The organism is Vreelandella venusta (assembly GCF_007989605.1).
In the GTDB taxonomy this organism is placed as follows: Bacteria; Pseudomonadota; Gammaproteobacteria; order Pseudomonadales; family Halomonadaceae; genus Vreelandella; species Vreelandella venusta.
Map to the genome: position 1 here is coordinate 56,283 of NZ_BJUL01000006.1, position 114,262 is coordinate 170,544.

Sequence of the window (114,262 nt, forward strand, 5' to 3'; positions counted from 1 at the left end):
CAACAGCAAGCCACGCTGACTAGACAGCAAACGCTTTGGCGCTGGCAGCTCACTCGTTAGGTGCGCGGGCACCGTTGGGCAGTCGCACGCCATCACCGGCGCTGGGCTGCTAGAGCTCGCGCACCCAGTCAGCAATGCCAGTAGGCAGATCGCTATCCAGCCATTCACGCGCTTCAGCATCTGTCTCTCCCAGTGATTGAAGCGCCGCCGTGCTTGCGCGTATGTCGTCAGCAATGATGGTTAGCGCTCGGTCACGCTCGGCTAGCGCATCGTTTAAGGTTTCGATCTGCTGGCGCTGGAACTGTTGATGTCGGCGTAAAATCTCGGCCCTCTCGCGCTGGCGCTCGGCTTCGGCTTGGTAGGCTTCCCGCTGGGTAGTGACGTGCTGCCAGTAGAGATAAGCACTCACCAGGGCTAAGCCTCCCAGCGCCCACCCCATCGCCCGACTCTTGAGCGTGCCGATCATTTGAGCAGCTTCCGAAGAAAGCCGAGAAAGATCTCGTAGAGGCCGTCGGCCTTCTCCCGCATCCAGTCAGTGCCCAGGAATGCCAAGAACACGCACGGCGGGAACGCAATCATGGGCGGCCAGCCTTGTGACTCGGCGACCCACAGGAACACAGGGAACAGCGGCGTAGCCAGCAGCGTGCACATCACCGCGCCTAGCAGAGAGCGTTTGAAGCTGCCGCCTTCATGAACTCCACGCACAAATGCCATAGCAAACGTCACGATAGAAACCAGTGCGATTGGCATGTACTCGAGCAGCCAGTGCCAGTTGTTAGGGTCACGATTTGGCATGGCGCGTTTCTCTTTTCGTCTTGAATTCATGGCGCACCTCTCGGGCGGGCCTCGTCAGTTAGTCGATGGAAATGCCGCCAGCCGCTTTATAAACGCTCAGCAGCTCATCAGTTGCCAGTTCCCGCTGGCCATAGCCAGCGCCGGGAAGGCTCGCCCAAATCTTGCGGCAAGCGTGGATGGCGTCACGGATACGGCCGTCATGGATCAATGAAAGCGCTTTACATTGTCGAATGAGATGCACCGCACCCATGTCTTGGCTTGATGGAGTGAAGTCAGGGAGATTGAAACGCTCGGCTAAATCGTCCCAAGTGCGCGTCAAAAACTGGTACCGCCCAGCAGCGCTAGACTTAATCCTGTAAGCAGGCAGCCATACAAGCTGACGTGGGTGATCGTCGTAACTATCGAACGTCTTTCCGCCCACAATCACATCGTAGCCGTCCTCATAACCGAAACGCGGTGTACCTTCGGCATAGGCCAGCATGTCTAGGAACGCGGAGACGTTGCCCGCGCGCGTATCTTTAGGCGGTTCTGGCTCAACGCGCAGCAGTTCCGCCTCCTGAAGCCAATGGGTAGGAGAATGAGCAGACATAGACAGCCTCGGACACTGGAGACGTGAAGTAACCAGGCAGAAAGGATTAAACAAACGGGAACAGAGAGGAGTAAGCGGTGCCGAATAATGTTACAAGGGCTAGCCAGTCTTGGATGACTGGGCTATAGCCTAATGTTAAAACGCAAATACACCTCTCAAATGGAACCTGGAGGATCGCATGAAAAAGTGGATTATGATGGCGGCTGCTAATTGGCTGCGTAAGCCAGAAAACCAGCAGAAAGCTAAATCAGCATGGAACAAGTTTAGAGATCGCAAATCTTCGAAACAGACACCGCAGCATCAGCGCAATACGACTGAGCGCCGACCTGGCGAAAACACCGATAGGCAGCCTTAACCCCCGGGCGGAACCAACCTAACTTCATTGGAAAAGTAAAACCTAGATACGCAAAAGCCCTGCCGGTTACCCGGCAGGGCTTCGATGTGGGGTGGCTTAAGCGCGTAGCTTTCGCAGCCTACGGATTAGGATGCACCAAACCCGACACTAAAGCAAATTTTATAATCGAATGGCTTTCATCGGGTGCACCATGGTTTCCGCCAAAACACGAACTAATGTCATGTATAGAATGGGGTAACATTTCATACAGTATTTCTTTAACTGCTAATATAGCCGGACTTTTTATTAATAAAAAAATAGACGATACGCTACTGCGTTGCCCCCCTCTCCTGACAGGTGCTGTACATGACACTGACATTAAATGGAAAATCTACTCAAAGACATCGTGTTAAACGATTATTTTTTCGTCTTATTTCCTTTCCCTTCGCTACGCTTCGTGGGCGCCTGGTCATTGGTGCCATAGTGCTGTGGAGTCTGCTTTGCCTCATTGTCTTAACGTTTGGCTGGAAGGCGGGACGGCTCCTGGTTAATGAGACGAATAACCAGCATCTGCGGTATGAAGCGGAACTCATCAGCAACTCTATTACATTTCAAGTGAATGAACGAGTCAGAGAACTTGAGCGTTTGGCGGAGAGTATTACGCAGCCAAGGGAAGGTGCTCTTCTTGAACAGCATGCTTATACCATGGAGCCACTCTTTGAGGCACTGCTACTCTACGATCTGAATAGCAAAATTATTGACGAGTGGCCGGCCGACGGAGGTGCCAAAGGCTATAGTTTTGCCGATCGAGAATATGCACGCTTTATGCACGCATTTAAAACCCCATACGTCAGCGAACCTCTTATAGGACGTATTTCAAATACACCGCTGGTGCTAATGCTGGTTCCCATGCATGACAACCAGGGACGCTACACAGGCTTTTTAGGTGGTTTAGTCAATATAAAACAAAGCCGACTGTTCAGAAATTTTGAGCAAATCCGTCTGGGCGATAACGGCTATGTCACAATTACGACCGCGTCTGGACTGCGTATTTACTCCCCAGGTCAACAAGAAGCTATCGTGACATTACCCGATACCATTTCACCAATCTTAGACAAGGCGCTGGATGGATGGGAAGGCGAAAGTGTGGGCCGCTCGCTATCAGATGAGCCTCAACTGGTAGCCTATCGACAAATTTGGCCTGCTAACTGGATCGTTGGCGTACATCTACCACAAGACCAAGCCGAAGCCCCCCTTATTGCAGGCATGAAGAAAATCACTGTTTATGCCTGGGGCGTGCTCATCCTTATCTTACCTCTAGTATGGGGAGTGATATGGATGACGTTACGCTCCCTAGTTCAGCTTGCTCAGCAGGTTCAAGAACTTCAAGATGGGCGTCGCTCTGTACTTAATATTCCGACCAGTGCGATGGAGCTTCGACGCGTCATAGATGTGATTAACGCGACAGAGTCTGCGCGTCAGGTCAGCTTAAATGATCTAGCCGAGCAGGAGGCAATGCTAAGAGGGACGCTATCCGCTTCGCCGCTGGGCATGTTTGTTACGGATCAACGTGGTCACTTGACGTTTATTAATGATTCCTTACATCAGCTATTGGGAGATGACGCCCCTAGCAGTCTAAATGACTGGAGCGACCGGGTTCACTGCGATGATCGCCAAGATGTTAGATCGGCTTGGCTGCGTAGTCTTGTAAAACAATCGAGCTTTGCGCGTCAATTTCGCTTTGTAGGTACTAATCAAGAGTTGTACTGGTTAGATGTGCATACAGCCGCTATTCGTGTAAACGATAAGTTCATAGGGACCGTCGGCACGGTGCGAGATATTACCCAACATTACAATGATTATGCTCAAAAGAACTGGGAAGCTGAGCATGATCCTCTGACCCGCTTGCTTAATCGTCGTGGGCTTAGGAGACACCTAAAAGAGTTGTTTAATCAATGGCAAGGTACGGAAAAGCCGACAGCAGTTATTCTTTTCGATCTGGATCATTTTAAACCGGTGAACGACCAAGGAGGTCACGCCCTCGGCGATCAAATGCTTCAACAGATCGCTAGTGTTATACAAAACGAAGTGCGAAGCAGTGATTATACAGCTCGCCAAGGTGGGGATGAATTTGCCATTCTGCTGCCAGGCTGCACACCAGAACGTGCCCCTATGATTGCTGAGTCCCTGCGCGCAAGCATTGCCGCTTGCTCAGTTGAAGCTAATGGACGCCAATGGAAAGTTACCGCAAGTATAGGTGTGAGCCACTTCCACAAAGGCGATAAGACTATCGATGATGTTCTATCTCGCGCTGATGCGGCCAGCTATCGAGCTAAGAAGAATGGACGCAATCAAATTGAAGTGTCGGAGGTGAAGCCTAAATTTTTAATAGTCGTTTAGACTATAGAGATAGTCAGAGCGTTGGCCATCATTTTTGGCCAACGCAACCTAATCTCTATTCCTGCCCGACCTCCCCCAGCGCCACTACTTGCCATAACCGCTTACGCCCCCGCTTACCCGCCACCTGCAACGCCTCAACACTCTCAAAATGTCTAACGCCCTCATTCATCCCCAGCGCTCTGAGCAATACCTCCTGTCGTTCCACCATCTGCCTCGCCGTGACCATCCACTTGCTAGCGCCCATCTTCTCGGGACGCACCCGGGCAGCCTGTAATAGCATTGCCGCGGCTTGGCGTTTGGGTAGTTGATCGAGCATTACGCCGCAGGCTTTATGCCACTGGCTTTGAGGGTGGTAGCGAAGTGCGGCCAGCATGGCCTGATCACTACGCCCACCGCCGCCCGGCATCTCTCCCGCTAGAGCCGTCACACTGAACGGTTGGAAGCCAGGGTTATCGTGGCGATAATCCAGCTGCAGCTCCAGCATGGTGTCAATGATGCGGGACACCGCTGCATCACGCGCTCGTTCATCACTCTTTGCGGCCTCAACGACATGCCAGGGGTTTGCTACCCGCTTCCAATCATCAAACTGCATCTGGCTCCCTTTCTGCTGTGCAATCACCCTTTTCTCCACTCGGTACCGTTTTCCAGCGCCAGCCGCTCGCCGACTATTTGCGTGCGGGGCCAACTGACATATTCCCTAAGCACTGCTTTTGCCTCCTCGAGTCCCAGCGCCAGCACGGCGCAATAGCCCTCAAATTCGCTATCTTCCAGCCACTCGAATTGGCTATCGGCTAACGGCGCATCCTTTGGCGGGGCGGCCTTGAACTCAAGGTACAAGCCAAACCAGCCACCACGGGCCTGACGTACAGAAAGATCGCTAACACCTGCCTTCACGCCTTGCCGCTTGAGGTCACTCGCGGTTTTCTTATTGCGGTGGCCACCGTTGGGCACATGGAAGGTGGCGTCGTATAACTCGCCTACCAGCTGGCCACGCATCTTCTCGCCATAGAGCCAACGAATCAGCACGGCTTGCTCCTGCCCTTCCCAATCCACTGGTTTGGCTCTGGGTGTACCGTTCTTGGTCAAGGCACGCGGGCGGCGCGGCTTTTGAATGCGTAACGTCACACCCTACCCCCACCCCTACGGCTCAATAGCTGCTGGTTGCGCTCCCAGCGTTGGTAATCCGCCACAATCCGTTCGAGCATCTCTCTGGCCTGATTGTTGTGGTCTAGCTCTGCACGGCTTTGAATACTGCAGGCTTTGCGCAACCACCTAGTCGCCCCAGCCGCTTTAAAGGTACCGTCAGGAAAGTGATGAACCTCTAGCGCGTTCTTAGCGCGCCAGCGCTGGTCCAGGTAAAGCCAGAAGCGTGGGTTCTGACACAGCATCGCGGCACGGCGTGCCTCTTGGCCGCCTTTCAGTTGATCAGCCATCGTCTTGCTCTCCTCGCTGATTGATATCCTTGGCCCCCAGGCAAAATGCAGTGATCCAGCAGGCAATCACCAGAAAAACGCCCACCAGCACGCCAAACAGGAAACAGGTCAGGCCATCGATCACTGAACACCTCCTCGCTTCTGGCGGCGCAGGCAATGTTTACAGGCGGGCAGTGGCGCGCCGGTGCCGGGGTCGCGGAAGTCGGCGGCGCTTTTGCGGTAGTGGCACTGCGGGCATTTTGGGCGGTGATAAACACGACTCAACATGGTTAATACCCTCCCATCGCGGCCAACGGTGCGCCCGCTTGCGCTAACAACTCACGACGGCGGGATTCTTCTTGCTCCTGCGCTTCGCGGCGGGCTTGAGCTTGGGCATCCGCCGGTTTATTGATGATCTCGCGCAGCTGGCTCACCATCCGCTTACGCTGGCGCTGCCCCTCTTGGGTCAAGAGCTTTTCCGGCGGCGGCAGCAAGTGGGCTACCTTCGGGGCGGGCAGCTTGCCAGCCGACACGGCTTCGTTGAGCACCATCGTGCGGCGCTGCTGGTCATGCCCAAGTGATACTTGCCACTGGGGCTGACGCCCTTCTGCCTTCGCCGCCTCAAGCTCACGCTCATACGCCGCCAGGAACGCCATGCGGCCACCAATTTGGTCACCTCCGGACAGCACCGGCTTGGCCACACCCAGCGCCCGGGCAATCTCTGGAGTCCACACAACGGTTTCCTGTTCGTCCAAGCTACGCAGGGCTAACGCCCAAGCCTCGTTCGGCAACAGGTGCGCATTGGCACTCGGTAGCCGGTCGATAATCGCAGCCAGGGTCAGCTTGCCGTGTAGCTCTGCTCGGCAGCGCGACAACGCACGGCGGATCTCATCAAACGGATAGCTAGCCAGGTCATCGGCCATTAGCACAGCGGCCGCGGGGCGTAGCTCATGCCCCAGCACCTCGGCCGTGGCGTACACCAGTTCGAGTACCTGGTCAGACTCTTGGGCGGTTAGCATGACGAAGACTCCTGCTGTTGGCGGCGGGCGGCCATGATGCGCTTGGCCTCCTCCGCGTTGTTCAGGTTGGTTTGTGTGCTGTCGACTTGGCGGGCGCGGGTCTGAGTGACCTGCTGGCCAGTGGCAAGCTGTGTAGCGATGGATTCGCAGTCCTGGAGGAGTAAGCCCACTGGGTGCATGCGGGCTGTGTAAAACTGGCTATTGAGCTTCAGGTAGTAAGCGGCCACGGCAGGCGCACGCTCAACACCTACACGGTCGACCAGTTGGCTCATGTTGGCACCAGCCTTTTGATTCCAGACCGGCCAGGTGCCGTAACGGGCACGGTAAGCGCAGGCGTAGTTCGCCCAGGGCTTGAACGTCTTGGCTTTTGGATCACGGGTACCCGGCATGTCGGCAGGAATTCGCGCCAGCAGATCAGCAGCGCTTTCTTGCGATGACTGGCGTGAGCAGGATTGAGGTTCGTCAGCGCCCAGGTAATCACCCTCTGATGCAGCGGGGCTCGCCCCCGGTGCGCCTTTCTGAGTACTCTCTGCTGTAGTCTCTGTAGTAATCTCTGTAATAGTTTGGCGCTTTCCGCCATAACTGATTGGCGCATCTGTACAATCTAGTTTGGCGCTTTCCGCCATACTGGGTGGCGAGTTCGTACATTCTTGATTGGCGGATTCCGCCATACTGGAATGGCGCTTTTGTGCAACCTGCATAAGGGCAGCTTCAAGCGCCTCACGGTCAAGGCGGTAATAGGTTTTACAAGGCACGCCACGTCTCACTTCCTCAACGTAACCCTTGCTGACCAGTTTCTTGCGGGCCGTCTCTTGCTCACGACGCGTCATGCCCGTTTCTTCCGTCCATTCCGACTGCGTTTTATAGAACCAGCCGTCGCTATCTTTGGTTCGGGTAGACCAGTACACGCACTGAGAAAGCATCAGCGCACCTGTAATACCAAGCCCCAGGTCTACAAACGTGCGGTTGAAGGCGATTGGCCTATCGAGCAGGTTAAGCATGCTCATAGTGCACTCCACAAATAGGATGTCCCACCGTCACCCGCTAAAGTGATGGTTGAGACACCACCTACTAACAGGAGGAAAACGACGTGGCTAAACCGGATCAAAAGCTTAAAAACGAAATACTTGAGGCCGCAGCTAGCAGCTTCCCCAATCCATTTGAAGTTGATAGCTGGAACCGAGAACTGGGCAAAGACATAGTCACTGCGACGGTCAGCTATCTGAAAGAGCATGGTCTGGTGGAAGCCACCGGGCGTGTGAGAATGGCTGTGCTCGACAGCTTTCACGATGTCACTATCACCAGCGCGGGCTTTGACTACCTCAGCGAAGACGGTGGACTGACCGCAGAGCTGGGCGTTGTGACCGTTCGAATTGAAGCCGAAACGATTCAAGCGCTGGTCGCTGCTCAGATCGAAATGACGGATGCAACTAGGCAAGAGAAAAACCTCCTGCGCCAGCAACTTCAGGCGCTTTCGAAAGAGGGCCACCAGCGTCTAGCCAGCCAACTGATTCGCCTAGGTCTAGAGGCGGCTCCGCGCTCCATTGAATGGCTGAAAACACTGATCGTCCCTTGATCACGTCAATCTGCTTGAACAGCAGATACCCACTTCCCATGCAAAAACACAGGTACTCCACCGTTTGTGGGCGGCAGGCAAAGCGAAGCTCTAGCGCCTGCCCTTTGCCTTCCTCAAACCACACACGGCTATCAAGTAGATGGGCAGCGCTTGGAAAGCCCGATTTCGAATCTGGAAAGAAATGCGTGGCAGGCATAGGCTGCGCCAGCGTCTTATCCGTTAGCAACTTGCTCATACCGCACCCCCAAAATAGAAAGCCACGTCGAAGCCCGCTAAGGTGGTAGTTGCAACACCATCCACTAATAGAAGGGAAACGACGTGGCTGAAACTGATTACAGAAAAATGTGGTACGAGCTCTGGGAGCCCATTCGAGAGAAACACGGTATTCCGAATGCGGGCGCAATGGATCGAGACAGCTATCAAACAGCCATTAGAGAGACGCTGCTGGCGTACTTGCTCGAGATATATCGCGAAGAAATACGTAAGCGGTACATTGGCATACCCACCCGTGACATTGACCCTCTCGTTTTGAGAGTGGTGTCTCTCCACCATTGGAAGATTGAAGAAGCAGCTGGGCTGGACAATCAGCAACTCGCCATCGCTTTGGCAGATGAACTTAATCATTTTCATCTACCCGATTTGGCGGCTCGCTGGGCCTTTGGACAGGCACGGGAAGGAACTTATCAGGATCTTGATTTTGTTCAGGCTCACTCTTCTGAGGCTCTGCAGGAAGAGATGAGTCGGCTGCATTATTGACATGACGACGGCGTAGATCGGCTTCTGCTGCTTCATTCTCGGCATGCCGCTGGCGGTAATTCGCCGCCAGCGCTTCTAATTCATCTGCAAGATCGGAGTCAGATAAGGAAGCTCGTAGCAACACGACTGGGCCTGAGAGCCCATCCAGCACCGCTACGCCCTCCAGCATGGCCTCAGCCGTAACCCGTGCGCTTTCCGAAGTGCCCAAACACGCTTTAGAAACACGCTCGGAAACGGCCTTACTCATTGCCTCAAGCGCAGCAAGGCGATCTGAGCCTGACAAGTGACTAATTGTTCTCATATCCTCACCTCACAAATACCTGTACAGAAATTCACGGTTGCGGTACCGATGCGACGGGGGCGTCGGTGGCGCTAGACTGTTTCTCATCGGACGGAGAGAAAACGTCAGGCAAAAGCTCAGTGGCTTTCACTTTGCCTTGTGTTTTCTTCTCAATGAGGACGGCATAGCGCGGCGGCAGCGGACGCTTTCCACGGCATACCTGCGAAAGGAATTGGGGAGTCATACCAATGGCCTTGCACAGGGCAGAGCGTGACCCACCAAAGTGGTCAATCGCTTTCTCGATCATGCTTATCACCTAAAGCGCAGCTTTACTTATTAGTAAAGCATAGCTTGCTTTCAAGCCAATGCCTACCCCTGTCAAAATTAAAGCAATGCTTAACTTGTAAAGGGCAGCGGAATGGATAAGGACGAGCGCTTTAAAGATAAAATTAGGCAGGCGATCAAACTGGCAAAAGAAAATGGCTTCACACAAGCCAAGATTGCCGAACAGGCTTGCGTGTCCCCTCAGGCTGTAGGTCAGTGGGCAAAGTCAGGAAAAATATCCAATGAGAGCCTAAGAGTTCTTGCTCATATGGCGGGGAAGCCTATTGATTGGTTTCACATAGACCACTTGGATTTCACTGTGATTAAGTCCTCCTACTTGGACCAAATGGCAAAGGAGCTTACTCCTCCCCCCAAATTTAGTGGCTCTTGTCCGGAGATTAGCTGGGTACAGGCAGGGCATTGGACAGAGGTATGCGACATCAGCACCGACCCAGAAACAACAAAATGGTATCCGCGCCCTCCTGGCGCGAGCGAGCAAACCTTTGTACTTCGCGTGGTGGGCGAAAGCATGATTCCGGATTACCCACCCGGTCGGCTTATCTTTGTCGATCCTGAGCAGGTGCCGTTACCCAACGATGACGTAGTGGCCGTGATGACCGAGAGCAACGAAGCCACGTTTAAGCGCCTGATCGAAGAGCCCGGCAGCCCCCGCATGCTGAAAGCGCTCAACCCCGCGTGGACGAACCCTTACATAGAGATCAACGGCAATTGCCAGATCATAGGCGTAGTCATCGCAGATATGAGAATGCGCCAACGCTAAATCTGACGTGAATTTATAACCAGAGTCATGACTACCTGAATACGGCCCGCCACTGAGCGGGCTTTTTTGCGTCTACTTTACCCAGCTTTATATTTTAATAAAGCTACGCTTGACTTAAAAAGAAAGCATTGCTTTACTTTACATAAAGCAAGCGAGGGTAAACACCATGCAAAACATCATCGAACCAACAGAGTTTGAATGCCAAGGCTTCAAGTGCCGCTTTGGCCCCCGTAACAGTGAATGGCCTAGCCGCGTTCAAGCGCAGGTCATCGCCTGCATCGCGGCGGGTATGACCCACAAAGAGATTGCCAAGCTGCGCGGCTGCTCTCCCCGCACGATCAGCGCGACCTCTGCCGCCATTCTCTACTACCTGAACGCACACCGTGCCGCTGGCGCCGTAGCCGAAGCCATGAAGCGCGGTTGGATCGCTCCCCTACTGATCGCACTGCTAATCAGCGGCATCAACCCTGACATGGATCCGATACGCCACCGCCAGCCCACCCGTACGCGCCATCAGGTCACCGCCAGCCGCACACTAGCGCGGCGCGACACAGGGAGCGTGTACGCATGAATTTCCACATCAAACAAGCGCTGCTGCGCATCAAAGGCACCGCGCGCGCCATGCGTGAAGACGCCGAAGCCGCACGCACCAAAAGCATCCCTATCGAACCGGCCGCGCTCGACCACTACGCCGCGATGCTCGACAAGGCCCTCGACACACTGGAAACCCAAGGCGGTGCCCAATGAGCAACCAACGCACAAACACTAAATGGGCAGTTGCCCTGCTCGCTCTTGTAGCAGCTATGGGAATGCTAGCCGAGGGCGAAGCCGAAGATGCCGAGCGCGACGTTCTTGTTTATTGCGAGGGCGTGGCTGTTTTCGAAGCCGAAAAAGCACGGGGCGTGCCGCTTGAAAACCGTACTGGCCATTACGACTGGGACGACTCAATCGATGTAGCGGAACAGTGCCCAGGCATGCGTCCAGCAGCGCCAGCGCTGAAAAGCCGTGAACGCATTGTTTACAGCTACCCCGACTACGCACAGCCACCCGTTCAACTTGTTCAGTTTTGAGGTGATGACGATGACAGCAATTCAGAAAACGCCCCTTGAGCGCTTCCAAGAAACCATCAGCGAGCACCAGCTAACGGTCATTCATGATGACGGCCTGCACCGCCACCTGCGCTGCGCTCGCCCTCAATGTGGCGATCGTCATTTCTTTATCACGACCTGGCCGGGCTACCTGTGCATCAGCGGTGACATGGGGTGCTACGTATTCCAGCGCATTGAGGACATGTTCAAGTTCTTTCGCAATGACGAGCTAGGCATTAACCCCAGCTACTGGCAAGAAAAACTGCAATCGGGCCCGAGCATCGCGCCGGATGACATCAGCAAGGAATGGGCGGAAGACAAGTTTCGGCTTGAGATTAAAGAGTGGTTCGACGATGCCACCGAGGATTGGAGCGAAGAAGACAGAGCCGAAGCGTGGGAAGAGGTAGAGAGCGAGGTGCTCAGCGAAGCGGAAAGCCAATACTGCGCTATCACTGCAGCTATGGATTTTAGCTTCAACGATGAAGAGATTTTCCAAGACTTTTGGGAAGTCGACTGCAAGCAATGGAAAAGCCACTACCTATGGTGCTGCTACGCCATCGTCTGGGCTATCCAGCAGTACGACGCCGCAAAGCAGGCCGCCGCGTGATAGTCCGCAACAAGCTCGGCCAAGCCGTGAACGTCGGCAACCGCCGCCGCCACTGCCGGTGCCGGGTATGCGGGGCGCGCCAAGTGAAGGCCAAGCACCCAAGCGATTACGTCCGCCGCCTACGCTGCAGAAGCTGCGGCAGCGTCGACTCCCTCCGGATCGATACCTGGGCAGACAACCGCGGTTGGCGGCACCTGACGTGCTACTGCGACGGCTACCACTTCCCGCACCGGATCAAATCAGAGTGGTGCTACCACAACCCCAACTACCCCGCAGATGAAGCGCAGCGCGCGATGTACGGCGGCATGTGAGCCAGTCATGACCTTTGATGAACAGTTCGACCGAATTTTCAAACAGCCAGCGCCAGCGAAAGGCGATGACCACAAAGGTGACACCAAATGAGCGAATGGCCCGACAACTTAACTCGGCAGCAGGCCATCAGCTTGCTGGATTCAATCACCGATCAAGAAGACCCGTACTGGGAAAACGTCGTGGAGGACTTCTACCACGAAGAAACCGACACGATGCCCAGCGTTTTTCACCTCTTTGCCGCGCTAGGAATCACCAAAGACGAGTACATAGCTGCTACGGGCGCGCAAAACGTTAACTGGCCGGGAGACGAATAACATGTGGTTCAAAAACCTACACCTCTACCGCTTACATGGTCACCAGCTGTTAAGCCCCGAACAAACGGCAGAGCTATTAACCGAGCATGCTGCCAAGCCGCTAGGTAATGCCGACGCGCGCCGGATCGGATGGGCAGCGCCAGCGGGTCGCATGGGTGGCGGGCAACTGCTGCACACCCTGCAGGGCGATAGTCACCGACTGATCAGCGCCCTACGCCAAGAGCGTTTGCTGCCCTCCTCAGTGATTGCCGAAGAAGTAGCCGACAAGGTGGCAGAGATTGAAGCTACCGAGGCGCGCAAGGTAACGCGCAAAGAGAAAACCGCACTCAAAGAGCAGGTCACGGAGGAGCTATTGCCCCGCGCGTTTGTGCGCAGTCAGAAAATAGATCTCTGGTGGGATGTAGAGCGTCAGCTAATCGGTGTGAATACCAGCAGCCGTTCACGCGCTGAAGACGTGCTCGACCTACTGCGTGAAACCTTGGGTAGTTTGAAGGTAACGCCGCTCACGTCTCAAACGCTCCCCATCCGCGCGATGACTGAGTGGCTTGGCGATACAGCTAGCCGACCCGCTGATTTAGAGCTAGGCGACAACTTCGAGCTAAAAGCCAAAGGCGATGACGGTGTGGTACGTGCACGCCAGGTGGATCTCGACAGCGACGAGATGCAGCAGCTACTCGAAAGCGGCCGCCAAGCCAGCAAGTTAGCGCTGAGCATCGAAGGTGAGCTTTCATTCGTGCTGCACGATGATCTCGCGCTTAAATCCATCCGCTTCGGTGATGCACTGATCGAAGAAGCCGACAACTCAAGCGATGACGACGACGCCCTCGCCCGCTTAGAAACCGACTTTATCTTGATGGCGGGCAGCCTGCGCCAGAACGTCGAGCGGCTAATTGAATGGCTGGGCGGCGAAGCCCAGCGGGAGCCAAGTGCATGAGCGCATCTATCCGCCAATCCAAAATCGTTGCGGACCCGCATACGGGCGAAAAGGTCACGCTGCACGAGCTCGCAAAACGTTACGGACTGCGCAGAACAACGGTGCGTGCCCGATACGATCGCGGCCAACGCGGCATGGATCTTATTGAGCAGCCCACCACCGGCAACATTAGCGATTCAGTGCGTGAGCGAATCGCGATGGAAAACCGCAAATGCTTCATCGAGCGGGCTAAGCACTCGCCGCTTGCGATGCCGCTGAACCATATTGCGCAAGCCAGCAAATTGGCTGGGGGTGCGGTGTGAACTACCAACCGCGCAACGTAGAGCCCTTCATCCGCTCGCCCAAAGCGTGCGTTAGCTGCCAGCACTATGAGCACCAAGGCTTTGATGAAGATAAGCACTGTCCGTTTCAGCGCTCAGGGCTTCAGGAAAAACCAACCCGCACACCCTACGGCCAATGCAGCCGCCACGGTGTGCAGGTATTCGCCACGCAGATCTGCAACGCGCACGCGTCAGATCCGCACATTGAGTGCTTTGACGTTGTTAACCGGCCAGAGCCGCGGGTCGCTATTCAGGAGGTAATCGCGGTATGAGCAACCTAAACCTCTTCGGCCATGAGCTTGTGGTCGATAATTTCGCCGGCGGCGGCGGTGCTAGCGAGGGCATCGAGCAGGCGCTAGGCCGCTCGGTAGATCTCGCCATTAATCACGACGCCACGGCCATTGCGGTGCACACTGCCAACCACCCTGGCAGCGAGCATTCAGTTGCTGACGTATGGGACATTGACCCCGAGCAGGCCACCAACGGCATGCCCGTAGGGCTGGCATGGTTTAGCCCTGACTGCCGCCATCACAGTAAAGCCAAAGGCGGGCGTCCGGTATCGAAAAGCGTTCGCGGTCTCGCTTGGGTTGCAGCACGCTGGGCGGCTAAGGTGAAGCCCCGCGTTATCGTGCTGGAAAACGTCGAGGAGTTTCTCGACTGGGGCCCGCTGATCAAGGGCGCAGATGGCAAGCTACGCCCTTGCCCTGCTCGCAAGGGGCAAACGTTTCGGGGCTTCGTTCGCACCCTGCGCCGTCATGGGTACCAGGTAGACTGGCAGATCCTGCGCGCCTGCGATTATGGCGCACCCACTATACGTAAACGGCTGTTCCTCATCGCCCGCCGTGACGGCCTGCCTATCGTGTGGCCAAAGCCGACACACGCGGACCCGAAAGCGCCAGCCGTTCAGCGTGGCAAGCTGCAGCCGTGGCGCACCGCTGCCGAATGCATCGACTGGTCGCTACCCTGCCCTTCGATTTTCGGCCGCAAGAAGCCGCTGGCCACCGCCACGCTTAACCGGATCGCCAAGGGCGTGATGCGCTACGTGGTTGAGCACCAGCAGCCGTTCATCGTGAAGCTTAATCACACGGCCAGCTACTACACGCCCTTTCGTGGGCAATCGCTACTGCAGCCGCTACAAACCATCACTACCGCGCCGGGCTATGCGCTGGTCACGCCCTTCATCACCGAGTGCGCGAACGCCAGCAGTCAGCGCAACATGGCAGCCGATGAGCCACTGCGCACTCAGTGTGCCCAAGTGAAAGGCGGTCATTTTGCGGTGGTCTCTGCCTTCCTGGCCAAGCACTACACCGGTGTTGTCGGCGCGGATCTCCGCGACCCACTACCTACGGTCACCACCACCGACCATAACGCCGTGGTCAGCGCCTTCATGATTAACATGAAGGGCAGTACTCGCCGCTGTCGCGATATAAAAGAGCCGCTGACGACGATCTGCGCCAGCACCACGCACGCTTATCTAACGGCGGCATTCCTAGCGCCCTATTACGGCAGTGGCAGCGGCGAAACAGGTCGAGACCTGCGCCAGCCAGCGCCCACAGTCACGACGAAAGACCGCTTTCAGCTAGTTACGGTCATGATCGACGGCGAGCAATACGCCATCGTGGATATTGGCATGCGCATGCTGCAGCCGCATGAGCTGGCCATGGCGCAAGGATTCCCCGCCAGCTACCAGTTCGCCCACATCGACGGCAAGCCCCTAGCGAAGCACAAGCAAGTGCGCCTGATCGGCAACAGCGTCTGCCCGCCACTTGCTCGAGCAATCGTCGATGCAAACTTCACACACGAACAGCGGTTCATGCCGCTAAGCGAGGTCGCGTGAGCCAACCGACCCACACCCACCGCACCAGCGGTGGTAAATACGCCGAACTACAGCAGCACGAAGGCGCAGGACCTCTCGCTGGGCAGCGGCTCGTGATCTACGAAGACCTTGATAAGGGCATCCAGAGCGCTACCACACAGGATGACTGGCTAGCCAACTGGCGAGAAATCGCCCCAGACGACTGCCCTTTATGCCTAGGTAGCGGCATCGATCCTATCAAAGGCGTTAAGTACAAGCCTTGCGGCCACTGCTACGGGCTGGGAAAAGTGAAAGGAAACGGCGAGCAAGCAACTGAACAGTGGGACGTTGCAGACATCGCCTTAACGATCATCGCCCCGCTACGGGAAAAGCTGGAAAGCTTGCAGCGCATCGCAGACAACCCAGCGGTTCAGGCGCTTATCGAGCAGCAGCGCCAGCAAGTTGTTATTGACAGCATGGCTCGGCAGGAACAGGAATGGCGAGACAGTCGCGGCCACGGTCCTGGCGGCCAGAGGATGACAGGAGACTGATATGAAAACAGGTAAACTGATGGACTTGGATCAGTGGCGCCGTGCACGCTTCGCAGGTAACCCACCGTCTCTAACTACAGTGCGGCGCTGGTGTCGGGAGGGAATGGTGCCCGCTAAGAAAATGGGGGGCACATGGTTTATAGACTTGGATGCAGAGCGCCGCCAAACCGGTAACGAATTAGCCGACAGCGTATTGATGGAGGCGTGACATGGCGCCAAGGCCACGGAAAAGAAAGAACAAAGGCCTAGAGCCTAACCTGTATGAGAGCAAGGGCTACTTCGTGTACCGCCGCCCGGATACCGGTACGCGCCATGGGATGGGGAAAGACCGCGCCAAAGCACAAGACGCCGCACGCATACTAAATGCGCGCCTTATGTCCGGTGCGGATCTAGTTGCAGAGGTTATGGGTGAGACAGGTATCACGCTGAAAGCAGCAATAACCGCTTGGCTTGATGAATGGGTAGATGCTGATCCCAAGTTGAAAGAATGGACTAAGAAGGCAAAGCGCGGACGCGGCTTGCGCATCACTAAAGACGCAGGCGATGTGCTGATTGAGCATATCACCACGCGCTGGTGTGCTCAGTACCTGGATGATAACCATCAGGGCTGCGCCTATGTACAGTATCGCGCCGTCCTTTCCCAGATCTTCCAGTTTGCGCAAACCAAGGGCTGGGTAGATAAAGACCCCGTGACGCCGACACGCACCAGCAATCACTACGAAAAGCAACGCAAACGCCTAACCGTTGATCAATTTAAAGCGATGCACGCCCAGGCACCTGATTGGATGCAAATAGCCATGGAGCTATCACTGCTCTGCCTGTTTGGGCGTGCCGAGGTTACCGCCGCTAGGTACGACGATATACGCAATGGGCGGCTGCACTACGTGCGCCAGAAAACGAAGGACCGCAGCAAAACCGCTTATGTTGCAATAGAGCTAACGCCCGCGCTTGAAGATCTTGTGCGCAGGTCACGAGCCATTGCGCCCGTATCTCCTTTTATCGTGCATCGTATGCCTGAGCGCATATCCAATCGTAGAGACAAGGTGCATTGGTCTCGCGTATCAGGCGACTACTTGTCACGGGAGTTTGCAAAACTGCGAGAGCACGTACCCAGTATCAAGAACATGCCCATCGCGGCACAGCCAACATTCCACGAGATCCGGTCACTAGGCTCTCGCCTACTCGAGTTGAAAGGCACGTCAGTGAACGACATACAGGTGTTGATGGGGCACGCTGACGAGAGCATGACGCAGCACTATCTCGATGGCCATGACACTCGGTGGCAACAGTCGAAGGGGAACCCTTATACAATGGAGGTATTACTGCAACAGTAACTAACAAACCAGAATGCTTGAGTCACCGATGTTATTACCAGTAAACAGAAGCGAATTTTTACAAATAATACCTAGCATTCTCCTGCGCGGCTCATTTAAATTCATATTTCAAACAAGCGCTACTAGGGAATTCCATGGATACGGCTTATTGCACTCAGGATCAAACCAAGTATTACGTTGCTAATTTTGCGCAACTAAGCGAAAGCGAAATTGGGGGTAAACGGCGACACCTAATCTGTGTCGAATGCGGTTGGCCAGCTTATTTCAAAAGAGCAGCAACAAGTGGTCAAGGTGCCTGCTTCGGAGCAAGGCCACATGCTACGACATGCAGCCTAGGTACACCACAAAGCAAAAAAGGCCTCGGTAGCGATGAGGTTCAAGATATTTTGCGTAATCCCATGAATCATATCAGGATAGATATTAATTATGGTGCCCATGAAAAAATTAATGGAGACCCCACTGATATAGATAAAACAAATACGCGGGGAGGAAGATTTACTGGCGAAGGCCCTCGGGGCCCCTCTCCAATGCAACGCCGACTTCGCCCACTACTCAAGGCATTAATCTCATCAGAGCAATTTCGTCAATCAAATGTCACAGTTGAGCTACCTCGCCATACGGCGCTCCCAGCAAATCAGTTCTTCGTAAATTTCGATTCAGTGACGGAAAGCTATGCAAATCTGTTTAGAGGCTATTGGGGGCTGGTCTTCGATACAGGCATGACTTCAGACGGGTCACTTTGGCTCAATACTGGCAAATATGATGACCTTAGCATCCTGATTTCACCTGATAAATATGAGTCATTCAAAAGAAAGTTCGACTTTCAATTTGATAGAGACCTAGAAGGTATGCACATGCTGGTGTTTGGCAAGCTGCGCCAAGCTAGAACTGGAAAACTTATTGTTGATGTCGAGGAGTTGGATTTCTGCACGCTATGCGATGACTAACCTATGGGGAGTGGGGATTCATCTTATTCAAGGCAAGCTGGAGCCCCAAGTTTTACTAAAATATTGCGAAAGTTTTACGACACAAACAAAAAACGCCGCTAGGAATTACCCATAAGCGGCGGTTTTCATTAGAATTTCTTTGGTCGGAGTGACAGGATTCGAACCTGCGACCTTTGCAACCCCATTGCAACGCGCTACCAAGCTGCGCCACACTCCGATGCCTTGATTAGCAGCAATCGTTAACCAACATCGTTTGCCTCAAGACGGTGCGTATACTATCGCTTTCTTAACCAAATGAAAAGCTCTTTTTGCGCTTTCTTTTCAATTGCTTGCCGCTAGTAGCTAATCGATACCCTTAAGTAGCGATGCCATGGCATCGTATACCTTGGGCGTTGTGACGAGTAGTTGCTCTGGGTAAAGGTCAGCTGGCACGCCGTCGGGCACCTCCGTTAAGTGGCCCACCTTCGCGCCTGCTTCACGCGCAATAACCCAACCGGCAACAAAGTCCCATGGTGAAACGCTTTCGTAATACGCGTCTAAGCGGCCACAGGCGACATCGCAGAGATCAATTGCAGCAGCGCCATTGCGGCGAACATCCTGACAGTTCACCAACACGGCTTCCAAACGTGGTAGAAGCTGTTTACGAGCCTGCTTATCGTAGGGAAAACCGGTAGCTACCAGGGTACTTTCAAGCGTGTCAGTTTCGCTAGGCTTAATTGATTGCTGATTGCAGTATGCACCCAACCCTTGCGCAGCACTGAAGGTATCACCCAAGAAAGGCGCGTGAACAACGCCCACTTTACCGATGCCACTCTCTATCCAACCAATCGACACCGCCACATGGCGCAGGCCTTGGGCAAAATTGATGGTTCCATCGATAGGATCTACCACCCACAGCTGCTCAGCGGGGGCATGCAGCGCCCGCTCAGGGCTCAACTCTTCACTTAGCCTTGCTTCACCAGGAAAATGCTCCTCTAAGCGCTGGCTAATCAGCGAATCAACTGCCACATCAACATCAGTAACTAGCTCAATGCCAGCTTTTAAATGTTGTTTAAAGTCTTGTTGTTCACGGGCGCGGAGAATCATCTGCCCCGCTTCCTCGGCAATACATACCGCCAGCGCCAGCCGCTCTTCTAAAGTGTAGACCGCCATTAACGTTCCTTACTTGTGATTTCACGTTACCCAAACGTCAGCTCAGCTTAAGCGGTGGCACATGGTATTACCATGACGTCATGCAAAACATTAACGCAACGCATCAACCAGCACATCGACAACGATTCGGGTCGCCGCCTCAATTAACACGACATCTGCCCCTACGCGCTCCCATTCGTAGCCGGGGTAATGAGGAAGCTGAGATGCCAACGGATCATCAAAGCGTTTTGCAATTCCAGGAGGCAGTGGTTTACCGCGTTCTAAGTTACGCTGAATACCCGGCGGCAATGGCTGAGCGCGTGGCACATCGTATTGCCGCAAGAGACGCAGCAATTCAACTTCGTTAATACGAGGAAGGTCTACAACGCGTTCATCGCGATGGCGACGCTCATGTCGGCCTATATCCTGGCCGCCACGCTGACGCTCGAAGTGGGGACTGTGGTCTCTAGCACCATGAGCAGGTGCGTGTGCTGGCTGCGCGACTGCCGCTACTTGCCAAAGCAAGGTGCAAACTAACAGGCAAGCGCTAATAGGAATTGATTTCATTATTGGCTCCTTGTGACCAGGAGCATTAAGTATAAAGAGCAAATGCGCAGGCAGTGTGAAGATTGAGCAATATTAAAATACGGTCAAAAACCTGCAGATACAAAAAACCATTAGCTGGCACAACGACCAAAGCTAATGGTTAGATTTTAACGTAATGCACACTATTACTCATTATTCAGAGAAATTATCCCGCCTTCAGATACATACACAGTTTCCTGACGATCCTGAGTTAAAACTTCAATAGCTTCTGCTAGTTGGTTATCTGCAGCGCCGGCAAACACATTGAACAGCTCATCAACATCCGTATTTTCAGCACATGACTGAAAGCTGAATTCAGGCGCGCCCTCTCCGAGAGACGCTTCCGCGATTGAAAGTGTTCGATATGAATTGAGCTCTCCAACACATGCTGAAGCCTCGGAGCGGTCCAAGTAGCTACCATACTTGGGTACACCAATAGCCGCCAGGATACCGATAATCGCGATGACTACCATCAGTTCAATGAGAGTAAAGCCACTTTGCTTGTGAATTATAGTTATTTTAAAAAATTTTTTATTCATAACACTTCTCCTTTGTGCGATTAAGCTTCCCCTTCAACAATATGAATGCGATAAGTGCATTAAACAAACCCATGCCACAATGTTTAACAATACCAACAGCTTCTCGATGCTATATTGAACTAACAATAGCAATCACACCGTTACATTTCCGTTGACCATTAATAATAATTAATAGTCAACATAAAAAAGCAAAAATAAATATGATTGAGCTTAGCCATAAACAATTTATCTCCCATGCCAACGCTGAGCCAGACAGCCATGCATAGCGGTCTGCACGGTATCGCTAAACGGCTGGTTGAAAATGGCGAGCTGACCGATGCTCAGGCGACTGTCGCGGAAAACACAGCAACAGAGCTTGATGTGTCGTTGTTACAGCACCTAGTTGATAGCGGGCTAGTAGAATCAGGCGCAGCAGCGCAGGCCGCTGCCTGGGAGTATGGCTTGCCGGTCGTTGAGCTAGATGTCATTCGTATAAATGCGCTGCCACCCGCCAACGACTATCCCGTTAACTTATTAGAGCGTCTAGAGGTCCTTCCCCTGGCACGCCATGGGCATCGACTGACGGTAGCTGTACCCTACCCGGCAACGCTAACCCAGCTAGATGAGCTGCAATTCGCTACCGGGCTAAGTATCGATGGAGTACTGGCTCCCGTTGATCAACTTAAAAGCACTCTAACGCAGTATCTAGCGCAAAATGAGCGCAGCATGCTAGATGAATTGGACAACGTAGATGATGCGATCAGCGCGTTGAATATTGTTCAGCAGGACGAAGATGAGGCAACCTTAGACAAGGCAACAAAAGAGAGTGAAGATGCCCCTGTCGTCAAATTCGTCAATAAAATACTCTTAGATGCTATCAACCGCGGCGCTTCCGATATTCACTTTGAGCCTTATGAAACCCTGTACCGGGTGCGCTTTCGTATTGATGGCATGCTGTTTGAAATTGCCCGCCCACCTTTTGCGCTTCGGCACCGCATTGCGGCTCGGGTAAAAATCATGTCTCGGCTGGACATCTCTGAGCGGCGCCTACCCCAGGATGGGGCAATCAAGCTGCAGCTTTCACGCACTCACTCAATTGATTTTCGAGTGAACTCGCTGCCCACTGTGTTTGGTGAAAAAATAGTGCTGCGCTTGCTAGATCCTGCCACTGCTCAACTCTCTATCGAACAACTAGGCTTTAGCTCTGAACAACAGGCCGTTTATGAACACGCGCTTAAGAAGCCTCAAGGAATGATTCTGGTTACCGGGCCTACGGGAAGCGGTAAAACAGTGACGCTTTATACAGGCATCAACATTCTTAACCAAATTGAGCGTAATATTTGCACCGCCGAAGACCCCGTAGAAATTAAGGTGTCGGGGGTCAATCAGGTCAACGTTCTTCCTAAAATAGGTCTGAACTTCGCTAGCGCTCTACGTGCCTTTTTACGCCAAGATCCCGATGTCGTCATGGTGGGCGAAATTCGTGATTTGGAAACTGCCGAAATTGCCGTGAAAGCAGCCCAAACGGGTCACTTAGTGCTATCTACGGTACACACTAACTCCGCCGCTGAAACACTAACCCGCTTAGCAAATATGGGCATCGCTTCCTATAACATCGCCAGCTCGGTTAGCTTGATCATTGCCCAACGTTTGGCACGCAAGCTATGCAGCCTATGCAAAACCCCCGCACAGATTCCTGACGAAGCACTGCGTCAGGCTGGCTTTAGCCAGCAGGACATTCACAACGGCACGATTTATTCAGCCGTCGGCTGTAAACACTGCACCCAGGGCTATAAAGGTCGTATTGGTATCTATGAAGTGGTGCCTGTTACTGATGCCATGCGCCAGTTGATTATGCGTGATGTTGACGCGCTGAATATCGATCAGCAAGCACGCCGCGAAGGTTACCCTAGCCTTTATCAACGCTGCCTAAGTCGTGTGCTGGATGGCAGCACTAGCTTGGCAGAAGTTAACCGCATCAGTAAGGAGTAACGCGCCATGGCCAACGCTAAAGCCCTCCGCAAAAAGCCAACGCCGCTGTACCGCTGGAGGTGGGAGGGTAAAGGGCCACAAGACCGAGCCATGCGCGGCGAGCTGATTGGCCGCACCAAACCCGAAATCATTGAGCAATTGGCTAAGCAGCGTATTGTCGCGACAAAAGTCCAGAAACGTAGCAGCTTTGGTGGGCGCAGCAAGGTAACCAACGTCGATATCATGATTTTTGCACGGCAAATGGCCACGATGGTGCGAGCAGGCATCCCTATTCTTCAGGCGTTACAAGCCGTTTCGGAAAGCCTAAAAAAACCCGCGATGGTGGCTCTAACCCAGCACATCATGGAAGACGTCTCTTCGGGCGATAGCCTTTCCAGCGCCATGGCCAAACATCCCAAACAGTTTGACCGCCTGTTTGTTAGCCTGGTAGACGCTGGAGAGCAGGCTGGTGCGCTTGACCAAATGCTGGAACGGATAGCCAGTTATAAAGAGAAAGTCGAATCACTCAAAAATCGTGTCAAAAAAGCCCTGTGGTACCCCACTGCGGTGATGATCATCGGTGTTGCCGTGACCATACTGCTACTCATCAAAGTCGTGCCCGAATTTGAGAATATGTTTCAGGGTTTTGGTGCAGAACTACCAGCACTCACTCAATTCACAGTTAACCTATCGAACGTGGCCCAAAAGTACTGGTTACAAGCAACTTGTTCCCTAGCCGTCATTGTCGTATTGCTGAAAACGGCAGTGCGGCGCTCACCACGCATCGCTTATCGGCTAGACCGCCTGATGCTTCGCCTCCCCCTCATTGGCGATATTTTACACAAATCGGCTGTCTCACGATTTACACGCACTTTAGCGACTACCTTTACGTCTGGCGTGCCACTCATTGAAGGACTCGAAACTGCCGCAGGTGCAGCAGATAATCGAGTATATATAAAAGCGATTCATGACGTACGCCAAGATGTGACCACTGGACAACAGCTGCATTTCGCCATGCGTATGACCAACCGTTTTCCAGCACTGGCAGTTCAAATGGTGAGTATTGGTGAGGAAGCCGGCTCGCTGGATGCTATGCTTAACCGAGTCGCCGATTACTACGAAGAAGAAGTAAATAATAAAGTAGATGCCCTGACCTCGTTAATGGAACCGATTATTATCATTGTTCTTGGCGCGCTAGTGGGCGGCGTTGTTGTCTCCATGTATTTACCTATTTTTGAAATTGGCACCGCACTATAAATAAACCGCTCATACGCACGTCCCCAACAAGCACTTCCCCAACAATTGGAATACCATGGGTTTACCGTCAAACTGTTACCTCTTTTTTGCTTTACTAATCGGCCTCTGCTTTGGCAGTTTTCTTAACGTTGTCATCACTCGTTTACCCGTTATGCTAATGCGCCGTTGGCGTAATGAAGCACGCGTCTCTCTTGAGCTGGTCGAAGAAACATCCCCCCGCTTTAACCTTGCTACGCCAAGGTCAATGTGTCCACGCTGCGAACAACCCATTGCCTGGCACGATAACCTACCTTTAATAGGCTGGCTAAAAAGAAGGGGAAAATGCGCCCATTGCCAAACCTCCATCAGTGTACAGTACCCCTTCGTTGAGCTGATGGGCGGACTACTTGCAGTAGTCGTTGTGGCCTTGCATGGCCCAACGCTAAACGCAATGTTTATCTATGGCGCTTGTGTCACGCTACTAGCCTTGGCAGTAATCGACTTTCGTACCTATTTACTCCCTGATATGTTAACCCTTCCGCTATTATGGGCTGGCTTAGTTTACCAATTACTCTTTCAGCCACAGCTGCTTTCTGGCGCTGTCATCGGCGCAATGGCGGGCTATCTTGTGCTATGGGCTTTCTACTGGGCTTTTAAGCTCATAACAGGTAAAGAAGGCATGGGGTTCGGTGATTTCAAATTACTCGCTGCCCTTGGCGCTTGGGTAGGTTGGAGCATGTTACCGTTGCTGCTTATTTTATCTGCGGGAATTGGCGCAGCCATAGGATTAGCCGCTCAAGCTCTATTTCCTCAACTGCGCGGCCAACCTCTCCCCTTTGGTCCCTTTCTTGCGCTGGCGGGCTGGATTTGCATACTGGTAGGCAACGAGTTAATGGCGCTCTATACGTCGTTGCTGTATTAAGCCTAACGTCGGTTTTGATTCAATTTTTTGGGGAGCATGCATGATCATTGGACTAACAGGCGGTATAGGCTCGGGAAAGTCTACCGTTGCCCGTGCATTTGAAGAACTGGGGATTGGCTGGGTAGATGCCGATGATGTCGCGAGAGAAGTCGTTGCCGTTGGCGAACCCGCGCTAGCCGCTATTACCGAACACTTTGGCAGCGACGTATTGAACCTCGACGGGACACTGAATAGGTCAGCACTGCGTAGCATCATTTTTGAAGATCCTGCGCAACGGCAGTGGTTAGAGTCTGTCACTCACCCCAGAATACGCGAGCGCCTGTTTTTGCATCTAGACCGCCTGCAGGCGCAGTCGCCTTATGTGTTATTAGTGTCTCCTCTGCTTTTTGAGTCTGGCCAAGATAAACTGGTTGATCGTACGTTAATCATTGACGTACCCGAATCGCTGCAATTTGCACGTACGCTTGCCCGCGATGGGGTGAGTGAATCTCAGGTGCGTGCTATCCTCGCCGCCCAACTTCCGCGCGCAGAACGCCTTGCTAAAGGCAATGATGTCATCGATAACAGTGGTGACCATGCGAATATGATGCGCCAGGTCATCCAGCTGGATCGTTATTATCGCGCCGAGTGCATTTAACGACGTGCTAGAGACGCACTTTTGAAACAGGAGTTTGTCATGCCTACGCCAGCGAATGATTCACCGCTTGAGGTTGCTTGCCCGCAATGTGGCAAGAAAGTTATTTGGGGACCAGAAAGTACTTATCGCCCTTTTTGCAGTAAACGTTGCCAACTGCTTGATTTGGGCGCTTGGGCAGAAGAGTCGCATCGTATTGCAGGTGAATCTGCTATGGATGAGGCGGACTTAGATACCCTGCTTGCTCAAGCAGATAGAGACGCACCTCTTTCTTGAAGGCTCAACCAATATGACTGACGCCACGCTACCTTTATATCATCAACTACATGAGCTTGATGCTCACTTTGATCAATTGGTAGCCAACATTGAGCGGGCTGCAGCGCTATACGAATTTAACCCACCACCTACTTGGCGATTCCACCCAGAAGCGAATGATTCTACTTGGCTGCGGGAAGCACTGCTGGACATGTGGCACCAGCAGCGACAGGATGGACGAGAAACGCGTAACTACATTGCGGTCATCGCTGCTAACGATGACTTATTAGAAGCGTGCCATCAAATTAACCACGCAAAAGTAAATATCAGCGATTTACTCGCACGCATCAAGCAGTCTCATCCAAACGCGTTGAACGATGCCAAGTCTCGCTTACCGAACCGTCACCCGCATATCAACGAAATACTTCGTAAAAGCGGATTCGCACGGCTCCACTTGAAACAGTGCTGGCGGCAGCTCCCCATTGCCCCTGCGCCAGTATCCAGAGTTAGGCTAGCGTGGTACAGCAGCGGTCGCTCAATCAAACGCGTTAGTGTTCAAGAGGCTGAGCAAAAATTATTACAGCTAGACAGCGATGCTCCACATATTCGTATACAACTACGCAAGCTCGCCAGCATTCCCAGTGAAGAAATATTGGCACAGGTACAAACTCAAGCCCCCTTAATGCGAGCAAATCTATTTTTTGTCGAACCACTTGCGGATGGACACACGCGACGAGCACTTAATATTGCAATGCCATTAATTGTGCCTGCAAATGAAGGGCGGTTACCGCATCTTAAAGCCCCAGCAGAAACGCCTCCAACGGCTCGCACAAGAGCTAAGCGGAGTGACGAAAAATTAGAAGATGAGGTATATTTACCTAGCTTACGCATCTATCGGTATCGCTAGCGAGCCTCCAAACCTCATAAAATCGCATTATTCACGCTGCTGGCACATCGTCAAGCTTCCACTGCTTAGACGCCAGTAGCGCGTGCACGACTTCACTAACATCTTGCTCCGACAAATCGTATTCGCCAATCAGCACTTTTAAGCGCTGCTCAAACAAACGCTCTTGCTCATGAGAGTGTGCCGCTTCGTCTGCTGCTTGGTCGTCAGCCTCCAACGCCGCAATTGAACGTACTGGCGGTCCCGTTGGAATATTGAAATCGCTGTTAGGGTCTTCTAACTGGCGCAGCGCCTGCGCGAAGGCATCATCCAGCTCACGAAACTTACGTAGCTTTTCACGCTCATCTAGCTGTTTTTGAACTTTTTGATATTTCATCGATGTTTCATTTACACCTTACTTGAAATGAATGACAAGTCTGCTGAAACAGACCTTTTTCCGGCAAAACTGTGCCCAAACGCGTAAAGCCTCTGAGCAAACTTGCCTTTGCTCTCTGTTGCCAGCATAAAGGCATCACAGCTTAGTATTAAATAAGCTGCTCACGATATAAAACAGGATGCTCCTACTGGCAGAGCAAAAACGCCCAGTTAAGCAACCTAAGGTGGCGCATATAGCGGCAAATTCATCTAGTAGGCAAGCAGCAATGTTAATCGCCTATTAGATTACTAGCAACGCAAGCACCGGGATGGTGCATTACAGGTGAGATGAGTAACGCGACCTGTACGACTTAAGCATAGGAGGCCAGATAATGTTCAATGCAATGACGCGAGCTGAGATCTGGCTGCAAGACACTCTCGATAAACCGCTTGGAATCGAAGACCTTGCTAACCACTTAGGATACTCAGCATCACAAGTACGCCGACAGTTCCGCCACTGCTTCAACATTTCACCTAGTGCTTACCGTGAAAAAAGGCGCCTTGAGCGAGCCGCTGTCTTACTTTCACTCACCTCACAAAATATAGCGCAAATCGCTATTCGTTGTGGATATACTAATCACTCTTCTTTCTCACGCGCATTCCAACGCCGCTATCGAATGTCACCCCGCGAATACCGCCAAGCGGTAAGCAGTCTGTATCTTCTGAACAGACCTGACAAAAAGCTCACGATCAGCATTGAAAGAAACCGTCCCGCACATGTAGTTTTAATGCGCTTATACCAAGCGCCAGACCACATTCATGGGCTAGGCAACACAAAGTATCACGCCAACCATTTAGGGCACCTACAAACCCTACTAGAAACATCTACCCCAACCATGGTGTTGCCAGACCTTTTAACAGAGAAAGTGACGGCCGCTGTAGAAGAACCTACTCCAAACCACACGAGAACTGATATCGGGCTCTATTTAGAGAATAGAAATACTGCCAAATACCTAGCACTGCCTGTCAACTACCGTCGGGTAGACATTCCCTCACGCTACTATGCGAAAATATATTTCGATAACATTTCACAGTTATCTTATATAATGTCTGAAACCCTAGTGGCATTAATGGATGAAAAAAAACGTTTAAATATCAGCGGTGATGCACCGCAAGTGTTATGGCATCCACACCATATTGAGCTACGAATACCTTTATCTGCCTAGCCGGTTGGGATAATTTTATATCCGCTCTCATCAAACCAAAACCGGCACTTCTGGTTAGAAATGCCGGTTTAAAAAGACTTAGTCTTCCATACGCTCTAGCCAAGATTCGACGGCTTCATCACCATGCTCATCTTTCCAGCTGCGTAGGCCTTTATGATTGCCGCCTCGGGTTTCAATCACTTCACCGGTATGCGGGTTCTTATAAATCTTCAGACGACGCTTACGGCGTGTGGAGGATGCCGCAGCACCTTTTGACCCACGTTGATCCGCACTAGGATCCAGCAATGCAATAACATCAGAAGGGCGCTTACCGAACTCATTCATTAGCGCTTCAAGCTTAGCTTTAAATTCAAGCTCGCTTTTCAAGCGCTGATCACCTTCCAAACGCTGTAAGTCTTCTTGCAGTTGCTTTAGCTGCTGTTCCTTTTGAATATACTCATTTAATAACGACATAGGGATTCCCTTTAGCAGAGGTTTAAACAGCGCGAGTTAATCAATCGATCAACTCCGTACGTACGAGTTCAGGATGCGCGTACATTATTGCTTTAAACGCGCTAGCTGACAATAGTTTAGTTGATTTTAGCTTAAATACTAATCGATTTTTATTGCTTAATTGAAACTATAAAAATTAGATTTATACTCAAGTCAAACATAGGCTAGTGATCTATTCTACATCGTATATATTCATAAAAAAACGCCGCCCATTAGGGCGGCGTTTTTCTAGGCAATCAACTACTTAATTAGTCTTGGCCCATCTGCTGTTTGATCAGATCACCGATAGTGGTCGGGCCACCTACTTCCGGCTCTTGATCACGCAGTTTCTTCAGATTTTGACGAGTATCATCTTGCTCTTTCGCCTTAACCGACAGACTGATCTGACGGCTCTTACGATCAACGCTTACGATACGCGCTTCAATGCTGTCGCCTTCATTCAGCACGTTACGGGCATCTTCAATGCGGTCAGCACTGATTTCAGACGCCTTGAGGATAGCAATAACATCCGTCGCTAGCTCAACGTGTGCTTCTTTGGCATCAACTTCTACGATACGGCCTGTAACGATGCTGCCTTTGTCGTTAACCGACAGATACTCAGCTACTGGATCGGAATCCATTTGCTTAATACCTAAGGAGATACGCTCACGCTCTGGATCGATTGAAAGAATGACGGCTTCAGCTTCGTCACCTTTCTTGAAGTTACGAACAGCTTCTTCGCCAGTTTCTGTCCAAGAAATATCAGACAGGTGAACCAGACCATCAATGCCGCCTTCAAGGCCGATAAAGATACCAAAGTCAGTGATAGACTTGATGGTACCTGAAACACGGTCACCCTTGTTGTATTCAGCATTGAACGTTTCCCACGGATTAGCAGTACACTGCTTGATACCCAGAGAAATACGACGACGCTCTTCATCGATGTCAAGAACCATAACGTCAACATCGTCGCCCACTTGGACAACTTTAGACGGATGGATATTCTTGTTAGTCCAGTCCATTTCTGAAACGTGAACCAGACCTTCGACGCCCTCTTCTAGCTCAGCAAAGCAGCCGTAGTCAGTCAGATTAGTGACGACTGCGTGTACTTTGGTGCCTTCTGGGTAACGGTCTTTGATGTTGACCCAAGGATCTTCACCCAGCTGCTTAAGACCTAGCGATACACGGTTACGCTCACGGTCAAACTTCAGCACTTTGACGTTGATTTCGTCGCCAACAGCAACGATTTCAGACGGATGCTTAATGCGCTTCCACGCCATATCAGTGATGTGCAGCAGACCATCAACGCCGCCGAGATCAACGAAGGCACCGTAATCAGTCAGGTTTTTAACGATACCTTTGATTTGCTGACCTTCCTGCAGGGTTGCCAGCAGCGCTTCACGCTCAGCACTGTTTTCAGCTTCCAGCACAGCACGACGCGAAACAACGACGTTGTTACGCTTCGGGTCAAGCTTGATGACTTTGAAGTCTAGCTCTTTGTTTTCCAGGTGCGCAGTGTCACGAACCGGACGAACGTCAACCAGAGAGCCCGGCAAGAAGGCACGGATAGAGTCGACGTCGACTGTGAAGCCGCCTTTGACTTTACCGTTGATCACGCCCTTGACGACTTCGTCTTTCTCGAAGGCTGCTTCCAGAATCTTCCAAGCTTCTGCGCGCTTGGCTTTTTCACGGGACAGACGCGTTTCACCGAAGCCATCTTCTACAGCTTCAAGTGCAACGTGCACGTCGTCACCGATAGCGATGGTCAGTTCACCGTTCTCATCGCGGAATTGTGACGCAGGGATCTGACCTTCAGATTTCAGACCAGCGTTAACGGTAACCCAGTCACCGTCAATGTCGACAACTTGAGCCGCGACAATTGCGCCTGGCTCCATGTTAATGTCGTTAAGGGACTGTTCAAACAGTTCAGCAAAGCTTTCGCTCATGGTTTTCCTACGTGATCAACGTTGTTGAGGCATAAATGCCTTCTCCGTACCACCAGCAAGTACGGGCCTAATGTCATTCAGCCTTTGGAGGTGTTAGCGCTGGTTAGACCTGACCGGGCTCTCGGATATGGAGTTATCGCCCTGCCACGTCGTGACACCTTTCCAAAAACGCCGCAAGGGAGAATCAACTGCCGCTTACTATGCCACGTTGGTCTAGTAATTCGGTCAACTGATCAACCACTTCCGGTATGCTCAGGCATGTGGTATCAAGCGTTATGGCATCATCTGCCGGCTTGAGAGGAGCCACACTGCGCTGCGTATCGCGTGCATCGCGTGCCTGAATCTCCTTTAAAAGACTCGATAGACTAGCATCCACCCCTGCTTCCTGCAACTGTAGATGCCTCCGCCTAGCTCGCTCCTGCGCACTTGCGGTTAGAAAAATTTTCAATGGAGCATTAGGAAAGACGACAGTTCCCATATCGCGACCGTCGGCTACTAGGCCTGGCGGTTGTTGAAAATCTCGCTGACGCTGAAGCAGTGCTTCGCGCACTTGCGGAAGAGCCGCGACACGGGATGCACGCTCACCAACCTGCTCTGTGCGTATCGCTCGAGAAACGTCCTCACCTTCTAAAAGCGTTTGAGACTGCCCACCTTTTACCGGGAAAGCGACATCAAGCTGCTCAGCAAGCAACGCCAACGACGCCTCATCATCCAACGCCACGTCATGCTTTAAAGCTGCTTGAGCAGTAAGCCGATAAAGCGCCCCACTATCTAATAGGTGCCACCCCAGGCGTTCGGCGACCAACCCACTGATGGTGCCTTTACCTGCACCACCTGGTCCGTCAATCGTTAGCACGGGGGCTTTATTCGGCATTAGCTCCCTCCACACTCACCTGCATACCGATACGCTGCGCCAAGGTCACAAAATCAGGGAAAGAGGTGGCCACATTGGCGCAGTCATCAATAATAATCTCATCGCTTGCACGCAAAGCGGCGATTGCAAACGCCATGGCAATACGGTGATCACCTAAGCTGTCGATACGCCCGCCACCGTAGCTCGCCACAGAATCGTCGGCATTACCAACAATATCAATGCCATCTTCAACAACTGTGTGTTCAACGCCTAGTATTGCCAGCCCATCGGCCATTGCCTGAATCCGATCAGACTCCTTGACCCGCAGCTCTTCAGCACCACGCAAACGTGTTTTGCCTTGCGCGTTAGCGGCGGCGATAAACAGTGCGGGAAACTCATCAATGGCAAGCGGTACTTGATCAACCGGGATATCAATCCCTTTTAAAGGCGCATAGCGAATCCGGATATCCGCCACCGGCTCACCGCCTACCTCGTGCTGATTTTCAAGCGTTAAGTCAGCCCCCATCAAGCTGAGGATGTTAATCACACCAACACGCGTAGGATTGATACCTACGTGCTCAAGGGTAATGTCAGCCCCTGGCGTAATAGCTGCAGCAACGAGGAAGAATGTGGCAGAAGAAATATCAGAAGGAACATCAATTGGGCTTGCCGCCAGCTTACCGCCCCCTTGAAGCCAACAAGTATCGCCCTCGCGCGAGACCTGATAGCCAAAACCATTAAGCATACGCTCAGTATGATCACGAGTAGGCGCGGGTTCACGCACGCGAGTCTCGCCTTCAGCGTACATGCCGGCTAGCAGCAAGCAGGATTTCACCTGCGCACTGGCCATGGGCATGTCGTAGTAAATGCCCTTCAATGGGGCGCCACCTTTAATTTTAAGTGGCGGACGCCCGCCTTCAGCGGTGTCGATAGTCGCCCCCATCAAACGCAGAGGGTCAGCAACACGCCCCATTGGCCGCTTGGTAAGCGATTCGTCACCGGTTAGCTCACTGTCAAACGCTTGACCTGCCAATAGTCCAGCAAACAGGCGCATGGCAGTACCTGAATTGCCCACATACAGGGGGCCTGCCGGAGCTTTCAAGCCATGCATCCCTACGCCATGAATAGTCACTCGCCCCTGATATGGTCCTTCAATGGCAACCCCCATCTCGCGAAAAGACTGCAGTGTCGCAAGACTGTCTTCACCTTCAAGAAACCCTTTAACCTCAGTGACTCCCTCCGCCAGAGCACCCAGCATAATGGAGCGATGGGACATTGATTTATCGCCCGGCACGCGCAGACGGCCTTGCGCCTGGCCGCCCGGCTGCACGCGATAAGTCACTTTACCGTGTGGTTGCATATGATATTCCGCCTGATAGCTGGTTTTATTCAATAACGTGTCGAAATAATGGCGTGCATGACTGGCACGATCAAACGTTGCAATAAGCGCATCGCTATCGCCGCTTTCCACTGCTTTCCGCAACCGAGCGAGCCCCGCCTCAAAATCATCTAACGATGACAAGACGGCGTCCCGGTTGGCAATAAAGATATCTCGCCACATAACAGGATCGCTGCCCGCGATTCGGGTAAAATCACGAAACCCTCCGGCTGCATAGCGAAAGATTTCTAACCGCTCATCTTGACGTGCCAGTGTATCGACCAACGAAAATGCCAGTAAATGCGGCAAATGACTGGTACGTGCCAACACTTGGTCGTGCCGCTCTACACTCATTTGCAGTACGTCTGCGCCAGTGGCACGCCATAATGCTTCAACCCGTGCAAGCGCTCCTGCGTCGACATTCGGCTCCGGCGTTAGTATCACTTTGTGATTGATATAGAGGGTCGAGTCTGCTGCGGCAACACCACTTTTTTCAGAGCCGGCAATAGGATGACCTAGCACTACCGAAGGGGGCACCTCGCCGAAGGCACGCACAACACAGTCACGGATCGTCGCTTTCGTGCTGCCCACATCGGTAATTACCACGTTTTCAGACGCACGGTGAAGCGAACCCGCCAGGGTGGCCATCACACTCTCCATGGCCAATACCGGCACGGCCAAAACCACCATGGAGACGCCATCAAGCAGTTCTGCTAACTGTGAACTGCCATGATCGATCACCCCTAAATCAATCCCCAAGGCAATCTCTGACGCATTGAAGTCACACGCAGAAATATGCCCTTTGAAACCGGAGCGCCGTAGCGCGGCAGCCAGCGACCCTCCGATCAAACCAAGGCCAACAATTAGTAGGTGTGACTCTTGGCAAGATGACCGAACGCCGGCGCTAGATTCCAACGCTTGCACCACACACTCCGTCACAGCACGCCTAGGGGGTAGGAGCCAAGCACGCGTAGCTCAGAAGCACGTAACCTGACTTCTTCGAGCACTGCCGCTACCTGAGGCTCATCCCGGTGTCCTTTGAAATCGATAAAGAACACGTAGTTCCAGACACCCGTTCGCGAAGGCCGTGTTTCGATCCGCGTTAAATCAATGCGGTGACGATGGAACGGTTCCAGCAGATCATGCAATGCACCGGGCTGGTTACGCATAGCGACAACAATTGAGGTTTTGTCCTCGCCAGATATCGGCACATCTTGATTACCAATAATCAGAAAGCGCGTGGAGTTATCGGGGCGATCCTCAATTTTCTCAGCAATGCGCTCTAGGCCATATAGCTTAGCGGCCATATCGCCGGCAATCGCCGCGCTGTGCCATTCTGTCTTGACTAGCTTGGCGGCTTCTGCATTAGAAGAAACCGGCACCCGCTCAGCATGGGGATAGTGAGCATCCAGCCATTTACGGCACTGGCCAAACGACTGCGGATGGGAATAGATCCGTGAGACCTTATCCCGACGCGTGGTTTCGCTAATCAGCAGGTGGTGGTGAATGCGTAGTACTACTTCACCGCAAATCTTGATTGACGAGTCCATAAAGGTGTCGAGAGTGTGATTGACGACCCCTTCGGTGGAGTTCTCTACCGGCACCACTCCATAATGAACAGCACCGGCCTCCACTTCACGAAAGACTTCATCAATCGCTGCCATCGGCATACTGACAGCACTTTCACCAAAGTGCTTAAGCGCCGCCTGCTGAGTAAAGGTACCCTCTGGGCCTAAGTAAGCAACTTTGACAGGCTGTTCCAGTGCAAGGCACGCCGACATAATCTCGCGAAACAGCCTTGCCATCTCTTCTGAGTCTAGCGGGCCTTGATTCAACGACATAATGCGGCGCAGCACCTGCGCCTCCCGCTCGGGACGATAAAATACAGCGTCTTTATCTTGAGCAAGCTTAACGTGTGCCACTTGCTGGGCGCAGTTGGCGCGCTCACTAATCAAGCGCAGAATATCGCCATCCAACTGGTCGATACGTTGACGTAAGTCGTCTAATTTAATTGGCGTATCGGACATGATGGTTAGCCTCTTCGTTGTTCAAAATCCGCCATAAAGGCGGTTAGCGCGTCAACGGCCTCTTCAGGCACCGCGTTATATAAACTCGCACGCATGCCACCAACACTACGATGGCCCTTTAGGTTAAGAAGCCCCGCCTCGTCAGCTTCTTGCAGGAATACGCTGTCTAAACTGCTATCGGCGAGCACAAACGGAACATTCATGCGGGAACGGTTACGGCTGGCAATCGGATTTGTATAAAAATCACTGGCATCAATAGCAGCGTAAAGCTTCTGCGCTTTGCGCTGGTTAATGCTATCCATCACCTCTAAACCACCAATGTCATCTTTTAACCACTGGAAGACGAGGCCTGCTAAGTACCAAGCAAACGTTGGCGGCGTGTTGACCATAGAGCCCGCATCCGCAAGCATTTGATAATCAAACAGCGACGGAATGACGCCAGATGCTTTGCCAAGCAAGTCATCACGAATAGCGACCAGGGTTAAGCCAGCCGGGCCAATGTTTTTCTGAGCTCCCGCGTAAATCACCCCAAACTGCGCCACATCAATAGGGCCGGATAGGATGTTCGACGACATATCACAAACCAAAGGAACATCTACACCATCTGCACGCTGCACTCTTGGCGTATAGTCAAACTCTAAACCACCAATGGTTTCATTTGAGGTGTAATGCAAATAGGCAGCATCGCGGCTAATCGCCAATGCATTTTCATCCGGCACCGCCGTATGGCCATTGGCTTCGCTACTCGCCGCCACATGACAGTCAAACCCTAGCCGCTGAGCTTCACTAAGCGCCTTTTTCCCCCAAATGCCAGTTTGGATAAAATTGGCACTCCCGCCTTGTCCCAGCAAGTTCATCGGCAGCATCGCAAACTGCATGCTGGCTCCGCCCTGCAAGAAAAGCACTTTGTAATTACTGGGTATACCCAGCAAATGGCGCAGGTCCGCTTCTGCTCGATCAGCAATAGCGACAAACTCATCACTGCGATGGCTCATCTCCATCACAGACAAGCCACGCCCTTGAAAATCCAGCAGTTCGTTGCGCGCACGTTCAAGCACTGCAACAGGCAGGGCCGCAGGCCCTGCGCAAAAGTTATAATGACGTGTCATCGGTTCCCTGTTCCTGTTCGCCATCGTCAGCGTTATCTGGCTTGCCTGGATCAACAGCATCGCTCTCGACGACATCGGCATCACTCGCACCAGTGTCTAGGGCGTCTGTTTCTGAACTATCTGGCTCAAGCTCATCTATTTCGGCAGGCTCATCCACACGGACAGTTTTCACTAGTTTTTCTTCTTTACCCAGGCGAATCAGCATAACCCCCTGAGTATTGCGCGAGGTCGTTGACACTTCCTCAACCCGAGTACGCACCAAGGTGCCACGATCAGTGATCAGCATCATTTCATCGCTGTCATAGACTTGCATGGCAGCCACCAGAGCGCCGTTACGCTCGCTGGTTTGCATGGCAATAACGCCCTGCCCACCACGACCACGCAGCGGGAACTCTTCCAGGCGAGTGCGCTTGCCGTAACCATTCTCACTGGCCGTGAGAATATAGATCTGACCTTCCGTTTGAGCATTTTCGGCCCCAACAACCTGGGCATCCGCATCGACATCGGCATCATCTTCAGCGTCGATTTGCTGGCTCTTAGGAATGATCAAGCTAATAACTTCAGCATCACCTGCCAAGCGCATACCGCGCACACCCCGGGCGGTACGACCCATGGCACGCACATTGCCCTCTTCGAAGCGGATCGCCTTACCGTTAGAGGAAAGCAGCATAGCGTGATCAGAGCCAGAGGTAATAGCCGCTCCCACCAAACGGTCGCCCTCTTCCAAATCAATGGCAATCAGGCCAACACTACGTGGACGAGAGAATTGCTCAAGACTGGTACGTTTAACGGTACCTTTCGCCGTGGCAAAGAAAATGTAGTGCTCAGGGTCGTAATCACGCACCGGTAAAATGGCGTTGACGGCTTCGCCTTCTTCAAGCGGAAGCATATTGACCAGCGGCTTGCCTCGAGAGCCACGACTAGCGTTCGGCATCTCGTACACTTTCAGCCAATACACCTTGCCTCGGTTAGAGAACAGCAGCACAGTGTCATGGGTAGATGCAACCAGCAGGTGTTCAATAACGTCTTCATCTTTCATCGCGGTGGCTGACTTACCTCGTCCACCACGGCGTTGCGCCTGATAGTCAGATAACGGCTGAGTCTTGGCATAGCCGGAGCGGGAAACAGTGACCACCATATCTTCTTCAGCGATGAGATCTTCAATCGATAAATCAAGGTGGCTCGCCTGAATTTCCGTACGGCGGTCATCGCCATACTGCTCACGCACAGCATGCAGCTCTTCTCGGATCACTTCCATTAGGCGATCAGGAGACGCCAGGATGGTCGTAAATTCGGCGATTTTCTCAAGAATCGACAGGTATTCGTCTAACAGCTTCTCGGTTTCAAGACCCGTTAGGCGATGCAGACGAAGCTCTAGGATTGCTTGAGCCTGCGCAGGCGACAGTCGATATTCGGTTGCCGTGGTATTTAGACCAAACCCTTCATCCAGCTCTTCAGGCTTGCATGAGGTTGCGCCAGCGCGTTCCAACATCGCGGTAACCTGACCAGGTTGCCACGTTTTAGCTAATAATTTTTCGCGCGCTTCAGAGGCATTAGGAGACGCCTTAATAAGCTCGATTACTTCATCAATATTGGAGATGGCAACTGCCAGTCCTTCCAACAAATGGCCACGTTCACGGGCTTTTTTCAACTCATACAAGGTACGGCGAGTAACAACTTCACGGCGATGGCGAATAAACGCCTCAAGCATCTCTTTGAGGTTAAGAGTGCGTGGCTGGCCGTTTTCCAGCGCCACCATGTTAATCCCAAACACATTTTGCAGTTGTGTTTGCGCAAACAAGTTGTTGACGACGACATCACCCGATTCGCCGCGTTTGATCTCAATCACCACGCGCAGGCCGTCTTTATCCGACTCATCGCGAAGTTCAGCAATACCCTCGATTTTCTTCTCTTTTACCAGCTCAGCGATTTTTTCGATCAATCGCGCTTTATTCACCTGGTAAGGCAATTCAGTGATAATAATGTGATCGCGACCACTCTTATCATCATGCTCAATCGTGTGGCAGGCACGTACATAGATACGCCCACGCCCAGTGCGGTAGGCGTCTAAAATACCCGCACGACCATTGATAATGCCCCCGGTAGGGAAGTCCGGCCCAGGAATGTACTGCATGAGGTCATCAACGGTGAGCGTGTAATCATCAATTAACGCCAGACAACCATCGATTATTTCCCGCATATTATGGGGCGGGATATTGGTCGCCATGCCCACCGCAATCCCGGATGACCCATTGATTAACAGGTTCGGGACTTTGGTTGGTAGCACGGCAGGAATGCGTTCGGTGCCGTCGTAGTTATCGACCCAATCGACGGTGTCTTTTTCAAGATCAGCTAGCAGCTCGTGGGCAAGGCGCGCCATGCGCACCTCGGTGTAACGCATGGCGGCCGCGTTATCACCATCGATAGAACCAAAGTTACCCTGACCATCCACCAGTACGTGACGCATGGAAAAGTGCTGGGCCATACGAACGATAGTGTCATACACCGCACTATCGCCATGCGGATGGTATTTACCGATGACATCGCCGACGACACGCGCCGACTTCTTGTACGGTTTATTCCAATCGTTGCTCAGCTCATGCATGGCAAAAAGCACGCGCCGGTGAACCGGCTTGAGGCCGTCACGCACATCGGGAAGAGCGCGACCGATAATGACACTCATCGCGTAGTCGAGGTACGACTGTTTAAGCTCGTCTTCAATATTGACGGGCAAGATTTCTCTGGCGATGTCACCCATGAAAGTCAGATCCTTTGCACTGCATTGGCACTGCGAGAGTTGAAAGCGCTTAAAAAAGCCGCCCTTGATACCACAACAAGGCGGCGCGCAGAGTCAGCACCATCATACCACTGCATAAGCACCAAGGGCAGTCAGTGGCAACGGCATTACGTTTTATGCTTAAAAGGCGTCTTTATCGACCACAAGTCCCTCAAACACCGCTCGTACGTCTCCTTCAATGGGAGCGGCCTTATTTGCCTTCACATCAAGCAGAACAAAGGTTAAATCTGCCTGGGCAACTAACACACCGTCTTGACGCACAATTCGATGATGACAAACCGCACTACGATCGCCCACGTCTACTATGCCGGTCATAATCTGCAGATTATCGTTCTGTACAGCGGCCGCTCGATAATCAATATTTAGATTGACCACGACAAATGCTCGACCGGCCTTATGAAGTTGATTTATCAGGCGCGGATGGTCATCAAAAAAAGCCCAACGCCCCTCTTCCATAAATTCAAGATAGCGCGCGTTGTTGACGTGACCGTAGCCGTCTAAATGATAACCACGTACTCGCAGCGCAACGCTGGATATTACTGTAGACATAACACCCCCATTTCTAGACATCTGTTAACCATTCACAAAACCTCTCAAATCAAACACAAGTTTTAAACCAGTGCAATAATAAGGCAATCCCCCTAAGGCGCTGGTAGGAAAGGCTTGGTTTCGCCATAATGTGCCACCTTTTAAATAGGATTGGTGACATGTGGTTTAAGCACCTACATTTATACCGCCTTCACGGCGCCCCTGAGCTTGATAGCGATACACTAGCAAATGCGCTAGACGAGCACGCAGCCAAGCCGCTAGGCAATGCGGATGCGCGTCGTTTAGGCTGGACAGCCCCTGCAGGACGACTGGGGGGTGGTCAGCGGCTGCATGAAATCCAAGGCCACAGACTTCTTTCAGCTCTGCGCCAAGAGCGCCTTCTTCCCGCGTCTGTCGTAAAAGAGGAAGTGGACGATAAAGTCGCTGATATCGAAGCCAGCGAAGGCCGCAAGGTAACGCGCAAAGAAAAAACCGCGCTGAAAGAGCAAGTCACTGAGGAACTAATGCCCCGCGCATTTGTTCGCAGTCAGAAAATCGATTTATGGTGGGATACGCGTCATCAATTAATTGGCGTCAATGCCAGCTCTCGTACACGGGCTGAAGATGTACTGGATCTTCTGCGTGAAACGCTGGGTAGCTTGAAAGTCACACCGCTGACATCACAAACACTGCCTATCCGCGCTATGACGCAATGGCTGGGCGAAGCGGAAAGCCGCCCTGCTGATCTTGTGTTAGGGGATCAGGTTGAGTTAAAAGCCAAAGGCGATGATGGTGTACTGCGTGCTCGCCAAGTTGATCTAGATAGCGACGAGATCCAGCAATTGCTTGAAAGCGGGCGTCAAGCCAGCAAGCTCGCAGTTAGCTTGGAAGGTCGTTTAAGTTTTGTTCTGCATGATGATTTAGCGCTGAAATCATTGCGTTTTGGCGATGCATTAATAGAGGAAGCTGATCACGCAGATGATGGCGACGATGCACTTGCACGCTTAGAAACTGATTTTATTTTGATGGCGCAGGCACTTTCTGACGATATTCCTCGCCTAATCGAGTGGCTGGGTGGTGAAGCTCAGCGTGAAGCTGCTTCCCAGCTAGACGCTTAATTCAGCTGTTAGCCTGCTGATGTAAACTGTTTATTTCTGCCTATATCCAACGGATCGCATGACTCATCACAACAACGCACTTAACGCTGACACCGCCAACGACCCCTGGGCTGATATTCGCCCCTATATGGATCATGAAGTGGCCGATGTTCTTGAGCGCCTATCACATGATAGCGAGCTTTTAAATGCATTGACTCAGTTCAGGCTCCCGCGCATGGCCAAGTGGGCGCCTCCCATTGCCCGCGCTTTAGCAGGCCATGCCATCCGCCGCGAAGTAAAGGGCGTTACATCCGTATATGATTTCCAGATGCGTATCGCCAGCTATATGGAGCGCATGATTCGCACTACTACGGATGCCTTCGAAGTCTCCGGACTTGATAAGCTCGACCACAACAGCGCTTATCTGTTTATAGGCAACCATCGCGATATATCGCTAGACCCCGCATTTGTGAACTACGCGCTTTATCTAGCTAATCGCGATACCGTGCGTATTGCGATCGGCGATAATCTGCTGAAAAAGCCCTACGTCACCGATCTAATGCGGTTAAACAAAAGCTTTATTGTACCGCGCAGTGCCCGAGGCAAGCGGGCGATGCTGGCGGCATATCAGCAGCTATCAGCCTATATCCGCCACTCAATTACTGTTGACCAGCACTCTATTTGGATGGCACAGCGAGAGGGTCGAGCTAAAAATGGCATTGATCGCACCGACCCAGCCATTATCAAAATGCTGACCATGGCCAGACGCAACGCTGACCGGGATATGGTATTTGGTGACGCCATCGCCGAGTTGAAACTCGTGCCGGTATCGATTAGCTACGAATACGATCCTTGCGATCAGCAGAAAGCTCAGGAACTTCACGACATCGCTACCGAAGGAAGCTACGCGAAAAGTGAATTCGAAGATATCCGCTCTATTGTGTTAGGCATCACTGGTCCAAAAGGTCGAGTGCAACTGCGCTTTGGCAGTCCAGTAGGTGCTGATATGGCGACGCCTGATGAAGTGGCAGCGGAAATTGACCGCCAAGTGATCGGCGGTTATCGCCTGTTCCCTAGCCATTATTTAGCTTTGGAAGCGTTAGGCGAATCGCCAGAACTCATTGCCCGTAAAACGATAACGCGTCAAGACAGGGAGCGTTTTAACGCCCGGTTGGCAAGTATTCCTGAAGCGTTGCGACCTTATTGGTTGGAACAGTACGCCAATCCTGTCAAACACAAAGCTGGGCGCCTGAGTCTTTAAAGCGGCAAAGGTACTGGAGACATACGTACTGGGAACATATGCACGGGAGACACAGGCGCTGAACAGGTGCGCTAGTAAAAACTCAACAGGCTGCACTCAATGCTCCCAGGAACCCATGCTCAGCAGTAAAAAAAGTGCTATGGTCAAAGCATTCATTGGTCTCGCTTGAACATCCCTCAAGCGCGGTCTTAAGGAGAACTCCAATGTCCGCATCAGAAATTCAAAAAACACGTATTATTAATGAACTACGCGACTTTATTCGCAAGCTGCTCCAAGATCCAAAAATCTTAGAACAATCCCTCGCGATTGCACGGCTGCAGCTAGCCGAAGGCAATAGCCCTGCCGTGATGGCCAATATTGCCAACGAAATCTCCGACACTACGAGCGTCCATATCCCCGAAGACCCCACCGAGCACTCTGAAGCTGACAAGCTTTTTTTAGAGCTTCTGCGTGAAGTCGTTCAGGAAGAGCAGGCACTCTACTAGTGGAGTAATCGCTGTAAGCAGCATGTTGACGTTACCGGCGAAGCGAACCCCTACTTCGCCGTCTTAATTTGCACTGCCTAACCGGAATTATCATTCACCATGTCAAATACTGCCCCGCGCAACATTTTGGTGACAAGCGCGCTTCCTTATGCCAACGGCGCCATTCATTTGGGTCATCTTCTTGAGTACATCCAAACCGACATTTGGGTGCGTTTTCAAAAAAGTCGTGGACAGCAGTGCTACTACGTTTGCGCCGACGACGCCCACGGCACTGCCATTATGCTGCGGGCTGAGCAGGAAGGCATCACGCCCGAAGCCCTGATTGAGCGTGTTTCTCAGGATCATCAGGAAGATTTCGCCCGCTTTGGCGTGGGATTTGATAACTATCACTCCACCCATTCAGATGAAAACCGTTATTTTAGCGAACTGATCTACACCCGCTTACGTGATAAAGGCCACATTGCCACCCGCGATATTGAGCAAATGTTTGATCCGCAAAAGGGCCTATTCCTAGCGGACCGCTTTATTAAGGGCACGTGTCCAAAATGTGGTGCCGATGATCAATATGGCGATAACTGTGAAAAGTGCGGCGCCACTTACACGCCTGCTGACTTGATCAATCCTGTCTCAGCTATTTCTGGGGCAACACCAGAAGTACGCAGCTCTACGCATTACTTCTTCAAGCTACCAGACTTTGCAGAGTTCCTTCAGCAATGGATTAATGACGGCCATGTACAGCCGCAAATTCGTAACAAGCTGATGGAGTGGTTCGAGTCGGGCTTTAATGAGTGGGACATCTCCCGAGACGCCCCCTACTTTGGCTTTGAAATCCCGGATGCTCCAGGTAAATACTTCTATGTCTGGCTAGATGCCCCCATCGGCTACTTAGCAAGTTTTAAAAACCTATGTGAGCGAAAAGGTATCGACTTCGATACTTTTTGGAGGAAAGATTCCGACGCAGAGGTTTACCACTTCATTGGCAAAGATATTGTCTATTTCCATGCCTTATTCTGGCCTGCCATGCTGCATGGTGCAGACCTCCGTACGCCGACTGCGGTCAACTGTCACGGTTTTTTAACTGTAGACGGCGCCAAGATGTCAAAATCTCGTGGCACTTTCATTAAAGCAGCTACCTACGCTGAATATTTAAATCCAGAGTACTTACGCTACTACTTTGCCGCTAAATTGACATCTAAAGTGGATGACCTAGATCTTAACCTCGACGACTTTTCTGCGCGGGTTAATGCTGACCTGGTAGGCAAAGTAGTCAATATCGCCAGCCGCTGCGCCGGTTTTGTCAAAAAGCTGGGCGGCGGCAAGCTGGCTGAACACTGCGCCGAACCACAAATGGTCGCGCGCTTTATCGCGGCTGGCGACGAGATTGCCGACGATTTTGAGGCGCGTGAATTTAGCCGGGCTATGCGCAAAATCATGGAATTGGCCGACGACGCCAATACGTACATCGCCGACAAGGCCCCCTGGGCGCTAGCCAAGCAGGAAGGCCGTGATACCGAAGTGCTGGAAATCTGCTCAGTTGGCATCAACTTATTCCGCCAGTTGATGGTCTATCTTGCACCAGTGGTGCCAAGCATGGCCGAACAGGCACGTGAATTCCTAGCGATCGAATCACTCGATTGGGACAGCCGCAATAGCGTATTAGTCAATCATTCGATCAACAAATTCAAGCCGTTAATGACGCGGGTTGAGCGGGATAAGATTGACGCTATGATTGAGGCATCCAAGGAGGATTTAGTGGAAGAACAGAAGCTGAAAAACACTCCCAAAGGCCCCTTGGCGGAAGAGCCAATTGCGGCAGAAATCAGCTTTGAAGATTTCGCTAAAGTTGATTTACGCATTGCCCGCATTGCCAAGGCACAGTACGTTGAAGGAGCTGACAAGCTGCTCCAGCTTACGCTGGATTTAGGTGGTGAAACACGTAACGTCTTTTCAGGTATTCGTTCGGCTTATTCACCAGAAGCGCTTGAAGGCCGCTTGACGATTATGGTGGCTAATTTAGCTCCTCGTAAAATGCGCTTCGGTTTATCAGAAGGCATGGTATTAGCATCTGCTAACAAAGAAGGTATTTACCTCCTTTCCCCCGATGCCGGTGCGGAACCAGGACAGCGTGTAACTTAACGGCTAATAGATTAATCAGTCACTAATAAGGGGCAAGGCCTGCTACAGCCTTAGCCCTTTTTTTGTCCATCGTTTAGCGACAATAAGCTGCCCAGAAAACAGCTAATACGCGGTTAGCTTGTTACTCCCTCACTGGCTCTCAAGCTGGCGAAGCGCGTCAAGGGTGTCAGCATACTCCTGTTCTTCAAGCGGAAGGTATCCGGTAAAATGAATCCAGTCGCGAATGCCTTCGACATAGGCCATAGCGAAACGGTGAAGTTCCGGTTTGTCCTCAACACTTTGTCTATTCAGATAAAGATAAAGCGGACGAGATAAGGGGGTGTATTCACCACGCTTGACGGTTTCCAGCGTCGGAAATACGGGTTGATCGCTATTGGCCACCGCAAGGAGCTTTAGCTCATTCCAGTGACGATGATATCCGCCGATACCAAAGAAACCTAAAGCACCTGGTTCAGCAGCAATTTGCGCAGCTAGAAACTCCTCATCTTCGCTGGCAACGTAGTCCATCCGACTACTACGCGCCGTGCCTACAATGGCCGTTGTGAAGTAGTCATAAGTTCCCGAGTCCTGTCCTCGACCAAATAGCTCAATGGGCTCATCTGGCCAACTTGCGCGCACATCACGCCATGTCATGACTTCGCCTTCTGACGCCGGAGACCAAAGCCTATGAAGCTCGTCGACAGTAATATCGTTTGCCCAGCGGTTGGATGGATGCACCACGATCGAAATCGCATCCATCGCAATAGGCACTTCCACATACGCTACATCGTTAGATGCGCACACAGCCCGTTCGCTTTCGTCTATTGGCCGCGATGCATTATTAATATCAGTCTCGCCTGCACAAAACTTCTCAAAACCAGCCGTTGTTCCAGTGAACTCGACGGCAATATTGGCATCAGGATTGGCACGCTCATAACGACGTGCTGCTTCTCGCGTCAATGGATAAACGGTGCTGGAACCACTGGCAGTTAAATCACCAGAGGCGGCTGCCTGCATTGAGTGGCTATCCTCGCTGTAGCCTTGCAGCACAAGGCCCAACAGCAGGCCTGACGCTATCAAGGAGTAGGAATATCCACGTGTAGCATTAGTCATTGCCTCCCCCCCAGCTCTTTCTTGAGAGCTTGCCAGAAGGTTTTAAGACCGCTCACTTTGGTATCTACAGCATCAATATACTGATCAAGCTGGTCGATCAGCTCATGCTGCTCATGCTCTTTCCGCTCCTGGGTGGACGCCTCAGCCAACTGCGCTTCCAGCTCATCAATCGATTCACGTAGTTCGCGAATACGTGCTTCTGTCTCAATTCTGCGCTGTGAACTCATACCGATTCCATCCCCTTAGATCAAAACAACTGGCTCGCCCCGATCAGGAGCAATGGCAGCATAAAGAAAACACCTAAAATATAAGCCACCACATAGAGTTTGTTTTTCTGTGCCAGCTCCGCAAGGCCAGTGGCAATGCTAGGTGGAACGCCACGTAGAAAAGGCAGGCCGTATATGACCAGTATTCCCACTAGGTTAAACATCAGATGCACCAAGGCAATCTGCATAGCCAATACCGCCGTTGGGCCACTTATCGCCGTTGCAGCGAGCAGCGCAGTGATACAGGTACCCACATTGGTACCTAAGGTGAACGGATAGACCTGCCTGAGATTAAATACCCCCGTGCCAGCAAGTGGCACAATCAGTGCTGTGGTGGTAGAGGACGACTGCACCAACAGCGTAATGATTGCCCCCGAACACATACCCGAGACAGGCCCTCTCCCCACGCTTGCATGCATGATGTCACGCGCCTTACCCACCATGACCTTGCGCAATACTTTACCAATCGCCGTTACCACAAAGAGGATTAGTGCCACCCCAATAACAATCAGCGCAATGCCCATCCAGACCTGATTCGGCAGCCACGATACCGAGGCGCTCAGCAAGTCGGTCGCCGGTGAAATCGCCATTTTCATGAAATTGACGCTTTTCATGTCGACGCTGGCATCGCTAACAAAAAAGCCCGCCAGCAAGGCAGAGGTTTTTTCTAAAAAACCAAACATCATTTCTAAGGGAAGCAGTATAGCCACGGCAACGATATTGAACGCATCGTGCACCGTCGCCGCAGAGAAGGCACGGCGAAACTCTTCACCACTACGCACATGGCCTAAACTAACGATAGTACTGGTCAGCGAAGTACCGATGTTGGCGCCCATGATAAGCGGAATCGCAATACTGACTGGCAAGCCCCCCGCCACCATCCCCACAATGATAGCGGTTACAGTACTTGAACTCTGAATTAGCGCGGTTGCGACAACCCCGATAACTAACCCAATGATGGGATTAGTGGCAAATGAAAATAGCTCCTTAGCATTGCTTGCGGTAGCAGCCTTGAAACCATCTCCAATAGCCCCCACCGCAGCTAACAACAAATAAACCAGTCCAATGACAATTAACCATGATAGCCATTGCGACGTCCCAGGGCGCTCCCCCTGCGTCGGTAAGACAACTCCTGAAGTCGACATTGTGTTCCCCCTCCCTAGCTGATTTTAATTTGGATGAGAGTATGCCGGGATGATGTCGGTTTGATGACAGATTTGAAGCGCTTTCAAGGTCAAGATCTAAGCTTGCAGCTGGCGGTATTTAAGGGAGGATGGGCATCGGCAGAGCGGTAGCAAGCTCTGCTGACTTAGGGCTTATTTCTGCTCAATAATCAGTCATAGCGCTCCCCCCACTAGCCAGCAACGATTTTTCTGCGCACAATACGCCGCTATGAATGAACTCTTCTTGATTTTGGTCAGCACTGCGCTGGTCAACAACTTCGTATTGGTACAGTTTTTAGGGCTCTGCCCGTTTATGGGGGTTTCCAATAAGCTGGAATCCGCGATGGGTATGTCGCTGGCAACGACGTTTGTGCTAACACTAGCATCTGCCGCTAGCTATGTGGTCTATCATGGCTTACTTGTACCCTTGGACGTTACCTATCTTCGCACTATCAGCTTTATCGTTGTTATTGCCGCCGTCGTGCAATTCACCGAAATCATGGTGCGCCAACTCAGTCCACTGTTGCATCAAGTGCTGGGGATCTTTCTACCGCTGATTACGACTAATTGTGCGGTACTTGGTGTTGCCCTGTTATCACTTAACCGCGAGCTTAGTTTCTTTCATACGACTCTCTATGGCTTGGGTGCTGCGCTGGGGTTTTCGATGATTTTGGTGCTGTTCGCCGCGATGCGCGAACGATTGGCCAATGCTGATATACCCACCCCTTTTAGAGGTGCCGCCATTGCAATGGTCACCGCCAGTCTTATGTCACTGGCCTTTCTCGGCTTTTCAGGTTTAGTACAGGGGTAACCGCCATGGGAGACATATTTTCTTGGTGGGGCATTCTCAGCGCAGTGGGGGTGTTGACCGGAATTGGCATCACGTTTGGAGCACTACTGGGAATGGCCAGTGTGCGTTTCAAGGGCGAAGAGAACCCGCTGGTAGAGCAGATTGATGCGCTGCTGCCACAAACCCAATGTGGTCAGTGCGGTTACCCAGGCTGTCGGCCATATGCCGAAGCCATCAATCAGGGTGATGCTTTGAATAAGTGCCCGCCAGGCGGCGAAGCGACTATTCACGCATTAGCAGACTTATTAGGCCGAGAGCCTGTGCCACTGGATGGCGAAGCAGCCAGCGAAGATAGCGTTGCATTTATTCGTGAAGCCGAGTGCATTGGCTGCACTAAGTGCATCCAAGCATGCCCAGTGGATGCCATTATTGGCGCTGCAAAGCAAATGCATACGGTGATAGAAGATGAATGCACCGGCTGCGATTTGTGCGTTGCCCCCTGCCCCGTCGACTGTATTGATATGTTGCCCAGAAGCAAGCCTCTCAACCAATGGCAGCCTGTCGTCACCATAGCACCGTTAATCGCCAGCGATCGCCAGCTAACCAGGAGCCAGCATGCCAGCCTATGAATTTCCAGGTGGCATTACTCCGCCCGAACGAAAAGACCGCTCTAACCAATCGCCGCTTCGCAACGCGACGCTACCTACCCGGGTAACACTTCCGCTCAAACAGCATTCAGGTAATCCCGCGACCCCCTGTGTGGCGATCGGAGATGCGGTTCAGGTAGGTAGCCTGATTGCCCAACGAGATGGCATGATATCGGCCAATCTGCACGCCAGCATTAGTGGGACAGTGACTCAGATTAGTGATAGCGCCATCACCATCGATGCCGATGGTTTAGACCGCTGGCAAACGCTGCCATCTCTTGACTGGCGTAGCGAAGACCACCAAGCGATCATTGCTAGACTAGACAGCTGTGGGCTAGTAGGCCTTGGTGGTGCAGGCTTTCCTGCTTATATCAAAGCCCAAATTGCGGATCATCAGCGCATTGATACGCTCGTCGTCAACGCCGCCGAATGCGAGCCGTATATCACAGCAGACGACTTGGCTCTTCGCCACTATCCAACCGAGATACTGGAAGGCGCGCAAATGGTCGCTAGGCTTTGTGGTGCCCATCAGATTGTGGTGGGTATTGAAGATAATAAGCCCGAAGCGATCCATGCATTAAGAGAGGTGCTCTCTCACTTTCAAAAGTCTGACTGCCAGCATCCAGTGAGCATAACGATGGAGGTCATCGAGACCCGCTATCCCAGCGGTGGTGAGCGCCAACTGATCAAAAAACTGCTCAACCTCGATGTTCCCAGTGGTGGCCTTCCGGCCGATGTCGGTGTTCTCTGCCACAACCCCGGCACACTGCTGGCAGCGCTATATGCAGTACGTGATGGTAAACCTTTGGTCGAGCGAATTGTCACCTTGACGGGAGACGCCATCAGCACACCAGGCAACTACTGGGTGCGCCTTGGCACACCTGTTGAAACGCTGCTTCAGCAGGTAGGATTAAACCAACAGCTTCATCAAGTCATTGTGGGCGGCCCGATGATGGGCTCACCACTCACAACACTTGATGCCTCGGTGACCAAAACGACAAACTGCTTGATTGCAGCTACCCGTGAAGAGCTTCCTCCAGCCCCTTGTGAGTCCCCCTGCATTCGCTGCGGTGCCTGTGAAAGTGTTTGCCCTGTTCAGCTTCTTCCGCAACAGCTGCATTGGTATGCCCGTGCAGAGAACGACGCTACATTGGAAAAACTCCACTTATTTGATTGTATTGAGTGCGGCGCCTGCAGTTATGTTTGCCCTAGTTACATTCCATTAGTACAAGACTATCGTTCGGCAAAGCAGCGTATTCGCATTAAGCGCATTGAGTCCGCCAAAGCCGATCACGCTAAACATCGCTTTGAATTTCGTCAGGCTCGGCTGGCGCGCGAGAATGCCGAGAAGCAAGCTCGTCGCCAAGCGAGGCAGGCACAAAGTCGTCAGACGTCAGATAGCGCAAAGACAACCGACAGTGCCGCGCCAGTGGTGGATTTACGCAGCTTGCGGATTGCCCAAACCGCCGCTAAAGCGGCAGTGAGAAAAGCTGAAAAAAACCTCGCAAGGGCTGCAGCAGAAGACCCAAATCAGCGCCACGATGATTTAGAAACTCAACTGGCCACCGCCCAAGAAAACCTTAAGGCAGCTGATACCCGGCTGGCTGAAGCTCGAGCCACGATGGCACAACAGGAATCGCCATGAGCATGATGCACGCCTCGCAGCGAACGACTGAATCATTAAATACGATGCCACCCACCGCCCAGCTAATGCGATGGGTGGTCGTCGCCACTGCACCGGGCCTTGGCGCAATGACGTTTTACTTCGGCCTGGGCGTTATTAGTAATGTGCTTTTAGCCGCCCTATTTGCACTCGGCGCAGAAGCGCTGGTGTTAAAACTTCGCCGGCGTCCGTTACAGCCTGCGCTTAGAGATTCAAGTGCGCTATTAACCGGCGTACTGCTAGGTGCATCGCTACCACCTGCTAGCCCCTGTTGGCTCATTGGGATAGGCGTTATTGCGGCCATCGTGGTTGCTAAACACCTGTATGGCGGCCTAGGCCAGAATCCTTTCAATCCCGCTATGGTGGGTTACGCGCTGTTATTAGTGTCGTTCCCCACGTATATGACGTTATGGTCACCTCCGCAGCCATTTATCTCTGAAAACCTATGGCCCCAGATAACTGGTACCTTATCGGCAGCCACGCTTGATGCACTAAGTGGTGCTACGCCGCTAGATGCCTTTAAACATAAAGGTGAAGCAGTACTGGCCAGCGAGTTTTGGGCTAGTCAGCCTTTACCTGAAGGAACATTGAACGCTTGGCGCAACGTCGCGCTAGCCTGGTTAGCAGGTGGACTGTTGTTAATTGCCAAACGGATTATCAGTTGGCATATCCCTGTCTCGATGCTTGTTAGCATGGCAGTGCTAGCCACGCTTTTTTATGCCAGCGACCCAAGCCACTTTGCGTCACCGCTGTTTCACCTAACCACGGGTGCAGCAATGTTCGGTGCATTTTTCATTGCCACTGATCCCGTCTCAGCGGCGACCAGCCGCCGAGGAAAACTATTTTTTGGCGCGGGGATTGGCGCCTTGGTGATGATTATTCGCACGTTTGGCGGCTACCCCGATGCAGTGGCATTTGCCGTTTTACTGATGAACTTATGTGTACCGCTATTGGATATCTATACCGTGCCACGCCCTACGGGCCAGCCTAAAGCACAGCAGCATGCCAAGCACGGTGACTCACCATGACCTCCCGCCAAGCCATGCTACGCGGCGCTTTCGCCTTAGGAATGTTCTCGCTGGTCACTGCAGGCAGCGTTGCGTTGACCCGAGCGGTGACTGCCGAGCGCATCGCTGACCATCAGCTAGCCTATCAACACCGCCAACTGCAGGATGTATTACCTGCCGCATTAGCAGACGTAGCGGTTCAAACGGTTTTAGATGGCGTATTCAAGCTCCCTAACCCCGAACAGCTGGGGCACCGCGAACCTCAACAGGGATGGTACGTCCAGCGCGATCATCAGCGGGTCGTCATCCTGCCGGTCGTTACTCGCCAAGGCTATAATGGCGAAATTCGGCTACTGGTGGGCATTGACCAGCAGCAACGTATTACCGGGGTACGTGTTACCCACCACCAAGAAACGCCAGGGCTTGGCGATGACATTGAGCGCCAGCGTAGTGACTGGATAACTAAATTTAACGGTTTGAGTTTAAATAGCCTGCCGCCGGGAGGATGGGCCGTAGATAAAGATGGCGGCCACTTTGACGCTTTCACAGGCGCCACCATTACGCCACGCGCAGTCGTCAACGCCGTCCAGAGTGCTCTTAGCTATGTCTCCGGACATGTCGCCGAAAACGCTGCCGAAACAGAACTCCCTATCACCTTCGAAGAGTCCAGCCAATGAGTCAGTGGCGCGAACTAGCCCGAAACGGCCTATGGTCGAATAACCCTGCTCTCGTTCAGTTACTGGGGCTATGCCCCTTACTGGCTGTTAGTGGTAGCGTTGTCAATGCACTGGGATTGGCATTCGCTACCCTGCTTGTCATGGTGGGTGCTAGCACGACTATTTCGCTGATTCGCCACCAGGTTCCCAGCGCAGTAAGACTGCCTGCCTTTGTTATGGTGATTGCCGCTTTCGTGACCTGTGCTGAGCTTTTAATGGCTGCATTTGCCTATTCGCTTTACCAAGTATTGGGAATTTTTATTCCATTGATCGTCACTAACTGTGCCATTTTAGGGCGTGCAGATGCGTTCGCTTCCCGCCAGCCAGTTATTCCGGCTGCCATTGATGGCTTTATGATGGGGCTGGGGTTCGGTGCCGTCTTGATTCTGCTCGGAGCACTACGCGAGTTGCTTGGGCAAGGCACGCTGTTTAGCGATATGGAACTGCTATTTGGGCCGATTGCCAGCAACTGGCAACTCACCTTCGTCGATGATTATCAATTTTTGTTTTTCGTACTGCCACCCGGGGCTTTTTTCGTTGCGGGGCTGTTGATTGCGCTAAAGAATGTAATTGATCAACGCCGTAGCGCTCGCGCGCAACCTGTTCAAGCGGTCTCCCGAACCGAACGTCGCGTACGCGTTACTGGCACTATCAAATAACCAAGAGAGCACCCGATGAATGCCCAAAAGCGTCATGAAATTTTTGCTCGCCTGCAGGCGGAGAACCCGCATCCCACGACTGAGCTAAACTGGAGCACGCCCTTTGAACTGCTAGCCGCGGTGCTGCTATCTGCTCAAGCCACGGACGTTGGTGTTAACAAGGCCACTGATAAGCTTTTCCCTGTGGCCAATACGCCCCAAGGGATCATTGACCTGGGTATCGATGGGCTAAAAAGTTACATTAAAACCATTGGGCTGTTTAACACTAAAGCCGAAAACCTGATGAAAACCTGTCACTTGCTGATCAACCAACATGGTGGCGAGGTCCCTGAAACACGCAAAGCGCTGGAAGCCTTACCGGGGGTAGGCAGAAAAACCGCCAATGTGATTCTAAACACCGCGTTTGGCCAGCCTACCATCGCCGTAGACACACACATTTTTCGAGTTGCTAACCGCACGGGCATCGCCAAAGGCAAAGATGTCGTTGAGGTTGAGCAAAAGCTACTACGCCATGTTCCTAAGGCATTTAAACAGGACGCCCACCACTGGCTGATTCTTCATGGGCGCTATACCTGCATTGCCCGTAAGCCCCGCTGCGGCAGCTGCATTATTGAAGACCTGTGCGATTATCAAGACAAAACCGAACTTGCTTAAGTCCGCAGGCTGTTAACCTGAACAAAGCCGGGCCTCGGCCAACAATGCAGTGATCAGTGTCCTATCAAAAGCGCACGATACGCGTGACGCCATTCGGGCCACTGCCACTGCCGGGTATTCAAAAGCGTTGGCTGGCTAGCAGGGTCGGTTAACCAAGCATTCAGGCGTTGGTAAAGCCCCTCTCGCGTGCCATCAAAGCGATAGTCGTTCGGGTATAATTCGGGGAAACACAGCCTGTCTGGCACTAGCGGGACCGCGCCGCGCTGGGCCGCTTCCATAATGGCTAACCCCTGGAACTCGTGCCATGTAGTAGAGACCACAATACCACCGCCCGCTAGCAACGCTCGATACTCCGCCTCTGGCTGTGGCCCCCAGCAAATTGTGTGCGCCGCCAAGCGCTCTTCTGCCTCATCAAAAATGGTAGGTACATCCCGAAAGCGCTGCCCAAGCACCGCCAACTCAAAGGGCACCCGCTGCTCACTCAGCTTGAACAGCACTGCAAAGAAATCCTCGGGATTTTTATCGTACTCCCAGCGATGATTCCAGATAATCCGCCGTGGGTGTACGCTTACCTGGGGAATAGCCGCTAGCGGCATTATTGGCACAGGTAACACTTTTGCCTGTTGGCGTAAGCGCTCTAACGGCTTAGCTGCTGGCAGGTTTTCAGGCATTTTTTTTAACAACCGCCGCGCACCGTCGAAAAAAGAGTCGCGGTTGTAGGCGCTATTAAACACCAGCGTATCCGCCGCCAACGCCGCGTATAAATTGACCATCTTGGCCTCTACCTGGGAGATCTGATCGCTAGACTCTGGGTAGGCAAACTGGTTTTCATGAAAGTAAACAATCTTTCTGGCACGCCCTAAATGCGGAAATAAGCCAACCAGCGTGGCAATATCGACCATCGAAGTGGCTAACACAACCTCATAGGGTTCACTCAGCGTCTCGTACTCTTTTAACCACCAACTCAATGGGTTACCGCGGATTCGCCACGAAAAGTGGCGTGGTGGCAAGCTAAGCAACGTCCAAGAGACATCACTTACTTCGGCCATCAGACTGTGAGCCCAATAGCGATGACTAACAGCCTCATAAGCAGACAATAATAAAACGCGCATAAACACCTTAATAAAAAGCCCACTAAGCGAAGTAAACAGCAGCCACTTGATGACAGACATGACGAGCATTCGGCCAAGGTCGTCTTGGCCTAACCTGTCGCGCTACATACACTCTAATCAAACACCTAACAACGACCCCTTTAGGGAGGGCATCATGGCCAAAGTACTCGTGGTCGACGACGAGCCCAATATTGTACTGTCTCTGGAATTTTTAATGGAGCAGGCAGGCTTTCAAGTTGTCACCGCCTACGACGGAGAAGCCGCACTCGAACGCATCAACGACTCAGCCCCCGATCTGCTGCTGCTTGATATTAGCCTGCCCGGAATCAGCGGTTTTGATGTACTTGAGCACCTTCGCCGTTCAGAAGCGACCGCTCAGCTGCCGGTCATTATGCTGACCGCCCATGGGCGAGATATCGAACGCGAAAAAGGCTTAGCACTAGGAGCTGATGACTACATTACCAAACCGTTTTCGACCCAGTCGTTAATTGAAAAAGTTAAATCACTGCTCAGTGGTAACCCGCAATGACCCGTAATGGGCTCCCTAAACGTCAGCGGCTCATTGGCCTATGGCTATTGCTAAGTGGTATCAGTTTGCTGGGGGGCGCTATTTTTGCTGCGTGGCTAGATGCTCAGCTTACGCCTACCGGCCTTACCCGTGTCGCGCTCTGGTTGGGCAGTTTTTCCGGCGGCGCGACGATCTTTTTAGTTGGCCTGCTACTAGAACGCATGCTATTCACCCCTCTCCGTCATTTACAGGTTCAATTGGCTAGGTTAGTGGCAAACCCAGATGCGCGTGATGAACACCCTCCAGAAGGTTGGCTGAAAGGGCTCGGCCCTGATCTGCGAAGAGTGCGTGAGAGTTGGCGCATTGATCGCAATCAATTAGCCACAGCGCATGCCGACGGCGCACGTAGCGCCGCAAAAATACGTCGCGAATTAGAAACGCTGCTGCAAGTACTCGAAACCCCCTTATTACTATGTGACCACCACCGCCGCTTGATGCTCTTCAACCAGGCTGCGGAAGATTTCTTTATCGATAATACGGCGCTGGGCTTGGGTAAACGCCTAGAGGCGCTGCTGCCCGTTGCCAGCCTGCAACAAGCGCTTAGCCAACTTCCCGCGGATGGTTCACCCCGCGAGCTGCTTGCCCCCTGTGATAACCGCTGGTTAAAGGTTGTGCTACGCCGAGTTCCTGGCAGTGATGGAGAAACACTACTAACGTTTAGCGATGCAACCGCGTCCTGGTCAAATGAAATGGGGGTTAGAGCAGAACTCGCCTCTAAGCTCCCCTTGTTACGCCAACATACGGCAAGCCTGACCAGCGCAGCGGATGCACTGATACAACTGCGCCATAACGGTGCGGAGAACCCTATGTTACGCCAGCGGTTCGAGCAGGTAATCCAAGAGGAAGGCGCGATCCTTGGCGATAATGTTGGTCAAATCGGACAGTTATTGGATGATTTGCAACATCAAGGTGAGCGTTTAACTCCCATGTGGTCGAATGACTTCTGGCAAGCCCTGGATGAACGCTTAGACCCAGCGCATCGACTCATCACCCCTGTTGGTATGCCTGCCTGGTTTAAAGGCGATGCACCGGCACTAATTGTTCTGTTTGATTCCTTAGTCAAGCATCTGAATTCTCACCTGCCGGTTAGCCATTTTGAAGGTGAGATATGCCTTGGCAACAAGCGGGTTTATTTGGACTTAATTTGGCAAGGCAGCCCCTTGCCAGAGCATGAACTAGCGAAGTGGCGTCGCCAGCCCCTGCCATCGCTACCGCTTAATCCGCTGGTGTCTGACGTACTGCGTCAGCATGCAAGCGATATTTGGAGTCTTGCTGATGATGATGCTATTCATGCGCGCTTGCGCCTGCCGCTACCGGCAATGGAGCGCGTTGGTGCGCCTCGTGAAACCGCACCTCCGCGACCAGAGTTCCATGATTTCGGCATTGCTGACCTGCCGCCACCCGATGAGGAATTGGCTAACCGCACGCTACGTAGCCTAGAGGTGGTTGCGTTTGATACTGAAACCACCGGCCTTGAGCTGCGCCGAGGAGATACAGTGATTAGCCTGGGGGCTTGTCGGGTGGTCAATGCGCGGCTATTGGCCAGCGAGGTCTTTGATCAAAAAGTCGATCCGAAACGCCCAATCCCCCCTGCCAGTACAGCCATACACGGATTGACAGATGCTGACGTGGCCGGTGCACCGCCCCTTGATATTGTCCTCACGCGCTTTCGAGATTACGTCGGTGAAGCGGTTCTATTAGCGCATAATGCCGCTTTTGATATGCTCGCCATTACTAACAAAGGGGTTGTCTTTGATTTGCCAGTTATCGATACCTTATTAATCTCAAGAGCATTAGACGAAGCCTTAGATGGACATGATTTAGATACCTTGGCACAACGCTACGACCTGACGTTTCCACCAGACACTCGCCACACGGCGCTTGGGGATGCCCGTGTAACCGCTGAGTTATGGCTAGCGTTGTTACCACGCCTTGAAGCACGTGGCGTGGATACGTTAGAGCAGCTGTTGGCGCTGCAGGCCAACGCGTTTGATCGCCAGGATGCCAGTGCCTCATGAAACATCCAGGCTCACGGCAAATCGAGCGTTTAATAGCCTTATTCGCCCTAGCAATACTGCTCTTCAGCCCCCCGCTGATTATCATGGTTGACCGGCTCACCGGTTTGAGCATGAGCGGGTTACCGCTGTATCTGTTTGTTGCTTGGGGCGTGGTAATTGGCCTCGCCGCTTGGTTAATGGAACAACGCTCGGGACGCTGATCATGCGAACAGATGCAGTGATTCTAGGAACAGCATTTGGCTATTTGGCGCTGCTGTTTGTCGTCGCCGCGTGGGGGGATCGCCGTGCCGAGCAAGGTCGATCATTAATTGGCTCGCCCACGGTATATGCGCTATCGATTGCCGTTTACTGCACCGCCTGGACATTCTATGGCAGCGTAGGGCGGGCGGCGGCATATGGCCCTAGCTTCCTACTTATCTATCTTGGTCCCACTCTGGCGATGCTTCTCGCCCCTGTCATCATTCGTAAAATGGTACGCATCGCATCCCGCCAGCGCATCACTTCTATTGCTGACTTCATTAGTGCTCGTTATGGCAAAAGCACGAGTTTAGGCGCACTCGTTGCATTAATGGCTCTCATTTGTATTACGCCCTACATTGCACTGCAGTTAAAAGCGATCACTGTTAGCCATGCCGTACTGGTGAACTATCCCAATACAGCGGATGCCACCCTGGTTGATGAGCGTTTCTGGCTGGACAAATCGCTTTGGGTCGCCTTAGTACTTGCGGTATTTATTATACTTTTCGGCACGCGCCACCTAGATGCCAGTGAGCGTCATGAGGGAATGGTTGCTGCTATTGCCTTGGAATCAGTGGTGAAGCTAATTGCGTTTATGGCCGTCGGTATTTTTGTGGTGTTTGTGTTGTATGAAGGCCCCGGCGCACTATTCGACAGCGTTGCCATGGTGCCTGAAGTGGCGGATAAAATGGGGCTGACAAGTGTACCAGGCGGTGCCACTGGCTGGGCCGGAATGCTAGTACTCGCATTTCTGGCCTTTTTAACCCTGCCTCGCCAGTTCCAGGTGCTGGTTGTCGAAAACGTCGATGAACAGCATTTAGCCAGGGCAAGCTGGTTATTTCCGCTTTATATGTTGCTCATCAACCTATTTGTTATTCCTATTGCCCTTGCTGGCCTATTGTTAGGTGCTGGCGCAGGCGACTCCGATAGTTTTGTGCTGACACTGCCCCTCTCTGCAGGGCTTGAAGGGTTACCCTTGCTGGTATTTATAGGCGGTCTTTCAGCAGCAACCGGCATGGTGATTGTTGAAACGATTGCACTTTCTACCATGGTAAGCAATCAGCTCATTATGCCTTTGCTGCTAAGAACACAACGCCTTCACCTGAGCACGTCCGGCGAGCTGGCGGATTGGCTATTGGGTATTCGCCGCATTGCCATCGTTTTGATACTGCTGCTTGGCTATCTATACCACGCGCTGATTGGTGACTCCTACAGCCTTGTCACTATCGGGCTTGTCTCCTTCGCGGGGGTCGCACAATTTGCCCCAGCTCTGTTAATCGGCCTTTACTGGCGCGGTGCGACCCGCCAAGGAGCCACCGTTGGCTTAATCGCAGGCTTTTTAGTCTGGTGCTATACGTTACTGCTGCCGGGTTTTGCCCAATCCGGTTGGTTAGATGCAACATTTCTAACTCAGGGGCCATGGGGCATTACATGGCTGATGCCTTACCGCTTATTTGGCCTAGAAGATTGGGATATTTATTCCCACGCACTGCTGTGGAGTATGTTGGCAAATGTCGGCTTACTGATTGGCGTGTCACTTTTTAGCCGTCCTACGCCACTTGAGCAAACCCAAGCCGCCCTGTTTACTGAAGCCTTACACCCCAACTTGCAAACGACCTCTTTATGGAGAGGCCAGACGACTCAAGGCGCCTTAAAAGCGCTGTTGATTCGCTACCTTGGCAATCAAGTCACCCATCGTGTGTTTAACCAAAGCATTAATAAAAGCGACTATCGCTCAGACGACCCGGCGACAGCCGATCTAATTACCCGTTCAGAGCAGGCACTGGCAGGCTCACTTGGCAGTGCATCAGCGCGCGTACTGATCAATTCTGTAGTACGCGGAGAAGCACTGGATCTTGAGTCGATTTTGAGCATTTTAGACACCACGTCACAAACCCTGGAATACAACCGTCGGCTAGAGCAAAAATCTCAAGAATTAGTCGCCGTCAGTGACGAGCTACGCAGCGCCAATGAACAGCTGCGCGAGCTTGATCGCTTGAAAGATGAATTTGTCGCCATGGTAAGTCATGAGCTGCGAACCCCGCTAACCTCGATACGCGCGTTTGCCGAAATATTACGCGATAGCGATCAACTACCCGATGAAAAACGCCAACATTTTCTTGGTGTTATTGTCCATGAGAGCCAACGTCTTTCGCGTTTAATCGAGGAAATTCTTGACCTTGCGCGCTTAGAAAGCGGTCGCCTGACGCTTCATCCTGTCACCCTCGACCTAGCAGCCCTAGCGAGGCAGAGCATCGATGCGGTTGCCCGCTTACATGAAGATCGAGGTATTACCCTGGATATCAGTTTAGCGGCTGACCCCGCTATGGTGGTCGGTGATCAAGACCGCTTGGAGCAAGTCATCATTAACTTGCTCGATAACGCCAGTAAATTCGCTGACCGCCAGCAGCCTCAAGTGCGGCTGGCACTTTATCGGCATCGCAATCATTTTCGTTTAAGCGTTGAAGATAACGGGCCAGGTATCAGCGCTGACGAGCGTGAGCGCGTATTTGAGAAATTTCATCAAATACAGCAAAGCGGCGAGACACCACGCGGACGCCCCAAAGGTAGCGGCCTTGGTTTACCTATCAGTCGCGGCATAATTGCTCACCTTGGTGGAAGGCTATGGGTGGAAGATGCTAAAACGCTGGGGGGCGCATGCTTAACCCTAGAGCTGCCAGCAGCCCCAAAGGAGTCAACTCTAGGTAACTCTTCGCAACTTACGGAGGAATAGCCGTTATAAGCGCTTTACTTGATTAACAAACGCTTTGATTTGCTGTAAATCAAATTTCAGCAACAGCCGCTCATCATCACGAAGGCGTCGCAGGTCCACCCAACCGTCGGCGGTCTGCCCACAAGACTTATTGTGGCGTTGCTGCTCTAAAAGCAAGTGCTGAATACGGCTAAAGGCAGCTAGCAATAAGTTCGACTGCTCCTTCGTCAACGCACGAGTGAAATGGGCAAGTGCCGTTAATCGTTCACGGGTGCCTATCTCACTTCTCTGGTAGCGCACACAGAGTAATCGGGCAGCGCTTATTAACGGCATCAATGCTTGTCGCTTGAGATCGATTGCTTGGTCATAGGGAGCTGCTAGCCCAGGATGTGAAGCAATGCGGCCAAACCGGTCAAGCGCCACCGGCAGCTCATCTAACAACGCCGCCATTTCATTCATGAACAAAGGCGCGCTTGAGAGAGTTGAACGCACCCGTTGGCCTAACGCTTGTGCGAGTTCAGGGTTCCCCGCCACAGGATAAAAATCAAGCCATATATTGGTTTGCTGCACCCGCTTAACCTGGCGATCCGCACTCCAAATTACAAATTGCTGCTGCCATTCGCTCAAGCGTTTGCGCCACATTGGCCAACGCGCCATGACATGGCCACGGCAAAGCGGAATGCCTGCTTCATCTAAGCGCTGTGTAAAACGCTCGCCTAGCGCCTGAAAGTAGCCATCAACTTCAACGTGTCGAGTGTCAGGATAGTCGTCAATAATCAGCGCATTGTCCTGGTCAGGCCCCAGCAAGCTTTCAAAGCGTGCCGCCGAGCCGAGGGTAACAACACAGTAATCCACCGGCGGCTTCCCCCACCCTTGCGCCTGCATCTCATCTAGTGCGGCGGCAATCGATTGACGATAAAGCCAAGCGATGTGGTCGCTAATGAGTTCGCTAATACGCCAAGCAGGCAAGTCATAACGCAGCAATGTCTCAACAAAAGAGAGCTGTGCGGCATAGGCGTCAGATAAGGATGGATTAAAAAGAGAGGTATGCGCGTAAAAATCGCGAAGTGGAGCGCTTAGCGCCGAGATATCCAATGAGCCATGATGACATACCAAGGAGCGCCAAGGGGAAGCACGATAGACCATGTGCATACTCCGCTCCTCAACTAAACGAAAAGCTTGCTAGGTTTCACTAGCATTACGAGGATCAGCGGTAAACATCTCCTCACCCACTTCATCAATAAAGCGCTGCGCTTTAGCGACCATCATCGCATCGCAGGCATCACGGCCTGGCAACATGTCAGAGCGTTCAAAGCGGTGCTCGTGAGTAACGCCCTCGCCATCTAACTTACGGATCCAACCGCTAACGCGAAACTGCCCACTTTGGTTATCAGGCTGAGACACAATCAAATACTCTTTATATTCAACTGGCTCGGCCGCTTTGGTGCTTCCATCCGAGGCGCCAGCCCCCGCGCCACCCAACAGGCCAGAAAATAGTTTTTTAAACATTCGCTCTCCTTCACATTAAAAGCGGCCAGACGTCGCCTGGCCGCTTAGCATGCTTAGCTCTGTTGACGACCTTTACCGGCAGCAATCCGCAGACGCAATGCATTCAGCTTAATAAAGCCTTCTGCGTCTTTTTGATCGTATGCGCCCGCATCATCTTCAAACGTTGCAATCGACTCATCAAACAACGACTGCTCAGACTTACGCCCTACAACCGTTGCATTGCCTTTATAGAGCTTCATGCGAACAACGCCCGCAACGTTTTTCTGTGTTTCGTCGATCGCCGCTTGTAGCATACGGCGCTCAGGGCTCCACCAATAACCGTTGTAGATCACTTCAGCATATTTAGGCATTAGTTGATCTTTCAAGTGCGCTTCTTCACGGTCAAGCGTCAACGACTCAATAGCGCGGTGAGCACGCAGCATGATCGTGCCCCCTGGTGTTTCATAGCAACCACGGGACTTCATACCGACATAGCGGTTTTCAACAATATCCAGGCGACCAATACCATTATCGCCACCTAGTTTATTAAGCTTTTCAAGCACTTCATGAGGCTTAAGCGTTTCACCATCAATAGCGACGATATCGCCATTCTCAAACGTCAGCTCGACATAAGTCGGCTGCTCAGGCGCGGCTTCAGGAGAAACACTCCAACGCCACATGTCCTCTTCTGCTTCGGCCCATGGGTCTTCCAAAATGCCGCCTTCATAAGAAATATGCAGCAGGTTGGCATCCATGGAGTACGGTGATTTTTTCTTTTTATTTGAGAAATCAACCGGGATGCTGTGCTCGTCACAGTAAGCCATCAATTTCTCACGCGACGTGAGATCCCACTCGCGCCAGGGCGCAATAACCTTCACACCAGGTTTAAGCGCGTAACCACCCAGTTCAAAACGAACCTGATCGTTACCTTTCCCCGTTGCACCGTGAGAAATGGCATCAGCGCCCGTCTCATTAGCAATTTCGATTAAGCGCTTAGCAATCAACGGACGAGCGATAGAAGTACCGAGCAGATACTCGCCTTCATAGATAGTGTTCGCCCGGAACATTGGGAATACGTAATCGCGAACAAATTCCTCGCGAAGATCTTCGATATAGATCTCTTTAACACCCAGTGCCTGAGCCTTAGCACGTGCGGGCTCGACTTCTTCACCTTGACCGATGTCGGCTGTAAAGGTCACTACCTCGCAGTTGTAGGTCTCTTGCAACCACTTAACGATAACGGATGTGTCCAGGCCGCCTGAATACGCCAGCACAACCTTTTTGACATCGGACATTCTTTACTCCTTGTTCATGAAAAGTAGTTCACCCAAACGACACCGCGCTGAGCGCGGTGTAATAACATAAACTACGAGTATAGCGCTCTCAATGCTCAGCGAATACCGTCAACGACGCCTAAGGGGTAAAGCTGCTAGAATCATAGCCAACAAAGGGGTTGCTTTAACCACTTATTCTAACTAATTACTCGCTTTACTAAGGAGAGCTGCATGAGCGAGGCATTTGCCCGCGAATTGATGGCCCAACGTTTTCGCAGTTATCTGCCGGTTGTCATTGATTTAGAAACGGGTGGGTTTAACGCCCAAAGTGACGCAGTACTCGAAATTGCCGCCGTGACGCTCACCATGGACCCTGACGGTAATTTATTACCCGACGCCACTTACGCGTATCACATTCATCCGTTTGAAGGCGCGAACGTCGAGCAATCTGCGCTTGATTTCACAGGCATTAATCTAGATGACCCGCTGCGTCGCCAAGTGGCGCTAAGCGAATCTGAAGCGCTAGGTGAAATTTTTCGCCCCATCCGCAAATCAATCAAGGCACATGGGTGCTCACGGGCAATACTGGTTGGTCATAATGCTGCCTTTGATCATGGCTTCCTAAATGCGGCAGCGAACCGCTGCGGCGTGAAACGGAACCCATTCCACCCTTTTTCCAGCTTTGACACAGCAACCCTGGCAGGTTTTGTGTACGGCCAAACAGTGCTTGCTCGTGCATGTCGAGCGGCAGGCATCGAGTTTGATAACAAGTCCGCCCACTCGGCACGCTACGATACCGAGCGTACAGCAGAACTCTTCTGTGCGATGGTCAACCGCTATAAAGACTTAGGCGGATGGCGGCTGGCTCAGCAGGAACAGGAACTGGACGACAGCGAGTGATGAGCCTCCAAGATGCACCCACAGTGGCTTTGCGCTAAACTTCGCGGCTGCATGCCACGTGTTTGCACGATATTTCTACGTAAGCGTGTCATTAGTGGTATGCGTGCCGTTAGTGCGCGCTGCTTAATGCACGATTATGAAAACAAGCAAAGGGGCATTATTTCCTCTTTGCTTACAGACTGTTTTAACTACCCGTTTTCAGGAGATGAGACGTTTCCATGGCTCAGCATAATGCCTTTTACGCCCAGTCCGGTGGCGTTACCGCCGTCATCAATGCCAGCGCCTGTGGCGTTATCGAAGCTTGCAGGCAAGCGCCCGATCAGATTGGCAAGGTATATGCCGGTCATAACGGCATTATCGGTGCCTTAACGGAAGACCTCATCGATGTGACTCAAGAGAGCGATGAATCGATTGCTGCCTTGCGCCATACACCTGGCGGTGCCTTTGGTTCCTGCCGCTACAAGCTGAAAGATATTGACACCCACCGTGCTCAATATGAACGCTTGATCGAAGTTTTCAAAGCCCACGATATTCGCTACTTCTTCTACAATGGCGGCGGTGATAGCGCAGACACCTGCCTTAAAGTGTCCCAACTGTCTGAAAAGCTCGGCTATCCGCTAACCGCGATTCATGTGCCGAAAACCGTTGATAACGATCTGCCTATTACTGATAACAGCCCCGGCTTTGGTAGCGTTGCCAAATATATTGCCACCTCTACCCGTGAAGCCTCGCTGGATATTGCGTCTATGTGCGCCACATCCACTAAGGTATTCGTCCTTGAAGTGATGGGACGTCATGCTGGCTGGATTGCAGCAGCAGGCGGCTTAGCGGGAGAAGGCGAAGGCGAACCGCCTCACCTGATTATCTTTCCTGAAGTATCGTTTGACCGTAAAGCGGTCATGGCGCGCGTTGAAGAGTGCGTTCAGAAGTACGGCTATTGCGTCATCGTTGTCTCTGAAGGCGCACGCTATGAAGATGGTACTTTCCTTGCCGATGCAGGTAATACCGATGCCTTTGGTCACCGCCAATTAGGTGGCGTAGCACCAACCCTGGCAGGAATGGTGAAGCAAGACCTGGGCTATAAGTACCACTGGGCAGTTGCTGATTATTTACAGCGCGCGGCGCGTCACTTGGCCTCTAAAACCGACGTTGAACAAGCCTATGCAGTGGGCCGCGAGGCGGTAACATTAGCACTTGCAGGTAAAAATGCCATGATGCCTGCCATTCGCCGTATTTCCCAGGCTCCCTATCAGTGGGATGTCATCTCGGCGCCGCTGTCACAAGTGGCTAACCAAGAAAAATTCATGCCACGGGATTTTATTAGCGAAAACGGTTTTGCGATTACCCCCGCTTGCCGAGAGTATCTCTCTCCGCTCATCCAGGGCGAGGATTTCCCTCCGTTTGAAAACGGCCTACCTAAAGTGGCTAAGCTGAAGCTGGCAAAAGTCGCGCAAAAACTGCCTAAATTCACGCTGTAAATAGTTAGCGTGTCATAAAAACGGGGCGATGAAATCATTCATCGCCCCGTTTTTTTGTGGTTAGTATTTATTAATTGAACAACGTTACGCTTCTAGCGCAACAACCAGGAAAGCACCAATAAGAGCAGCAGAATACCCGCCACCCCCTGCCAAAAACGCCGTGACTCTTGGCGAGGCTCCTCACGGCTTGGCACGCGCCCCAACGGGACTCTTAATGCATGCAGAAATTCGGAGAGCCGCCTAAAACGGAGTGCGCGCTGAGGATCTAGCGCACGGCGCAACGCATCATCAAGCTCCGTCGATATTTCTGGGTTAGTTGTTCGAGCACTACGGTAGCTGAGCTCTTCGAGATCGGTGTGGCTGCGCAGTCGATTAGGCGTCAACGTATAAGGCAATGCCCCTGTCAGCAACCAATAGACCGTTGATGCTAATGAGTACTGATCGCTACGTCGACCTACGCTATCACCTAGTGCGTACTCAGGGGCCGTGTGTTCGTTAAAACCAATTTGGCGGAGTAGCTCGCCCGAGTGGCGATGGCCATCCACCTCGCGCATGTGGCAGGCGCTGAAATCTGCCAATACAAGCTTGCCATGGGGGTCGATCAGCACATTATCCGGGGTAATTTGCTGATGAATGATATCGCGATGATGCAACGCTTGAACCGCCTTACCCAGTTGATTGGCGATATCCAGGCGCTGCACCAAACTCGCTTGCGGGTGCCTTTCTGCCCACTGGCGGAGCGTTTCACCTTCAACGTGCTGCATTAAGTAATAAAGGTAGCGGCGTGGCCGTGACGACTGCATTACTTTAACGACAAAGGGCGAATTTACACGCTCGACCACCCATTGCTGCAGTAAAAAATGTTCCAGATACGCGTTACGCAGTGAGAGTTCTGGGCTGGGTGCCTTCATCACCATTTCACGCTCTGAATGCACATCGCGGACGCGATAAACTCTAGATTGCGCATTACGTGATAGCACCGACAGCACTTCAAGCCCGTCAAACCGTTCTCCTGGCGTCAGCTCGGGGGGAATAGGCAAGTCACCATAAATAAGCCCGGGGTGATCTTCTGACTCTTCCGGCAGTTCATCAATACGTAGTATCTGGAAGCAAAATTGATCGCCGCCATATCCCCTATCTTGGGCACGCTGCTTTGCCTCGCTTGCTAGGCACTCACAGGCGGCGTCTAGATCACTGGCATTTTGGCGGATCAGACGAACATAATCAGATGGCATTAAGGTGCCACGGACCCCCTGAGTAGTGAAAACAAAAAAGTCGCCCTGTTTAAGCGCTAGATGGGTATAGTCGATATCGACGCTGCCATCCATTCCCAAAGCACGCGAGGGATAACGGTAGCCGCCAATATCGGTTACATGGTCGCGGGTTAACTGCTCGAACTCAGCGCCTCGCAAGCGAAAAACTAACGTATCCCCCATATGAAATAGGTGCGCTTCACGCTCGCGAAAGACCATCGCGGATAGCGAAGATACGAAACTTCCTTCTTTAACATGCTTGCTTTGGCTGTAGCACCAACCATTGAGAGCGCGCAGTACCCGGGTTGCCGACGTTTTCGTGTCCCAATGATCAGGCGTAGAGTAATAGTCAGCCAAAAAACCACGAACACTTAAATCACCTGCCTGTTTAGCTAAGGTGTTACGAGAAATCGAGTCACTAATAACTGCGCAACCCCCTTTTACTTTCAACAGCTGCGCATCAGGCAACCGCACCGACATAGAGCTACGGTGCAGACGTCTATCAGGGGCTACAAAGGCTTGGCCATAACTAATTAGTAACTGGGCGTGCGCCAACTCATCCTCCTGGGCTTTAGGCTCTTCATGGGAACCACACAGTGGTTATGATACACGCTGATCATGAGAAGCGATGCCCGCCAAACGTCGTGGTGGCGAAAAACGATGCTTATTTTTGGATTCGTTGTCATTGTTAGCGGCACACACCTATGTCGCATTGGTAATCCACTAGCCAACTTCGTATAATTCTCCGCCATTAATGCAATGCATCAACTGCTTAGCCTTCGCACGACATAAGCCAAGCTAAGATAAGCCAAGCCAAGGAATAAACGATGAACTTCGATAACATCCCCGCTGGAAAGGATCTGCCCAACGATATTTACGTGGCGATCGAAATTCCTGCTAATCATGCGCCGATTAAGTATGAAATCGACAAAGATATGGGTGCCCTTCTGGTTGACCGCTTCATGGCAACCCCCATGTTTTATCCGGCTAACTACGGCTTTATTCCCCACACCCTGGCAGACGATGGCGACCCGCTGGACGCCTTAGTCGTTACCCCCCACCCCGTAGCTCCGGGCAGCATCATTCGCGCTCGCCCTGTTGGCATTTTGAATATGACCGACGAAGCCGGCGAAGATGCAAAATTGGTGTGCGTCCCGCATCCCAAACTGAGCACGTTGTATGACGATATTCAAGAAGTGACAGATCTTCCTGAACTACTGCGTCAGCAAATCGCTCACTTTTTCGAGAACTATAAAGATCTCGAAAAAGGTAAGTGGGTGAAAGTAGAGTCTTGGGAAGGTGTTGAAGCGGCACGCAAAGCGATCGAAAAATCAGTTGCGGCGTACCAAAAAGCTTAACCTATCGGGTTGAGCAATAACGCCAGACCTCGCTTCCTCTTAAAGGCTGCCCACGTGGCAGCCTTTTGTTTTTTCTGCCGCTTAATTCCGAGTTCTGAGGTTTAACATTAACGCAGCATGAAGAAGCGCGTCACGTCACCGCAGCATCTACGCTGACTTCACAAGGTAGGATATGCTATTTCAAAATTTCCCTGATACATCTGCGTAAGGATACTTCGTGTTGTCTTTTAAGCGTTTAAGCTTGTTACTGTTACTTTGCTGGCTTCCCCTGCTAGCCCACGCTCAGTGGTTTTCCTCTTCCAGCAATCAAAGCGACTTTTTACCTGTTCTAGAGGCCTTTCAGCCTACCGCTTGGCATGATGGCAACGCCATTTATATTGGTGTCGATATTGCCGACGACTACTATTTATACCGCCACCAATTTAGCGTTAGCAGCAAAACGGACGCTGTATCCCTTGATGAGCCGCTACTTCCGCAAGGAACATTCACAACTGATGAATTCATGGGCGATGTGTATGTTTTTCGCGACCGATTAGTCTTTGAAACCCCATTTACCCCTGCCTATAGCGGCCCGATCAATATTGAACTAACGTTCCAAGGCTGTGCCGACGCAGGTCTCTGCTATCCGCCGGAAACCCTGTCGCTTGACGCTTCAGAGTCATCCCCCCCCTCGGCCTTTGCTGACTGGGACGCTGCAGATCAAGCACAGGCAGGCGCAGATGACAGCAATACCCAGCAAATTAGCCAAACTGCGAACACAAATAGCAGCGCTGAATTCTCAGCCCCACAAAGCGAAGATAGCCGCTTTAATGCCTTGCTCGGCAGCGCCAGCCTCCCTCTTGCCTTAGGGTTATTTTTTATCGCCGGACTGGGGCTTACTTTCACGCCCTGTGTACTACCGATGATACCTATTTTGTCTTCCATTATCGTAGGACAAAAACCAACTCGGCCCCGAGCATTTGTACTCTCAGCCAGCTATGTTTTGGGCATGGCATCCACCTATGCGTTAGTCGGCGTATTAATGGGACTGTTCGGCGCGGGATTAAATCTTCAAGCCCACCTACAATCAGCGCCGGTGCTAGCTACTTTTGCTGTTCTATTTACGCTATTTGCTTTAGCTATGTTCGGAGCGTTTGACTTAAGAGTTTCGCCGCGACTGGCCGCCAAAATTGACGGCTGGCAAGCACGCGCACAGCAAAGCGGTCCTGCGGGCTTAGCCCTAGCAGGCGCTCTATCAGTATTAGTGGTTTCCCCCTGTGTAACGGCCCCACTTGCCGGTGCGTTGGTGTTTATTTCCTCAACCGGAAACGCAGCCATGGGTGGGGCTGTTTTATTTGCACTAGGTCTAGGCATGGGTGTGCCACTGCTATTAGTGGGCACCTTTGGAGCAACGCTGCTACCCCGCTCAGGCGCTTGGATGAACGGCGTTAAAATTGCTTTTGGGTTGCTGTTACTGGGCGTTGCCATTTGGATGGTTGAGCGATTAGTACCGCCTTCGATAGCGCTTTTGCTCTGGGCAGCGCTGGCGATAGGTAGCGCACTCATGTTGGGCGCCTTAAACATGAATCAGCCACAAGGCTGGCCTAAAGCACGACAAACGTTAGGATTGATGTTACTGGCATGGGGCATTGCCCTTGTCATTGGCGCTGCCCAAGGCGGCAGTAACCCATTGCGCCCTTTAACGGTATCCAGCTCCTCATCGGACAGCGGCACACCGCAAGCCAAACTGGCTTTTCAGCAAGTTGATGAGCTGAGCGCACTTGAAACAGCACTCTCGGAAGCCGCAAGCGCTCAACAGCCTGCCTTTGTTAATTTCACTGCTGACTGGTGCATCTCCTGCAAACTAATGGAACGCGATGTTTTTCCAGACCCCAATGTGGTCACAGCATTGAACGATTTCCGCCTGATCGAGGTCGATGTCACCGATACAGATGCTCAAAGCCGAGAGCTGCTTAACCGGTTTAACTTATTCGGCCCACCAAGCCTACTTTTTTTTAGCCAGGGAGAAGAAGTGCGAGATGCACGCATTCAAGGCGAAATAACTGCGCCCCAGTTAGTGCAGCACCTGGAAGCGTTACGCCGCTGGCAACAAGGCTGAGCCGGAGCCTAAAGCCACCTTGTGTCGCGAACGTCGTCAAACAGTTGTTTAAATCACCAACAACGAGCTTATGTCGACCTTCACTAGACATGCCGGTACTTTTTCGGCAAACTTCGCAGCCATATCTGCTAAAATCCTCATTTTTTAGGACTTAGCGCCGGGTAACGTTCAACATCGTGCAGCGTTCTGTTCATTTTCAGACAAGGTTTACTGCGCTGTAACGACACGTAATGCAGCTGGCTGTACCACAGCCAACTGCATTACGATTAACCTTCATCACTTTTGGGGCAACAGGTATGGATATTCGTAAAGTTAAAAAACTGATTGAACTCCTCGAAGAATCAAACATTAGCGAAATTGAAATTCAGGAAGGCGAAGAGTCAGTCCGCATCAGCCGCCATCCTAATGGTGCAACATGGCAGCCTCAGCCAATGCCACAGTATGCTCAAATGGCTCCTATGCAGCAGGCACCCGCTCAATCCAGCGCCCCGGCTGCCGAGGCAGAGTCCCCAAGCGCAAGCTACCAAGGTGAAGCGGTTAATTCACCCATGGTAGGTACGTTCTACCGTAGCCCAGCACCGGGCGCAAAATCGTTCGTGGAAGTTGGCGATACGGTTAAGCAAGGCGATACGGTATGTATCGTTGAAGCAATGAAAATGATGAATCAAATTGAAGCCGATCGCGACGGCGTCGTCGAGGCCATCCTTGTGGAAGACGGTGAGCCGGTGGAATTCGATCAACCTATGATCGTCATCGCTTAATCTTTCACAACAACACGGGTGGATTCTCCCATGCTGGACAAGGTACTTATCGCAAACCGCGGCGAGATTGCCCTTCGTATTCTCCGGGCCTGTAAAGAGCTAGGCATTAAAACCGTTGCGGTTCACTCCAAAGCCGACCGTGAATTGATGCATGTTCGCTTGGCCGACGAAGCGGTATGCATCGGCCCCGCTTCCTCAGCGCAGTCGTACTTGAATATTCCTGCATTAATAAGCGCTGCTGAAGTGACGGACTCAAGCGCCATTCATCCTGGCTATGGCTTTCTCTCGGAAAACGCCAACTTTGCTGAGCAGGTTGAGCGCTCTGGCTTTACCTTTATTGGCCCGCGCGCGGAAACTATCCGCCTAATGGGTGATAAAGTTAGCGCCATTGAAGCAATGAAGGCTGCAGGTGTTCCTACCGTGCCTGGCTCAGACGGCCCGTTAGGTGATGATGATGCTACCAACCTAGCCACAGCACGCCGCATTGGCTATCCGGTAATTATCAAAGCGGCTGCCGGCGGTGGTGGCCGCGGTATGCGGGTGGTACACACCGAAGGCCATCTGCTTTCAGCCATTACTGTCACCCGCACTGAGGCGCACTCGGCATTTGGCGATGGCACGGTTTACATGGAAAAATTCCTTGAGAAACCCCGCCATGTTGAAGTTCAGGTGCTAGCTGACGGGCAAGGCAATGCTATCCACCTTTATGATCGCGACTGCTCTTTACAGCGTCGTCACCAAAAGGTTCTGGAAGAAGCGCCTGCTCCTGGCATCAACCCGGAAGCGCGTGCAAAGGTGCTCGAAGCATGTCGCCAAGCGTGTCTCGAAATTAACTATCGTGGCGCGGGCACCTTCGAGTTCCTATACGAAGATGGTGATTTCTTCTTTATTGAAATGAATACCCGTGTACAGGTAGAGCACCCTGTCACCGAGATGGTCACAGGCGTAGATATCGTTAAGGAACAGTTGCGCATTGCCTCCGGCCTGCCACTTTCGATTCGCCAAGAAGACGTAAAGATCAATGGCCATGCCTTTGAGTGCAGGATTAATGCGGAAGACTCACGTACGTTTATGCCCTCCCCGGGCAAAGTCACTCTGTTCCATGCCCCCGGTGGCCTTGGCGTGCGTATGGACTCTCATCTGTACACTGGCTACACCGTACCGCCTCATTATGATTCACTGATTGGCAAGCTAATCACCTGGGGAGCTGATCGCGAGATTGCCCTAACGCGTATGCGCAACGCCCTAGATGAGCTACTGGTTGAGGGGATCAAGACCAATATTGACCTGCAAAAAGATTTGGTGAGAGATAGTTATTTCCGCCAAGGCGGCGTCAATATTCACTATCTTGAAAAGAAACTCAGTAGCTAATATCTGCAAAAGCGATATAGATAGCTGATAATGCTCAACGGGGTGGCCATAGCCACCCCGTTATTGTTTTACCTTTGCGTGAATGCACGTACGCAGTGGAGATTACTGATGCCCTGGCTCCAACTCAAAGCCCATGTTGCTCCAGAACAAGCCGAACTACTCGAAGATCTACTGCTAGAGGAAGGCGCAACGGCCATTGGCCTACAAGACGCCCATGATGATCCCGTCTTCGAACCTGAGCGAGGTACTACCCCGCTTTGGCAAGATACAATTCTGACCGGCCTATATGACGACTTAGGTGGCGTTGAAGCCATGCTTGAGCGTATTCAGGCCGCTTGGTCTGAGCAAGTCCCCGGCGAACCCTGCCCAACGATTGAGTATGAACTATTAGCCGACAGAGACTGGGAAAGAGAGTGGATGGATGACTTTACGCCGTTGCGAATGGGCCAACGGCTATGGATTGTGCCGAGCTGGCATGAGCCACCAGAAGCCAATGCTGTCAATCTCATTCTTGACCCAGGCCTTGCATTTGGCACTGGCACCCACCCCACGACAGCGCTTTGCCTGGAGTGGTTGGATAGCCTGGCAGTTAGTGGCGAACTGGAAGATAAAACCGTTCTGGATGTGGGCTGCGGCTCCGGCATTCTTGCCATTGCCGCACTAAAGCTCGGTGCTATCCATGCGGACGCCACTGATATAGATCCACAGGCACTTCAGGCAAGCCGAGACAATGCGGCGCGCAATCAGATTAGCGACGCACAATTGTCGCTTTACTATCCAGAACAACTGAACGACGGCCACTACCCCGTCGTCACGGCTAATATTCTAGCGGGACCATTAGTTGAGTTAGCCCCAATGATTGCAGGTCATGTCGCGCCCGGCGGACAAATAGCACTGTCTGGCATTTTAGCTAACCAAGCGGATGAGGTCTTGCAAGCCTACGAAGCCCAGGGCTTGACAATGGAAGAGCCCACAATTCGCGAAGGGTGGGTTCGCCTATCAGGCCACCGCGCTGTTTAATCTAGCCAACGGCCTTCACCCCATCGCCGAGTAGGCGTATCATACGCCCCCTTGAAACGCCTACTCGGCGATTATTATCTGTATCAACAGCGCAGCACAATGACCACACAAAACTTTCAGCCACCAATGATAGGGCCTTACCAGTTACCCAACCAAGTTATCTTGGCGCCGATGGCTGGCGTTACCGACCGCCCGTTTCGCCAACTTTGTAGGCGTTTAGGTGCGGGATGGGTGGTCGGCGAAATGGTGACAGCTGACCCCTCTCTTTGGCATACCCGAAAGTCCAAGCTACGTATGGATCACCAAGGCGAGCCTGACCCACGGGTTGTACAAATTGCCGGGGGAGATGCTGAAATGCTGGCCAATGCTGCGCGCCTTAACGCCGAACTAGGCGCCCAGGTGATTGATATCAACATGGGATGCCCGGCTAAAAAGGTCTGTAATAAGGCGGCTGGCTCTGCCCTAATGCGTGATGAAGCGCTTGTAGCCGAGATTCTGGACGCCGTTGTTAAGGCTGTTGATATTCCAGTTACCTTAAAAATCCGCACAGGCTGGTCAGCTGAAGCTAACAATGGCCTACGCATTGCTAAACTCGCGGAATCCGCAGGCATCCAAGCCTTAGCAGTACATGGACGTCATCGAGAGCAGCGCTATACTGGATGGGCTGAGTACGACACTATCGCTGAAATTAAGTCGCACCTGACGATACCGGTAATCGCCAATGGGGATATTACCAGCCCTCAAAAGGCCAAAGAGGTCTTGTCATATACAGGTGCAGATGCAGTAATGATTGGCCGCGGAGCGCAAGGTAACCCATGGATATTCGAGCAGATTACCCACTACCTTGCCCATGGTGAGCTGCTAACACCCGCGACTCTTGATGAGCGCCGCGACGTTCTCAATGAACACTTACAAGCTCTGCACACGTTTTACGGCGATACAATGGGTGTTCGTATAGCACGCAAACACCTTGGTTGGTACTTGAATGAAGACCCGCGCTTCAACGACAAACAGTATTATCTGCTGAAGCAGCAATTTAATGCGCTTGCCACCCCAGCATCGCAACTTGATTGGATTAATGATGCCATGACGCAAGACGCTGCAGAGCGTCTGCTAGCTAAAGGAAGCCATGCTGCATGACTGAACGCGACCTGCTTTCGAACGAGCTCTCTCACCGTCTTACAGGCACTCTGGCAGACCCTGCCGCGAGCGCACCGCCTCAACCACTTAGAGAAGCGGTTGAAACGGCGATACGTCGTTACTTCGAGCATCTCGATGGCAGCCAGGCAACTGATCTCTACGCGATGGTGATGGCCGAAGTAGAAGCGCCACTACTTAGCTGCGTAATGGAACATACTGAAGGCAACCAAACCCGCGCCGCGGATGTATTGGGCTTAAACCGTGGCACATTGCGCAAAAAACTTAAGCTCTATGGATTGATTGAAGGTGACGCCCCATAAGGGGCGTTGTTGTTTGTAATTTTCGATGTTAACTCCTTGACTCTGCACACGAGCACTCTAATGGCTGATAGTACTGCTACCCCCGTCCGTCGCGCCCTTTTGAGCGTATCCGATAAAACCGGCATTGTTGAATTCGCCCGCGGCTTAAGCCAGCACGGCGTAGAACTTCTGTCGACTGGCGGGACCTTCCGACTGCTTCAGGAAAACTCAGTTCCTGTTAAAGAAGTCTCTGAGCACACGGGTTTTCCTGAAATCATGGATGGCCGTGTAAAAACACTGCACCCCAAGATCCATGGTGGAATTCTGGCACGCCGCGGTCAGGATGATGCAGTGATGGCAGAAAACGACATTGCCCCCATCGACATGGTGGTTGTTAATCTTTACCCATTTGCCGCCACTGTCGCCAACCCAGACTGCACACTGGAAGACGCCATCGAAAATATCGATATCGGCGGACCGACCATGGTGCGTGCATGCGCCAAAAATCACGCCTTTACCACCATCGTGGTAAATGCTGATGACTATGCTCGGGTACTGGGAGAGCTGGCTGCGCAAGACGGTCAAGTGAGCGCCGCCACCCGCTTTGACCTGGCCGTGAAAGCATTTGAGCACACCGCCGGTTATGATGGCGCCATTGCCAATTACCTAGGCCGTAAAGTGACTAGCGAAAACGCAACGTTTGCTCGCACTTTCAACCTGCAATTAGACAAAAAGCAGGACATGCGATACGGCGAAAACCCACATCAGCAAGCTGCTTTTTATATAGACCCTCAAGCCAGCGAGCCAAGCGTCGCCACTGCAAAAAGCCTACAAGGTAAGCCACTCTCCTTTAACAATGTAGCTGACACAGATGCAGCATTTGAATGCGTTAAAGCGTTTGATGAAACTGCTTGTGTGATTGTCAAACATGCCAACCCTTGCGGTGTAGCTATTGGCGCCACTGCACTTGAAGCATATGACAAAGCCTTCGCTACCGATCCGACCAGTGCTTTTGGTGGCATTATTGCGTTTAACGTAGCGCTAGATGCTGAAACCGCTCGGGCAATTATTGATCGCCAGTTTGTTGAAGTGATTATCGCCCCCGGCGTGAGTAATGAGGCAGCGGCTATCGTGGCAGAGAAGCAGAATGTACGCCTGCTTGATGTCAGCGCCCACTGGCCTGGCGAAACACAGCCCGCTTTTGACTTTAAACGTGTTAACGGCGGACTGTTGGTACAAGAGCGCGACCAGGGTATGGTCACCCGCGAAGAACTGACGGTGGTTAGCGAGCGCGTTCCAACAGAACAAGAACTGCGTGACCTGGGTTTTGCTTGGCGAGTCGCTAAATTCGTTAAATCGAATGCGATTGTTTACGCCAAAGAGGGTCAAACAGTCGGTGTTGGCGCCGGCCAAATGAGCCGCGTTTACTCAGCGAAAATTGCGGGCATTAAAGCGGCAGATGAAGGTCTTTCAGTGCCAGGCTCGGTAATGGCGTCAGATGCATTCTTCCCGTTCCGCGATGGCATTGATGCTGCCGCAGCCGCAGGCATTACCGCCGTTATTCAGCCCGGCGGTTCCATGCGTGACCAGGAAGTCATTGATGCCGCTAACGAAGCGGGCATTGCCATGGTATTTACCGGCATGCGCCACTTCCGTCATTAATCGCCTCATCCTGCCATAAAAGCAGGCCCCCAACGGATTGCCGATGGGGGCCTGCTTGCTGATAGCGCTGTTTATTTATAGCACTGTTTATTTATAGAGCTTGCGCCTGTGCTTAACCTAGATCAATACACAGATATTTTGTCTCAAGGTACTCTTCCAAACCTTGGTGCCCACCTTCACGCCCAAGACCGGATGCTTTAACGCCACCAAAAGGCGCGGCCGCATTAGAAATAAGGCCGGTGTTAATGCCCACCATGCCATAGTCAAGCGCATCAGCGACGCGCCAAACGCGCCCCAGATCCTGGGAGTAGAAATAGGAGGCTAAACCATACTCAGTATCATTAGCCATCTCGATAGCAGTTTCCTCTTCATCGAAGGGAAAAACCGCCGCCAGAGGGCCAAAGGTTTCTTCGTGAGCCACCTTCATCTTATCTGTTGCAAAGCTAATCAGCGTTGGAGTAAAGAAGTTGCCACCTAGCGGATGCGGATGACCACCTAGCAGCAGCTCTGCCCCATTATCGACTGCATCCTGCACATGCTCACTGACCTTTTTGACCGCGTCACCGTCGATCAAAGGGCCAATGTTAATATTGGGCTCGGTACCATTACCCACGTACAGCTCACTATTCATAGCAACCGCCAACTTCTCACAGAAGGCGTTAATAACGCTAGACTGCACCAAAAACCGGTTAGTGCACACGCATGTTTGACCAGCATTACGAAACTTCGCAGCCATGGCACCTTCTACAGCGGCATCAAGGTCTGCATCTTCAAACACGATAAAGGGCGCATTCCCCCCCAGCTCAAGGGATATTTTTTGCACATGCTCAGCCGCCTGAGCCATAAGCTTGCGGCCAACTTCTGTGGAACCCGTAAAGGTGATTTTGCGCACTTTGGGTGATTGAGTAAGCGCACTGGCAATATCCGCAGCGCTGCCAGGCACCACATTGAACACGCCACGAGGAATGCCTGCTCTCTCTGCCAACAGGGCGAGAGCCGTTGCAGAAAATGGCGTTTGGCTTGCAGGCTTAACGACAATCGTACACCCCGCTGCCAACGCGGCACCGGCTTTACGCGTGATCATAGCAGCCGGAAAATTCCAAGGCGTAATAGCCCCCACAACACCGACAGGCTGTTTTGTCACTACAATACGCTGGTTTGCTTTAGCGGCGGGAATAGTCTCGCCATAAACACGGCGCGCTTCTTCAGCAAACCAACGTAAAAAGCTAGCGGCGTAGGCAATTTCGCCCTCTGCCTCTTTTACTGGTTTGCCTTGCTCGTAGGTCATGAGCAAGGCGAGATCATGTTTATGCTCCAGCATAAGATCATGCCACTTCAGCAACAGATCAGCTCGTTCTTGAGCTGTCAGCGCACGCCAAGCGGGTAACGCGGCATCCGCTGCATCGATAGCGCGCTCTGTCTCAGCTTTACCTAGTCGAGGCATGTCGCCTACGGACTCACCGGTTGCAGGGTTTAAGACATTAATTTGCTCACCGCTGTCGGCGGCTACCCAGCTACCATCGATATAGGCAAACGGGCAATACAGCTGTGTTTCTTTCAGCGCTTCCATGACAGACTCCTGACCAAATATTGGCCTCACGGGCTCATTGACCTGTTCATGCTAAGACGAAACCACGTGTTTAACCAAATCTTTACAATGAAATCTGCCAAAGATTCTTAGCCAGTATTTCAACTGATTAACGTTAAGAATTCCTGCCGCGTGGCTTGATTGCTGCGAAAACTCCCCAGCATCACAGAAGATGTCATACTTGAATTTTGCTTTTCCACACCGCGCATCATCATGCAAAGATGGCGTGCCTCAATCACCACAGCGACACCTCTTGATTGGGTAACTTGCTGCACTGCCTCGGCAATTTCACGCGTCAAGTTTTCTTGGATTTGCATACGCCTAGCGTACATATCAACAATGCGGGCAAACTTTGAAAGCCCGAGTACTTTTCCGCTAGGCAGATAAGCGATATGACATTTGCCAATAAAGGGTAGCAAGTGGTGCTCACACATGGAGTACAGCTCAATGTCTTTTACAAGGACCATTTCATCTGTTTGCGACTCAAATACCGCGCCATTAACAATCTCCTCAAGTGATTGCTGATAGCCAGCAGTTAAGAACTGCATTGCTTTTGCGGCTCTTTTGGGTGTATCGCGCAGCCCTTCACGGTCAGGGTTTTCACCGATTGCGGTGATAATGTGGCGGTAGTGTTGAGCAATGTCGTCGGTCATTTGAAGCCTCATCAAAACTGTACGTGCTAGCCATTGAAAAACGTCTGCTCTACTAGAGCGTTTACTCAACGGCGAAATATTGCTATCTATCAATAGCTGAGAGCCGTGCGCCAATCATGTACAAAAAATATACGCGAAACAACTTTTGCACAATAAGAAACACCACACCCGGTTATTTTAACGCACCTAACCGTGCTGTGGCAGAGTGCCGCGCACCCCCCTTTGAGACTATTTAAGCTGTGCTATCATGGATCGAACTAGCCAGCTTAATTCGTAGCGCTCATCTGAGATTTCCTTATGTCATTCAAATCCGCACCATTTTTCTTAACTGCTCTATTGGGAACTGCATTGGCAACCCCCTTGTTAGCCGCTGAACAGACATTAACACTACCTAAAGGTGCTAGTGTCGGTGTCGAGGTGATCGAAGAGTTTGCTTTTAGCGACAGCCAATCGCGTTATGAAGCTATCTTACTTCATCCCACTCAAGCTGGCGGTGCCTCACACCAGCTACCCGAATACTGCGTTTTAGTTGCCAATGCACAGCTCACTAATGGGCGTATTCGTATTACAACGCAAGACGCAACCTGCATTGAAACACACGATGCTGAAAGCGCTATTTTTACAGGTTCATTTAGTGCAGGTGCCTATGCGGCAGATGGACAGTACGGCCTTGCCTGTGATGAGCCGTCTTGTACCCTATCGCCAGGCCAAGCATTCGTGGTAACGCTGGATGAAGATATCGACATCAACGCTCAAGACAACCCTTCAGCGGAAATTAATGCTGCTCGACGGGAGGCTGATGGAGAAGGCGTAGCCAACCCCATCCCTTCAGATCGGCCTGATCCCGATGCAAGCGCTGAAAACCCACGCTCCGTCAATCAACCTGAATAGAACCACGTTACTCATCGTCAATGGGGGCGAGGCTTAATTAACTACCGCTGCAATTGTTATGCTAGCCAAATAGGCTTTTCAAGCTGTAACAGCTGCTGTTCAAGCTGGCGGATATGCTGATCCCAATATCCGCTCTCCGCCAGCCATGGAAAGGCACGAGGAAAGGCCGGGTCATCCCAACGAGAAACAAGCCATGCGGTGTATCGGATAAGGCGATAAGCCCGCAATGGCTCGATCAGCGACAGCTGGTGTTGCGGAAATGCTTGCTCCTCTTCATAGCCTTCAACAATTTCACTTAGCTGCGCTCGCCAACCGGATAGATCATCAACAGGTAACAGCATCCATATATCTTGGATAGCGGGCGCCATAAGACAATCGTCAAAATCCACCAAGGTAAATGAGTCATCTCTTCCTAGCACATTGCCCAAATGACAATCACCATGCGTTCGAATCATTTGATCGCTGGCAATGGGGTGCTTTTCTAATTGAGCTAGTATTTTCTGAACAACGTTATGATAAGCGCGCTGCTGATGCTTGCTTAGTCTTTTACTGTCGATAACACGCGCCACCGCATCATCAATACCGAGCTGCCACGCTACACTTGGACGATACTGAAATGCCTTTCGTGATGACACTGCATGTAGCCGCCCTAATGCATTACCCAATGCAAAAAGATGCGACGGATTGTCTAGCTCAGGCGCTTGACCACTGCACTGCGGATAAAGCGTGAAGCGAAATTGCTGGTAAGTATGGAGTGATTGGCCATGCGGGTCACACCAGGGTGCAACAACGGGCACATTTGCAGCAGCCAACTCTTGAAGAAAATCATGCTCTTCCTGAATAGTCTCATCCGACCAACGACCAGGACGATAGAATTTCACAACCCAGCGCTCACCGTCATCGTCACGAAACATCAGCACTCGATTTTCATAGCTATTAAGTGCAAACGGCTCACCAGCCGGCCAAATCCCAACAGACTCCGCAGCAGACATCACAGTGTCCGGAGAAAGCGTACTAAACGGGTGTGGCATATACCGCTCCTGTGCAATTAAGCCTGCATTCTATCAATTATGCACCAGAGGTGTTCGAGCAACCGCCCAAATATCGACACGTTTAGCACCCGCACGAAGCGCCTCTTCAGCAAGTGCTTGGCAGGTTGCGCCAGTAGTGACAACGTCGTCAATGATAGTGAGATGTGATGGCAGAGGGCCATTAATGTGAAAAGCACCTATCAAATTTTTTGCTCGCTCTTTTCTGCTTAACGTCCGCTGAGACGGCAACTGGTGACTACATTCAGCCGTTACTACGGGCAATTTGACCCGCTTGCCTAATTGACCAGCCAACCAGTGAGACTGATTAAAACCACGCTTCCGCGCTCGGGTGCTATGCATCGGCACCGGCAATAGCCCCTCCCCCAAGCTACTAGGTGGTTTACTCATCATCAGCTCTACCAGCAGCATGCCCGCACGGGGTGACGCATTGAATTTAAAGTCATGAACTAACGCTCTTATAGGCTCTTCAAATAAAAGCTCCGCCGTCGCGGCAGTAAACGCAGGAGGTCTCTCTCTACAGTGCCCACAGACGGGTTGAGCGGATGCCTCGCCCCCAACCGCCAAGGGCTCTTTACACTGCCAGCAGCCATGAGCATTCCAGGGCAACTGTGCAAAGCACTCCTGGCACCAACCACTACTGGTTTGCTGGGGAGATAGGCAAAACGCACAATAACCTGGCAACCCCTTTTTGGCCCAAGCGCTTGCACAATGTACTAACCGCGTCAGGAGCATACTTTCCTCAGACTGATTTAATTAACAATTTTAGTGACACACCGTTGACATTAATACGAATGCTGTTAATATACGTCTCGTCTTCAGCGGATGTGGTGGAATTGGTAGACACGCTAGATTTAGGTTCTAGTGCCGTAAGGTGTGGGAGTTCGAGTCTCCCCATCCGCACCAATTTAAAGGTCTTCACCTTCGAAAAATTCGGTAGCTTTATGCTAACCGAATTTTTTTGTTTTCCGACTCTAACATTACTCAACTAGCTGACCCCAACCTCTTTTTGAGCTACGTTAGCAGTTATCAATGCCACTTTGATTTGAGAAGGATCTCAACCCATGGAATGGCTTAAAGATAACGCCCAGGCAATCTCTGCGATTGCCAGCATCTGCACCCTTCTTGTCTGGGTATTTTATGCCCAGCTGCTTTACAACGGCTATGTCCGCCAGAGACGTCCTAGGATTATCGTTAATAGAGGCAAGGGTATTGGCAAAGACGCGCTGTGCTTAATAAGCAACATGAGCAGTGAAGCCATTTATATTCAGCATTTAGTGGCCGTTTTACACACTAATGAGCACAGCTATGAGCTTGATGTTGTGGAATATCAGCAGCAAAGCGGTGATGATGAAAACGCAGGCTATCGGACGCACCAAGGTCCCCTGGCGTCGGGCGACTATCTTCACATACAATCGTTTGGTTCTATCTTGCAGCAGCTTATCCACCATTATGGTATTGATGAGCACTCTTTAAGACAGCATACTCCTCAGCTCGAAATACGCGTCATCGCTATTTATAGCTCTGAAGATATGCCTGTCGGCGCAACACGGCACTTTGAATTAAACTTGTCAGCCGACCCTCTTTACCAACTAACCCCGCTACAGGTCGATACGAAACGTATGACCAGCCGCCGGGAAAGACAACGCGTACTGCAATGGGCTAAAGATATTGAAATGTACAAAGCAAAATAATATGTCGCATTCAGACAACATTTTTCTAGGGAGCCTTCGATGAAACCAGTGCTCGCTGTCTTTTTCTTTGGCGTATTTTGTGCACTATCGCCAAACGCCTATTCTGCTGAAACCTATGCTACCGAGGAAGATAGCGACAGCGACCTACCCGAATGGGCTGAAACACGCGTTGAGCCATTTCGCGCAAGCATTGGCAACTGGGTAGACAACACGTCGAGAAACATTGACGCTTTTTTTGGCGGTGATCAATCCGCTTCCGTCGACAACAGGTCTTATCTCCGCCTTGGCCAGGAAATTGACTGGATGGAAGGCGAAGGCACTAACGGTGATATTAGTGTGCGCTATCGTATCGATCTTCCCACGACAGAAGACCGACTTCGCCTAATCATTGAAAGCGATCCAGAAGAATCACAAGGCACGCTAGCTGAACAAGGCTCTGGACGGCTCTATAACGACCAGCGCGATCGCAGAACATCAACATTCGGCCTTGACTGGTTAGAAAGTAGAGACAAACGTGAGCACTGGAGCAACCGCTTTGGCGCTGGCGTTCGCCTGCGACTCCCCCTTGACCCCTATGTCCGCTTTACCAGTGAGCGCCTATGGGACTTAAAGGATAGCCCCTGGCAGTTAGAATCATTTAATCGACTATCCTGGTTTAACAACTCAGGTTATTCAGCACGCACCGAGTGGGATCTTGGCCGACCATTATCTACCAATCGCCACCTGCGATTTATTACCAACGTGCAATGGCGTGAGGAAGAGGACACGCTTGAGTACAGCGAGGTAGTGCAGCTAAACCAGCGCTTAAACAGCCGTAGCGCACTTCGTTACTCAGCTATCGCCATTGGTGAAAGCCTGTCTAGTCCGCGAATGACAAACTATTATCTGCAAACCCGCTACCGCAGAGACATCCATAAAGGAATACTGTTTGCAGATGTCATTCCAGAGCTGCATTTTCAGCGAGAGGTCAGCTACGACCCACGCTGGGCGATGACATTACGGGTAGAAATGTACTTCCAGCGAGAGCTACAGCGCGATCACTTCCGCTTCTAGTCATTAGCGCCCCACCACAAACACACGATAGGCCATTGACAGTTCTGCCAATGGCCTATTAGTTAGTTGCCACCGTTAGCAGCGATACTAGTCGCACCAGCTCTATTGGCAACCGCTGATTTTTAGTGATTTAAAGCCGCAAACCACCGTCACACTCGATAATTCGCGCCGTGAAGTAGTCATTTTCAAAAATGAAGGCAACGCTTCTCGCGATGTCATCTGGATTACCCAACCGCTTAAGAGGCACATTCGAAGCGATTCTTTCTAACATATCGGGTCGCATGGAAGCTGTCATTTCAGTCTCAACAAATCCTGGCGCCACAGTTCCAGTACGAATGCCATAGCGGGCAAGCTCTTTACCCCAGGTAACTGTTAACGCATGAACACCAGCTTTAGCAGCAGCGTAATTGCTTTGCCCCATATTTCCGGCTCGAGAAATACTTGAAATATTAACAATAACGCCCTGGTGACCAGCTTCTACCATCTGCGTTGCCGCTTCACGGCCGCACAGGAAAACGCCGGTTAAATTAACATCAAGCACTTTTTGCCAAGCGGATAGCGACATGCGTTTTTCAACTACACCTTCTTTTGCTTTGATCAGCAAATCGTCATCAGTGATTCCCGCATTGTTAATACAACCACTTATCGGCCCCATGCGAACTGCAATGTCAGCAAATGCCTGCTCCACTGACTGCTCATCGGCCACATTTGTCACAAAGGCGTGCGCCTGAATATCTTGAGACGCTAACACCGATACCGCCTCATCCAGTGTTTCTGCACTCATATCCAAAAGCGCCAGCCGGGCACCTTGACTACCTAGCCGCTTCGCCATAGCAAAGCCTAGACCGCGGGCTCCCCCGGTAATCGCGATCACTTTATTTGTCAGGTTCATCTGATTCTCCTTAGACCAATACTTATAAAGACCGGCACTTAAAATTGCTTACTAAGCGCTACCTATATCGCCTCTTAAAAGGTCACCGTTGTGCATCGCAGCATAAAGACTATTGAACGAAATATCGAGCATTAGAACACACACGTAAGCATGCTAACCGAACGTTGGCTGCTTGTTTTCACGAATTCTGCCACCATATTGACCAATTACGTTTGTTATGGAGTCTGTCATGCCCATTCTTCTTTTTATATCGCTGTTTACGTTAGTTGATTTTGTACTACTGTTTTCTATCGGTAGCCAAATTGGTTTATTAACCACTCTGCTTCTAGTACTGGGCACTGGCTTCATCGGTCTACACCTAATTCGCAAAGAGGGTGTTTCCACTCTGGCGCGTGCGCGACAGCGCATGCAAGTGGGCGAAATTCCTTCTCAAGAGCTGTTTACTGGAGCCGCACTAATTTTCGGTGGTGCCCTACTTTTGGCCCCAGGCTTTCTTTCTGATGCGTTAGGCATCGCCTGCCTGCTACCGAACGCTCGCCAGTTAATTTTTAAAGCCCTCACTTGGCTAGGCTTAAAAAGCACTGCTGACCAACAGCAGCAGACAAGCTACGAACAGCCCCATACATCCCGTTCCGGCAGTCAAGAGGGGCCAATTGAAGGCGAATTCATTAGCCGCGATGAAACAGCAAGGCGGCGCTGAGGGCTCACCGAAGAAGAATGTCAAAAAACCACATTTTTTTATCACTTGCCCCTTGAAAGGCTACGAGCAGCCCCCATTTTTTGAGTCAGCACACAAGTTCGGCGGATGCACTAGCTTTCGCCATTAACATGAAGGTGGTTTACCTTCACTTTTCGCGGGCAAGAGGCCCACGAAAATCTCATTTAGCTAACTGCCCTTATGGGCTTTGACGATACTCAGGAGAACGTGAGCATGAATATCCGTCCTTTGCACGATCGCGTCGTTGTTCGTCGCGTGGAAGAAGAGCAGAAAACCGCTGGCGGCATCGTGCTTCCGGGCAACGCCCAGGAAAAACCCACTCGCGGTGAAGTCCTGGCGGTTGGTAATGGTCGCATTCTCGACAGCGGTGACGTACGCCCGCTGGACGTTAAAGTTGGCGACTCGGTGATTTTCAAAGACGGTTTCGGCGTTGAGAAACAGAAAATCAACGGCGAAGAAGTTCTGATCATGAGCGAAGCCGATATCTTGGCAGTCGTCGAAGGCTAAACCTCGCCTCGACTACTTACTTTTCCTTTTAAATTTCAATGTTTAGGAAATAACGAACATGGCAGCTAAGCAAGTTAAGTTCTCCGATGATGCCCGCAAACGCATGGCACGTGGCGTTGACGTTCTGGCCAACGCAGTAAAAGTTACCCTCGGCCCGAAAGGCCGCAACGTGGTGCTGGACAAATCTTTCGGCGCACCGACCGTTACTAAAGATGGTGTATCAGTTGCCAAAGAGATCGAACTGAAAGACAAGTTCGAAAACATGGGCGCTCAGATGGTTAAGGAAGTTGCTTCCAAAACGTCTGACGCTGCAGGTGACGGTACTACTACAGCAACTGTTCTGGCCCAGGCAATTGTCGCAGAAGGCTTGAAAGGCGTTACTGCTGGCATGAACCCGATGGATCTTAAGCGCGGTATCGACCAAGCAGTTAGCGCGGCCGTTAAAGAGATTCAGGCAATGTCGGTTCCTTGCACCGATACCAAGTCGATTGCTCAGGTAGGCACAATCTCTGCTAACGGCGACAAGCGCATTGGCGAGATCATCGCTGAAGCGATGGAAAAAGTCGGCAAAGAAGGCGTCATCACCGTTGATGAAGGCCGTGGCTTCGAAGACGAGCTGGAAGTTGTTGAAGGTATGCAGTTTGATCGCGGCTACCTCTCGCCCTACTTCGTGACTAACCAAGACACCATGGCTGTCGAGCTGGAAGATCCTTACATCCTGCTCGTAGACAAAAAAATCTCCAACATCCGCGAATTATTGCCGGTGCTGGAAGCGGTAGCTAAGCAAGGCAAACCGCTCGCGATTATCGCCGAAGATATCGAAGGCGAAGCGTTAGCAACGCTGGTTGTGAACAATATGCGCGGCATCGTTAAAGTTGCTGCCGCTAAAGCACCCGGCTTCGGCGACCGTCGCAAAGCGATGCTGCAGGATATCGCTATCCTGACTAACGGCACCGTGATTTCTGAGGAAGTAGGCCTGACGCTGGAGCAAGCGAACCTGGATCACCTGGGTACCGCTAAGCGCATGACGATGTCTAAAGAAAACACCACCATCATTGATGGCGCTGGTGTTGAAAATGACATCGAAGCACGCGTTAACCAGATCCGTGCGCAGATTGAAGAAACCTCTTCTGACTACGACAAAGAGAAGCTGCAAGAGCGCGTCGCCAAGCTGGCAGGCGGTGTTGCTGTTATTCGCGTCGGTGCGGCTACCGAAGTAGAAATGAAAGAGAAGAAAGCTCGTGTTGAAGATGCACTGCACTCAACCCGCGCTGCAGTAGAAGAAGGCGTAGTACCTGGTGGCGGTACTGCACTGGTTCGCGTCATGGCTAAAGTACAAGGCCTGACTGGCGACAACGAAGACCAGAACCACGGTATCAACATGGCGCTGCGCGCTATGCAGTCTCCGCTGCGTCAGATTGTTACCAACGCCGGTGAAGAAGCCGCTGTTGTTATCAACCGCGTGAAAGATGGTGAAGGTAACTTCGGCTATAACGCACAAACAGGTGAGTACGGCGACCTGTTCGAAATGGGTGTTCTGGACCCGGCTAAAGTAACCCGTACTGCACTGCAGTCCGCTGGTTCTGTCGCTGGTCTGATGATCACCACTGAGTGCATGATCGCTGACGACCCTGAAGAGAAAGAAGCTGCTCCTGACATGGGTGGCATGGGCGGAATGGGTGGCATGGGCGGCATGATGTAATGCACCCTTGAGCCTATCGCTCTGACGTTTAACGTCGTTAAGAACCCCGCCACGGCGGGGTTCTTTTATTTGGCAATGCCTCTCACTACCTCTAACGGTAGTTAAAATCATGCTACCATCAGCGCCTTTATCCGGCAGCTGTAGGTCTTCATTACCGTGCTCTCCAATATTCGCATTGTACTAGTGCAAACCTTCCACCCAGGCAACATTGGCGCTACCGCTCGGGCGATGAAAACCATGGGCTTATCCGAGCTCGTATTGGTTAATCCTCGCGCATTCCCAGATGACGAAGCCACTCGCATGGCAGCTGGTGCAACAGATGTGCTTGAAAATGCCAGCCTTGTAAGCAGCCTTGAAGAAGCGGTTAGTGATTGCGTACAAGTGGTCGGTGCGAGTGCAAGGCTCCGTAGCCTGCCGCTGCCACACTTCGATGAACCTGATGACATGGCACAGCAGGTAATTGAGAACGCCGCACAAGCGCCGGTTGCACTGGTATTCGGGCGTGAACGCTCAGGTCTCACCAACGACGAAATACGCTGCTGCACACACCAGGTCAGCATTCCTGCCAACCCTGAATACGGTATTTTAAATCTATCGCAGGCCGTGCAGATTTTAGCCTATGAAGTACACCGTGCTTGGCGGAAGCGCGATGATAGTCACTTCATGTACCAACGGCCACTTGAAGCCACCCCACCCAGCCGCGAGCAGTTTGTGCACTTCCAGGAGCATCTTGGGCGTCTGATGCAGCAAAGTGGCTTTCTTACCCAGCCCCATGCCCGCACAGAAGAACAGCTTCAAGCGCTGTTTTCCCGGGCTCAACCCAGCCGCAAGGAGCTCTCCTTACTGCGCGGCATGCTCAGCGCTTTCGAGACGCACCTCCCCAGGCAATAATCATGGTTGTAGTATAAAAAAGGGCAGCTCATGGCTGCCCTTCTTGGTCTGCGCGATGGTTTGCGTGACAAAGCTTAAAGCGACATCGCAGCCAACCACCCAAAAGCAATCAGCGGTATATTGTAGTGCAGAAAGGTAGGCACCACGCTGTCCCACATATGATCATGCTGTCCATCAACATTTAGACCCGAGGTTGGCCCCAGCGTGGAATCGGACGCTGGCGAGCCAGCATCGCCCAGTGCAGCCGCCGTACCAACCAGTACAACCGTCGCCATTGGCGAGAAACCGAACTGCACCGCCAGCGGTACAAAAATCGCTGCGATAATGGGAATGGTTGAAAACGAAGAGCCAATCCCCAGGGTAATAAACAAACCCACCAGTAGCATAACGAACGCCGCTAAACCACGGTTATCACCAAACAGTTCAAACGCGCCTGTCACTAGCGATTCGATATCCCCTGTGGCTTTCATCACTTCTGCAAAGCCTGCCGCTGAAATCATGATGAAGCCGATTAACGCCATCATGCGCATACCACTGGTAAATAGATCGTCTGCTTCACGCCACTTAAAAATGCCCCCCAGCGAAAGCAAAGCAATCCCCACTAGCCCACCAATTATCATAGAGCCGGTATATAGCTGTAATCCTAACGCGGCCACAATAGCTACGCCCGACATCACAAGTCCAAACGTATGAGGCTTGGCAGGCGTGTGGCCCTGCTGGGCGTTAGTTGCTACTAGATCTTTATTAGTATATTCGCGCTGCCCGCGGTAGCTGAAGAACAGTGCTACCAGTAAGCCAATGGCCATTCCTCCTACCGGAATAGCCATCGCCATGGGTACCATCCCCCGGGTAATTTCCAAGCCCAATGACTCGCCAGCGCTATTTAAATTTGCCAGCAGAATATCATTCAAAAAGATCGCGCCAAATCCTACAGGTAGCAGCATATACGGAGCGGTTAAGCCAAAGGTAAGCGCACACGCCACTGCGCGGCGGTCAAGCTGGAGGCGATTCATTACCACTAACAGTGGCGGAATCAACACTGGGATAAACGCTATATGCACCGGAATGGCATTTTGTGATGAGATAGCTACTAAAAGCACTGCAACAAGCAAAAACACTTTAACCCGCGCCTGATGTGCCGCAGTTGCTTCTTTTCCCAACATTGTAATCAAGCGATTGGCCAGCATATCTGGCAGCCCTGAGCGGGAAATAGCCACCGCAAAGGCTCCAAGCGTGGCATAAGCAAGGGCAACTTGCGCGCCCCCACCAACGCCATCATTGAATGCACTGAGCGTTTCATCCAGCGAAAGACCGCCAACCAAGCCCCCTACCAGCGCGCCTACAACCAGTGCAAACACCACGGATACCCGAGCAAGCGAAAGCGCCACCATGACTAGCACAGCAAGAATTACCGCGTTCATTAAGATTCCCAGTTAGATAAGTGAGTGAGCTTACAAAAACTGACGATTCTATCAGATCAAGGGTTTCTCGGTAGCGGTAATGACTGTAGTAACCACCACAACAGAGGCTGTACTCAACCACCTCTACGAACAGTGGTTCAAGTAATCCCCTGAGCAGCATCAGGTGGCAATATTAAAACGTTGCTTAATCCATCCTATTGAGCAGCGCTAGACAGTCACTGGCGATTACTCGCTCTTCATCAGTGGGAATGACCCAAACGCCGACACGGCTACTCGTTGAGGAGATGCAAGTGGCATCACGCGCATTAGATTTTTCATCAAGTTGCATGCCCATCCACTCACACTGCGTCACAATGCGAGCACGTACCGGTGCGGCATGTTGACCAATGCCCGCAGTAAATATCAATTGATCAAGCCCGCCTAACGCACCAGCTAAGCTGGCGATTTCCCGCGCAGCGCGATAGCAGTAAAGCTCAACAGCCTCTTCGGCTTCAGGGGCATCGCTTGCAAGCAACTCGCGCATATCGCTACTTATTCCGGAGACACCGAGCAACCCTGAACGCTTGTATAAAAGCGCTGACACGTCCTCAATACTCATTTTTTCATTGCCAATTAGGTAAAGCACTACTCCTGGGTCCAAGGCACCGGAACGTGTCCCCATCGGCAATCCATCAAGCGCAGTAAACCCCATGCTGGAAGCCACACTAACCCCATCACGAATAGCACACATGCTGGCACCGTTACCCAAATGCGCCACCACCACCCGTGAACGGCGTGCATCGTCAGGTAACACATGGGCTAGAGTACGCTGAATATAATCGTAGGAAAGACCGTGGAAGCCATAGCGTATCACCCCCTTGGCCGTCAATTCCCGCGGCAAAGCAAACTGCCGAGCCACCCAGGGCTGACGAGTATGAAACGCGGTATCAAAACATGCGATCTGTGGCACGTCTGGCAACTGCGCCATCAGTAGCTTGATAGGTGCAAGTCCATGGGGCTGATGCAGCGGCGCTAAGCTTGAAAACTTTTCCAACTCGATCACGTCGTTAGCGCTTAACTTAGTCGCTTCAAAGTAAGTTTGGCCACCATGAACAACGCGGTGGCCAATGGCAATCAGGGCACTTTTATCCTCACGCTGCTCAAGCCATGCTATTAGTTTTGTGATGGCCTCTTCATGATTTACTGCTGGCGTTAGCCCTAGCGCCTTAAGTGTTTGCACATCATAGTAATGCGGAGACTGCCCAGGTTCGCGATGGGCTAATGACACGCGACATTGCGACGTTGCCAGGCCCGAAAAATGACCGCTGTAGGCGAGCGTTAACGCCTCTTGAGCACCACCGGCAGCGCCTTCAAGATTGATGTGATAAAGCGCAAACTTGACGCTGGAGGAACCGCTGTTCAGCACCAGTATTTCCTGCATGATTATGCTCCTGAAGGGCTACTAAGCAGGCTACTCCGGCGCTGATAGTCAGCAAAGAGTAACGCTAATGCACTGGATGCCATACGCGTCAACGCATCATCCGCGCGACTTGTCAGCATGATCGGCACTCTAGCGCCGATGACAACACCTGCCCCCGTCGCATCCGCTAGGTGAGTCAGTTGCTTCATCAACATATTGGCCGCTTCAAGATCTGGCGCGAGCAGGATATCGGCGCGCCCTGCCACTGACGAAACAATACCTTTGGTTCTTGCCGCCGCTTCTGAGACGGCATTATCGAAAGCCAGCGGACCGTCCAAGGTGCCACCGCTAATCTGGCCGCGCTCAGCCATCTTACATAGGGCCGCCGCATCAATCGTAGAAGTGATTTTGGGGTTGACGGTCTCAACAGCAGAAAGGATCGCCACACGAGGATTGTCGTTACCCAATGCGTGAGCTAACTCAATCGCGTTTTGAACAATATCGCGCTTTTCAGCTAGCTTAGGATAGATATTAATCGCTGCATCGGTAATCAACAATGGCCGCGGGTAGGTTGGCACATCAAAGGCCATCACATGACTAAGGCACCGCTCGGTACGCAACCCTGTGTCGCGCTTGAGCACTTCATGTAAAAGCTCATCGGTGTGCAGCGCGCCTTTCATCAACGCACCTACGTGGCCCTGACGTGCGAGTGCCACCGCTTGTTCTGCAGCCGCGTGGCTGTGGGCAACATCCACCAGCTCGAATGCACTGATATCCACCTCGGCCTTCTCAGCGGCGAGCTGTATTTTCCTTTTAGGCCCCACTAATACCGGGATGATCAGCCCTTGTGCCGCAGATTCAACCGCTCCACAAATGGCGCTTTGGTCTACCGGATGTACAACCGCAGTGGGCATGGGCGCGGGATGATCGGCAGCGGTTAGAATCTCATGCAACCTGCCACGCTCGGTTAAACGCACTTTGGGCAACAACGCGCGAGGCCGTTGGATTTTTTTAACCGGTGCCAATACGCTAGCTTCACCTTCGATTACCGTATCACCGCGTTGATTTTCGCATCGGCAAGCAAAGTTAATCCTATGTCGCTGATCGTCTTTTTCGATAGCCCTAACGGATACCCGCAGCACATCCCCCAGCCTTACGGGTGCTTTGAACTGTAACGACTGGGTAAGATAGACCGTGCCCGGCCCGGGCAGCTGTGTTCCCAGTACAGTGGATATCAGTGCGCCTCCCCACATGCCATGGGCAATCACTTCCTGAAAACGGCTACTCTTGGCGAAATCGCTGTCGACATGTGACGGATTAATATCACCTGACATCACTGCAAACAGTTTGATGTCCTCCATGGTCAGGCGTTTTTCTAGGTGGGCTTCATCACCTAGCGTAATTTCGTCATAGGTACGATTTTCAATTAGCTCATTAGCGTCATTAACCGGCATCAACTTACTCCTTTAAACCACTTCCTTTAGAAACGAAGGTGATGGCCTGCATCTACATAGTGGGTTAGCCCCGTCAGCGATGCGCCCGCATCATCAGCACTGGGCGAAGCGTAGGTCACTAAGCACGTAGCGCCAGCGTGATGCAGCGCTTGGGCACAGCCAAAAGCGATACTGTCTTGATTAGCAAGTCCCGCAACAATCCCGACCTTGCCTCGCATGGAAAAAGGATTCAGCACCACTGGCCTCCTGCTAATCAATTATCAAAAGTGGTCCTACACCAACCGATGAAGGGGGCGTCGGTGTCACCCACACTGCCCTGTCTTAACTTAAGCATTTTTTATGTCGTTTAAGCGTCACTAACAGATACGAACCATTTGTGACACAAGCTTACGACTTTAGTCAAAGCACACTTGTTGCTTTGCAACATACTACCTAGTATGCCGCCCTCAGCCACTTACGGACACTGCTAATTTAAGGATACATGTTTTAGTAATGTTTCTAATAGCGTGTCTTGTTTGTTAGCCATGTTGCTAATCAGGTTGTTTTTAAAGTCATTGTTTTTCAAGTCATCGCTTTTAAAAACACTGTCTTAAAACGCATTTTTTAACTATATTTTGGGAGCCTGTATGGGCATGCTAGCGATCATTATTTCCTTAATACTGCTGATGTTTTTTGCTTACCGCGGTATCTCTGTGCTGCTACTCGCCCCGCTTATGGCATCACTAGCGGTGTTACTCTCAGGCGATGTGGCTTTTCTGCTGCCGATCTACACCGATACTTTCATGAAAGCGCTGGGGAACTACGTTATTCAGTTCTTTCCGTTATTTTTGCTCGGAGCACTGTTTGGCCAATTAATGGCTGACTCGGGAGCAGCACAGTCAATCTCAAATGGCATCGTTAATCGGCTCGGCACCCACCACGTAGTACTGACCGTCGTTATTGCTTGTGCTGTGCTGACCTATGGCGGTGTATCACTCTTTGTCGTCGCCTTCGCTATTTATCCCATTAGCCGTGAGTTATTTCGCCAAGCGAATGTGCCTAAGCGCTTAATACCCGCCTCTATTGCGCTGGGATCCTTCACGTTTACCATGACAGCATTACCTGGCACCCCCTCTATTCAAAATGCCATTCCCATTCCTTACTTTGGTACGAACAGCTTCGCAGCACCAGGACTAGGGGTCATTGCGGGGCTAATTATGCTGGGATTAGGCATTTGCTACCTGCAGTCACGCGTTAACAAAGCAGCGGCCTGTGGCGAAGGTTATGGCACGCACACAGAGCGAGAAGCAGAACCAACTGACAACGCTGAAACCTCGCCAACCATGGCACTGCCTATTGCGTTGATTCCACTAATAATGGTGATCGGCCTTAACGCGCTTTTTACTTACGGCATTTTCCCAGCAATGGATCTTAGCTTTATCAGCGATGCCTTCAACAACATAACGCCTAGCCGACAAGCAGGGTTGTGGGCCATTTTAATTGCACTACTCAGTGCCTCCACATGGTTAATTATTACTCGCTGGCGGCACTGGCGAGATCTAAAGGGCACGATAAACCAAGGGTGTTTCGGCTCGCTTCTTCCCATCTTCAATACGGCTTCTGAAGTGGGCTACGGAGCGGTTATCGCAACGCTAGCAGGGTTCGCCATTATTCGTGACGCTGTGCTCAATGTATCTCCAGGTAATCCGCTGATATCTGAAGCTATGGCCATGAGCGTGCTCGCAGGCATTACAGGGTCTTCATCAGGCGGCCTTTCCATCGCTTTACAAACGCTTGGCAACGAATACCTCGCAATGGCTGAACAAACCGGTATCAGCCCAGAACTCATGCACCGAGTGGCGGCGCTTGCAGCCGGCGGTATGGATACGTTACCCCACTCTGGCGCGGTGATTACGCTGCTGGCAATCTGCGGACTAACCCACCGCCAGTCATACGCCAATGTGGCAATGGTTACTATCGTGCTGCCTATCGCAGCGCTGATCAGTGTGATCACACTTGGCACGCTGTTTGGAAGCTTCTAAAGATAGCTAACCCGTGAGATAGTTAGTTAACGCGTTAACTAACTACATAACAAAGGACTTAAAATGGTCTTGCCGCGACATCGCACACTACTCCTTATCGTGCTAGCAAGCGTGGTTATCTCCACTGCTATGGGACTTCGACATGGTTTTGGGCTTTTCCTTGAGCCAATGAGCAGCGATTTCGGCTGGGGGCGCGGCGTGTTTGCCTTTGCCCTTGCGGTCCAAAACCTTATTTGGGGGCTCTCTCAGCCTTTCACTGGTGCGCTGGCTGACCGTTTCGGAGCGGCGAGAATCATTGCCATAGGGGCTATTTTTTATGTGGCTGGACTGTGCTTTATGAGTCTTTCCACCAGCGCATTAGGCATGACACTAAGCGCTGGTTTGCTCATTGGTTTAGGTCTATCGGGCACCACATTTTCAGTAATTTTGGGCGCAGTGGGACGCGCAGTAGCCCCTGAAAAGCGCAGTATGGCGATGGGCATTGTCAGTGCCGCTGGCTCTTTTGGGCAGTTTGCGATGTTACCCGGTACACTGGGACTAATTGAGTGGCTAGGCTGGTCAGCAGCCCTGCTAGCGATGGGCGCCATTGCTGCGCTGATGATCCCACTGGGGGCGATGTTAAAAGACCGTCCAAAGCCCAGCGCGCAGGGTGATTTAAGCTTACGCGATGCGCTTAATGAGGCAGTTGGCCAGAAAGGCTTTTGGCTACTATGCCTGGGGTTTTTCGTCTGTGGTTTTCAAGTTGTCTTTATTGCTGTCCACCTACCGGGGTATTTATTCGATAACGGGCTGGCTATTCAGGTGGGCACCACTGTGTTAGCGCTGGTCGGTTTGTTCAACATTGTGGGTACCTACACGGCCGGATGGATGGGAGGAATCTGGTCAAAACCACGCATACTTAGCTGGTTATATTTAATTCGCGGCGCGATAATTACCGCGTTTGTGATGCTACCGCTGACCTCTACCAGTGCTTACTTATTTGGTATCGCCATGGGCCTACTATGGCTTTCAACCGTGCCATTGACCAACGGTATTGTGGCGTCTGTATTTGGTGTTCGTCATTTATCCATGCTCGGCGGCATTGTATTCTTATTTCACCAGTTAGGATCATTTATGGGTGTCTGGCTTGGCGGATATCTTTATGATCTCACTGGCCATTATGACACTGTTTGGAAGATTGCTATTGTGCTTTCATTGGTCGCCGCTGGTCTGCACTGGTTCATTAGCGAAAAACCGCTGGCACGCAACATCACTCCACAGGTAGTCTCATGAAGCAACTAACAGCGTTGGTAATGTTGATCGTCTTTGCAACGCTACTGCTAGGCGGAGTGTTGCTAGCCTGGTGGGGCTGGCACTCTTTAGATGGCTCACTGCTTGTCTTTGGCAGCCGTTTATGCTGAACATTCTCTCATAGCAACGTTGGGATTCTTACTACTTGACCATTCCATACCCCGAACATTTGGTCGTCGTAATAACTACGTTCATCGCTGTCGTCATAGCGGTGCTGCTTCACTACGAATCGCTATGGCTTATCTCACGACAAATTGAACGATCACATAAACCTCATCGCCAGCGTATCCTTGGTATGGCATTCGGTGTTTTATTGACGCACGTGGCCGAAATTTGGCTGTTTGGCATGACCGGATGGTGGCTAACGGAGCTCAACAATATTGGCGCCCTGCGAGGTTATGACAGCTTTAATCTATTAGACTATATATTTTTTTCTGCCGTCACCTACACCACTGTCGGTTATGGGGATATTTATGCAACGGGACCCGTTCGATTCCTATACGGAACACTGGCATTAACAGGCTTTGTCCTGATCACTTGGTCGGCATCGTTCACCTTTATTGAAATGCAAAAACATTGGCGGGTGGGGAGATAGCCAAGTCGCCTTTATGTTAAGGATTCAGCATGTTTGAAGTGCTTATTTTATCGTTTGCTCTTGTCTTTGGGATTATTGCCCGCCAGCTCAGCTTACCGCCCTTGGTGGGCTTTTTGGCCGCTGGATTTGCACTCAACGCCTTCGGCCCTAGCGTTGGCCTGTCCAGCGAAGCAGGCCCCTTACTAGAACATCTCGCCCACTTAGGTGTTCTACTGCTGCTCTTTACCATTGGCCTAAAACTTAACGTGAAGAGCCTTGCTGAGCCTGTCGTGCTAGGAAGCGCATTTATACATCTAGCCATTACCTGCTTACTGTTTACGACTGGCTTCGTCGTATTTTTATCGCTATCTATGGATAAAGCACTCTTGCTTGCCATTGCTCTTTCCTTTTCAAGCACCGTTCTTGCCGCCAAGGTACTCGAGGCCAAGCGAGAACTGCGCGCCCTCCATGGCCGAATTGCCATCGGCATTTTAATTATTCAAGACTTGGTCGCCATTGCAGTACTCAGCTTTTATAGTGGCCAGACCCCCAGTCCGTGGGCACTACTGGTATTTTTACTACCACTACTAAGACCGCTTCTTTATTGGCTAATGAGTATTGCCCAACACGATGAACTGCTGGTACTGCTCGGCGCTGTGCTAGCAATTGCTATCGGCGGAATGGGATTTGAAGCCGTCGGGTTAAGCTCAGAGGTAGGTGCCTTAGTCATGGGTCTACTGCTTGCCAAACACCCGCGCGCTCAGGAGCTTTCAAAGGCGCTATGGGGAATAAAGGAAATGCTCCTAATCAGCTTTTTCTTACAAATAGGAATGGCTGGACTACCCGACACCAATGCCTTAATTTTTGCCGGAGTGCTTGCCTTAGCGCTCCCCTTAAAAGGACTACTATTTTTTGCGCTGCTGATCGCATTCCGTATCCGGGCGCGTAACGCCTTTCTGGGAGGTTTAAGCCTAACTGCCTACAGTGAATTTGGCCTAATCGTTGCCTCTAGTATTTTAGAGGAGTGGTTGGTACCGCTCGCCATCGCTGTCGCATTATCTTTTGTCATTTCGGCCCCCCTGAACCGCTTGGCACATGGGCTTTTTGACCGCTGGGAGAAGTCGTTAACACGTTTTGAACGTGATACGCGCCACCCAGATGAACAACCCGTTAACATCGGTAATGCTACCGTGTTAATACTTGGTATGGGGCGCACAGGTAGTGCTGCCTACGACTTTTTTAACGATAAAGGGGTGTCAGTTGCGGGCATTGATTCTGATCCTAATAAATCGCAGCACAAACGCCACGTCTACTACGGCGATATAGAAGACGTAGGATTTTGGCATCAATTAGATATTTCAAAGCTGGTAGCAGTCACGTTGGCTACCCCAGAGCTTGAAAGTAAATTAATTGCCACTCGCGAGCTACGTAAAGCAGGCTTTACTGGACAGCTGTTTGCGGGCATACACTTTCAGGATGAAGCAGCCCCATTGCATGAGGCAGGTGTCGACCAAACCTACTTATTAATGACCGGGGCTGGTATTGGCATCGCAGAAAAGGCATGGGAAAGCCTCCAATCTCCCTCTTGAGCGTTATCGGCAGTAGAGCGATCTTACGATAGCGCCATCAGCGCCTTAACGTGCCGTGGCTAAGTGAAAACAACAGGGCCAGGGAAAAGCAGCAAGGCGCTACTAGCACAATGATTAACCAGCCACACTGCTTGATCATTATTTCTTTCTCCTGTGCTAGGATCCCACTAAGTACAGCTGCAGCTCAGCAAAAAAGCTTTATGCAAACAGTTTAGCCATGGCTAACAATTATCTAAAAAAATGCGCTACCATCACCCATTAACGTTTCCACTAACCTTGATAAATTTTGCCAATGAGTGAATACCAACAGCAACACTCTCCTACCGCATACGGCCAAGATGGAGATGCGCTACCACCCGTGGAACAGCATGCACAGCAGTATGAGACGGTGCGTAATGCCCACGAAACGGAACTGATCGAAGATTATGTCGAGTTAATCGGCGACTTATTACGCCACCGCGGAGAAGCGCGCGCAGCGGACATTGCTACTCGAATGGCCGTTAGCCAAGCGACCGTCTCTAAAATGATTCGCCGCCTAAATGAGCTGGGCCTAGTGACAAGCAAGCCCTATCGCTCGCTCTTTTTGACCGAAGAAGGTCAAAAAATGGCCGAAACGTCCCGGACGCGTCACGATGTAGTGCTGCATTTTTTGCGTGCCCTTGGGGTTGATGACAGTACTGCGCGTATTGATGCAGAAGGCATGGAGCATCATGTTAGTGATAAAACACTCACGATCATGCAGCGCTTCACCGAGCAACAGCGAACATAATTACGCTACTGAATTCACTTGATAGGTACCGCTGAGAGGCGGTTCACTTGGGCTATTCGCCCGTTCCAGATCATCTCAATATGAGTGGTCTGGATAATATCCAGAACGAACTGCGGCGTCATTAATGCCCAGCAAGTGGCACCTGTTTGCCGAACAGAATGGTAGCGCAGACCAACACGTTGCTGTTTACGCAGCTCTCTGCCTAATGTGCGAGCTGCTCGATAATCATTGGCATCATAAATGGCATGGGATGGTTGAAGTGCCAAGCCATCGCGACAAGCTTGTTCATTAAATAGACACTTAAGCCCACGGAAGATAAACCGTTCAAAATGTAACGACGGTACGTTCTTCCAATAGATTTCCTGGTGGTGCCTCACTTCACTGATTGCCGTTGGCAGTGCATCCGCAATGTAAAGCACGCCAAAGCTGCCGTCGCTAAAGCGAGAACCGTCCGGATTAACGTGGGTAAAAGGCGCAGTCGCATAAGAGCATCCTCGGATACCAAAGGGAATCTGGTTGTGAGGAATGAGCCCTAAGTCGCCAGCCTCGTTACGCAGCCTTGGGTTCGTTAGCGCCTGTAGGGCATAAAGCGCTTCAAACTCATCAAGGCTCGCAACATCGTCAAACAGCCCAATAGGAGGAAATTTACTGTTGACTAAGCGATACCCTACTACCTCTTGCGATTTACACAGAGGCAGCGAACCTTCGCTTATTTCCACCGGATCTACCACTGAGCACCTCGCAGGCTATCAATACGCTTGAAGGTTTCATAAAGTGCAGCGAAATCTCCGGTACCAATCACCTCAAGCGGCGTGCGCCCATTAAAGTAAGGGTTGTGATTTGCCATGGAGACGAACCCGTAAACATTATCAGGGTTTTCAAACAGCATCCGCAGTGCCGCATGAATATTGAGTAAATAACTGATTCTCGCCAATTGATCGCTGTCTAACTTGATCTCAGCCAAATCTCCCCGCCGCGCTCGGGCATAGCTACTGTGGGAGACACGTAGAATCGATTCGCCCTGCTCACCTGTCGCCCGCCATTTGTCCAAAATGCGCACAGCGGCTTTCAAACCAGCTGCCGCGGCGGCCTTATCCTGAATAACATTGCTGGCTGTTTGCATAAGCACCTCGCACCCTGTCTGCATTCACCTATCCATAGATACTAAATCAAAAAAATTGTGTCTGCAAAGACAGTATCTACCAACACAATATCTACAAATACAACTTAATTCAAAAGACTATTCACCTCAATTCGTAACCTTAGGCTTATCAGGTACCTACTGATGAAGACGATGGTCTGCCAGCCCCCCTAAAATAACATTAAGCAAAAAAAAGCCTCGCCGAATATTTTTAATATCCAGCGAGGCGTTTATAAAAATGGGGGCATACCACATACCCACCACTCACCACTCACCACTCACCAATCACCAATCACCAATCACCAATCACCAATCACTTAAGATCTTTCTGGCTTAGCCAAGCCGAGAAGTAGCGCCAATCTGTACGTTGCGGAGTAAGACTTAAAGTAATAACACAACAGATAAGCTAAAAACCTCTCTGAAAAAGTCAGCTCTTTCTCTAAAAACAGTTTCAGCGCTTTTATGGGAGGAAGATAGCCTTTAACTAAAATCATAAAAAAACTTCTCTTCGAATTTATCTTCAATTTATTCAACTGCCCTCCCATCACTCGTCTTCTTTTTTTAAGAATATCCTTTACATTTGAGCGTGCAGGATGTTTAACAATAACCTCCTGGGCGTATTCAACAGGAATTCCTTTTTCGTTCGCGCGCACTCCCCACTCATTGTCACCGCCTGACATGAGGCTATCGTTAAAATGCCCAACTACTTCAAAATTTTTTGACCAAGTTACCATATTAGCAGTCACTGCCCCGCCCCATTGCGCATAGCGTTCTTGATCAAACCCAAAGGCCTTTTCATAAATTTCAACAAGCGTCAGCTTTTCAGATTTAAAGAACAGCTCTACTTTGCCAGCAACTCGCTCTGCACCTTTATCGAGTCGATTAATAGCGGTCTCTAGCCAATAGGGATCAGGGATACAATCAGAATCCGTAAACGCTACTATTTCACCTCGCGAAATCTTTAATGCAGCATTTCTCGCTGCATATGAGCCCGGTTTCGCTTCTTGGATCATGGTGAAGTTTTTGGGTAAGTAAAAGTCCGCTGGAGGAGAATCATCAGGAGCATTATTGACAATAATGACTTCAAAATTGTCTCGAGCAAGCGACTGATTGTCTAATGCAGCAACACACTTTTTAAGCCGAGACCAGTCATAATAGGTCGGTACAATCACAGAAACTCTTGGAAAATCAACTCGAATACCGACACTGGCGACGTCTCCTACCTGCCTGTTTTTTATTCCTTTTTCATAAAATGACATGTCACGCCCTCACAAAATTATTGAGAAGCTAGCTTTACTCTCTCTTCAAACTACGTACTCATCTTGTATGGACATTCGTTCAGGCATGGTTGGCTACTTCAAGGCGGCAGCTGTTACGCAGATGAGAGGTGACGCGTTCACACTCTCGGCCATCGTTCATAGCGGCATGGCGAGCTACAAAAGTTGCTAAGCGCTGGTGATGAACTTTGTTAGCCAAGGATTCCCAGGCTTCGGGTAATTGCTCCCAAGATTCGATTACCGGACCTGGCGCATCAGCAAGATAATCGCCATAAACCCCCACATCAAGGTTGAGATAATCATCCAGGTCAGGTGCCATTAGAATGATGGGGCGATTCAAACAAGCATAGTCAAACATCAAACTCGAATAGTCAGTGATAAGTACATCGACTGCCGGAAATAAAGCATTTACATCGGGAAATAAACTGACAGGCGCTTCACAAATACTAGCATTCTCCTCTATCAGCGCTTGCACACCGCTCATTTTTAACGAGGTGTGCCCGCGGATGAGTAATAACACTCGATGCTTTTCAAGCCATGGTAGTAAGGCCTTTAGGCGTTTGCCTTGGGACACATCAAGCCCACCCTTGCCCTGCATTCTAAGAGTCGGTGCATATAGCACGACCTTGTCGTACGCTAGGATGTCGATGCCAGCCTGCTCCAATAGTGTTGACGCATTTTCTTGGAAAGCATTCCAGCGGGGATAGCCAAGCGCAGTGACACGGTCGCTCGGTAAACCGAAAGCAGAAATCATTCGCTCTCGGCCGACGTCGGAAGCCACTAGTACTTGCTGCGGTCTACGCTGCCCAGGTAGGGCCCGGCGTAGATAACGATCAAACACGCTGGTAAAAGCGCCAAGCCGGGAAGAGCGCGCATCCTGAACTAGGCGCTTAAGAGGGGTGCCATGCGTTAGGTTGATCAGCTGCCCCCCAAATGACGCATGCGCATTAATATCTTCAGCCGAATGAGTGACAAGAAAAAGCCGTGCACGCAGCGACAGCAGGATTCCTTTGACTGAATAAGCAAGATAGGCTTCGCCGCCCTCTTCACGGACTCGCTGAACAACTTCTTGATCATGCGCAAGCCAAACTGCTCTCAAGCTAGGCTCATGATCCCGCACATGGCGATACAAATAGCTTGTATTGTCAGCGAACTGGCGACCATGCCAAGCACCAAATATCCATAAACTATCATTGCGCGGGAAGCATCCGCCGATCAAGCATAGCGGCAACCATGCTAGCTGTTTTGCTAAACGAAGTGTGTAAGAGGACATTGTGATTTCCTTGGCACTGTCGCCAACAATCAAAGAAATATTAGCCGAAGTCTTTTCTTAACGTATCGAGCACGTCAAAGGCGTTCATTAACTCTTCCCGTGAAACGCTATAAAAAGGATTAAGTGAACGTTTCAATTGAGTCGTAGAGACACCATCGGTACGTGGCAGGTATATCACTTCACAGTGGGGTGAAAGAAAGTCAAAGTGGCCCTTCCAATCATCACCAATAGCAAAGGTGTCGACTGAATAGCGCTGGATATCCTGAAGCTTTTGCTCCCAATCGGTCTCGGGAATCACCTGATCGACATAGCGCAAGGAGCGTACAATCTCAGCGCGGTGCTCAAATGGAATCAACGTGCGCTTGCCTTTGAGCGTATTAAATTCATCCGTTGAGATTCCCACTACCAAACGGTCTCCCATCTCAGCCAATCGTCTTAGCAAATTCAGATGGCCAATATGAAACATGTCAAAGGTGCCATAAGTAATTACTGTCTTGGTCATGAGTGTTGCCCCTTTGCTTGCTCAGATTATTTAATACAGCGACGTAACTGAACGTAGTAAGGTTGAGGCACTAGTAATGAGATAGCATGCAGCCATAAACGCATGTTCATCCCTCCCCATCTTAATGCTTCTAAATCCAAGCGTACTGATTGGCCAAGCAGCTTCTTCTCAACAGCCCAAGAAATAACTTTGCGATTTATTGCCAAACGCAATTGCCGCCGCTCACCACGCTTTAATGTAGACTCATACTGTTTAAAAAGATCAACACCAGGATGTAAACCGACAAGGTTGCGTTTATCTCGAGTAATATCGCTGTTTTCCAGAAGCCATAAAGTAGTTACATTGGCGTTATAGTGAATCTCTTTTAATTCACACAGCACTTTCAACCAAAAATATACATCGCCACCGCGGCGATAAAGCCCAGCAGGAAATCCTCCCATAGATAAAAACCGCTCACGCCTAATACACGCCCCATTCATATGAATAAAGTCGAACAGCGCAAAGAACTCCAAGGCTTCCAAGCGGCTCAGGCGGCCACTAGGCTTCCCTTTTATTCTCGGCAACCGCCTCCAGCCTTCCATCTTTTGGTAAGCATTGACGTATAATTCAATATCAGAGTACTGAATAATTGCATTAGCAAAACATGACAAGTGGTCTGATAACATAATGTCGTCAGCATCAAAAAAGACCAACCAGTCACTAGTTGATTTATCTGCCCCTAAGTTACGAGCAGCATATCCCCCTGCCCCTGGAGAGTCGCGCTGAAAAAGTCTTAACAGACCGGCCTTCTCATGCTGTTGCAAAATTTCTAAAGAGCCGTCTGTAGAGCCATCGTCTACGGCAATCACCTCAAAATCTTTAAAATTCTGCCTATATATACACTCAAGTGAATCATTTAAAGTATTCACCTTGTTATAGACCGGCATGATTACGGAGAAGAAAGCCATAACAATAGGTTCTCATAAGTTTACTAGGAGCAGGATAAATGCTTTTTATCTATAAGATCATTTATCCATAACAAATAGTTTTCTATCTTCAGACCTCATTAACAGCACTATTATTCGCTAACTTTCTCTTTAGGCTACACGATACTAGGCTGTGTATTTCCATCGATCTAAGCATTACCGCATTAACTTTGTGAACATCGTACTTATTTTTAGCAATTTCATACGAACGTCTGCCCATGGTTCGTACCAGGTCGGGACTATCAATGAACGCCTGCATAGCATCCTCAAGCGAATCGACATCTCTAACGGGTATCAAATAGCCATTATCACCCTCAATGACAGTCTCACGGCATCCAGGTGCATCGGTAGTAATCACCGCCCGCCCCATCGCCATGGCTTCCAACACTGAACGAGGTGTGCCTTCCCGATAATAGCTGGGGAGTACATAAACACTGCAGTTCGAGATTGCCGGGCGTACGTCATTAAGCCAGCCTAAATGATCAATTGAGCCCTCCTTTACCCAAGTGTCCAATTCTTCCCGGGTAATCGTATCGGGATTACTATCAATGTCACCGGCCAGTTGAAATTCTATTTCGGGGTGCCGCTGTTTAATTCGGCGTGCAGCCTCAGCATATTGACGCACTCCTTTGTCGCCCAACAGGCGAGCAATCAGTAAGAAGCGTGGTGGGCCTGCGGGTACAGGCACTAGCGTATAATGGTCCATGTCTACCCCTGAACCATTGAGAACTTGCGAAGGTACCTTCTCAGGTAGTATCCCCAACTCACAAAACAAAGCGTTATCATCAGGATTCTGAAAAAACACCTTGTCTGCTCTATTGAGTGCCGCGGCATATAATCTACGCACAATTTGATAGACCAGAGCACGCTTGCCGCTGGCCTGGCTCGCAAATGCGTAACCCAGTCCGGTAATGAGCGCATAGCGACGAGGAACTCTGGCCAACCAGGCTGCCAATAGCCCGTAAACAACAGGCTTGATCGTGTAGCTAAGCACCATTGCTGGGCGAATTTTGCACATAAGACGATAAAGTGCATGCAGCGTTAAAGCATCGCGCCACGGGTTTAGCCCATTTCTCTGCATCGGAAAGTCGTGAGCAACCGCTCCCCAGGCCTCAAGCTGCTGGCGAGTAGTCGTGTCTTCAAGAAGTCCTGGAGCTGCTACATGGACGTCTAATCCAGCGTTGATCAGGGCTTGAACCAGTGGTCCTCTAAAATTGACCAATGAATAGCTCGTGCCCGATATCAGCAAAAAACGCTTATTCGAGATATCAACCTTAGGCTTCATAAACACTCCTTAACGAAACACTAAGCCACACAGGTTGAGTGTTCGTTTGCCGATATTCGTTATTTAAAATAGTGAGTTTTAAATGTAATGAGCTTTAAAGACAGCGGATCTTTTAAATACAGATGACCTGTAGAGGGCTGGAAAAAATTAGACAGCTAACGCCATAACCTCTTTGAGTACTTGGCATGTCTTATTAATTTCTGCTTGAGAGAGTGTCGGATGGCACAAAAACATCAAACTGGTTTGACCAAGCTCTTGTGCAACTGGCAAGTTGTTTTGTGGCTGCCAGCCAGCGTTTAAAAAGGCCTTTTCGAGATATACTTCAGAACAACTGCCTGAAAAACAAGGCACTCCTCTTAAATTAATCTCACTCAGAATACGGTCACGGTCCCAGCTAGTCCGTAGCTGATGCGAATCAATGAATACATAGCATTTATAAGCAGCATGCTGGGTATCGTGCCTTAGTGATCCAGAAACCATAGCTAAGCCAAAGGCAGGAACACGCAGCCCTTTGCACTCTAACGCTGCTTGCCAGATACATTGAGCGTTCGCCTGGCGAATCGCACTCCACTCAGGCATCCGTTTAAGTTGAATACGACCAATAACGGCCTGCATTTCGGTCATGCGCCAGTTGGTGCCAAACGTATCATGCAACCAGCGGAACCCCGGTGGATGTTCGTGCAAATAAACAGCGTCCCAGCTCTTGCCATGATCTTTATAAGCCCACATTCGTTTCCAAAGTGCGCTGTCATTGGTAGTGACCATCCCCCCTTCGCCACCGGTGGTTATAATTTTGTCCTGGCAGAACGACCAACACCCTACATGCCCGATCCCCCCCACGCTTCGGCCTTGATAACGAGCGCCATGAGCCTGAGCACAATCTTCAATTACATAAAGCCCGTATTGCTCTGCCAACGCCATGAGTTCCTGCATTTCGCAGGGCCATCCTGCTAGATGCACGGCAACAATAGCGCGGGTACGCGGGGTAATTTTTTCAGCGACGGTGGCGGCAGTGATATTTTGAGAGTCGCGATCAATATCAGCAAAGATGGGCACAGCCCCGACATTCGCAATACATGATGCAGAGGCCACGAACGTTCGGGAGGTAACAATCACCTCTTCATGCTCTTTTTGGCCAATACCCAGTCCTATTAGCGCTAAATCTAGCGCGTTAGTCCCATTTGCTAACGCTATGGCATGCTTAGTCTCGGCAAATTGAGCGAACTCCTTTTCAAATTCAATGCACTCCTGGCCTGTCCAGTAGTTCACTCTGTTGGAAAGCAGTACGTCCTGAACAGCCTGGGCCTCTTCCAGAGTAAAAGATGGCCAAGGAGAAAAGGGGCCGTTAAGCATGGCGGTGATCCATAACTAATAGGTCTTTTTCGTTCATGACAACCGGCTTTTCATCCACGTCTCTTAAAAAAATGGTGCCTTTTGGAAACTCATAATGTTTGTATACGTGTGAGAAGTTGCCTGGGTTAAGGTTCATCTCAAGATAGTCTAGAGGAAGATTAGCGCCCGCCTGAGCCAAAGAGGAAATAAAAGCAACAAACCTTACATTTATTTCGGTTATCATTGGATTTCCCTGAGCATCTTCTTTGAAATCTACTGTAAATATGCCATTCGCTTTCGATTGATAGTGATTAAAAAATGAACTAATCGCATCATCAGCAATGCTCACCAGCTGGGGATCATTAATCATACGACCAAACGCAGTATTGCCGGTTATTCCAGAAGGCGCGATTTTAGACATGATATACGTTACTCTCTCGGCGCAAGCAGAACGTAAAATCTTACCGTCCATGTAAATAACCTTACACGCAAGGTTTCTTCCCGGCAAAAACTCGGATGCAATAAATTCTTCAATGAGAGGGTTTATTTGCATCCATTCATCGAGTTCTTTATCACTTGTGACTTTTAAAGAACCCAAACCACTTGATCCAACAGTACCACGTACCCAAAAAGGATAATCAAGCGTAAAATCAAGGTTTTTCAAGCCATTTGAAAATGTGCAGTAACGGGGTATATAAGGCTTATCCGCTAGAGTTTCATGCAGCTTCTTCTTATCTATCAGTGCTTCGGTCGGCTGGCTTGAAGAAATAAATGCTTTGCAAGGTAATCCTTCAAGTTCTTTTCGCTTCGCCCATGCCACTACTTCAACTTCAGGCAAGACAACCGCGAATTGAATCTGATGGTAGTCAATTATTTTTGAAATTTCTAACCAGTAACGTTCATCATCAGCCCTTGGTACTAAATAGGTATGATCATATGAAGATTTATCGTAAAGACCAATCGCTAATGGGTTAGCATCAACACCAATAAAACGATAACTATCAGCTCCGGAATCAATAACAGATCTGACAAAGCTGCGTGGCGTTGGCCCACCGACGCCAGTGACAAGGATATTAATTTTTTTAGCCATTTTGTCCACCGTTGTCGTTGTGTAGCTTTGATTGTTTAAAGTTTGGCATCGCTACATCACTCGAGTAACTGATACCTTCGCGTAAAAAAACTTTTTTTACCGTTAGCAATAATATTTTAACATCCAGAAGAAATGTCTGGTTATCTACATACCAAATATCGTAATCAAATTTACTTTCCCAAGAGATACCATTGCGCCCATTTACTTGAGCCCAACCTGTTACACCAGGGCGTACTTCATGTCGACGAGCTTGGTGGGCACTGTAATAAGGCAAATATTCCATTAACAAAGGCCTGGGACCGACCAAACTCATGTCTCCTTTCAGTACATTCCATAATTCGGGTAACTCATCCAGACTGGTAGCACGTAGGCGCTGGCCAAAAGGAGTCAGCCGCTCTTTTTCTGATAGTTTTCGACCTTGTTTATCATAGGCATCTCGCATAGAGCGGAACTTGACGATTTCAAATGGCTTACCATATAGCCCTGGCCGATATTGACGAAAGATAACTGGTTTGCCTAGTTTATAGCGAACAAGCAGTGCTATAACAACCAGCAAAGGCGATAGCAGTACTAAACCTATTATTGAAATAGCAATATCAATCTGGCGCTTTAGCATGAGCCACCTACCATTTAAAATAAAAAAAACCATTTTCAATAATTAAAAAATAATTTAATTTTTAGTTATTGGCAGTTGCTACAGGAAGGTCTGCTAGGGCTGTTATTGGCAGCGTTGGGTTGGTTCTACCTACCGAGTAATAACTAAATCCTTTATCTGCCATTCTGTGTGGCTCATAAAGATTGCGACCATCAAAAATAGTCGGTTCCGATAACTGAGCTTTGATAAGCTCAAAATCAGGCGCTCGGAAGTTCTGCCACTCGGTAACGATAATTAACGCATCACTGTTTTTTAACGCGGCTTCTTTGGTTCCACAAAGGGTTAAATACTCACGACTTCCATAGATTCGCTGCGCTTCTTCCATTGCTTCCGGATCATAAGCCTGCACTTTTGCACCTGCTGCCCATAGCGCCTCCATAAGCACTCGGCTGGGCGCATCTCGCATATCGTCCGTATTGGGTTTGAAGGAAAGGCCCCAAATAGCAAAGGTTTTGCCCTTTAACTGTGCATTGAAGTGCTGGTTTATTTTCTGGAAAAGTGTGTTTTTTTGCTCTTTATTACGTAATTCCACCGCTTTGAGCAGTTTGGCGTCAAAGTCGATATTATTTGCAGTGTGAATAAGCGCCTGAAGGTCTTTGGGAAAGCAGGAGCCACCATAGCCTACTCCAGGGTAAATAAAATGGTAGCCAATACGTGGATCTGAACCGATTCCCTTACGCACGGCTTCAATATCGGCTCCTAGTAACTCGGCTAAGTTTGCCATTTCGTTCATAAAACTAATTTTTGTTGCCAACATGCAGTTAGCGGCATACTTCGTTAACTCAGCACTTTTTACATCCATTACGATCACTTTGTCGTGATTGCGATTGAAAGGCGCATATATTTCGCGCATGACTTCAATCGAAGCAGCGCAGCTGGTACCAATAATAATTCGATCTGGCTTTTGGCAATCTACGACGGCGCTGCCTTCCTTTAGAAACTCAGGATTAGACACCACATCAAAGCTGATATCGCTTCGACCACGCCCTTTCAATACCTCTTCCATCACGACACGAACTTTATCGGCGCTACCTACTGGTACCGTGGATTTGTTAACGACAACTTGGTCGCGTTCCATGTGTTCAGCGATAGTCTTAGCTACGTTAAGCACGTAGGTTAGATCCGCGCTTCCATCTTCATCCGGCGGAGTGCCCACCGCCACAAACTGAACCTGCCCATGTTTAATCGCGGCAACCGCATCGGTAGTAAAGTCGAGCCTTCCAGCAGCGTGGTTCTCTTTTACTATCGACTCCAATCCTGGTTCATAGATGGGAATGATCCCCATCTTAAGTTGTTCAACCTTGTGAGCATCCACATCTACGCAAACAACGTGATGACCGACCTCAGACAAAATTGCACCTTGAACCAGGCCAACATAACCCGTTCCGAAAACTGTAACGTTCATTGGAGTTCCTACTAGGGTTGGATATATTAAGAGAGAAATAAGCAGTTCATATCACTTAATTAAGCCAGATACTTGGCTTACAGCATCAGACGAGGCTGTAGGTAAATAGTTATTTAATGAGTAATAGTCGCGATACCAAGCAATGAAGTTTTCAACGCCCTTAAAGATTGGCGTAGAGGGTTTATATCCTACTCTTCTTTCTAACTCACCTGAGTCTGCATACGTATCTAGCGCATCTCCCGGCTGTAGAGGCAACATTTCTTTGATGGCTTTTTTACCGAGTGCTTTTTCAATGGCTTCGATATAAACACTGATTGTTACCGGATCGTTATTGCCTATATTAAAGAGGCGAAATGGTGCATTACTAGTGGCTGGGTCGGGGCTGTCGCTATTCCACTCTTGGGCCGGAGTTGCGATATCATCACTGGCACGAATAATACCTTCTACAATGTCATCCACATAAGTAAAGTCGCGCGTATGGTGGCCATAATTAAAAACCTGAATAGGCTCATCGGCCAGAATGTGCTTGGTAAATTTAAAAAGTGCCATGTCTGGGCGCCCCCACGGCCCATAGACAGTAAAAAACCGTAGGCCAGTCGTCGGCAGCCCAAACAGATGACTATAGCTATGAGCCATCATTTCATTAGCTTTCTTGGTGGCTGCATAAAATTGCAACGGGTGATTGGCTCCCTTGTGCTCGGAAAATGGCATGAGCGTATTGGCACCGTATACGCTGCTGGTGCTGGCGTAAGTCAGATGCGCAACCTTAGCGTAGCGACACGCTTCTAATATATTGGTAAAGCCAATTAAGTTACTTTCCACATAACTAAGCGGATTTTCCAGTGAGTAGCGTACGCCTGCTTGGGCAGCAAGATGAATAACGCGATCAAAGCAGTGCTCTTCGAAGCACTTTGCCACTGCTTGCTGGTTAGCTAAGTTGGCACGAATTGAGAAGTAGTTATTACCTGTCTCTGCTGCGGTATGCTCAAGTATTTTGAGACGCGCTTCTTTTATAGCAGGGTCGTAATAGTCATTAACGTTATCAAATCCGACGACGCTATCCCCCCGCTCTAGCAGACGTTTAGCAGTGTGAAAGCCGATGAATCCTGCATGGCCGGTTACTAGAATCTTCATATAGAGACTCCATGACGAGACAACCGTTAGAAAGGAAGGAAGAGAGCTAGATCAGTTACGAACAAGGCGCTGAATATGTTGCCAACTCACCCGCCTTAAACCGCCTAACGTTAAAGGCACTAGTGCCACTGAGCGCACCATGGTAAGTACCGGTCGCGGAAGTTTGTTCAAACATAGCGTTCGAGGTAGCCCGGTGTAGGGGAACCAGCGTTCACGGTAGGAGCCGTGCTGAGCAGAAGTTGGCAAATCGCCCTTGAAGCGTGATGGCACGTCATACCACGCATAATTGCCCTTAAGACTTTCTATCTCGTCGGTGCCAGGCTGTAGAAATTCGAAATCGATAATTTTAAGACCTTGGCAAGGGTCATAAATCAGGTCTTGCGGATTCAAGTCAATGCACTCGTAGCCAAGACGCCGATAATGCAAGATAACCGCTCTGACACGCTCAATTGTCCAGAGTGGTAGTAACCCGTGGGGTGAAAATGGAGCACGTGGAGAAAGGATCCGCTCCATACGATTGGAATAGCGTTCAAACACTAGGTAATGAGGCCCCACCTCTAGCAGTCGCGACACTTCAGGCAATGAAGCGCCGAGTTCACGGGCCTTTACTTCACGCTCTAAATACCGCTCGCGCCCTGGGCGAAAGGTTTTGCAAATTGCTTCAGTGCCGTGAAAATCCACCAGTTCTACTTTGGCTCGACAGACCTGCTTGCTCACATCGGCTAGCACAGGGTAAGGAGTGCGAAACTCATTGTTATAGCGCTGAGCTGTTGCGCGTATTGTATCGACCTGCTGTGGGACTATTTTGTTTAGATATTCAAATGCCTGAGTTGTGCTACAGGACAAATACAACGGCTTGAGGTGTTTTTGGCTACTGCGACCATCGTTGGCTTTTTGAGTTAGCATTGCTTCTACGGTCAGCAGTCGTAGATTATCGATTCGTTCTGGTGTCTCCGTTGAACAAGAGTGTTCCATCATAGGATGAACATCGTGTACCACCAAAAAATAGGCTGGCAGATCGCCATTAACAGGCCCACCTGCAGACAGCTGTTCACTACTATCAACCCACTTCACCAGTGTATGCCGCTGATCTTCATGTATGGATCGTTCGCACAAAATATTAAAACCGTAGCGATCAAGCAGGCTACGTAAGACGTCTAAATACGCCAGCCCCCGCTCGCTAATTAGGAAAATAGCAATGCCAACCAACCAGTCATCTTTCTCAATATTATATTTTTTATTCATAGTCGCCTTTCTCCTTGAAAGCTAAAAGGAGTATCTCAAAAAGCCTACCAGAGGCTTTATAAAGCTCCTTAAAATTTCGATAAAAAAATATAACTCAAAGGCACTAAAGCAAAGCGAACAAAAAAATTCAAAGTAGGACAAAATCACTCAGACAGAATAATTTTTATTAAAAAGCGGTTTTATATATTAATCAAAAAAGTAGTTATCGAATATTTTGAGGGCTGTTTCTTGGCTAAAGAAACCTGAGGTCACTGTCGGCCAAAGGGCAACGTCTTCACGGCGAATAAAGCGCTCAACCCGAATAACAGCCCGCGGCGCTCCTAAAGCACTGATCACCGCGTAACGGTGCTGGCCACCGTGTACCACCCAGCGCCAGCGTCCATCTGAGTGCGTTAAAACGCTTGCGCGGATATCGCCATCAGTGCCGTCATGGCGACAGACTCCTTGATCACGAATCGATTCAAGCACCCGAGCCAAACGTTCAACCTCAACTTCAAGCTTATCTTCGCTGACGGGCCCACAGAACTTCCAGCCTGCGTTAATGCCCAGGTGCCTACCTAATATTCGGGCATTTTCACGTAACTCCGTTCGCTGGCGTTTGGCACTCTTTTCTGCAGCATTGTATGAGTCCCATGGAGAGTAAGCCTGCCATGGCGGTACATCGACTAGCCCACCCGCTTGGTCAGAAGAAACTCCCAGAAACTCGGCGGCATTAGCTGGCTGCCATTCAGCATAGAAAACACGCAGGGCTTCCCGGAGTAAGTCGCGCTCCCTGCCAGGCTTATAAAATGCCTCCTGCATCACATCATTTAGGAAGCGCCGATGACCACTGAGATTAAACAAGCCAAACCCCCATTCCATCGGCGCATCAAGGAGCAGCTCTTTACCAGGATAAAGATAATTTAATTCGAGTGGATTACTCAGATGCCTACGAGCATCCACTGGCCGAAAATGTTTCATCGACTGAATGTGTAGCCCCGCACTTTCGGCCTTTCGGAGCATCCACACTTTGATAGACAATGAGTCGATCAACATTTTTAGCTTTCCTTGGTGACGGGATTAAGTACTTGATTAAGAGCGGAATCGTGTCGGGTTGAGGACGTTAAGAATGGGTTTGTATTTAAGCGTTGGCTCTGGGGTTCGCGGGGCGAAGTTTGGCGCGCTGTCCACACTAAGTCCGCTATCTCGTCTAAGGGGTGATAATCTAGTGGGGCGGACTGTAAAAGTTGACGGATATGCACATGATCAGCTTCGATAAAAGCTTGTTCCAATTCATTTAAAAAGGTTTCAAGCCTTGGCCACTCCCAGAAACGCTCTTTTGAGGTCATTATCCGGTCGTGACGAGTTCTCCTGACGTCATCGCCGATTAATAGCTCTTCGTATAACTTTTCTCCTGGGCGCAAGCCGGAATAAACAATCTCAATATCACCTTCTGGGTGTTCTGCATCTCTCACTTCAAGCCCTGAGAGCCTAACCATATTCACTGCCAAATCCAGAATGCGGACCGGTTCCCCCATGTCGAGAACAAATACCTCGCCACCTTCGCCCATGGCGCCAGCCTGGATAACCAACTGAGCGGCTTCAGGGATCGTCATGAAATAACGGGTGATTTCCGGATGTGTCACATTGATAGGGCCACCTTGTTCAATCTGTTTACGAAACAACGGCACAACAGAGCCACTTGACCCCAACACATTTCCAAAACGCACCATGCAAAAGCGTGTTTTTGACTGCGCATTAGCGAATGCTTGGCAAATAAGTTCGGTCAAGCGCTTGGAGGCCCCCATCGCATTGGTGGGGCGAACAGCCTTATCGGTGGAAATAACCACGAAAGCTTCGACACCGGCTGTCATTGCCGCCTGAGCGAGATTTAAGGTGCCAAAGACGTTGTTACTGATCCCTTGAACAAGGTTAAACTCAACCATCGGTACATGCTTGTAAGCGGCTGCATGGTAGACGGTATGTACCTGAAAGCTATCAAATACTGCTTTGAGGCCACCCGCATGCTGAACCGAAATAAGCAGTGGTTTTAGTTCACAGCGTGAATGGTTCGTTTCAACTACCTGCCTCAACTCCTGCTCAATGGCGTATAAAGCAAATTCACAGTTGTCGACCAGTAATAGGCGTATGGGATTCTGAGCAAGGATTTGACGACATAGCTCACTACCAATTGATCCCCCGGCGCCGGTGACCATAACCGACTTATCGCGAATATTGGCCTGCAGCAACTCAGGGAAGGCAGGCACAGCCTCTCTACCCAATAAATCTTCTAGCGCTACGTCATGAAGCTCGCTGATTTTTGCTCTCCCAGCAATCACGTCTGCGCTACCAGGAATTGTTTTAAGAGGAACAGATAGGCCGGAGAGCCAGTGTAATATTTCACGGCGTCGCCAACGTGGGGCACTAGGAATTGCCAACAGCACCATGGCAGCCTGATACTCTTGCACCAAGGCAGCTAGCGCAACCGGTTGGTGTACTCTCAGCCCTTCAACCATGGCGCCTTCTAGTCCTCGCCAATCATCTACGAAAGCCACCGGTTCATATTCACCACCATGGCGAAGCGCATCAACCAACTCACAGCCAGCGGCCCCTGCCCCATAGATCACGACTGGCTTGCGTTGGCGACGCTGGCTATAGCGATACAGTTCACGTATCAAAAAACGCAGGCTGCCAATCCCTAATAGTAAAAGAAGCGTATAAATGACGATAACGGATAACCCGACAGGGTGTTCAACCATATAACTGACTGGCACCACTAACAGTGCTGACGTCGCGACGACCAGAGCGACGGTTGGCACGGTGACATGGCTCATATAACGAATCACTATTCGATATAGCCCTAGCCAATGAAAAAGCAAAAGGCTTGTTGGCACTAGCAGACCAATCGTCATCCACAGGGAGCCATCTCTTAGTGGCTGGAAGCTTTCCAAGTGAATCATCGTTGCCAGCTGCAAACTGGCCGCTACAATCAAGCCATCCAGCAGGACAAGTACTCTGCGTTTTATCCATCGGGGCGCCACCGACAACGATTTCATTAAGCTATCCATGATTCCCCCGTTATTATTTTTTGCGGGCGTTACGTGTTAGTTATCTAGCCTCATTGG

The 114,262-nt window shown here is 51.0% G+C and carries 118 protein-coding genes and 2 tRNA genes; 63 read left to right on the forward strand and 57 right to left on the reverse strand.

Annotated features, from left to right (window positions below):
- Positions 1–109: 109 nt before the first annotated feature.
- From HVE01_RS08275 to HVE01_RS08285, 3 genes are read right to left on the reverse strand one after another with little or no spacing between them, the layout of a single operon-like run.
- Positions 110–466 carry a hypothetical protein gene (locus tag HVE01_RS08275; RefSeq protein WP_146943477.1) on the reverse strand — a complete coding sequence of 119 codons (357 nt, stop codon included), beginning with the start codon at positions 464–466 and terminating at the stop codon, positions 110–112.
- A complete protein-coding gene (locus tag HVE01_RS08280; protein WP_146943479.1) occupies positions 463–825 on the reverse strand; it encodes a phage holin family protein in 363 nt (120 codons plus the stop codon). Before HVE01_RS08280 ends, HVE01_RS08275 begins: the two co-directional genes overlap by 4 nt.
- 28 nt (positions 826–853) lie before the next feature.
- On the reverse strand, positions 854–1,384 hold the full coding sequence (locus HVE01_RS08285; protein ID WP_146943481.1) for a glycoside hydrolase family 24 protein: 531 nt from the start codon (positions 1,382–1,384) through the stop codon (positions 854–856).
- 178 nt (positions 1,385–1,562) lie between these two features.
- On the opposite strand from HVE01_RS08285, the gene HVE01_RS19830 reads away from it, so the two are divergent.
- Together HVE01_RS19830 and HVE01_RS08290 are read left to right on the forward strand one after the other, a co-directional pair.
- The gene (locus tag HVE01_RS19830) at positions 1,563–1,739 is read left to right on the forward strand and encodes a hypothetical protein (protein WP_186808820.1); all 177 of its coding nucleotides are present in this window, start codon (positions 1,563–1,565) and stop codon (positions 1,737–1,739) included.
- A 345-nt stretch (positions 1,740–2,084) separates the two neighbouring features.
- On the forward strand, positions 2,085–4,118 hold the full coding sequence (locus tag HVE01_RS08290) for a sensor domain-containing diguanylate cyclase (protein WP_146943483.1): 2,034 nt from the start codon (positions 2,085–2,087) through the stop codon (positions 4,116–4,118).
- A gap of 55 nt (positions 4,119–4,173) precedes the next feature.
- Here HVE01_RS08290 and HVE01_RS08295 read toward each other — a convergent pair whose 3' ends face one another.
- From HVE01_RS08295 to HVE01_RS08315, 7 genes are read right to left on the reverse strand one after another with little or no spacing between them, the layout of a single operon-like run.
- Positions 4,174–4,710, reverse strand: a complete 537-nt coding sequence (locus HVE01_RS08295) for a hypothetical protein (RefSeq protein ID WP_146943485.1) — start codon at positions 4,708–4,710, stop codon at positions 4,174–4,176.
- 23 nt (positions 4,711–4,733) lie between these two features.
- On the reverse strand, positions 4,734–5,243 hold the full coding sequence (locus HVE01_RS08300) for a VRR-NUC domain-containing protein (protein ID WP_146943487.1): 510 nt from the start codon (positions 5,241–5,243) through the stop codon (positions 4,734–4,736).
- The gene (locus HVE01_RS08305; RefSeq protein ID WP_146943489.1) at positions 5,240–5,551 is read right to left on the reverse strand and encodes a hypothetical protein; all 312 of its coding nucleotides are present in this window, start codon (positions 5,549–5,551) and stop codon (positions 5,240–5,242) included. Before HVE01_RS08305 ends, HVE01_RS08300 begins: the two co-directional genes overlap by 4 nt.
- Positions 5,544–5,675, reverse strand: coding sequence for a hypothetical protein (locus HVE01_RS20095; RefSeq protein ID WP_280529887.1), 132 nt, complete (start codon positions 5,673–5,675; stop codon positions 5,544–5,546). Before HVE01_RS20095 ends, HVE01_RS08305 begins: the two co-directional genes overlap by 8 nt.
- Entirely contained in the window at positions 5,672–5,818 is a 147-nt protein-coding gene (locus HVE01_RS19835; RefSeq protein ID WP_186808821.1) for a hypothetical protein, read from the reverse strand. The genes HVE01_RS20095 and HVE01_RS19835 overlap by 4 nt, the downstream gene beginning before the upstream one ends.
- Positions 5,819–5,820: 2 nt before the next feature.
- Complete coding sequence (locus tag HVE01_RS08310) at positions 5,821–6,549, reverse strand: hypothetical protein (protein ID WP_146943491.1); 729 nt, start codon at positions 6,547–6,549, stop codon at positions 5,821–5,823.
- Positions 6,543–7,556 carry a hypothetical protein gene (locus HVE01_RS08315; RefSeq protein WP_146943493.1) on the reverse strand — a complete coding sequence of 338 codons (1,014 nt, stop codon included), beginning with the start codon at positions 7,554–7,556 and terminating at the stop codon, positions 6,543–6,545. Before HVE01_RS08315 ends, HVE01_RS08310 begins: the two co-directional genes overlap by 7 nt.
- An 83-nt stretch (positions 7,557–7,639) precedes the next feature.
- Here HVE01_RS08315 and HVE01_RS08320 point away from each other — a divergent pair, with 83 nt between their 5' ends.
- Positions 7,640–8,125 (forward strand): hypothetical protein, encoded by a 486-nt coding sequence (locus HVE01_RS08320; RefSeq protein ID WP_146943495.1) that lies wholly within the window; start codon positions 7,640–7,642, stop codon positions 8,123–8,125.
- Positions 8,126–8,741: 616 nt separating this feature from the next.
- On the opposite strand, the gene HVE01_RS08325 is transcribed toward HVE01_RS08320, so the two are convergent.
- Both HVE01_RS08325 and HVE01_RS08330 read right to left on the reverse strand, forming a co-directional pair.
- Positions 8,742–9,182 (reverse strand): hypothetical protein, encoded by a 441-nt coding sequence (locus HVE01_RS08325; protein WP_146943497.1) that lies wholly within the window; start codon positions 9,180–9,182, stop codon positions 8,742–8,744.
- A gap of 31 nt (positions 9,183–9,213) precedes the next feature.
- On the reverse strand, positions 9,214–9,468 hold the full coding sequence (locus HVE01_RS08330; protein WP_146943499.1) for a transcriptional regulator: 255 nt from the start codon (positions 9,466–9,468) through the stop codon (positions 9,214–9,216).
- A 111-nt stretch (positions 9,469–9,579) separates the two neighbouring features.
- Here HVE01_RS08330 and HVE01_RS08335 point away from each other — a divergent pair, with 111 nt between their 5' ends.
- The 14 genes from HVE01_RS08335 to HVE01_RS08400 all read left to right on the forward strand — a co-directional run bounded on the left by HVE01_RS08335 (position 9,580) and on the right by HVE01_RS08400 (position 18,468).
- Positions 9,580–10,266 carry a LexA family protein gene (locus HVE01_RS08335; RefSeq protein ID WP_146943501.1) on the forward strand — a complete coding sequence of 229 codons (687 nt, stop codon included), beginning with the start codon at positions 9,580–9,582 and terminating at the stop codon, positions 10,264–10,266.
- A gap of 166 nt (positions 10,267–10,432) precedes the next feature.
- A complete protein-coding gene (locus HVE01_RS08340; RefSeq protein ID WP_146943503.1) occupies positions 10,433–10,837 on the forward strand; it encodes a LuxR C-terminal-related transcriptional regulator in 405 nt (134 codons plus the stop codon).
- Entirely contained in the window at positions 10,834–11,013 is a 180-nt protein-coding gene (locus HVE01_RS08345; protein WP_146943505.1) for a hypothetical protein, read from the forward strand. The genes HVE01_RS08340 and HVE01_RS08345 overlap by 4 nt, the downstream gene beginning before the upstream one ends.
- Complete coding sequence (locus HVE01_RS08350) at positions 11,010–11,336, forward strand: hypothetical protein (protein WP_146943506.1); 327 nt, start codon at positions 11,010–11,012, stop codon at positions 11,334–11,336. Before HVE01_RS08345 ends, HVE01_RS08350 begins: the two co-directional genes overlap by 4 nt.
- Before the next feature lie 10 nt (positions 11,337–11,346).
- Positions 11,347–11,961: a hypothetical protein gene (locus HVE01_RS08355; RefSeq protein ID WP_146943508.1), complete on the forward strand. Its 615-nt coding sequence runs from the start codon at positions 11,347–11,349 to the stop codon at positions 11,959–11,961.
- 398 nt (positions 11,962–12,359) lie between these two features.
- The gene (locus HVE01_RS08360) at positions 12,360–12,587 is read left to right on the forward strand and encodes a hypothetical protein (protein ID WP_146943510.1); all 228 of its coding nucleotides are present in this window, start codon (positions 12,360–12,362) and stop codon (positions 12,585–12,587) included.
- A gap of 1 nt (position 12,588) precedes the next feature.
- Entirely contained in the window at positions 12,589–13,521 is a 933-nt protein-coding gene (locus HVE01_RS08365; protein ID WP_146943512.1) for a recombination-associated protein RdgC, read from the forward strand.
- The gene (locus tag HVE01_RS08370; RefSeq protein ID WP_146943513.1) at positions 13,518–13,823 is read left to right on the forward strand and encodes a hypothetical protein; all 306 of its coding nucleotides are present in this window, start codon (positions 13,518–13,520) and stop codon (positions 13,821–13,823) included. Before HVE01_RS08365 ends, HVE01_RS08370 begins: the two co-directional genes overlap by 4 nt.
- On the forward strand, positions 13,820–14,113 hold the full coding sequence (locus tag HVE01_RS08375; RefSeq protein WP_146943515.1) for a hypothetical protein: 294 nt from the start codon (positions 13,820–13,822) through the stop codon (positions 14,111–14,113). Before HVE01_RS08370 ends, HVE01_RS08375 begins: the two co-directional genes overlap by 4 nt.
- Positions 14,110–15,678, forward strand: a complete 1,569-nt coding sequence (locus HVE01_RS08380) for a DNA cytosine methyltransferase (protein WP_146943517.1) — start codon at positions 14,110–14,112, stop codon at positions 15,676–15,678. Before HVE01_RS08375 ends, HVE01_RS08380 begins: the two co-directional genes overlap by 4 nt.
- Entirely contained in the window at positions 15,675–16,187 is a 513-nt protein-coding gene (locus HVE01_RS08385; protein WP_146943519.1) for a hypothetical protein, read from the forward strand. The genes HVE01_RS08380 and HVE01_RS08385 overlap by 4 nt, the downstream gene beginning before the upstream one ends.
- Before the next feature lies 1 nt (position 16,188).
- A complete protein-coding gene (locus HVE01_RS08390) occupies positions 16,189–16,395 on the forward strand; it encodes an excisionase (protein ID WP_146943521.1) in 207 nt (68 codons plus the stop codon).
- A 1-nt stretch (position 16,396) separates the two neighbouring features.
- Complete coding sequence (locus tag HVE01_RS08395) at positions 16,397–17,521, forward strand: phage integrase Arm DNA-binding domain-containing protein (protein WP_146943523.1); 1,125 nt, start codon at positions 16,397–16,399, stop codon at positions 17,519–17,521.
- Between the two features lie 134 nt (positions 17,522–17,655).
- Positions 17,656–18,468, forward strand: a complete 813-nt coding sequence (locus HVE01_RS08400) for a hypothetical protein (RefSeq protein WP_146943525.1) — start codon at positions 17,656–17,658, stop codon at positions 18,466–18,468.
- A 140-nt stretch (positions 18,469–18,608) separates the two neighbouring features.
- Here the strand turns inward: HVE01_RS08400 and HVE01_RS08405 are convergent.
- From HVE01_RS08405 to HVE01_RS20100, 4 genes are all read right to left on the reverse strand, one after another.
- Positions 18,609–18,685, reverse strand: a tRNA-Pro gene (locus HVE01_RS08405).
- 125 nt (positions 18,686–18,810) lie between these two features.
- Positions 18,811–19,620: an inositol monophosphatase family protein gene (locus HVE01_RS08410; RefSeq protein WP_125748108.1), complete on the reverse strand. Its 810-nt coding sequence runs from the start codon at positions 19,618–19,620 to the stop codon at positions 18,811–18,813.
- Between the two features lie 90 nt (positions 19,621–19,710).
- The gene (locus HVE01_RS08415) at positions 19,711–20,166 is read right to left on the reverse strand and encodes an anti-virulence regulator CigR family protein (protein ID WP_146943527.1); all 456 of its coding nucleotides are present in this window, start codon (positions 20,164–20,166) and stop codon (positions 19,711–19,713) included.
- Between the two features lie 164 nt (positions 20,167–20,330).
- The gene (locus HVE01_RS20100; protein WP_146943529.1) at positions 20,331–20,723 is read right to left on the reverse strand and encodes a prepilin-type N-terminal cleavage/methylation domain-containing protein; all 393 of its coding nucleotides are present in this window, start codon (positions 20,721–20,723) and stop codon (positions 20,331–20,333) included.
- A gap of 258 nt (positions 20,724–20,981) precedes the next feature.
- Here HVE01_RS20100 and pilB point away from each other — a divergent pair, with 258 nt between their 5' ends.
- Genes pilB through HVE01_RS08450 form a run of 6 tightly spaced genes read left to right on the forward strand, consistent with a single transcriptional unit; the run spans position 20,982 to position 26,627 of the window.
- Positions 20,982–22,694, forward strand: coding sequence for a type IV-A pilus assembly ATPase PilB (pilB, locus tag HVE01_RS08425; RefSeq protein WP_244973805.1), 1,713 nt, complete (start codon positions 20,982–20,984; stop codon positions 22,692–22,694).
- Between the two features lie 6 nt (positions 22,695–22,700).
- Positions 22,701–23,930, forward strand: coding sequence for a type II secretion system F family protein (locus tag HVE01_RS08430; protein ID WP_146943531.1), 1,230 nt, complete (start codon positions 22,701–22,703; stop codon positions 23,928–23,930).
- 55 nt (positions 23,931–23,985) lie between these two features.
- Complete coding sequence (locus HVE01_RS08435) at positions 23,986–24,831, forward strand: prepilin peptidase (RefSeq protein ID WP_146943533.1); 846 nt, start codon at positions 23,986–23,988, stop codon at positions 24,829–24,831.
- 40 nt (positions 24,832–24,871) lie between these two features.
- Positions 24,872–25,468, forward strand: a complete 597-nt coding sequence (gene coaE, locus HVE01_RS08440) for a dephospho-CoA kinase (protein WP_146943535.1) — start codon at positions 24,872–24,874, stop codon at positions 25,466–25,468.
- A gap of 39 nt (positions 25,469–25,507) precedes the next feature.
- The gene (yacG, locus tag HVE01_RS08445; RefSeq protein WP_083004574.1) at positions 25,508–25,741 is read left to right on the forward strand and encodes a DNA gyrase inhibitor YacG; all 234 of its coding nucleotides are present in this window, start codon (positions 25,508–25,510) and stop codon (positions 25,739–25,741) included.
- A gap of 13 nt (positions 25,742–25,754) precedes the next feature.
- Positions 25,755–26,627 carry a DNA replication terminus site-binding protein gene (locus HVE01_RS08450; protein WP_146943537.1) on the forward strand — a complete coding sequence of 291 codons (873 nt, stop codon included), beginning with the start codon at positions 25,755–25,757 and terminating at the stop codon, positions 26,625–26,627.
- A 31-nt stretch (positions 26,628–26,658) separates the two neighbouring features.
- On the opposite strand, the gene HVE01_RS08455 is transcribed toward HVE01_RS08450, so the two are convergent.
- Entirely contained in the window at positions 26,659–27,000 is a 342-nt protein-coding gene (locus tag HVE01_RS08455) for a hypothetical protein (protein WP_125748130.1), read from the reverse strand.
- 370 nt (positions 27,001–27,370) lie between these two features.
- On the opposite strand from HVE01_RS08455, the gene HVE01_RS08460 reads away from it, so the two are divergent.
- Entirely contained in the window at positions 27,371–28,204 is an 834-nt protein-coding gene (locus tag HVE01_RS08460; RefSeq protein ID WP_125748133.1) for a helix-turn-helix transcriptional regulator, read from the forward strand.
- A 78-nt stretch (positions 28,205–28,282) separates the two neighbouring features.
- Here the strand turns inward: HVE01_RS08460 and HVE01_RS08465 are convergent, their stop codons facing one another.
- From HVE01_RS08465 to HVE01_RS08500, 8 genes are all read right to left on the reverse strand, one after another.
- Entirely contained in the window at positions 28,283–28,657 is a 375-nt protein-coding gene (locus tag HVE01_RS08465; RefSeq protein WP_125748137.1) for a histone-like nucleoid-structuring protein, MvaT/MvaU family, read from the reverse strand.
- Between the two features lie 287 nt (positions 28,658–28,944).
- Positions 28,945–30,621 carry a 30S ribosomal protein S1 gene (gene rpsA / locus HVE01_RS08470; protein WP_125748140.1) on the reverse strand — a complete coding sequence of 559 codons (1,677 nt, stop codon included), beginning with the start codon at positions 30,619–30,621 and terminating at the stop codon, positions 28,945–28,947.
- Between the two features lie 184 nt (positions 30,622–30,805).
- Complete coding sequence (gene cmk / locus HVE01_RS08475) at positions 30,806–31,495, reverse strand: (d)CMP kinase (protein WP_125748143.1); 690 nt, start codon at positions 31,493–31,495, stop codon at positions 30,806–30,808.
- Positions 31,485–33,776, reverse strand: a complete 2,292-nt coding sequence (locus HVE01_RS08480; RefSeq protein ID WP_146943539.1) for a bifunctional prephenate dehydrogenase/3-phosphoshikimate 1-carboxyvinyltransferase — start codon at positions 33,774–33,776, stop codon at positions 31,485–31,487. The genes cmk and HVE01_RS08480 overlap by 11 nt, the downstream gene beginning before the upstream one ends.
- 11 nt (positions 33,777–33,787) lie before the next feature.
- Complete coding sequence (gene pheA / locus HVE01_RS08485) at positions 33,788–34,879, reverse strand: prephenate dehydratase (protein WP_146943541.1); 1,092 nt, start codon at positions 34,877–34,879, stop codon at positions 33,788–33,790.
- Between the two features lie 5 nt (positions 34,880–34,884).
- Positions 34,885–35,988: a 3-phosphoserine/phosphohydroxythreonine transaminase gene (serC, locus tag HVE01_RS08490; RefSeq protein WP_125748149.1), complete on the reverse strand. Its 1,104-nt coding sequence runs from the start codon at positions 35,986–35,988 to the stop codon at positions 34,885–34,887.
- Positions 35,972–38,746, reverse strand: coding sequence for a DNA gyrase subunit A (gene gyrA, locus HVE01_RS08495; protein WP_146943543.1), 2,775 nt, complete (start codon positions 38,744–38,746; stop codon positions 35,972–35,974). The genes serC and gyrA overlap by 17 nt, the downstream gene beginning before the upstream one ends.
- Positions 38,747–38,905: 159 nt before the next feature.
- Entirely contained in the window at positions 38,906–39,334 is a 429-nt protein-coding gene (locus HVE01_RS08500) for an acyl-CoA thioesterase (protein WP_146943546.1), read from the reverse strand.
- 158 nt (positions 39,335–39,492) lie between these two features.
- On the opposite strand from HVE01_RS08500, the gene HVE01_RS08505 reads away from it, so the two are divergent.
- The 4 genes from HVE01_RS08505 (at position 39,493) to metG (ending at position 44,292) form a co-directional block, all read left to right on the forward strand.
- Positions 39,493–40,431, forward strand: a complete 939-nt coding sequence (locus HVE01_RS08505; RefSeq protein ID WP_146943548.1) for a recombination-associated protein RdgC — start codon at positions 39,493–39,495, stop codon at positions 40,429–40,431.
- A gap of 58 nt (positions 40,432–40,489) precedes the next feature.
- Positions 40,490–41,671: a 1-acyl-sn-glycerol-3-phosphate acyltransferase gene (locus HVE01_RS08510; protein ID WP_146943550.1), complete on the forward strand. Its 1,182-nt coding sequence runs from the start codon at positions 40,490–40,492 to the stop codon at positions 41,669–41,671.
- A gap of 203 nt (positions 41,672–41,874) precedes the next feature.
- Positions 41,875–42,156, forward strand: coding sequence for a hypothetical protein (locus tag HVE01_RS08515; RefSeq protein ID WP_125748162.1), 282 nt, complete (start codon positions 41,875–41,877; stop codon positions 42,154–42,156).
- A 99-nt stretch (positions 42,157–42,255) separates the two neighbouring features.
- The gene (gene metG, locus HVE01_RS08520) at positions 42,256–44,292 is read left to right on the forward strand and encodes a methionine--tRNA ligase (protein ID WP_146943552.1); all 2,037 of its coding nucleotides are present in this window, start codon (positions 42,256–42,258) and stop codon (positions 44,290–44,292) included.
- Between the two features lie 129 nt (positions 44,293–44,421).
- On the opposite strand, the gene HVE01_RS08525 is transcribed toward metG, so the two are convergent.
- From HVE01_RS08525 to HVE01_RS08535, 3 genes are read right to left on the reverse strand one after another with little or no spacing between them, the layout of a single operon-like run.
- A complete protein-coding gene (locus tag HVE01_RS08525; RefSeq protein ID WP_198350354.1) occupies positions 44,422–45,384 on the reverse strand; it encodes a PstS family phosphate ABC transporter substrate-binding protein in 963 nt (320 codons plus the stop codon).
- Entirely contained in the window at positions 45,381–45,611 is a 231-nt protein-coding gene (locus tag HVE01_RS08530) for a hypothetical protein (protein ID WP_146943555.1), read from the reverse strand. Before HVE01_RS08530 ends, HVE01_RS08525 begins: the two co-directional genes overlap by 4 nt.
- Before the next feature lie 20 nt (positions 45,612–45,631).
- A complete protein-coding gene (locus tag HVE01_RS08535) occupies positions 45,632–46,795 on the reverse strand; it encodes a Na/Pi symporter (RefSeq protein ID WP_125748169.1) in 1,164 nt (387 codons plus the stop codon).
- A 247-nt stretch (positions 46,796–47,042) separates the two neighbouring features.
- On the opposite strand from HVE01_RS08535, the gene rsxA reads away from it, so the two are divergent.
- Genes rsxA through nth form a run of 7 tightly spaced genes read left to right on the forward strand, consistent with a single transcriptional unit; the run spans position 47,043 to position 52,949 of the window.
- Positions 47,043–47,624 carry an electron transport complex subunit RsxA gene (rsxA, locus tag HVE01_RS08540; RefSeq protein WP_125748172.1) on the forward strand — a complete coding sequence of 194 codons (582 nt, stop codon included), beginning with the start codon at positions 47,043–47,045 and terminating at the stop codon, positions 47,622–47,624.
- A gap of 5 nt (positions 47,625–47,629) precedes the next feature.
- Complete coding sequence (gene rsxB / locus HVE01_RS08545) at positions 47,630–48,232, forward strand: electron transport complex subunit RsxB (RefSeq protein WP_125748175.1); 603 nt, start codon at positions 47,630–47,632, stop codon at positions 48,230–48,232.
- A complete protein-coding gene (gene rsxC, locus HVE01_RS08550) occupies positions 48,219–49,895 on the forward strand; it encodes an electron transport complex subunit RsxC (protein ID WP_146943557.1) in 1,677 nt (558 codons plus the stop codon). Before rsxB ends, rsxC begins: the two co-directional genes overlap by 14 nt.
- A complete protein-coding gene (locus tag HVE01_RS08555) occupies positions 49,892–50,941 on the forward strand; it encodes an RnfABCDGE type electron transport complex subunit D (RefSeq protein WP_125748180.1) in 1,050 nt (349 codons plus the stop codon). The genes rsxC and HVE01_RS08555 overlap by 4 nt, the downstream gene beginning before the upstream one ends.
- Positions 50,938–51,597, forward strand: a complete 660-nt coding sequence (gene rsxG, locus HVE01_RS08560; protein ID WP_146943559.1) for an electron transport complex subunit RsxG — start codon at positions 50,938–50,940, stop codon at positions 51,595–51,597. Before HVE01_RS08555 ends, rsxG begins: the two co-directional genes overlap by 4 nt.
- On the forward strand, positions 51,594–52,295 hold the full coding sequence (locus HVE01_RS08565) for an electron transport complex subunit E (protein ID WP_125748186.1): 702 nt from the start codon (positions 51,594–51,596) through the stop codon (positions 52,293–52,295). Before rsxG ends, HVE01_RS08565 begins: the two co-directional genes overlap by 4 nt.
- 15 nt (positions 52,296–52,310) lie before the next feature.
- Positions 52,311–52,949, forward strand: coding sequence for an endonuclease III (gene nth, locus HVE01_RS08570; RefSeq protein ID WP_125748189.1), 639 nt, complete (start codon positions 52,311–52,313; stop codon positions 52,947–52,949).
- 53 nt (positions 52,950–53,002) lie between these two features.
- Here nth and HVE01_RS08575 read toward each other — a convergent pair whose 3' ends face one another.
- Positions 53,003–54,061, reverse strand: coding sequence for a tRNA-queuosine alpha-mannosyltransferase domain-containing protein (locus tag HVE01_RS08575; protein ID WP_146943561.1), 1,059 nt, complete (start codon positions 54,059–54,061; stop codon positions 53,003–53,005).
- 154 nt (positions 54,062–54,215) lie between these two features.
- Here HVE01_RS08575 and HVE01_RS08580 point away from each other — a divergent pair, with 154 nt between their 5' ends.
- From HVE01_RS08580 to HVE01_RS08595, 4 genes are read left to right on the forward strand one after another with little or no spacing between them, the layout of a single operon-like run.
- Complete coding sequence (locus tag HVE01_RS08580) at positions 54,216–54,590, forward strand: response regulator transcription factor (RefSeq protein WP_146943564.1); 375 nt, start codon at positions 54,216–54,218, stop codon at positions 54,588–54,590.
- Positions 54,587–56,647: a 3'-5' exonuclease gene (locus tag HVE01_RS08585; protein ID WP_146943566.1), complete on the forward strand. Its 2,061-nt coding sequence runs from the start codon at positions 54,587–54,589 to the stop codon at positions 56,645–56,647. The genes HVE01_RS08580 and HVE01_RS08585 overlap by 4 nt, the downstream gene beginning before the upstream one ends.
- Positions 56,644–56,847: a hypothetical protein gene (locus HVE01_RS08590; RefSeq protein WP_125748198.1), complete on the forward strand. Its 204-nt coding sequence runs from the start codon at positions 56,644–56,646 to the stop codon at positions 56,845–56,847. The genes HVE01_RS08585 and HVE01_RS08590 overlap by 4 nt, the downstream gene beginning before the upstream one ends.
- A gap of 2 nt (positions 56,848–56,849) precedes the next feature.
- Positions 56,850–59,618, forward strand: a complete 2,769-nt coding sequence (locus HVE01_RS08595; RefSeq protein WP_146943568.1) for an ATP-binding protein — start codon at positions 56,850–56,852, stop codon at positions 59,616–59,618.
- Between the two features lie 3 nt (positions 59,619–59,621).
- Here the strand turns inward: HVE01_RS08595 and HVE01_RS08600 are convergent, their stop codons facing one another.
- The 3 genes from HVE01_RS08600 to HVE01_RS08610 are packed head-to-tail and all read right to left on the reverse strand — an operon-like array spanning position 59,622 to position 62,380.
- Positions 59,622–60,749 carry a DUF294 nucleotidyltransferase-like domain-containing protein gene (locus HVE01_RS08600; protein ID WP_146943570.1) on the reverse strand — a complete coding sequence of 376 codons (1,128 nt, stop codon included), beginning with the start codon at positions 60,747–60,749 and terminating at the stop codon, positions 59,622–59,624.
- 30 nt (positions 60,750–60,779) lie between these two features.
- Positions 60,780–61,106, reverse strand: a complete 327-nt coding sequence (locus tag HVE01_RS08605; RefSeq protein ID WP_125748207.1) for an HlyU family transcriptional regulator — start codon at positions 61,104–61,106, stop codon at positions 60,780–60,782.
- Between the two features lie 53 nt (positions 61,107–61,159).
- Positions 61,160–62,380, reverse strand: a complete 1,221-nt coding sequence (locus HVE01_RS08610; protein WP_125748210.1) for an argininosuccinate synthase — start codon at positions 62,378–62,380, stop codon at positions 61,160–61,162.
- Positions 62,381–62,590: 210 nt separating this feature from the next.
- Between HVE01_RS08610 and rnt the strand changes: the two genes are divergently transcribed.
- Entirely contained in the window at positions 62,591–63,259 is a 669-nt protein-coding gene (gene rnt / locus HVE01_RS08615) for a ribonuclease T (protein ID WP_125748213.1), read from the forward strand.
- Between the two features lie 218 nt (positions 63,260–63,477).
- Positions 63,478–64,737, forward strand: coding sequence for a 6-phosphofructokinase (locus HVE01_RS08620; RefSeq protein ID WP_125748216.1), 1,260 nt, complete (start codon positions 63,478–63,480; stop codon positions 64,735–64,737).
- A gap of 92 nt (positions 64,738–64,829) precedes the next feature.
- Here HVE01_RS08620 and HVE01_RS08625 read toward each other — a convergent pair whose 3' ends face one another.
- On the reverse strand, positions 64,830–66,545 hold the full coding sequence (locus HVE01_RS08625) for a bifunctional protein-serine/threonine kinase/phosphatase (protein WP_125748219.1): 1,716 nt from the start codon (positions 66,543–66,545) through the stop codon (positions 64,830–64,832).
- 272 nt (positions 66,546–66,817) lie between these two features.
- Between HVE01_RS08625 and ppa the strand changes: the two genes are divergently transcribed.
- The 8 genes from ppa to purH all read left to right on the forward strand — a co-directional run bounded on the left by ppa (position 66,818) and on the right by purH (position 75,699).
- Positions 66,818–67,348 carry an inorganic diphosphatase gene (gene ppa, locus HVE01_RS08630; RefSeq protein ID WP_125748222.1) on the forward strand — a complete coding sequence of 177 codons (531 nt, stop codon included), beginning with the start codon at positions 66,818–66,820 and terminating at the stop codon, positions 67,346–67,348.
- 217 nt (positions 67,349–67,565) lie between these two features.
- Positions 67,566–69,446, forward strand: a complete 1,881-nt coding sequence (gene dsbD, locus HVE01_RS08635) for a protein-disulfide reductase DsbD (protein ID WP_146943572.1) — start codon at positions 67,566–67,568, stop codon at positions 69,444–69,446.
- Positions 69,447–69,742: 296 nt separating this feature from the next.
- Positions 69,743–70,207: an acetyl-CoA carboxylase biotin carboxyl carrier protein gene (accB, locus tag HVE01_RS08640; protein ID WP_125748225.1), complete on the forward strand. Its 465-nt coding sequence runs from the start codon at positions 69,743–69,745 to the stop codon at positions 70,205–70,207.
- Between the two features lie 30 nt (positions 70,208–70,237).
- The gene (gene accC / locus HVE01_RS08645) at positions 70,238–71,578 is read left to right on the forward strand and encodes an acetyl-CoA carboxylase biotin carboxylase subunit (protein ID WP_125748228.1); all 1,341 of its coding nucleotides are present in this window, start codon (positions 70,238–70,240) and stop codon (positions 71,576–71,578) included.
- 108 nt (positions 71,579–71,686) lie between these two features.
- On the forward strand, positions 71,687–72,598 hold the full coding sequence (gene prmA / locus HVE01_RS08650; RefSeq protein ID WP_125748230.1) for a 50S ribosomal protein L11 methyltransferase: 912 nt from the start codon (positions 71,687–71,689) through the stop codon (positions 72,596–72,598).
- Positions 72,599–72,697: 99 nt separating this feature from the next.
- Positions 72,698–73,738, forward strand: a complete 1,041-nt coding sequence (dusB, locus tag HVE01_RS08655; protein ID WP_146943574.1) for a tRNA dihydrouridine synthase DusB — start codon at positions 72,698–72,700, stop codon at positions 73,736–73,738.
- Complete coding sequence (gene fis / locus HVE01_RS08660) at positions 73,735–74,058, forward strand: DNA-binding transcriptional regulator Fis (RefSeq protein ID WP_125748236.1); 324 nt, start codon at positions 73,735–73,737, stop codon at positions 74,056–74,058. Before dusB ends, fis begins: the two co-directional genes overlap by 4 nt.
- A gap of 60 nt (positions 74,059–74,118) precedes the next feature.
- Positions 74,119–75,699, forward strand: a complete 1,581-nt coding sequence (gene purH / locus HVE01_RS08665; RefSeq protein ID WP_146943576.1) for a bifunctional phosphoribosylaminoimidazolecarboxamide formyltransferase/IMP cyclohydrolase — start codon at positions 74,119–74,121, stop codon at positions 75,697–75,699.
- A 112-nt stretch (positions 75,700–75,811) separates the two neighbouring features.
- Here the strand turns inward: purH and HVE01_RS08670 are convergent, their stop codons facing one another.
- Both HVE01_RS08670 and folE read right to left on the reverse strand, forming a co-directional pair.
- Complete coding sequence (locus tag HVE01_RS08670) at positions 75,812–77,269, reverse strand: NAD-dependent succinate-semialdehyde dehydrogenase (RefSeq protein WP_146943578.1); 1,458 nt, start codon at positions 77,267–77,269, stop codon at positions 75,812–75,814.
- 119 nt (positions 77,270–77,388) lie between these two features.
- Positions 77,389–77,940 carry a GTP cyclohydrolase I FolE gene (folE, locus tag HVE01_RS08675; protein WP_125748245.1) on the reverse strand — a complete coding sequence of 184 codons (552 nt, stop codon included), beginning with the start codon at positions 77,938–77,940 and terminating at the stop codon, positions 77,389–77,391.
- Positions 77,941–78,237: 297 nt separating this feature from the next.
- Between folE and HVE01_RS08680 the strand changes: the two genes are divergently transcribed.
- Positions 78,238–78,831, forward strand: a complete 594-nt coding sequence (locus HVE01_RS08680) for a hypothetical protein (RefSeq protein WP_125748248.1) — start codon at positions 78,238–78,240, stop codon at positions 78,829–78,831.
- Between the two features lie 56 nt (positions 78,832–78,887).
- Here HVE01_RS08680 and HVE01_RS08685 read toward each other — a convergent pair whose 3' ends face one another.
- Both HVE01_RS08685 and HVE01_RS20025 read right to left on the reverse strand, forming a co-directional pair.
- Positions 78,888–79,862, reverse strand: coding sequence for a serine/threonine protein kinase (locus HVE01_RS08685; RefSeq protein ID WP_146943580.1), 975 nt, complete (start codon positions 79,860–79,862; stop codon positions 78,888–78,890).
- 33 nt (positions 79,863–79,895) lie between these two features.
- Positions 79,896–80,270 carry a ComF family protein gene (locus HVE01_RS20025; protein ID WP_240645180.1) on the reverse strand — a complete coding sequence of 125 codons (375 nt, stop codon included), beginning with the start codon at positions 80,268–80,270 and terminating at the stop codon, positions 79,896–79,898.
- Positions 80,271–80,701: 431 nt separating this feature from the next.
- Between HVE01_RS20025 and HVE01_RS08695 the strand changes: the two genes are divergently transcribed.
- The 3 genes from HVE01_RS08695 to HVE01_RS08705 all read left to right on the forward strand — a co-directional run bounded on the left by HVE01_RS08695 (position 80,702) and on the right by HVE01_RS08705 (position 82,627).
- Positions 80,702–80,786, forward strand: a tRNA-Leu gene (locus tag HVE01_RS08695).
- A gap of 158 nt (positions 80,787–80,944) precedes the next feature.
- Complete coding sequence (locus HVE01_RS08700; RefSeq protein ID WP_146943584.1) at positions 80,945–81,574, forward strand: hypothetical protein; 630 nt, start codon at positions 80,945–80,947, stop codon at positions 81,572–81,574.
- Between the two features lie 39 nt (positions 81,575–81,613).
- A complete protein-coding gene (locus HVE01_RS08705; RefSeq protein ID WP_146943586.1) occupies positions 81,614–82,627 on the forward strand; it encodes a hypothetical protein in 1,014 nt (337 codons plus the stop codon).
- Between the two features lie 130 nt (positions 82,628–82,757).
- Here the strand turns inward: HVE01_RS08705 and HVE01_RS08710 are convergent, their stop codons facing one another.
- Positions 82,758–83,519 carry an SDR family oxidoreductase gene (locus HVE01_RS08710; protein WP_146943588.1) on the reverse strand — a complete coding sequence of 254 codons (762 nt, stop codon included), beginning with the start codon at positions 83,517–83,519 and terminating at the stop codon, positions 82,758–82,760.
- Between the two features lie 229 nt (positions 83,520–83,748).
- Here HVE01_RS08710 and HVE01_RS08715 point away from each other — a divergent pair, with 229 nt between their 5' ends.
- The 4 genes from HVE01_RS08715 (at position 83,749) to HVE01_RS08730 (ending at position 87,337) form a co-directional block, all read left to right on the forward strand.
- Entirely contained in the window at positions 83,749–84,219 is a 471-nt protein-coding gene (locus HVE01_RS08715) for an FxsA family protein (RefSeq protein ID WP_125748412.1), read from the forward strand.
- Between the two features lie 231 nt (positions 84,220–84,450).
- Positions 84,451–84,744 carry a co-chaperone GroES gene (locus HVE01_RS08720; RefSeq protein ID WP_125748415.1) on the forward strand — a complete coding sequence of 98 codons (294 nt, stop codon included), beginning with the start codon at positions 84,451–84,453 and terminating at the stop codon, positions 84,742–84,744.
- Positions 84,745–84,802: 58 nt separating this feature from the next.
- Complete coding sequence (gene groL, locus HVE01_RS08725; protein WP_125748418.1) at positions 84,803–86,446, forward strand: chaperonin GroEL; 1,644 nt, start codon at positions 84,803–84,805, stop codon at positions 86,444–86,446.
- A 156-nt stretch (positions 86,447–86,602) separates the two neighbouring features.
- A complete protein-coding gene (locus HVE01_RS08730; protein ID WP_146943590.1) occupies positions 86,603–87,337 on the forward strand; it encodes an RNA methyltransferase in 735 nt (244 codons plus the stop codon).
- Between the two features lie 74 nt (positions 87,338–87,411).
- Here the strand turns inward: HVE01_RS08730 and HVE01_RS08735 are convergent, their stop codons facing one another.
- The 4 genes from HVE01_RS08735 to HVE01_RS08750 all read right to left on the reverse strand — a co-directional run bounded on the left by HVE01_RS08735 (position 87,412) and on the right by HVE01_RS08750 (position 91,847).
- Positions 87,412–88,758: a Na+/H+ antiporter family protein gene (locus HVE01_RS08735; protein WP_146943592.1), complete on the reverse strand. Its 1,347-nt coding sequence runs from the start codon at positions 88,756–88,758 to the stop codon at positions 87,412–87,414.
- A 184-nt stretch (positions 88,759–88,942) separates the two neighbouring features.
- A complete protein-coding gene (locus tag HVE01_RS08740; protein WP_125748427.1) occupies positions 88,943–90,178 on the reverse strand; it encodes an acetate/propionate family kinase in 1,236 nt (411 codons plus the stop codon).
- Between the two features lie 2 nt (positions 90,179–90,180).
- Positions 90,181–91,611 (reverse strand): bifunctional enoyl-CoA hydratase/phosphate acetyltransferase, encoded by a 1,431-nt coding sequence (locus HVE01_RS08745; protein ID WP_125748429.1) that lies wholly within the window; start codon positions 91,609–91,611, stop codon positions 90,181–90,183.
- 26 nt (positions 91,612–91,637) lie between these two features.
- The gene (locus HVE01_RS08750; RefSeq protein WP_186808823.1) at positions 91,638–91,847 is read right to left on the reverse strand and encodes a Rossmann-fold NAD(P)-binding domain-containing protein; all 210 of its coding nucleotides are present in this window, start codon (positions 91,845–91,847) and stop codon (positions 91,638–91,640) included.
- Between the two features lie 390 nt (positions 91,848–92,237).
- On the opposite strand from HVE01_RS08750, the gene HVE01_RS08755 reads away from it, so the two are divergent.
- The 6 genes from HVE01_RS08755 to mntR all read left to right on the forward strand — a co-directional run bounded on the left by HVE01_RS08755 (position 92,238) and on the right by mntR (position 97,854).
- On the forward strand, positions 92,238–93,632 hold the full coding sequence (locus HVE01_RS08755; RefSeq protein ID WP_146943594.1) for a GntP family permease: 1,395 nt from the start codon (positions 92,238–92,240) through the stop codon (positions 93,630–93,632).
- A 63-nt stretch (positions 93,633–93,695) separates the two neighbouring features.
- Positions 93,696–94,904: an MFS transporter gene (locus tag HVE01_RS08760; protein WP_146943596.1), complete on the forward strand. Its 1,209-nt coding sequence runs from the start codon at positions 93,696–93,698 to the stop codon at positions 94,902–94,904.
- Complete coding sequence (locus HVE01_RS20105) at positions 94,901–95,032, forward strand: hypothetical protein (protein ID WP_268765426.1); 132 nt, start codon at positions 94,901–94,903, stop codon at positions 95,030–95,032. The genes HVE01_RS08760 and HVE01_RS20105 overlap by 4 nt, the downstream gene beginning before the upstream one ends.
- A gap of 35 nt (positions 95,033–95,067) precedes the next feature.
- Positions 95,068–95,517, forward strand: a complete 450-nt coding sequence (locus tag HVE01_RS08765) for a potassium channel family protein (RefSeq protein ID WP_125748437.1) — start codon at positions 95,068–95,070, stop codon at positions 95,515–95,517.
- 29 nt (positions 95,518–95,546) lie between these two features.
- The gene (locus HVE01_RS08770; RefSeq protein ID WP_146943598.1) at positions 95,547–97,085 is read left to right on the forward strand and encodes a cation:proton antiporter domain-containing protein; all 1,539 of its coding nucleotides are present in this window, start codon (positions 95,547–95,549) and stop codon (positions 97,083–97,085) included.
- Positions 97,086–97,377: 292 nt separating this feature from the next.
- A complete protein-coding gene (gene mntR, locus HVE01_RS08775) occupies positions 97,378–97,854 on the forward strand; it encodes a manganese-binding transcriptional regulator MntR (RefSeq protein ID WP_125748443.1) in 477 nt (158 codons plus the stop codon).
- Positions 97,855–97,868: 14 nt separating this feature from the next.
- Here mntR and HVE01_RS08780 read toward each other — a convergent pair whose 3' ends face one another.
- The 15 genes from HVE01_RS08780 to HVE01_RS08850 form a co-directional block, all read right to left on the reverse strand.
- Positions 97,869–98,585 carry an RES family NAD+ phosphorylase gene (locus HVE01_RS08780; RefSeq protein ID WP_125748445.1) on the reverse strand — a complete coding sequence of 239 codons (717 nt, stop codon included), beginning with the start codon at positions 98,583–98,585 and terminating at the stop codon, positions 97,869–97,871.
- Entirely contained in the window at positions 98,579–99,001 is a 423-nt protein-coding gene (locus tag HVE01_RS08785; RefSeq protein WP_240645065.1) for an MbcA/ParS/Xre antitoxin family protein, read from the reverse strand. Before HVE01_RS08785 ends, HVE01_RS08780 begins: the two co-directional genes overlap by 7 nt.
- Before the next feature lie 311 nt (positions 99,002–99,312).
- Positions 99,313–100,254, reverse strand: coding sequence for a glycosyltransferase family 2 protein (locus tag HVE01_RS08790; protein WP_146943601.1), 942 nt, complete (start codon positions 100,252–100,254; stop codon positions 99,313–99,315).
- A gap of 79 nt (positions 100,255–100,333) precedes the next feature.
- On the reverse strand, positions 100,334–101,545 hold the full coding sequence (locus HVE01_RS08795; RefSeq protein WP_146943605.1) for a CDP-glycerol glycerophosphotransferase family protein: 1,212 nt from the start codon (positions 101,543–101,545) through the stop codon (positions 100,334–100,336).
- Positions 101,546–101,585: 40 nt separating this feature from the next.
- On the reverse strand, positions 101,586–102,047 hold the full coding sequence (gene tagD / locus HVE01_RS08800; RefSeq protein WP_125748454.1) for a glycerol-3-phosphate cytidylyltransferase: 462 nt from the start codon (positions 102,045–102,047) through the stop codon (positions 101,586–101,588).
- Positions 102,048–102,073: 26 nt separating this feature from the next.
- Positions 102,074–102,994: a glycosyltransferase family A protein gene (locus HVE01_RS08805; protein WP_125748457.1), complete on the reverse strand. Its 921-nt coding sequence runs from the start codon at positions 102,992–102,994 to the stop codon at positions 102,074–102,076.
- An 88-nt stretch (positions 102,995–103,082) separates the two neighbouring features.
- A complete protein-coding gene (locus HVE01_RS08810) occupies positions 103,083–104,297 on the reverse strand; it encodes a glycosyltransferase family 4 protein (protein WP_146943609.1) in 1,215 nt (404 codons plus the stop codon).
- Between the two features lie 147 nt (positions 104,298–104,444).
- Positions 104,445–105,650, reverse strand: a complete 1,206-nt coding sequence (locus HVE01_RS08815; protein WP_146943611.1) for a DegT/DnrJ/EryC1/StrS family aminotransferase — start codon at positions 105,648–105,650, stop codon at positions 104,445–104,447.
- Entirely contained in the window at positions 105,643–106,719 is a 1,077-nt protein-coding gene (locus HVE01_RS19970; RefSeq protein WP_198350353.1) for an ATP-grasp domain-containing protein, read from the reverse strand. Before HVE01_RS19970 ends, HVE01_RS08815 begins: the two co-directional genes overlap by 8 nt.
- A complete protein-coding gene (locus tag HVE01_RS08825; protein ID WP_125748463.1) occupies positions 106,712–107,335 on the reverse strand; it encodes a sugar transferase in 624 nt (207 codons plus the stop codon). Before HVE01_RS08825 ends, HVE01_RS19970 begins: the two co-directional genes overlap by 8 nt.
- A gap of 61 nt (positions 107,336–107,396) precedes the next feature.
- Complete coding sequence (locus tag HVE01_RS08830) at positions 107,397–108,779, reverse strand: UDP-glucose dehydrogenase family protein (RefSeq protein WP_125748465.1); 1,383 nt, start codon at positions 108,777–108,779, stop codon at positions 107,397–107,399.
- 51 nt (positions 108,780–108,830) lie between these two features.
- On the reverse strand, positions 108,831–109,913 hold the full coding sequence (locus HVE01_RS08835; RefSeq protein WP_125748468.1) for an NAD-dependent epimerase: 1,083 nt from the start codon (positions 109,911–109,913) through the stop codon (positions 108,831–108,833).
- 51 nt (positions 109,914–109,964) lie between these two features.
- The gene (locus HVE01_RS08840; RefSeq protein ID WP_125748470.1) at positions 109,965–111,158 is read right to left on the reverse strand and encodes a hypothetical protein; all 1,194 of its coding nucleotides are present in this window, start codon (positions 111,156–111,158) and stop codon (positions 109,965–109,967) included.
- Between the two features lie 186 nt (positions 111,159–111,344).
- Entirely contained in the window at positions 111,345–112,193 is an 849-nt protein-coding gene (locus HVE01_RS08845; RefSeq protein WP_125748472.1) for a ParB N-terminal domain-containing protein, read from the reverse strand.
- A gap of 2 nt (positions 112,194–112,195) precedes the next feature.
- Positions 112,196–114,205: a polysaccharide biosynthesis protein gene (locus tag HVE01_RS08850; RefSeq protein ID WP_125748475.1), complete on the reverse strand. Its 2,010-nt coding sequence runs from the start codon at positions 114,203–114,205 to the stop codon at positions 112,196–112,198.
- Positions 114,206–114,262 lie beyond the last annotated feature (57 nt).

Coding starts and splice junctions, on each gene's coding strand:
- HVE01_RS08275 (WP_146943477.1), bottom strand. CDS start 466: ATGATCGGCACGCTCAAGAGTCGGGCGATGGGGTGGGCGCTGGGAGGC.
- HVE01_RS08280 (WP_146943479.1), bottom strand. CDS start 825: ATGAATTCAAGACGAAAAGAGAAACGCGCCATGCCAAATCGTGACCCT.
- HVE01_RS08285 (WP_146943481.1), bottom strand. CDS start 1,384: ATGTCTGCTCATTCTCCTACCCATTGGCTTCAGGAGGCGGAACTGCTG.
- HVE01_RS19830 (WP_186808820.1), top strand. CDS start 1,563: ATGAAAAAGTGGATTATGATGGCGGCTGCTAATTGGCTGCGTAAGCCA.
- HVE01_RS08290 (WP_146943483.1), top strand. CDS start 2,085: ATGACACTGACATTAAATGGAAAATCTACTCAAAGACATCGTGTTAAA.
- HVE01_RS08295 (WP_146943485.1), bottom strand. CDS start 4,710: ATGCAGTTTGATGATTGGAAGCGGGTAGCAAACCCCTGGCATGTCGTT.
- HVE01_RS08305 (WP_146943489.1), bottom strand. CDS start 5,551: ATGGCTGATCAACTGAAAGGCGGCCAAGAGGCACGCCGTGCCGCGATG.
- HVE01_RS19835 (WP_186808821.1), bottom strand. CDS start 5,818: ATGTTGAGTCGTGTTTATCACCGCCCAAAATGCCCGCAGTGCCACTAC.
- HVE01_RS08310 (WP_146943491.1), bottom strand. CDS start 6,549: ATGCTAACCGCCCAAGAGTCTGACCAGGTACTCGAACTGGTGTACGCC.
- HVE01_RS08315 (WP_146943493.1), bottom strand. CDS start 7,556: ATGAGCATGCTTAACCTGCTCGATAGGCCAATCGCCTTCAACCGCACG.
- HVE01_RS08325 (WP_146943497.1), bottom strand. CDS start 9,182: ATGAGAACAATTAGTCACTTGTCAGGCTCAGATCGCCTTGCTGCGCTT.
- HVE01_RS08330 (WP_146943499.1), bottom strand. CDS start 9,468: ATGATCGAGAAAGCGATTGACCACTTTGGTGGGTCACGCTCTGCCCTG.
- HVE01_RS08335 (WP_146943501.1), top strand. CDS start 9,580: ATGGATAAGGACGAGCGCTTTAAAGATAAAATTAGGCAGGCGATCAAA.
- HVE01_RS08340 (WP_146943503.1), top strand. CDS start 10,433: ATGCAAAACATCATCGAACCAACAGAGTTTGAATGCCAAGGCTTCAAG.
- HVE01_RS08345 (WP_146943505.1), top strand. CDS start 10,834: ATGAATTTCCACATCAAACAAGCGCTGCTGCGCATCAAAGGCACCGCG.
- HVE01_RS08350 (WP_146943506.1), top strand. CDS start 11,010: ATGAGCAACCAACGCACAAACACTAAATGGGCAGTTGCCCTGCTCGCT.
- HVE01_RS08355 (WP_146943508.1), top strand. CDS start 11,347: ATGACAGCAATTCAGAAAACGCCCCTTGAGCGCTTCCAAGAAACCATC.
- HVE01_RS08360 (WP_146943510.1), top strand. CDS start 12,360: ATGAGCGAATGGCCCGACAACTTAACTCGGCAGCAGGCCATCAGCTTG.
- HVE01_RS08365 (WP_146943512.1), top strand. CDS start 12,589: ATGTGGTTCAAAAACCTACACCTCTACCGCTTACATGGTCACCAGCTG.
- HVE01_RS08370 (WP_146943513.1), top strand. CDS start 13,518: ATGAGCGCATCTATCCGCCAATCCAAAATCGTTGCGGACCCGCATACG.
- HVE01_RS08380 (WP_146943517.1), top strand. CDS start 14,110: ATGAGCAACCTAAACCTCTTCGGCCATGAGCTTGTGGTCGATAATTTC.
- HVE01_RS08390 (WP_146943521.1), top strand. CDS start 16,189: ATGAAAACAGGTAAACTGATGGACTTGGATCAGTGGCGCCGTGCACGC.
- HVE01_RS08395 (WP_146943523.1), top strand. CDS start 16,397: ATGGCGCCAAGGCCACGGAAAAGAAAGAACAAAGGCCTAGAGCCTAAC.
- HVE01_RS08400 (WP_146943525.1), top strand. CDS start 17,656: ATGGATACGGCTTATTGCACTCAGGATCAAACCAAGTATTACGTTGCT.
- HVE01_RS08410 (WP_125748108.1), bottom strand. CDS start 19,620: ATGGCGGTCTACACTTTAGAAGAGCGGCTGGCGCTGGCGGTATGTATT.
- HVE01_RS08415 (WP_146943527.1), bottom strand. CDS start 20,166: ATGAAATCAATTCCTATTAGCGCTTGCCTGTTAGTTTGCACCTTGCTT.
- HVE01_RS20100 (WP_146943529.1), bottom strand. CDS start 20,723: ATGAATAAAAAATTTTTTAAAATAACTATAATTCACAAGCAAAGTGGC.
- pilB (WP_244973805.1), top strand. CDS start 20,982: ATGCATAGCGGTCTGCACGGTATCGCTAAACGGCTGGTTGAAAATGGC.
- HVE01_RS08430 (WP_146943531.1), top strand. CDS start 22,701: ATGGCCAACGCTAAAGCCCTCCGCAAAAAGCCAACGCCGCTGTACCGC.
- HVE01_RS08435 (WP_146943533.1), top strand. CDS start 23,986: ATGGGTTTACCGTCAAACTGTTACCTCTTTTTTGCTTTACTAATCGGC.
- coaE (WP_146943535.1), top strand. CDS start 24,872: ATGATCATTGGACTAACAGGCGGTATAGGCTCGGGAAAGTCTACCGTT.
- yacG (WP_083004574.1), top strand. CDS start 25,508: ATGCCTACGCCAGCGAATGATTCACCGCTTGAGGTTGCTTGCCCGCAA.
- HVE01_RS08450 (WP_146943537.1), top strand. CDS start 25,755: ATGACTGACGCCACGCTACCTTTATATCATCAACTACATGAGCTTGAT.
- HVE01_RS08455 (WP_125748130.1), bottom strand. CDS start 27,000: ATGAAATATCAAAAAGTTCAAAAACAGCTAGATGAGCGTGAAAAGCTA.
- HVE01_RS08460 (WP_125748133.1), top strand. CDS start 27,371: ATGTTCAATGCAATGACGCGAGCTGAGATCTGGCTGCAAGACACTCTC.
- HVE01_RS08465 (WP_125748137.1), bottom strand. CDS start 28,657: ATGTCGTTATTAAATGAGTATATTCAAAAGGAACAGCAGCTAAAGCAA.
- rpsA (WP_125748140.1), bottom strand. CDS start 30,621: ATGAGCGAAAGCTTTGCTGAACTGTTTGAACAGTCCCTTAACGACATT.
- cmk (WP_125748143.1), bottom strand. CDS start 31,495: ATGCCGAATAAAGCCCCCGTGCTAACGATTGACGGACCAGGTGGTGCA.
- pheA (WP_146943541.1), bottom strand. CDS start 34,879: ATGTCCGATACGCCAATTAAATTAGACGACTTACGTCAACGTATCGAC.
- serC (WP_125748149.1), bottom strand. CDS start 35,988: ATGACACGTCATTATAACTTTTGCGCAGGGCCTGCGGCCCTGCCTGTT.
- gyrA (WP_146943543.1), bottom strand. CDS start 38,746: ATGGGTGACATCGCCAGAGAAATCTTGCCCGTCAATATTGAAGACGAG.
- HVE01_RS08500 (WP_146943546.1), bottom strand. CDS start 39,334: ATGTCTACAGTAATATCCAGCGTTGCGCTGCGAGTACGTGGTTATCAT.
- HVE01_RS08505 (WP_146943548.1), top strand. CDS start 39,493: ATGTGGTTTAAGCACCTACATTTATACCGCCTTCACGGCGCCCCTGAG.
- HVE01_RS08510 (WP_146943550.1), top strand. CDS start 40,490: ATGACTCATCACAACAACGCACTTAACGCTGACACCGCCAACGACCCC.
- HVE01_RS08515 (WP_125748162.1), top strand. CDS start 41,875: ATGTCCGCATCAGAAATTCAAAAAACACGTATTATTAATGAACTACGC.
- metG (WP_146943552.1), top strand. CDS start 42,256: ATGTCAAATACTGCCCCGCGCAACATTTTGGTGACAAGCGCGCTTCCT.
- HVE01_RS08525 (WP_198350354.1), bottom strand. CDS start 45,384: ATGACTAATGCTACACGTGGATATTCCTACTCCTTGATAGCGTCAGGC.
- HVE01_RS08530 (WP_146943555.1), bottom strand. CDS start 45,611: ATGAGTTCACAGCGCAGAATTGAGACAGAAGCACGTATTCGCGAACTA.
- HVE01_RS08535 (WP_125748169.1), bottom strand. CDS start 46,795: ATGTCGACTTCAGGAGTTGTCTTACCGACGCAGGGGGAGCGCCCTGGG.
- rsxA (WP_125748172.1), top strand. CDS start 47,043: ATGAATGAACTCTTCTTGATTTTGGTCAGCACTGCGCTGGTCAACAAC.
- rsxB (WP_125748175.1), top strand. CDS start 47,630: ATGGGAGACATATTTTCTTGGTGGGGCATTCTCAGCGCAGTGGGGGTG.
- rsxC (WP_146943557.1), top strand. CDS start 48,219: ATGCCAGCCTATGAATTTCCAGGTGGCATTACTCCGCCCGAACGAAAA.
- HVE01_RS08555 (WP_125748180.1), top strand. CDS start 49,892: ATGAGCATGATGCACGCCTCGCAGCGAACGACTGAATCATTAAATACG.
- rsxG (WP_146943559.1), top strand. CDS start 50,938: ATGACCTCCCGCCAAGCCATGCTACGCGGCGCTTTCGCCTTAGGAATG.
- HVE01_RS08565 (WP_125748186.1), top strand. CDS start 51,594: ATGAGTCAGTGGCGCGAACTAGCCCGAAACGGCCTATGGTCGAATAAC.
- nth (WP_125748189.1), top strand. CDS start 52,311: ATGAATGCCCAAAAGCGTCATGAAATTTTTGCTCGCCTGCAGGCGGAG.
- HVE01_RS08575 (WP_146943561.1), bottom strand. CDS start 54,061: ATGCGCGTTTTATTATTGTCTGCTTATGAGGCTGTTAGTCATCGCTAT.
- HVE01_RS08580 (WP_146943564.1), top strand. CDS start 54,216: ATGGCCAAAGTACTCGTGGTCGACGACGAGCCCAATATTGTACTGTCT.
- HVE01_RS08585 (WP_146943566.1), top strand. CDS start 54,587: ATGACCCGTAATGGGCTCCCTAAACGTCAGCGGCTCATTGGCCTATGG.
- HVE01_RS08590 (WP_125748198.1), top strand. CDS start 56,644: ATGAAACATCCAGGCTCACGGCAAATCGAGCGTTTAATAGCCTTATTC.
- HVE01_RS08595 (WP_146943568.1), top strand. CDS start 56,850: ATGCGAACAGATGCAGTGATTCTAGGAACAGCATTTGGCTATTTGGCG.
- HVE01_RS08600 (WP_146943570.1), bottom strand. CDS start 60,749: ATGCACATGGTCTATCGTGCTTCCCCTTGGCGCTCCTTGGTATGTCAT.
- HVE01_RS08605 (WP_125748207.1), bottom strand. CDS start 61,106: ATGTTTAAAAAACTATTTTCTGGCCTGTTGGGTGGCGCGGGGGCTGGC.
- HVE01_RS08610 (WP_125748210.1), bottom strand. CDS start 62,380: ATGTCCGATGTCAAAAAGGTTGTGCTGGCGTATTCAGGCGGCCTGGAC.
- rnt (WP_125748213.1), top strand. CDS start 62,591: ATGAGCGAGGCATTTGCCCGCGAATTGATGGCCCAACGTTTTCGCAGT.
- HVE01_RS08620 (WP_125748216.1), top strand. CDS start 63,478: ATGGCTCAGCATAATGCCTTTTACGCCCAGTCCGGTGGCGTTACCGCC.
- ppa (WP_125748222.1), top strand. CDS start 66,818: ATGAACTTCGATAACATCCCCGCTGGAAAGGATCTGCCCAACGATATT.
- accB (WP_125748225.1), top strand. CDS start 69,743: ATGGATATTCGTAAAGTTAAAAAACTGATTGAACTCCTCGAAGAATCA.
- accC (WP_125748228.1), top strand. CDS start 70,238: ATGCTGGACAAGGTACTTATCGCAAACCGCGGCGAGATTGCCCTTCGT.
- prmA (WP_125748230.1), top strand. CDS start 71,687: ATGCCCTGGCTCCAACTCAAAGCCCATGTTGCTCCAGAACAAGCCGAA.
- dusB (WP_146943574.1), top strand. CDS start 72,698: ATGACCACACAAAACTTTCAGCCACCAATGATAGGGCCTTACCAGTTA.
- fis (WP_125748236.1), top strand. CDS start 73,735: ATGACTGAACGCGACCTGCTTTCGAACGAGCTCTCTCACCGTCTTACA.
- purH (WP_146943576.1), top strand. CDS start 74,119: ATGGCTGATAGTACTGCTACCCCCGTCCGTCGCGCCCTTTTGAGCGTA.
- HVE01_RS08670 (WP_146943578.1), bottom strand. CDS start 77,269: ATGGAAGCGCTGAAAGAAACACAGCTGTATTGCCCGTTTGCCTATATC.
- folE (WP_125748245.1), bottom strand. CDS start 77,940: ATGACCGACGACATTGCTCAACACTACCGCCACATTATCACCGCAATC.
- HVE01_RS08680 (WP_125748248.1), top strand. CDS start 78,238: ATGTCATTCAAATCCGCACCATTTTTCTTAACTGCTCTATTGGGAACT.
- HVE01_RS08685 (WP_146943580.1), bottom strand. CDS start 79,862: ATGCCACACCCGTTTAGTACGCTTTCTCCGGACACTGTGATGTCTGCT.
- HVE01_RS20025 (WP_240645180.1), bottom strand. CDS start 80,270: ATGAGTAAACCACCTAGTAGCTTGGGGGAGGGGCTATTGCCGGTGCCG.
- HVE01_RS08700 (WP_146943584.1), top strand. CDS start 80,945: ATGGAATGGCTTAAAGATAACGCCCAGGCAATCTCTGCGATTGCCAGC.
- HVE01_RS08705 (WP_146943586.1), top strand. CDS start 81,614: ATGAAACCAGTGCTCGCTGTCTTTTTCTTTGGCGTATTTTGTGCACTA.
- HVE01_RS08710 (WP_146943588.1), bottom strand. CDS start 83,519: ATGAACCTGACAAATAAAGTGATCGCGATTACCGGGGGAGCCCGCGGT.
- HVE01_RS08715 (WP_125748412.1), top strand. CDS start 83,749: ATGCCCATTCTTCTTTTTATATCGCTGTTTACGTTAGTTGATTTTGTA.
- HVE01_RS08720 (WP_125748415.1), top strand. CDS start 84,451: ATGAATATCCGTCCTTTGCACGATCGCGTCGTTGTTCGTCGCGTGGAA.
- groL (WP_125748418.1), top strand. CDS start 84,803: ATGGCAGCTAAGCAAGTTAAGTTCTCCGATGATGCCCGCAAACGCATG.
- HVE01_RS08735 (WP_146943592.1), bottom strand. CDS start 88,758: ATGAACGCGGTAATTCTTGCTGTGCTAGTCATGGTGGCGCTTTCGCTT.
- HVE01_RS08740 (WP_125748427.1), bottom strand. CDS start 90,178: ATGCAGGAAATACTGGTGCTGAACAGCGGTTCCTCCAGCGTCAAGTTT.
- HVE01_RS08745 (WP_125748429.1), bottom strand. CDS start 91,611: ATGCCGGTTAATGACGCTAATGAGCTAATTGAAAATCGTACCTATGAC.
- HVE01_RS08755 (WP_146943594.1), top strand. CDS start 92,238: ATGGGCATGCTAGCGATCATTATTTCCTTAATACTGCTGATGTTTTTT.
- HVE01_RS08760 (WP_146943596.1), top strand. CDS start 93,696: ATGGTCTTGCCGCGACATCGCACACTACTCCTTATCGTGCTAGCAAGC.
- HVE01_RS20105 (WP_268765426.1), top strand. CDS start 94,901: ATGAAGCAACTAACAGCGTTGGTAATGTTGATCGTCTTTGCAACGCTA.
- HVE01_RS08770 (WP_146943598.1), top strand. CDS start 95,547: ATGTTTGAAGTGCTTATTTTATCGTTTGCTCTTGTCTTTGGGATTATT.
- mntR (WP_125748443.1), top strand. CDS start 97,378: ATGAGTGAATACCAACAGCAACACTCTCCTACCGCATACGGCCAAGAT.
- HVE01_RS08785 (WP_240645065.1), bottom strand. CDS start 99,001: ATGCAGACAGGGTGCGAGGTGCTTATGCAAACAGCCAGCAATGTTATT.
- HVE01_RS08790 (WP_146943601.1), bottom strand. CDS start 100,254: ATGTCATTTTATGAAAAAGGAATAAAAAACAGGCAGGTAGGAGACGTC.
- HVE01_RS08795 (WP_146943605.1), bottom strand. CDS start 101,545: ATGTCCTCTTACACACTTCGTTTAGCAAAACAGCTAGCATGGTTGCCG.
- tagD (WP_125748454.1), bottom strand. CDS start 102,047: ATGACCAAGACAGTAATTACTTATGGCACCTTTGACATGTTTCATATT.
- HVE01_RS08805 (WP_125748457.1), bottom strand. CDS start 102,994: ATGGCTTTCTTCTCCGTAATCATGCCGGTCTATAACAAGGTGAATACT.
- HVE01_RS08810 (WP_146943609.1), bottom strand. CDS start 104,297: ATGAAGCCTAAGGTTGATATCTCGAATAAGCGTTTTTTGCTGATATCG.
- HVE01_RS08815 (WP_146943611.1), bottom strand. CDS start 105,650: ATGCTTAACGGCCCCTTTTCTCCTTGGCCATCTTTTACTCTGGAAGAG.
- HVE01_RS19970 (WP_198350353.1), bottom strand. CDS start 106,719: ATGGCTAAAAAAATTAATATCCTTGTCACTGGCGTCGGTGGGCCAACG.
- HVE01_RS08825 (WP_125748463.1), bottom strand. CDS start 107,335: ATGCTAAAGCGCCAGATTGATATTGCTATTTCAATAATAGGTTTAGTA.
- HVE01_RS08830 (WP_125748465.1), bottom strand. CDS start 108,779: ATGAACGTTACAGTTTTCGGAACGGGTTATGTTGGCCTGGTTCAAGGT.
- HVE01_RS08835 (WP_125748468.1), bottom strand. CDS start 109,913: ATGAAGATTCTAGTAACCGGCCATGCAGGATTCATCGGCTTTCACACT.
- HVE01_RS08840 (WP_125748470.1), bottom strand. CDS start 111,158: ATGAATAAAAAATATAATATTGAGAAAGATGACTGGTTGGTTGGCATT.
- HVE01_RS08845 (WP_125748472.1), bottom strand. CDS start 112,193: ATGTTGATCGACTCATTGTCTATCAAAGTGTGGATGCTCCGAAAGGCC.
- HVE01_RS08850 (WP_125748475.1), bottom strand. CDS start 114,205: ATGGATAGCTTAATGAAATCGTTGTCGGTGGCGCCCCGATGGATAAAA.